Origin of the sequence: Microbacterium gallinarum, from assembly GCF_014837165.1 — a bacterium.
In the GTDB taxonomy this organism is placed as follows: domain Bacteria; phylum Actinomycetota; class Actinomycetes; order Actinomycetales; family Microbacteriaceae; genus Microbacterium; species Microbacterium gallinarum.
Genome location: NZ_JACSPM010000002.1, coordinates 336,808 through 450,985, shown reverse-complemented (window position 1 = coordinate 450,985; position 114,178 = coordinate 336,808). Strand labels below are relative to the sequence as shown.

General features: G+C 70.6%; 103 protein-coding genes, 1 tRNA gene and 1 pseudogene (2 of these 105 running past the window's edge). 64 read left to right on the top strand and 41 right to left on the bottom strand.

Annotated features, from left to right (window positions below):
• The 10 genes and pseudogenes from H9622_RS09025 to H9622_RS08980 form a co-directional block, all read left to right on the top strand.
• A protein-coding gene (locus H9622_RS09025) for a M20/M25/M40 family metallo-hydrolase (RefSeq protein WP_191766044.1) crosses the window boundary here: on the top strand, positions 1-836 show its 3' portion. Its footprint begins 766 nt before the window's first position; only the last 836 of its 1,602 coding nucleotides appear in the window; the start codon falls outside the window, past its left edge; the stop codon is at positions 834-836.
• Positions 837-946: 110 nt separating this feature from the next.
• Complete coding sequence (gene coaA / locus H9622_RS09020) at positions 947-1,897, top strand: type I pantothenate kinase (RefSeq protein WP_191766043.1); 951 nt, start codon at positions 947-949, stop codon at positions 1,895-1,897.
• Positions 1,898-1,945: 48 nt separating this feature from the next.
• Complete coding sequence (gene glmS / locus H9622_RS09015) at positions 1,946-3,796, top strand: glutamine--fructose-6-phosphate transaminase (isomerizing) (protein WP_191766042.1); 1,851 nt, start codon at positions 1,946-1,948, stop codon at positions 3,794-3,796.
• A 75-nt stretch (positions 3,797-3,871) separates the two neighbouring features.
• A pseudogene (locus H9622_RS15830) lies at positions 3,872-4,222 on the top strand (holo-ACP synthase); the annotation flags it as partial.
• 176 nt (positions 4,223-4,398) lie between these two features.
• Entirely contained in the window at positions 4,399-5,499 is a 1,101-nt protein-coding gene (gene alr, locus H9622_RS09005) for an alanine racemase (RefSeq protein ID WP_191766154.1), read from the top strand.
• 104 nt (positions 5,500-5,603) lie between these two features.
• Positions 5,604-6,053 (top strand): tRNA (adenosine(37)-N6)-threonylcarbamoyltransferase complex ATPase subunit type 1 TsaE, encoded by a 450-nt coding sequence (gene tsaE / locus H9622_RS09000; protein ID WP_191766153.1) that lies wholly within the window; start codon positions 5,604-5,606, stop codon positions 6,051-6,053.
• 50 nt (positions 6,054-6,103) lie between these two features.
• Positions 6,104-6,760 carry a tRNA (adenosine(37)-N6)-threonylcarbamoyltransferase complex dimerization subunit type 1 TsaB gene (gene tsaB / locus H9622_RS08995; RefSeq protein ID WP_191766040.1) on the top strand — a complete coding sequence of 219 codons (657 nt, stop codon included), beginning with the start codon at positions 6,104-6,106 and terminating at the stop codon, positions 6,758-6,760.
• On the top strand, positions 6,757-7,254 hold the full coding sequence (gene rimI, locus H9622_RS08990) for a ribosomal protein S18-alanine N-acetyltransferase (RefSeq protein ID WP_191766039.1): 498 nt from the start codon (positions 6,757-6,759) through the stop codon (positions 7,252-7,254). The genes tsaB and rimI overlap by 4 nt, the downstream gene beginning before the upstream one ends.
• Complete coding sequence (gene tsaD / locus H9622_RS08985; protein WP_191766038.1) at positions 7,251-8,321, top strand: tRNA (adenosine(37)-N6)-threonylcarbamoyltransferase complex transferase subunit TsaD; 1,071 nt, start codon at positions 7,251-7,253, stop codon at positions 8,319-8,321. Before rimI ends, tsaD begins: the two co-directional genes overlap by 4 nt.
• The gene (locus H9622_RS08980) at positions 8,318-8,959 is read left to right on the top strand and encodes a DUF4190 domain-containing protein (RefSeq protein WP_318247073.1); all 642 of its coding nucleotides are present in this window, start codon (positions 8,318-8,320) and stop codon (positions 8,957-8,959) included. Before tsaD ends, H9622_RS08980 begins: the two co-directional genes overlap by 4 nt.
• Here the strand turns inward: H9622_RS08980 and H9622_RS08975 are convergent.
• Positions 8,949-10,142 (bottom strand): THUMP-like domain-containing protein, encoded by a 1,194-nt coding sequence (locus H9622_RS08975; RefSeq protein WP_191766037.1) that lies wholly within the window; start codon positions 10,140-10,142, stop codon positions 8,949-8,951. The two genes, H9622_RS08980 and H9622_RS08975, sit on opposite strands and share 11 nt — an antisense overlap.
• 146 nt (positions 10,143-10,288) lie before the next feature.
• On the opposite strand from H9622_RS08975, the gene groES reads away from it, so the two are divergent.
• Together groES and rarD are read left to right on the top strand one after the other, a co-directional pair.
• Positions 10,289-10,585: a co-chaperone GroES gene (gene groES / locus H9622_RS08970; protein WP_017203655.1), complete on the top strand. Its 297-nt coding sequence runs from the start codon at positions 10,289-10,291 to the stop codon at positions 10,583-10,585.
• A 275-nt stretch (positions 10,586-10,860) separates the two neighbouring features.
• On the top strand, positions 10,861-11,769 hold the full coding sequence (gene rarD, locus H9622_RS08965; RefSeq protein ID WP_191766151.1) for an EamA family transporter RarD: 909 nt from the start codon (positions 10,861-10,863) through the stop codon (positions 11,767-11,769).
• 33 nt (positions 11,770-11,802) lie between these two features.
• On the opposite strand, the gene H9622_RS08960 is transcribed toward rarD, so the two are convergent.
• Genes H9622_RS08960 through H9622_RS08950 form a run of 3 tightly spaced genes read right to left on the bottom strand, consistent with a single transcriptional unit; the run spans position 11,803 to position 14,676 of the window.
• Positions 11,803-12,114, bottom strand: a complete 312-nt coding sequence (locus H9622_RS08960) for a metal-sensitive transcriptional regulator (RefSeq protein ID WP_191766150.1) — start codon at positions 12,112-12,114, stop codon at positions 11,803-11,805.
• A gap of 1 nt (position 12,115) precedes the next feature.
• Positions 12,116-14,464 (bottom strand): heavy metal translocating P-type ATPase, encoded by a 2,349-nt coding sequence (locus tag H9622_RS08955; RefSeq protein WP_191766036.1) that lies wholly within the window; start codon positions 14,462-14,464, stop codon positions 12,116-12,118.
• The gene (locus H9622_RS08950) at positions 14,464-14,676 is read right to left on the bottom strand and encodes a heavy-metal-associated domain-containing protein (RefSeq protein WP_191766035.1); all 213 of its coding nucleotides are present in this window, start codon (positions 14,674-14,676) and stop codon (positions 14,464-14,466) included. The genes H9622_RS08955 and H9622_RS08950 overlap by 1 nt, the downstream gene beginning before the upstream one ends.
• 249 nt (positions 14,677-14,925) lie before the next feature.
• Between H9622_RS08950 and H9622_RS08945 the strand changes: the two genes are divergently transcribed.
• Positions 14,926-16,215: an ABC transporter substrate-binding protein gene (locus tag H9622_RS08945; RefSeq protein ID WP_191766034.1), complete on the top strand. Its 1,290-nt coding sequence runs from the start codon at positions 14,926-14,928 to the stop codon at positions 16,213-16,215.
• A 190-nt stretch (positions 16,216-16,405) separates the two neighbouring features.
• On the opposite strand, the gene H9622_RS08940 is transcribed toward H9622_RS08945, so the two are convergent.
• The 3 genes from H9622_RS08940 to H9622_RS08930 are packed head-to-tail and all read right to left on the bottom strand — an operon-like array spanning position 16,406 to position 19,895.
• Complete coding sequence (locus H9622_RS08940; protein ID WP_191766033.1) at positions 16,406-17,818, bottom strand: glycosyltransferase; 1,413 nt, start codon at positions 17,816-17,818, stop codon at positions 16,406-16,408.
• On the bottom strand, positions 17,815-19,398 hold the full coding sequence (gene guaA, locus H9622_RS08935) for a glutamine-hydrolyzing GMP synthase (RefSeq protein ID WP_191766032.1): 1,584 nt from the start codon (positions 19,396-19,398) through the stop codon (positions 17,815-17,817). The genes H9622_RS08940 and guaA overlap by 4 nt, the downstream gene beginning before the upstream one ends.
• Positions 19,395-19,895, bottom strand: coding sequence for a DUF3817 domain-containing protein (locus H9622_RS08930; protein ID WP_191766031.1), 501 nt, complete (start codon positions 19,893-19,895; stop codon positions 19,395-19,397). Before H9622_RS08930 ends, guaA begins: the two co-directional genes overlap by 4 nt.
• 137 nt (positions 19,896-20,032) lie before the next feature.
• Here H9622_RS08930 and H9622_RS08925 point away from each other — a divergent pair, with 137 nt between their 5' ends.
• Both H9622_RS08925 and H9622_RS08920 read left to right on the top strand, forming a co-directional pair.
• The gene (locus tag H9622_RS08925) at positions 20,033-20,533 is read left to right on the top strand and encodes an RNA polymerase sigma factor (protein ID WP_191766030.1); all 501 of its coding nucleotides are present in this window, start codon (positions 20,033-20,035) and stop codon (positions 20,531-20,533) included.
• Positions 20,534-20,575: 42 nt separating this feature from the next.
• On the top strand, positions 20,576-21,943 hold the full coding sequence (locus H9622_RS08920; RefSeq protein WP_191766029.1) for a hypothetical protein: 1,368 nt from the start codon (positions 20,576-20,578) through the stop codon (positions 21,941-21,943).
• Between the two features lie 16 nt (positions 21,944-21,959).
• On the opposite strand, the gene H9622_RS08915 is transcribed toward H9622_RS08920, so the two are convergent.
• The 5 genes from H9622_RS08915 to H9622_RS08895 form a co-directional block, all read right to left on the bottom strand.
• Positions 21,960-22,754 (bottom strand): SURF1 family protein, encoded by a 795-nt coding sequence (locus tag H9622_RS08915; protein WP_191766149.1) that lies wholly within the window; start codon positions 22,752-22,754, stop codon positions 21,960-21,962.
• A 149-nt stretch (positions 22,755-22,903) separates the two neighbouring features.
• Entirely contained in the window at positions 22,904-24,022 is a 1,119-nt protein-coding gene (locus tag H9622_RS08910; RefSeq protein WP_191766148.1) for a GuaB3 family IMP dehydrogenase-related protein, read from the bottom strand.
• A gap of 48 nt (positions 24,023-24,070) precedes the next feature.
• Positions 24,071-25,759 (bottom strand): ABC-F family ATP-binding cassette domain-containing protein, encoded by a 1,689-nt coding sequence (locus H9622_RS08905; protein WP_191766028.1) that lies wholly within the window; start codon positions 25,757-25,759, stop codon positions 24,071-24,073.
• Positions 25,760-25,885: 126 nt separating this feature from the next.
• Complete coding sequence (locus H9622_RS08900) at positions 25,886-26,170, bottom strand: DUF2277 domain-containing protein (protein WP_191766027.1); 285 nt, start codon at positions 26,168-26,170, stop codon at positions 25,886-25,888.
• A 42-nt stretch (positions 26,171-26,212) separates the two neighbouring features.
• Positions 26,213-26,839 carry a TMEM175 family protein gene (locus tag H9622_RS08895; protein WP_191766026.1) on the bottom strand — a complete coding sequence of 209 codons (627 nt, stop codon included), beginning with the start codon at positions 26,837-26,839 and terminating at the stop codon, positions 26,213-26,215.
• A gap of 152 nt (positions 26,840-26,991) precedes the next feature.
• On the opposite strand from H9622_RS08895, the gene H9622_RS08890 reads away from it, so the two are divergent.
• The gene (locus H9622_RS08890; protein WP_191766025.1) at positions 26,992-28,128 is read left to right on the top strand and encodes an FAD-dependent oxidoreductase; all 1,137 of its coding nucleotides are present in this window, start codon (positions 26,992-26,994) and stop codon (positions 28,126-28,128) included.
• A 199-nt stretch (positions 28,129-28,327) separates the two neighbouring features.
• On the opposite strand, the gene guaB is transcribed toward H9622_RS08890, so the two are convergent.
• Positions 28,328-29,830, bottom strand: coding sequence for an IMP dehydrogenase (guaB, locus tag H9622_RS08885; protein ID WP_191766024.1), 1,503 nt, complete (start codon positions 29,828-29,830; stop codon positions 28,328-28,330).
• Positions 29,831-30,189: 359 nt separating this feature from the next.
• On the opposite strand from guaB, the gene H9622_RS08880 reads away from it, so the two are divergent.
• From H9622_RS08880 to H9622_RS08855, 6 genes are all read left to right on the top strand, one after another.
• The gene (locus tag H9622_RS08880) at positions 30,190-31,494 is read left to right on the top strand and encodes a branched-chain amino acid ABC transporter permease (protein WP_225221836.1); all 1,305 of its coding nucleotides are present in this window, start codon (positions 30,190-30,192) and stop codon (positions 31,492-31,494) included.
• A gap of 3 nt (positions 31,495-31,497) precedes the next feature.
• Positions 31,498-32,475 (top strand): branched-chain amino acid ABC transporter permease, encoded by a 978-nt coding sequence (locus H9622_RS08875; RefSeq protein ID WP_191766023.1) that lies wholly within the window; start codon positions 31,498-31,500, stop codon positions 32,473-32,475.
• Positions 32,465-33,523: an ABC transporter ATP-binding protein gene (locus H9622_RS08870; protein ID WP_404802863.1), complete on the top strand. Its 1,059-nt coding sequence runs from the start codon at positions 32,465-32,467 to the stop codon at positions 33,521-33,523. The genes H9622_RS08875 and H9622_RS08870 overlap by 11 nt, the downstream gene beginning before the upstream one ends.
• A 74-nt stretch (positions 33,524-33,597) precedes the next feature.
• Positions 33,598-34,317, top strand: a complete 720-nt coding sequence (locus H9622_RS08865) for an ABC transporter ATP-binding protein (protein WP_191766145.1) — start codon at positions 33,598-33,600, stop codon at positions 34,315-34,317.
• A gap of 138 nt (positions 34,318-34,455) precedes the next feature.
• Positions 34,456-35,085: a ClpP family protease gene (locus tag H9622_RS08860; RefSeq protein WP_191766022.1), complete on the top strand. Its 630-nt coding sequence runs from the start codon at positions 34,456-34,458 to the stop codon at positions 35,083-35,085.
• On the top strand, positions 35,082-35,669 hold the full coding sequence (locus H9622_RS08855; RefSeq protein ID WP_191766021.1) for a ClpP family protease: 588 nt from the start codon (positions 35,082-35,084) through the stop codon (positions 35,667-35,669). Before H9622_RS08860 ends, H9622_RS08855 begins: the two co-directional genes overlap by 4 nt.
• A 123-nt stretch (positions 35,670-35,792) precedes the next feature.
• Here H9622_RS08855 and H9622_RS08850 read toward each other — a convergent pair whose 3' ends face one another.
• Positions 35,793-36,503, bottom strand: coding sequence for an MBL fold metallo-hydrolase (locus H9622_RS08850; RefSeq protein WP_191766020.1), 711 nt, complete (start codon positions 36,501-36,503; stop codon positions 35,793-35,795).
• 77 nt (positions 36,504-36,580) lie between these two features.
• Between H9622_RS08850 and H9622_RS08845 the strand changes: the two genes are divergently transcribed.
• The gene (locus H9622_RS08845) at positions 36,581-37,105 is read left to right on the top strand and encodes a TetR/AcrR family transcriptional regulator (protein ID WP_191766019.1); all 525 of its coding nucleotides are present in this window, start codon (positions 36,581-36,583) and stop codon (positions 37,103-37,105) included.
• On the opposite strand, the gene ligD (H9622_RS08840) is transcribed toward H9622_RS08845, so the two are convergent.
• From ligD (H9622_RS08840) to H9622_RS08830, 3 genes are all read right to left on the bottom strand, one after another.
• The gene (ligD, locus tag H9622_RS08840) at positions 37,102-38,346 is read right to left on the bottom strand and encodes a non-homologous end-joining DNA ligase (RefSeq protein WP_191766018.1); all 1,245 of its coding nucleotides are present in this window, start codon (positions 38,344-38,346) and stop codon (positions 37,102-37,104) included. The two genes, H9622_RS08845 and ligD (H9622_RS08840), sit on opposite strands and share 4 nt — an antisense overlap.
• A 62-nt stretch (positions 38,347-38,408) precedes the next feature.
• Positions 38,409-38,759 carry a helix-turn-helix domain-containing protein gene (locus H9622_RS08835; RefSeq protein ID WP_191766017.1) on the bottom strand — a complete coding sequence of 117 codons (351 nt, stop codon included), beginning with the start codon at positions 38,757-38,759 and terminating at the stop codon, positions 38,409-38,411.
• Positions 38,760-38,983: 224 nt separating this feature from the next.
• Complete coding sequence (locus tag H9622_RS08830; RefSeq protein ID WP_191766144.1) at positions 38,984-39,892, bottom strand: Bax inhibitor-1/YccA family protein; 909 nt, start codon at positions 39,890-39,892, stop codon at positions 38,984-38,986.
• Positions 39,893-40,035: 143 nt separating this feature from the next.
• Between H9622_RS08830 and H9622_RS08825 the strand changes: the two genes are divergently transcribed.
• The 4 genes from H9622_RS08825 (at position 40,036) to H9622_RS08810 (ending at position 43,689) form a co-directional block, all read left to right on the top strand.
• Positions 40,036-41,046, top strand: a complete 1,011-nt coding sequence (locus H9622_RS08825; RefSeq protein WP_191766016.1) for a glycerophosphodiester phosphodiesterase family protein — start codon at positions 40,036-40,038, stop codon at positions 41,044-41,046.
• Positions 41,047-41,080: 34 nt separating this feature from the next.
• A complete protein-coding gene (locus tag H9622_RS08820; RefSeq protein ID WP_191766015.1) occupies positions 41,081-42,097 on the top strand; it encodes an ABC transporter ATP-binding protein in 1,017 nt (338 codons plus the stop codon).
• Positions 42,094-43,194 (top strand): ABC transporter permease, encoded by a 1,101-nt coding sequence (locus H9622_RS08815; RefSeq protein WP_191766014.1) that lies wholly within the window; start codon positions 42,094-42,096, stop codon positions 43,192-43,194. Before H9622_RS08820 ends, H9622_RS08815 begins: the two co-directional genes overlap by 4 nt.
• A 147-nt stretch (positions 43,195-43,341) precedes the next feature.
• Complete coding sequence (locus H9622_RS08810; RefSeq protein WP_191766013.1) at positions 43,342-43,689, top strand: sugar ABC transporter ATPase; 348 nt, start codon at positions 43,342-43,344, stop codon at positions 43,687-43,689.
• Positions 43,690-43,694: 5 nt separating this feature from the next.
• Here H9622_RS08810 and H9622_RS08805 read toward each other — a convergent pair whose 3' ends face one another.
• Positions 43,695-44,993 carry a GGDEF domain-containing response regulator gene (locus tag H9622_RS08805; RefSeq protein WP_191766012.1) on the bottom strand — a complete coding sequence of 433 codons (1,299 nt, stop codon included), beginning with the start codon at positions 44,991-44,993 and terminating at the stop codon, positions 43,695-43,697.
• Between the two features lie 167 nt (positions 44,994-45,160).
• Between H9622_RS08805 and H9622_RS08800 the strand changes: the two genes are divergently transcribed.
• The 3 genes from H9622_RS08800 (at position 45,161) to H9622_RS08790 (ending at position 48,091) form a co-directional block, all read left to right on the top strand.
• Positions 45,161-46,012: an alpha/beta fold hydrolase gene (locus H9622_RS08800; protein ID WP_318247072.1), complete on the top strand. Its 852-nt coding sequence runs from the start codon at positions 45,161-45,163 to the stop codon at positions 46,010-46,012.
• Entirely contained in the window at positions 46,009-47,367 is a 1,359-nt protein-coding gene (locus H9622_RS08795; protein WP_191766011.1) for a diguanylate cyclase domain-containing protein, read from the top strand. The genes H9622_RS08800 and H9622_RS08795 overlap by 4 nt, the downstream gene beginning before the upstream one ends.
• A gap of 157 nt (positions 47,368-47,524) precedes the next feature.
• Complete coding sequence (locus H9622_RS08790; RefSeq protein WP_191766010.1) at positions 47,525-48,091, top strand: pyridoxamine 5'-phosphate oxidase family protein; 567 nt, start codon at positions 47,525-47,527, stop codon at positions 48,089-48,091.
• Positions 48,092-48,097: 6 nt separating this feature from the next.
• Here the strand turns inward: H9622_RS08790 and H9622_RS08785 are convergent, their stop codons facing one another.
• Both H9622_RS08785 and H9622_RS16100 read right to left on the bottom strand, forming a co-directional pair.
• Positions 48,098-48,328, bottom strand: a complete 231-nt coding sequence (locus H9622_RS08785; protein ID WP_191766009.1) for a YkvA family protein — start codon at positions 48,326-48,328, stop codon at positions 48,098-48,100.
• 86 nt (positions 48,329-48,414) lie between these two features.
• Positions 48,415-49,278 (bottom strand): O-acetyl-ADP-ribose deacetylase, encoded by an 864-nt coding sequence (locus tag H9622_RS16100; RefSeq protein ID WP_191766008.1) that lies wholly within the window; start codon positions 49,276-49,278, stop codon positions 48,415-48,417.
• Positions 49,279-49,442: 164 nt separating this feature from the next.
• Here H9622_RS16100 and H9622_RS08775 point away from each other — a divergent pair, with 164 nt between their 5' ends.
• The 4 genes from H9622_RS08775 (at position 49,443) to dacB (ending at position 54,002) form a co-directional block, all read left to right on the top strand.
• Entirely contained in the window at positions 49,443-50,213 is a 771-nt protein-coding gene (locus H9622_RS08775) for a thermonuclease family protein (protein WP_191766007.1), read from the top strand.
• Between the two features lie 54 nt (positions 50,214-50,267).
• Positions 50,268-51,179 carry a homocysteine S-methyltransferase gene (gene mmuM, locus H9622_RS08770; protein ID WP_191766006.1) on the top strand — a complete coding sequence of 304 codons (912 nt, stop codon included), beginning with the start codon at positions 50,268-50,270 and terminating at the stop codon, positions 51,177-51,179.
• Between the two features lie 214 nt (positions 51,180-51,393).
• The gene (locus tag H9622_RS08765; RefSeq protein ID WP_191766005.1) at positions 51,394-52,425 is read left to right on the top strand and encodes a serine hydrolase domain-containing protein; all 1,032 of its coding nucleotides are present in this window, start codon (positions 51,394-51,396) and stop codon (positions 52,423-52,425) included.
• Positions 52,422-54,002, top strand: coding sequence for a D-alanyl-D-alanine carboxypeptidase/D-alanyl-D-alanine endopeptidase (gene dacB, locus H9622_RS08760; RefSeq protein WP_318247071.1), 1,581 nt, complete (start codon positions 52,422-52,424; stop codon positions 54,000-54,002). Before H9622_RS08765 ends, dacB begins: the two co-directional genes overlap by 4 nt.
• 3 nt (positions 54,003-54,005) lie before the next feature.
• Here dacB and H9622_RS08755 read toward each other — a convergent pair.
• Positions 54,006-54,078, bottom strand: a tRNA-Met gene (locus H9622_RS08755).
• A 100-nt stretch (positions 54,079-54,178) separates the two neighbouring features.
• Positions 54,179-54,655, bottom strand: coding sequence for a heme-degrading domain-containing protein (locus tag H9622_RS08750; protein ID WP_191766004.1), 477 nt, complete (start codon positions 54,653-54,655; stop codon positions 54,179-54,181).
• Between the two features lie 344 nt (positions 54,656-54,999).
• Here H9622_RS08750 and H9622_RS08745 point away from each other — a divergent pair, with 344 nt between their 5' ends.
• Positions 55,000-57,987, top strand: coding sequence for a S8 family peptidase (locus tag H9622_RS08745; protein ID WP_318247070.1), 2,988 nt, complete (start codon positions 55,000-55,002; stop codon positions 57,985-57,987).
• 81 nt (positions 57,988-58,068) lie between these two features.
• Here the strand turns inward: H9622_RS08745 and H9622_RS08740 are convergent, their stop codons facing one another.
• A complete protein-coding gene (locus H9622_RS08740) occupies positions 58,069-58,476 on the bottom strand; it encodes a hypothetical protein (protein ID WP_191766002.1) in 408 nt (135 codons plus the stop codon).
• Positions 58,477-58,685: 209 nt separating this feature from the next.
• Entirely contained in the window at positions 58,686-59,705 is a 1,020-nt protein-coding gene (locus H9622_RS08735; RefSeq protein WP_191766001.1) for a helix-turn-helix transcriptional regulator, read from the bottom strand.
• A 62-nt stretch (positions 59,706-59,767) separates the two neighbouring features.
• On the opposite strand from H9622_RS08735, the gene H9622_RS08730 reads away from it, so the two are divergent.
• Complete coding sequence (locus H9622_RS08730) at positions 59,768-60,808, top strand: ATP-binding cassette domain-containing protein (protein WP_191766000.1); 1,041 nt, start codon at positions 59,768-59,770, stop codon at positions 60,806-60,808.
• Positions 60,805-61,596, top strand: a complete 792-nt coding sequence (locus tag H9622_RS08725; RefSeq protein WP_191765999.1) for an ABC transporter permease — start codon at positions 60,805-60,807, stop codon at positions 61,594-61,596. The genes H9622_RS08730 and H9622_RS08725 overlap by 4 nt, the downstream gene beginning before the upstream one ends.
• A gap of 106 nt (positions 61,597-61,702) precedes the next feature.
• On the opposite strand, the gene H9622_RS08720 is transcribed toward H9622_RS08725, so the two are convergent.
• On the bottom strand, positions 61,703-63,094 hold the full coding sequence (locus H9622_RS08720; RefSeq protein WP_191765998.1) for a diguanylate cyclase: 1,392 nt from the start codon (positions 63,092-63,094) through the stop codon (positions 61,703-61,705).
• Between the two features lie 155 nt (positions 63,095-63,249).
• Here H9622_RS08720 and H9622_RS08715 point away from each other — a divergent pair, with 155 nt between their 5' ends.
• Positions 63,250-63,690, top strand: coding sequence for a MarR family winged helix-turn-helix transcriptional regulator (locus tag H9622_RS08715; RefSeq protein WP_191765997.1), 441 nt, complete (start codon positions 63,250-63,252; stop codon positions 63,688-63,690).
• Between the two features lie 6 nt (positions 63,691-63,696).
• On the opposite strand, the gene H9622_RS08710 is transcribed toward H9622_RS08715, so the two are convergent.
• Positions 63,697-64,041, bottom strand: coding sequence for a hypothetical protein (locus H9622_RS08710; RefSeq protein ID WP_191765996.1), 345 nt, complete (start codon positions 64,039-64,041; stop codon positions 63,697-63,699).
• A gap of 176 nt (positions 64,042-64,217) precedes the next feature.
• Between H9622_RS08710 and H9622_RS08705 the strand changes: the two genes are divergently transcribed.
• Both H9622_RS08705 and H9622_RS08700 read left to right on the top strand, forming a co-directional pair.
• Entirely contained in the window at positions 64,218-64,979 is a 762-nt protein-coding gene (locus H9622_RS08705; RefSeq protein ID WP_191765995.1) for an EAL domain-containing protein, read from the top strand.
• Between the two features lie 91 nt (positions 64,980-65,070).
• Entirely contained in the window at positions 65,071-68,127 is a 3,057-nt protein-coding gene (locus H9622_RS08700) for a hypothetical protein (RefSeq protein ID WP_191765994.1), read from the top strand.
• Between the two features lie 24 nt (positions 68,128-68,151).
• Here H9622_RS08700 and H9622_RS08695 read toward each other — a convergent pair whose 3' ends face one another.
• The gene (locus H9622_RS08695) at positions 68,152-68,859 is read right to left on the bottom strand and encodes a DUF1684 domain-containing protein (RefSeq protein WP_191765993.1); all 708 of its coding nucleotides are present in this window, start codon (positions 68,857-68,859) and stop codon (positions 68,152-68,154) included.
• Between the two features lie 89 nt (positions 68,860-68,948).
• Between H9622_RS08695 and H9622_RS08690 the strand changes: the two genes are divergently transcribed.
• From H9622_RS08690 to H9622_RS08670, 5 genes are read left to right on the top strand one after another with little or no spacing between them, the layout of a single operon-like run.
• Positions 68,949-71,597 carry an ABC transporter substrate-binding protein gene (locus H9622_RS08690; RefSeq protein ID WP_191765992.1) on the top strand — a complete coding sequence of 883 codons (2,649 nt, stop codon included), beginning with the start codon at positions 68,949-68,951 and terminating at the stop codon, positions 71,595-71,597.
• Positions 71,594-72,589, top strand: coding sequence for an ABC transporter permease (locus H9622_RS08685; protein WP_318247069.1), 996 nt, complete (start codon positions 71,594-71,596; stop codon positions 72,587-72,589). The genes H9622_RS08690 and H9622_RS08685 overlap by 4 nt, the downstream gene beginning before the upstream one ends.
• Complete coding sequence (locus H9622_RS08680; RefSeq protein WP_191765991.1) at positions 72,586-73,446, top strand: ABC transporter permease; 861 nt, start codon at positions 72,586-72,588, stop codon at positions 73,444-73,446. Before H9622_RS08685 ends, H9622_RS08680 begins: the two co-directional genes overlap by 4 nt.
• The gene (locus H9622_RS08675) at positions 73,443-75,017 is read left to right on the top strand and encodes an ATP-binding cassette domain-containing protein (protein ID WP_191765990.1); all 1,575 of its coding nucleotides are present in this window, start codon (positions 73,443-73,445) and stop codon (positions 75,015-75,017) included. Before H9622_RS08680 ends, H9622_RS08675 begins: the two co-directional genes overlap by 4 nt.
• A 1-nt stretch (position 75,018) precedes the next feature.
• Positions 75,019-76,086 (top strand): peptidase C39 family protein, encoded by a 1,068-nt coding sequence (locus H9622_RS08670; protein ID WP_191765989.1) that lies wholly within the window; start codon positions 75,019-75,021, stop codon positions 76,084-76,086.
• A gap of 68 nt (positions 76,087-76,154) precedes the next feature.
• Here the strand turns inward: H9622_RS08670 and H9622_RS08665 are convergent, their stop codons facing one another.
• Genes H9622_RS08665 through H9622_RS08655 form a run of 3 tightly spaced genes read right to left on the bottom strand, consistent with a single transcriptional unit; the run spans position 76,155 to position 78,570 of the window.
• Complete coding sequence (locus tag H9622_RS08665) at positions 76,155-76,562, bottom strand: YccF domain-containing protein (protein WP_191765988.1); 408 nt, start codon at positions 76,560-76,562, stop codon at positions 76,155-76,157.
• A 43-nt stretch (positions 76,563-76,605) separates the two neighbouring features.
• The gene (locus H9622_RS08660; protein ID WP_191765987.1) at positions 76,606-76,986 is read right to left on the bottom strand and encodes a hypothetical protein; all 381 of its coding nucleotides are present in this window, start codon (positions 76,984-76,986) and stop codon (positions 76,606-76,608) included.
• Between the two features lie 12 nt (positions 76,987-76,998).
• Positions 76,999-78,570 (bottom strand): PspC domain-containing protein, encoded by a 1,572-nt coding sequence (locus H9622_RS08655; protein ID WP_191765986.1) that lies wholly within the window; start codon positions 78,568-78,570, stop codon positions 76,999-77,001.
• A 114-nt stretch (positions 78,571-78,684) separates the two neighbouring features.
• Between H9622_RS08655 and H9622_RS08650 the strand changes: the two genes are divergently transcribed.
• The 4 genes from H9622_RS08650 (at position 78,685) to H9622_RS08635 (ending at position 84,365) form a co-directional block, all read left to right on the top strand.
• Positions 78,685-79,884, top strand: a complete 1,200-nt coding sequence (locus H9622_RS08650) for an ATP-binding protein (protein ID WP_191765985.1) — start codon at positions 78,685-78,687, stop codon at positions 79,882-79,884.
• Positions 79,877-80,551 carry a LuxR C-terminal-related transcriptional regulator gene (locus H9622_RS08645; RefSeq protein WP_191765984.1) on the top strand — a complete coding sequence of 225 codons (675 nt, stop codon included), beginning with the start codon at positions 79,877-79,879 and terminating at the stop codon, positions 80,549-80,551. The genes H9622_RS08650 and H9622_RS08645 overlap by 8 nt, the downstream gene beginning before the upstream one ends.
• 163 nt (positions 80,552-80,714) lie before the next feature.
• Positions 80,715-81,863 (top strand): NAD(P)/FAD-dependent oxidoreductase, encoded by a 1,149-nt coding sequence (locus H9622_RS08640; RefSeq protein WP_191766140.1) that lies wholly within the window; start codon positions 80,715-80,717, stop codon positions 81,861-81,863.
• A 42-nt stretch (positions 81,864-81,905) separates the two neighbouring features.
• A complete protein-coding gene (locus tag H9622_RS08635; protein ID WP_191765983.1) occupies positions 81,906-84,365 on the top strand; it encodes an ATP-dependent helicase in 2,460 nt (819 codons plus the stop codon).
• Between the two features lie 68 nt (positions 84,366-84,433).
• Here the strand turns inward: H9622_RS08635 and H9622_RS08630 are convergent, their stop codons facing one another.
• A complete protein-coding gene (locus H9622_RS08630) occupies positions 84,434-85,042 on the bottom strand; it encodes a MerR family transcriptional regulator (RefSeq protein WP_191765982.1) in 609 nt (202 codons plus the stop codon).
• Between the two features lie 68 nt (positions 85,043-85,110).
• Between H9622_RS08630 and H9622_RS08625 the strand changes: the two genes are divergently transcribed.
• From H9622_RS08625 to ligD (H9622_RS08600), 6 genes are all read left to right on the top strand, one after another.
• Entirely contained in the window at positions 85,111-85,527 is a 417-nt protein-coding gene (locus tag H9622_RS08625; protein WP_191765981.1) for a hypothetical protein, read from the top strand.
• Between the two features lie 65 nt (positions 85,528-85,592).
• Entirely contained in the window at positions 85,593-86,642 is a 1,050-nt protein-coding gene (locus H9622_RS08620; RefSeq protein WP_191765980.1) for an SseB family protein, read from the top strand.
• A gap of 188 nt (positions 86,643-86,830) precedes the next feature.
• Complete coding sequence (locus H9622_RS08615) at positions 86,831-87,208, top strand: ArsR/SmtB family transcription factor (RefSeq protein WP_191765979.1); 378 nt, start codon at positions 86,831-86,833, stop codon at positions 87,206-87,208.
• On the top strand, positions 87,205-87,681 hold the full coding sequence (locus tag H9622_RS08610) for an SRPBCC family protein (RefSeq protein ID WP_191765978.1): 477 nt from the start codon (positions 87,205-87,207) through the stop codon (positions 87,679-87,681). The genes H9622_RS08615 and H9622_RS08610 overlap by 4 nt, the downstream gene beginning before the upstream one ends.
• Before the next feature lies 1 nt (position 87,682).
• On the top strand, positions 87,683-88,279 hold the full coding sequence (locus H9622_RS08605) for a dihydrofolate reductase family protein (protein WP_191765977.1): 597 nt from the start codon (positions 87,683-87,685) through the stop codon (positions 88,277-88,279).
• Positions 88,280-88,445: 166 nt separating this feature from the next.
• Positions 88,446-89,477, top strand: a complete 1,032-nt coding sequence (gene ligD / locus H9622_RS08600; protein ID WP_191765976.1) for a non-homologous end-joining DNA ligase — start codon at positions 88,446-88,448, stop codon at positions 89,475-89,477.
• Between the two features lie 57 nt (positions 89,478-89,534).
• On the opposite strand, the gene H9622_RS08595 is transcribed toward ligD (H9622_RS08600), so the two are convergent.
• The 6 genes from H9622_RS08595 to H9622_RS08570 form a co-directional block, all read right to left on the bottom strand.
• The gene (locus H9622_RS08595) at positions 89,535-90,581 is read right to left on the bottom strand and encodes an ATP-dependent DNA ligase (RefSeq protein ID WP_191765975.1); all 1,047 of its coding nucleotides are present in this window, start codon (positions 90,579-90,581) and stop codon (positions 89,535-89,537) included.
• Positions 90,582-90,620: 39 nt separating this feature from the next.
• Positions 90,621-93,509 carry a helix-turn-helix transcriptional regulator gene (locus H9622_RS08590; protein WP_225221833.1) on the bottom strand — a complete coding sequence of 963 codons (2,889 nt, stop codon included), beginning with the start codon at positions 93,507-93,509 and terminating at the stop codon, positions 90,621-90,623.
• 46 nt (positions 93,510-93,555) lie between these two features.
• Positions 93,556-93,837, bottom strand: coding sequence for a hypothetical protein (locus tag H9622_RS08585; protein ID WP_191765974.1), 282 nt, complete (start codon positions 93,835-93,837; stop codon positions 93,556-93,558).
• 111 nt (positions 93,838-93,948) lie between these two features.
• Complete coding sequence (locus H9622_RS08580) at positions 93,949-95,103, bottom strand: AI-2E family transporter (protein WP_191765973.1); 1,155 nt, start codon at positions 95,101-95,103, stop codon at positions 93,949-93,951.
• Positions 95,104-95,165: 62 nt separating this feature from the next.
• Positions 95,166-96,398 carry an acyl-CoA dehydrogenase family protein gene (locus H9622_RS08575; RefSeq protein ID WP_191765972.1) on the bottom strand — a complete coding sequence of 411 codons (1,233 nt, stop codon included), beginning with the start codon at positions 96,396-96,398 and terminating at the stop codon, positions 95,166-95,168.
• Positions 96,399-96,470: 72 nt separating this feature from the next.
• Entirely contained in the window at positions 96,471-97,217 is a 747-nt protein-coding gene (locus H9622_RS08570) for a formylglycine-generating enzyme family protein (protein WP_191765971.1), read from the bottom strand.
• A 129-nt stretch (positions 97,218-97,346) separates the two neighbouring features.
• Here H9622_RS08570 and H9622_RS08565 point away from each other — a divergent pair, with 129 nt between their 5' ends.
• Entirely contained in the window at positions 97,347-97,775 is a 429-nt protein-coding gene (locus H9622_RS08565) for a VOC family protein (RefSeq protein WP_191765970.1), read from the top strand.
• Between the two features lie 63 nt (positions 97,776-97,838).
• Here the strand turns inward: H9622_RS08565 and H9622_RS08560 are convergent, their stop codons facing one another.
• The 3 genes from H9622_RS08560 to H9622_RS08550 all read right to left on the bottom strand — a co-directional run bounded on the left by H9622_RS08560 (position 97,839) and on the right by H9622_RS08550 (position 102,565).
• The gene (locus H9622_RS08560) at positions 97,839-98,966 is read right to left on the bottom strand and encodes an alcohol dehydrogenase catalytic domain-containing protein (RefSeq protein WP_191765969.1); all 1,128 of its coding nucleotides are present in this window, start codon (positions 98,964-98,966) and stop codon (positions 97,839-97,841) included.
• Positions 98,967-99,073: 107 nt separating this feature from the next.
• Complete coding sequence (locus tag H9622_RS08555) at positions 99,074-101,797, bottom strand: cation-translocating P-type ATPase (RefSeq protein ID WP_191765968.1); 2,724 nt, start codon at positions 101,795-101,797, stop codon at positions 99,074-99,076.
• 84 nt (positions 101,798-101,881) lie between these two features.
• Positions 101,882-102,565 (bottom strand): TetR family transcriptional regulator, encoded by a 684-nt coding sequence (locus H9622_RS08550; protein ID WP_191765967.1) that lies wholly within the window; start codon positions 102,563-102,565, stop codon positions 101,882-101,884.
• A gap of 129 nt (positions 102,566-102,694) precedes the next feature.
• Between H9622_RS08550 and H9622_RS08545 the strand changes: the two genes are divergently transcribed.
• The 4 genes from H9622_RS08545 (at position 102,695) to H9622_RS08530 (ending at position 107,092) form a co-directional block, all read left to right on the top strand.
• Positions 102,695-104,338 carry an FAD-dependent oxidoreductase gene (locus H9622_RS08545; protein ID WP_191765966.1) on the top strand — a complete coding sequence of 548 codons (1,644 nt, stop codon included), beginning with the start codon at positions 102,695-102,697 and terminating at the stop codon, positions 104,336-104,338.
• Positions 104,339-104,472: 134 nt separating this feature from the next.
• Entirely contained in the window at positions 104,473-105,636 is a 1,164-nt protein-coding gene (gene sucC / locus H9622_RS08540; protein ID WP_191765965.1) for an ADP-forming succinate--CoA ligase subunit beta, read from the top strand.
• 33 nt (positions 105,637-105,669) lie between these two features.
• Positions 105,670-106,572 carry a succinate--CoA ligase subunit alpha gene (gene sucD, locus H9622_RS08535; RefSeq protein ID WP_191765964.1) on the top strand — a complete coding sequence of 301 codons (903 nt, stop codon included), beginning with the start codon at positions 105,670-105,672 and terminating at the stop codon, positions 106,570-106,572.
• Positions 106,573-106,651: 79 nt separating this feature from the next.
• Entirely contained in the window at positions 106,652-107,092 is a 441-nt protein-coding gene (locus tag H9622_RS08530; RefSeq protein WP_191765963.1) for a nitroreductase family deazaflavin-dependent oxidoreductase, read from the top strand.
• 125 nt (positions 107,093-107,217) lie between these two features.
• On the opposite strand, the gene H9622_RS08525 is transcribed toward H9622_RS08530, so the two are convergent.
• Entirely contained in the window at positions 107,218-108,690 is a 1,473-nt protein-coding gene (locus H9622_RS08525) for an NCS2 family permease (RefSeq protein WP_191765962.1), read from the bottom strand.
• Between the two features lie 119 nt (positions 108,691-108,809).
• Between H9622_RS08525 and H9622_RS08520 the strand changes: the two genes are divergently transcribed.
• From H9622_RS08520 to H9622_RS08505, 4 genes are all read left to right on the top strand, one after another.
• Complete coding sequence (locus H9622_RS08520) at positions 108,810-110,282, top strand: cell division protein PerM (RefSeq protein WP_191765961.1); 1,473 nt, start codon at positions 108,810-108,812, stop codon at positions 110,280-110,282.
• Positions 110,283-110,286: 4 nt separating this feature from the next.
• Positions 110,287-110,937 carry a phosphoribosylglycinamide formyltransferase gene (gene purN / locus H9622_RS08515; protein WP_191765960.1) on the top strand — a complete coding sequence of 217 codons (651 nt, stop codon included), beginning with the start codon at positions 110,287-110,289 and terminating at the stop codon, positions 110,935-110,937.
• A 23-nt stretch (positions 110,938-110,960) separates the two neighbouring features.
• Complete coding sequence (gene purH / locus H9622_RS08510) at positions 110,961-112,565, top strand: bifunctional phosphoribosylaminoimidazolecarboxamide formyltransferase/IMP cyclohydrolase (protein ID WP_191765959.1); 1,605 nt, start codon at positions 110,961-110,963, stop codon at positions 112,563-112,565.
• A 98-nt stretch (positions 112,566-112,663) separates the two neighbouring features.
• Positions 112,664-114,178, top strand: partial view of an AlkA N-terminal domain-containing protein gene (locus tag H9622_RS08505; RefSeq protein ID WP_191765958.1) — the 5' portion only. 9 nt of this gene lie beyond the right edge of the window; 1,515 of the gene's 1,524 nt are visible here — the first part of the coding sequence; it begins with the start codon at positions 112,664-112,666; its stop codon lies beyond the right edge, outside the window.

Sequence of the window (114,178 nt, the reverse complement as noted above, 5' to 3'; positions counted from 1 at the left end):
TGTTCATCGAGAACCACCCGCAGCAGAACGTCATCGCCGAGCTGCCGGGCCGCAATGCCGACAACGTCGTGATGGCCGGCGCGCACCTCGACTCGGTGCCCGCGGGTCCCGGCATCAACGACAACGGCTCGGGCTCCGCCGCCCTGCTCGAGGTCGCCGAGAGCATGAGCAAGGTCAAGCCGCAGAACACCGTGCGCTTCGCATGGTGGGCTGCGGAAGAAGTGGGCCTCGTCGGCTCGCAGGCCTATGTCGACGGCCTCACCGATGCAGAGAAGGACCGCATCGCGCTGTACCTCAACTTCGACATGGTCGCCTCACCGAACTACATCTTCATGGTGTACGACGGCGACGAGTCCACCTTCGAGGCCCCGGTCGTGGTGCCCGAGGGCTCGGTCGAGATCGAGGACCTCTTCGAGAGCTACTTCACCAGCGTGGGCGTGCCCTACGACGACGCCGAGTTCAGTGGTCGCAGCGACTACGAGGCGTTCATCCTCGACGGCATCCCCGCGGGCGGTCTGTTCACGGGCGCCGAGGATGAGAAAACGGCGGAGCAGGCCGAGATCTGGGGCGGCATGGCGGGCGAGTGGCTCGACCCGTGCTACCACCAGGCCTGCGACGACATCGACAACGTGAGCCTCGACGCGCTCGAGACGAACGCCGATGCGATCGCGCTCGCGGTGCTCGTCTACGGCTACTCCACGGAGTCGGTCAACGGCGTCCCGGGTGCCAAGGTCCCGGGCGGCCTGAACCTGCCGGTGCCCGCCGGTGCCGAAGGCACCTGGGCCGGGGGCGGCGGTGGCCTCCACCCCGACCACGGTCACCACTCGGCGAGCTGACGCCGATCCGACCCGCGACGGGCCCGTCCTCTCCGGAGGGCGGGTCCGTCCCGTTCACGGGCGCTCGCAGCGTCGGCCGCGGCATCCGTCCAGCCGTTACGATGAGCGGGATGTCCGCAGACGAAGCCACCATCGCCCCGGCGCAGTCCCTCTACCGTGAGATCGGCCGCGGCGAGTGGGCGCGCCTCGCGGCGGGCATGGCGCAGCCGCTCTCCGAGACCGAGATCGTGCAGATCCGGGGGCTCGGCGACCGCCTCGACATGGCCGAGGTGTCGCAGGTGTACCTGCCCCTGTCGCGGCTGCTCTCGCTCTACGCCAAGTCGACGAAGCAGCTCGGCGCCGAGACGAGCGCCTTCCTGCACGACGCCGACTCGACGACGCCGTTCGTGGTGGCCGTGGCCGGTTCCGTCGCGGTGGGCAAGTCGACCATCGCGCGTCTGCTCCGCGAGCTGATGAGCCGCTGGCCCGACACGCCCCGTGTGGAGCTCGTCACCACCGACGGGTTCCTCTACCCGAACGTCGAGCTCGAGCGCCGCGGCATCATGGCGCGCAAGGGCTTCCCCGAGTCGTACGACCGCCGCGCCCTCGTCTCCTTCCTCACCGAGGTCAAGAGCGGAGCGCCCGAGGTGCGGGCGCCGTTCTACTCGCACATGCGGTACGACATCGTCCCCGACGCGCATGTCACGGTGCGCCGCCCCGACGTCGTGATCGTCGAGGGGCTCAACGTGCTGCAGCCCCCGCCCGCTCCGCACGACGTCGCGGTGAGCGACCTCTTCGACTTCTCCATCTACGTCGACGCGGATCCCGCGCACATCGCCCAGTGGTACGTCGAGCGGTTCATGGCCCTCAAGACGGGCGCGTTCGCCAACCCGAGCTCGTTCTTCAACGTGTTCTCGCACCTGAGCGACGACGAGGCGGTGCAGACAGCGCTCGGCTACTGGAACGACATCAACCTGCCGAACCTCATGGAGAACGTGCTGCCCACGCGCGGGCGCGCGAGCCTCGTACTGCAGAAGGCCGCCGACCACACCGTGGAGCGAGTGCTGCTGCGCAAGCTCTGATCCTTTCGTTCAGGCTCCTCGCATAACCCTCCGCCTACCATTGGAGGCATGTGTGGAATCGTCGGATACGTGGGCCCGCGCCCGAGTCAGTCCATCCTCCTTGCGGGGCTCGCTCGTCTGGAGTACCGCGGCTACGACTCCGCCGGCGTCGCGGTCATCGACGGCGACGGCGGCCTGGGCATGCGCAAGCGCGCCGGCAAGCTCAAGGTGCTGCGCGACGACCTGAGTGAGCACCCCCTCGCCGACGGCACGACGGGCATCGGCCACACCCGCTGGGCCACTCACGGCGGCCCGACCGACGGCAACGCGCATCCGCACCTCGCCGACGACGACAAGCTCGCGGTCATCCACAACGGGATCATCGAGAACTTCTCCGAGCTGAAGGACGAGCTCCTCGCCGACGGCTACACGTTCCGCAGCGAGACCGACACCGAGGTGGCCGCCGTGCTCCTCGGTCGCGAGTACCAGCGCAGCGGCGACCTCGTGACCGCGTTCCGCTCCGTCGTCTCACGCCTGGAGGGCGCCTTCACGCTGCTCGCCATGCACGAGGACCAGCCCGGACTGGTCGTCGGCGCACGCCGCAACTCGCCGCTGGTCATCGGTCTGGGCGAGGGCGAGAACTTCCTCGGCTCCGACGTCGCGGCGTTCGTCGAGCACACGCGCAACGCCCTCGCTATCGGCCAGGACCAGATCGTCGCGATCACCCCCGCGGGCGTAGAGGTCACCGACTTCGACGGCAACCCGGTCGAGGTCGAGCCCTTCGAGGTCACGTGGGACGCGTCGGCGGCAGACAAGGGCGGCTGGTCGTCGTTCATGGCCAAGGAGGTCTCCGAAGAGCCCGAGGCCGTCGCCAACACGCTGCGCGGCCGCATCCGCGACGGCGAGGTCGTGATCCCTGAGCTCGACGGCCTCGACGACCTCTTCACCGGCATCTCGCGCATCATCGTGATCGCGTGCGGCACCGCCGCATACGCGGGTCAGGTCGGCAAGTACGCCATCGAGCAGTGGACGCGCATCCCCGTCGACGTCGAGCTCGCGCACGAGTTCCGCTACCGCGACCCCGTCATCGGACCCGACACGCTCGTCGTCTCGATCAGCCAGTCGGGCGAGACCATGGACACGCTCATGGCCGTCAAGTACGCGCGCGAGCACGGTGCGAAGACGCTGTCGATCTGCAACACACAGGGCGCGACGATCCCGCGCGAGTCCGACGCGATCGTCTACACCCACGCCGGCCCGGAGGTCGCGGTCGCCTCGACCAAGGCGTTCGTCGCCCAGGTCACCGCCCTCTACCTGATGGGTCTGCACGTCGGCCGCGTCCGCGGCGTCGTCCCGGCTGACGAGGCTGCGGCCCACGTCGCCGAGCTCGAGGCGATCCCCGGCAAGATCGCGCAGATCCTCGAGCGCGAGCAGCCGCGCATCGAGCAGTTCGCGCACTGGATGGCCGACACCCGTTCGGTGCTGTTCCTCGGCCGCCACGTCGGGTACCCCATCGCCCTGGAGGGTGCGCTCAAGCTCAAGGAGCTCGCGTACATCCACGCCGAGGGCTTCGCCGCGGGCGAGCTCAAGCACGGTCCCATCGCGCTCATCGAGCCCGGTCAGCCCGTGTTCGTCATCGTGCCCTCGCCGCGTCAGTCGGCCGAGATGCACAAGAAGGTCATCTCCTCCATCGAAGAGATCCGCGCGCGGGGTGCCCGCGTGATCGCGATCGCCGAGGAGGGCGACGCCGCGGTGCTGCCCAAGGCGGACGAGGTGCTGCGCATCCCGCTCGCCGGTCCGTTCTTCGAGCCGCTGCTGGCCGTCGTCCCGCTGCACATCTTCGCGATGGGCCTGGCGACCGCCAAGGGCCTCGACGTCGACCAGCCCCGCAACCTCGCGAAGTCGGTCACGGTCGAGTGAGCACGACCGCGAGGCGTCCGCATACACCGCGATAGGGTGACGGATGCCGCGACCGCGGCGTGACGGGAGAGTTTCGTGATCGTCGGGATCGGCGTCGACCTGGTCGACATCGCCCGCTTCGAGCGCACGCTCGAGCGGACGCCGCGGCTCCTCGAGCGGCTGTTCTCCGCCACCGAGCGCGAGCTCAAGCCGCGCTCGCTCGCCGCGCGCTACGCCGCGAAGGAGGCGCTCATCAAGGCGCTCGGCGGCTCGGACGGCGTGCACTGGACCGAGATCGAGATCACGCCCGAGGCATCCGGCCGCCCGTGGTTCACGCTCAGCGGCACGACGGCAGATGCCGTCGCCGACCGCGGCATCACCACCCTGCACCTCTCGATGTCGCACGACGCCGGCTTCGCCACCGCGTACGTGGTGGCGGAGGCATCCGCTCCTCCTTCGCCCTTCGTCTCCTCGGCCTCTACCGCGAGACAGCACGTCCGCGACGAGACGGCGTCCGACCCTGGTCGTCTCGTCGCCGATTCGTCGTCTCGCGGCGCGGGCGGGGGCGGGGAGCGGCGTGGCGACGAGGAGGGGGCGCAGTGACCAAGCTCCCGGACGGCGTGATGCGCGAGGCCTCCATCGACGTCGGGGCCATCGAGGACAACGTGCGCCATCTGCGCCGCTTGACCGGCTCCGAGGTCATCGCGGTCGTCAAAGCCGACGGATACGGCCACGGCGCTGTGCGGTCGGCGGTCGCCGCGCTCGCCGGTGGGGCGACCCGCCTCGGCGTGGCCGACATCACTGAGGCGATCGCGCTGAGGCGTGCGGGCATCGACGCCCCGATCGTCGCGTGGCTGCACGCACCGGGCACGTCGTTCGCCGAAGCCGCGTCGCTCGGCATCGAGCTCGGCATCTCGAGCTTCGACCAGCTGCTCGCCGCTGCGGGCGCGGCATCCGCCGACCGTCCTGTCGGTGTGCACCTCAAACTCGAGACCGGGCTCTCCCGCAACGGCATCGCCCCGGAGGACCAGCGCATCGTGTTCGCCGAGGCGGCGCGGCTCGAGCGGATCGGCAAGCTGCGCGTCATCGCGCTGTTCAGCCACCTGTCCAACACCTCGGCCGACGACGACCGGGCAGCTCTGCAGGCCTTCGAAGACGGCGTCGCGCTGGCGGCGTCACTCGGGCTCGCCCCGCCGCTGCGCCACTTGGCCGCGACGCACGCGGCGATCGCGCTGCCCGAGACGCGGCTCGGCTGCGTGCGCATCGGGATCGGCATGTACGGACTCTCCCCCTTCGCGGACCGCAGTTCGGCCGACCTCGGACTGCGTCCTGCCATGACGCTGCGCGGAGCCGTCGCCGCGGTGCGGCGCGTGCCCGCCGGCACGGGCGTGTCGTACGGCTACGCGTTCCGCGCCGAGCGCGACACGACGCTCGCGCTCGTGCCCGTCGGATACGCCGACGGTGTGCCGCGCCAGGCATCCGGAGCCGGTCCCGTCGTGATCGGCGGCCGCCGATTCTCGGTCGCCGGACGCATCGCGATGGACCAGTTCGTCGTCGACGTCGGCGACCACCCCGTCGCGGTCGGCGACGAGGTCGTGCTCTTCGGCGACCCGACCCTCGGGGCGCCCGCCGCCGACGACTGGGCGACTGCCGCCGGCACGATCAACTACGAGGTCGTCACGCGCATCGGGCCGCGGGTTCCGCGTCGTCAGGTCTCGGCGTGAGCGGGAACGCCGACGGCGTCCCGGGCGTTGACCCTGACGTGGAACAGACGCTCACCGGACTCGACCCCCTTCTCGGCAGCCGCGAGATCGTCTCACCCGAGGCGATGGAGCGGCTGGGCGAGCAGATCGGACGGATGCTGCGCCCCGGCGACCTCGTGGTGCTCACCGGTCCGCTCGGCGCCGGCAAGACGACGCTGACCCGCGGCATCGCCCGCGGGCTGGAGGTGCGCGGGCCGGTGCAGAGCCCGACCTTCGTGCTCGCGCGCACGCACCCGTCGCTCGTCGGCGGAACGCCGCTCGTGCACGTGGACGCCTACCGGCTCGGATCGCCCGCCGAACTCGACGACCTCGACATCGACTTCGACCGGTCGGCGGTCATCGTCGAGTGGGGACGCGGCATGGTCGAGGGGCTCCGCGACACGTGGTGGGAGATCGAGCTCGACCGCGAGTGGCACGGCCGGGGGATCGACACCGCGTGCGGCACGTCGCCGCGTGTGGCCGAGGACCTCGATGCCGACACCCCGCGCGCCGTGACGATCAGCCGCCGGCCCTGAGGGATCGTGCCGCCGCCGAGGGGCGCGAGGCGGCGACTACCCTGGGAAGGGTGATCCTCGGCATCGACACGTCTCTCGGCACGGCCGTCGCGGTCGTCGAACACGACGGCGTCGTGCGCTCCCAGGTGGAGAGCGTCGATCCCCGCGGCCACGCCGAGGTGATCGGCTCGCTCATCGGGCAGGCGCTGGCCGAGGCATCCCTCACCGCCTTCGACATCACGCATGTCGCCGCCGGCATGGGCCCGGGGCCGTTCACGGGACTGCGGGTGGGCATCGCCGCCGCGCGGGCGTTCGCGCTGGGCCGCGGCATCCCGGTCGTGCCGGTCGTGAGCCACGACGCGGTCGCCCTCGAGCTGCTCCTGCACGACGCGCTCACCGGGGGCTACGAGAGCGACGACCTGCCGTTCGCCGTCGTGACCGACGCCCGCCGCCGCGAGTTCGCCCACTCGGTGTACCGCGGCCTCGACGACGACGGGCTGCCCGTGCGCATCGCCGAACCCGCGCTCACGCCGCGCGACGACCTCGACGCGGTGCTCGCGCGCGAAGGCGTGCTGCGCCGCGATGCCGAGCGCGTGCCCGGCGCCCTCCTCGCGCTGTGCGCGGCACGCGCGCTGACCGCCGGCCGCGTGATCGCCCCGTCCGACGCGCTGTACCTGCGCTCACCCGACGTGACCCCGCCCGCCGCGCGGAAGCGGGTCGGCACATGACGCTGCGCGCCGCCCTTCCGGTCGACGTCGAGGCGATCATGGCGCTCGAGCGGGCGTCGTTCCCGACCGATGCCTGGTCCGACGCCATGATGCGCGAGGAGATCGCCTCGCCGCACGGCTGGTACGTCGTCGACGAAGAAGCGGGGCGGCTGGTCGGCTACGCGGGCCTGCGGGCGGTGTGCGGAGCCCCGGACGCCGATGTGCAGACCATCACCATCGCCGAGTCCGCCCGGGGCCGCGGCCGCGGCCGCACGCTGCTGCGAGCACTCCTGGCCGAGGCTGCCGATCGCGGTGTGCGCGAGGTGTTCCTCGAGGTGAGGGCCGACAACCCGGTGGCGCAGGCGCTGTACGTCTCGGAGGGCTTCCTCGAGATCGCCCGCCGCCCGCGCTACTACCAGCCCGACGACGTGGACGCCGTCGTCATGAAGCTCGACCTGCGCGGGTGGGCCGCGCGGGATGCCGCGTCCGCCGACGATGCGGGAGTGTGCACGTGAACCGGTCCGAGCCGCTGATCCTCGGCATCGAGACGAGCTGCGACGAGACCGGGATCGGCATCGTGCGCGGACGCACCCTGCTGTCGAACACGATCGCCAGCTCGATGGACGAGCACGCCCGCTACGGCGGCGTCGTGCCCGAGGTCGCCGCCCGCGCGCACCTCGAGGCGCTCGAGCCGACGATCCACGCGGCCCTCGCCGAGTCGGGCGTCGCGCTCGCCGACATCGACGCCGTCGCCGTCACGTCCGGCCCCGGCCTCGCGGGGGCCCTCATGGTCGGCGTCGGTGCGGCCAAGGCGCTCGCCGTCTCCCTCGACCGCCCGCTGTACGCCGTGAACCACCTGGTCGGGCACATCGCCGCCGACATCCTGGACGCCGACTCGCCGCCCATCGAGTACCCGACGGTCGCGCTCCTCGTCTCGGGCGGGCACACGTCACTGCTGCTCGTGCGCGACCTCACCAGCGACGTCGTGCTGCTCGGCGAGACCGTCGACGACGCCGCGGGCGAGGCGTTCGACAAGGTGGCGCGGCTGCTCGGACTGCCCTATCCGGGCGGCCCCGAGATCGACCGGGCCGCGGTGACCGGTGATCCCGAGGCGATCCGCTTCCCCCGCGGGCTCTCGCGCCCGGGCGACATGGCCGCCCATCGCTACGACTTCTCGTTCTCAGGGCTCAAGACCGCGGTCGCGCGGTGGATAGAGCAGCGCGAGGCGGCCGGCGAGCCGATTCCGGTCGCCGACGTCGCGGCGAGCTTCCGCGAGGCCGTGGTCGACGTGCTCGTCACGAAGGCGCTCGCCGCCTGCCGTGATCACGGGGTGCCGCGGCTGCTGCTCGGCGGAGGCGTCATCGCCAACCGCCGCCTGCGCGACGTCGCGCTCGAGCGCGCGGCTGCGGAGGGCGTCACCGTGCGCATCCCGCCGCTGTCGCTGTGCACCGACAATGGGGCGATGATCGCCGCGCTCGCAGCCGAGCTCGTGATGTCGGGCCGTCCGCCGTCGACGCTCGAGTTCGGGGCCGACTCGACCCTGCCGGTGACCGAGATCCAGGTCGCGGAGGCGGTCGCGTGAGCGACGACGAGCGGATGCCGCCGCACGGCGAGCCCGCGGCGGGCGACGCGCCCGCGCAGAAGGCCGAGTCTGCGGGGCTGACAGAGCAGGTGCCTCCCGTGCCGCAGGCCGAGCCCGCGGCGCGGGTCGAGCCTGCGCAGCCCGCCCCGCAGATCCCGCCCGTTCCACCCGCGCCGACGACGCCCGCGCCACCCGCCCCTCAGCCCGCGGTCGAGCCGCCCTCGCCCGACGTGGCGCTGGCGGACGAGGCATCCCCTCTCCCCGGCGCGCACCGCGGAGGCTTCCTGCGACTGCCGACCGCGCCGGTCGCGGTGACGTCGCAGTCTGCGCCGCCCGAGCCGGGCACCGAAGAGTCGGCGACGACCGCGCAGTGGCTCATGCCCCCGACGGACCAGCCGCATCGCGGGTTCGCCGGCTGGGCGCTCGCCTCGTCGATCGCGGGGCTCGTGGTGTCGCTCTTCGTCGGCTGGGGCTTCCCGATCGGGCTGGTCGGGGTGGTGACGGCGATCCTGGCGCTGCGCCGCCCGCTCGAGAGCCGCCCGGTCGCGATCTGGGCGCTCGTGCTCGGCGCCGTGTCGATCCTCTACAGCGCCGGGTGGCTGTTCTACGCGGCCGCGCAGGCGTCGATCATCGGCTGACGCGGTCGGCGAGGATCGCGAGCCGCCGGCTGCCCACGCGGGTGAGGAACAGCGTCGCCTCACCGTCGCCGCGCAGCGTGAGCTTCTTGCGGAACTGGGCGGGGTCGACGTCGACCCCCCGTTTCTTGATCTCGAGGCGCCCGATGCCGCGATCGCGCAGCGCCGCGTTGATGGTCGGGATCTTCGCCGGCATCGCCTCGTCGACCCGGAAGGTCGACACGAACGGGCTCGTGACCGCGGCATCCGACGTCAGATAGGCGATGTGCTCGTCGAGCATGCCGGCCTCGAGCGATCGAGCGACGTCGCCGATGAGTCGCGCGCGGATGACCGCGCCGTCGGGTTCGTGTAGGAAAGCGCCGAGTTCACGGGCCGGCTCGTCAGGCGCGTCAGCGGCGCCGGTGAGTTCGTGCGCCTCGTCGCCGCGCAGCACGAGGGCCGCCCGACGCACGCCGTGCCGGGCGAGGCTGCGCGACCACAGCACGAGCTCGACGGTGGAGCCGTCGGCGCTGATCCACTGGGCCTCGAGCTCGTCGGGTATCAGGTCGCGATCGAGACCCGGACCGAGCTTGATCCCCGTGGGGAGGCGCGTCGCGAGATCGAACGCCCAGTCCAGCGACGGCGACCAGTCCTCGGGACTCGTGCGCTTCGTCTCTGAGTGCCCGGCCGTGCGCCGCGCCGGATCGAGCCACACGGCGTCGACGCCCGCGAGGTCGGCGTCTTCCGCGGTGCCGTGCGTCACGGTGACGGCGTCGCCGAACGGCGCGAGGTTGTAGGCGGCGATCGCGGCGGTGACCTCGTCGGCGTCCACGGCGGTCACGGCGAGGCCGAGTCCCGCGAGCCCGAGGGCGTCTCCACCGATGCCGCAGCCGAGGTCGGCGACGCGGCCGACGCCGGCCGCACGGAACCGTCCGGCGTGCCGCGCCGCGATCGGCAGTCGCGTGGCCTGCTCGAGTCCGGCACGCGTGAACAGCATCCGGTCGGCGAACGCGCCGAACTTCGCCGCCGCTCGGGCACGCAGCCGCGACTGCGTCACCACCGCCGAGACGAGATCGGGGGAGTGCCCGTCCTTGCGCAGCCGGGTGACCGTCCGGGCGACGTCGTCCGCCGACTCGATGGCCGGAAGCGCATCGAGCAGGCGGAGTCCCTCGGGGGTCAGCAGCGCGGTGAGTTCGGCCATGTCCACCGGGCAAGCCTATGTCTCCGCCACAGAACGTCACGTGGTTGGCACTCACGTTGCGTGAGTGCCAGCGCATCCCTAGACTTGAAGTAAGCACTCTCACCAGCAGAGTGCTAACGAGTCTTCAGTCTCAAGGAAAGAAGAGGTAGACCGTGTCGGTTTCCATCAAGCCGCTCGAGGACCGCATCGTCATCAAGCAGGTCGAGGCCGAGCAGACCACCGCGAGTGGCCTCGTCATCCCCGACACTGCCAAGGAGAAGCCGCAGGAGGGCGAAGTCGTCGCCGTCGGCCCCGGCCGCATCGACGACAACGGCAACCGTGTTCCGCTCGACGTCGCCGTCGGCGACCGCGTGCTCTACAGCAAGTACGGCGGAACCGAGGTCAAGTTCGGCGCCGACGAGTTCCTCGTCCTGTCTGCTCGCGACGTCCTGGCGGTTGTCGTCCGCTGACATCGCGTACATCGCACAGGCGAGAGGGTCGGATGCTTCGGCATCCGACCCTCTCGTCTTGCCCGGGCGGCAGCGGCCGGTGGCAGGAATCCGGCGGAGGTCGGCAGGCCCGCGTCGCCGCACGGGCTGCACCGCGGACCGCGCGACCGGTGCGGGCGTAGGCTGAATCGGTGAGCCACGAGTCGTCGTCCCCGTCCGGTCGCGACGTGGCGGAGCCGCTCGACGATTCGACCGCGCTCGATCTCGGTGTCACGACCAGCAGCCGCGGCGTCCGCATCGCCGCCGAGGCCCGCGAGCGCACGCTCGGCGGCGCCTACGCACTGAGCGCGTACGCACTGTGGGGCTTCCTGCCCCTGTACTTCCTGCTCCTCGCGCCCACCGGGCCGTGGGAGCTCGTCGCCTGGCGCATCCTGCTCTCGCTCGTCTTCTGCGCGCTGCTGCTCACGGTGACGCGCACATGGCCCCGCCTCGTCGCCATCATGCGGCAGCCCCGGCTGCTCGGACTGACGGCGCTGGCCGGCGCCCTGATCTACGTCAACTGGCAGGTGTTCATCTACGGCGCCCTGACCGGGCACGTGATCGAGACCAGCCTCGGATACTTCATCAACCCGATCGCCACGGTCCTGCTGGCGGTGCTCGTGCTGCGGGAGCGACTCCGCCCCACCCAGTGGGTGGCGATCGGCATCGCCGCTGGTGCCGTGCTGGTCATCGTGCTCGGCTACGGATCCTTCCCGTGGATCGCTCTCGTGCTCGCGGCATCCTTCGGCACCTACGGGCTCGTGAAGAAGAAAGTCGGCCCGTCCGTCGATGCGGTGAGCGGGCTCACCCTCGAGACGCTGTGGCTCACGCCGGTGGCCGCCGTGATCCTCGTGAACGTCGGCGTCACCGGCGGCCTCACCATGGGCGCGTACGGCTGGGAGCACGCCGTGCTGCTCAGCCTCACGGGCGTCGTCACCGCCGTGCCGCTGCTGCTGTTCGCGGCCGGCGCCCGGCGCGTCTCTCTCACCACGATCGGCCTGCTGCAGTTCGTCGCGCCGGTGATGCAGTTCCTGACGGGCTGGCTCGTGCTCGGTGAGCCCATGCCGCTCGAGCGCTGGATCGGCTTCGGGCTCGTATGGCTGGCGCTGATCATCCTGACGGTCGACTCCGTGCTCCACGCACGCCGCGTGCGCGCAGCGCGCTGACCGCCCGGCCCGATGGTGGCGAGCCGGTCGGGCTCAGCGGACCAGGCGCGCGATCGCCTGGGTGGCCTCGGTGATCTTGGCGTCGGCTTCGGCGCCGCCCAACCGTGCGGCATCCACCACGCAGTGGCGCAGATGGTCATCGAGCAGGCCGACGGCCACCGCCTCGAGCGCGCTCGTCAGGGCGCTGATCTGCGTGAGGATGTCGATGCAGTACTTCTCGTCCTCCACCATCTTGTGGATGCCGCGGGCCTGGCCCTCGATGCGACGCAGACGGTTGAGGTACTTGTCTTTGTCCGTGATGTAGCCGTGGTGCGCGTGGTCGGCATCGGCGACGGTCTCGATCATGTCAGGCGTGGTGTTCACGGTGCACCTCCGGGTGCGGGGCAGGTCGGGCGGGGTCGAGGGGAGCGGATGCCGCGGCGGCACTCGCCCGGCTGCGGAAGGACCGCAGCCGCAGGCTGTTGCCGACGACGAACACGCTGGACAGCGCCATCGCCCCGCCGGCGATCATCGGGTTGAGGAGTCCCAGCGCGGCCAGCGGAATCGCCGCCACGTTGTAGGCGAACGCCCAGAACAGGTTGACCTTGATCGTGCCGAGCGTCGCGCGTGACAGGCGGATCGCGTCGGCGGCGCTGCGCAGGTCGCCGCGCACGAGTGTGAGGTCGGACGCCTCGATCGCGGCATCCGTCCCCGTGCCCATGGCCAGCCCGAGGTCGGCCTGAGCGAGGGCGGCGGCGTCGTTCACGCCGTCGCCGACCATCGCGACGACGCGCCCCTCGCCCTGCAGCTGTGTGACGACGGCCACCTTGTCGTGGGGCAGCACCTCGGCGATCACCTGGTCGATGCCGACCTCGTCGGCCACCGAGCGGGCGACGGCGGCGTTGTCTCCGGTGAGCAGCACCGTGCGCAGTCCGAGCGCACGCAGCTGTGAGACGGCTTCCCGACTGGTCGGCTTCACCTCGTCGGCCACGACGAGCACGCCGTGCACCTCGGCATCCCAGGCGACGAGCACTGCGGTGCGTCCGGCCGCCTCTGCCGCACGTTTCGCCGCAGCTATTTCGACCGGCAGCTTCAGCGCCCAGTCGGCGAGCAGAGCCTCGCGCCCGACGATGACCGCGCGCCCGTCGACGACCCCCGTCACTCCCTTGCCGGGAACGCTCTGGAACGACTCGACGGCGGGGAGGTCGCCCGCTTCGGTGCGCGCGTCGCGGGCGATGGCCTGGGCGATCGGATGCTCGGAGGCATCCTCGAGGGCTCCGGCCACCCGCAGGATCTCGGCCCGGTCGACGCCTTCTGCGACGGCCACGTCGACGAGCGCCATGCGACCCTTCGTGACGGTGCCGGTCTTGTCGAGCACGACGGTGTCGACGGTGCGGGTCGACTCGAGCACCTCGGGACCCTTGATGAGGATGCCGAGCTGTGCGCCGCGCCCGGTGCCGACGAGCAGGGCAGTGGGGGTCGCGAGGCCGAGTGCGCACGGGCACGCGATGATCAGCACCGCGACGGCAGCCGTGAAGGCCATGGCGGCGTCGTAGCCCAGTGCGAGCCAGGTGACGAGCGTCGCGATCGCGATCAGCAGCACGATCGGCACGAAGATCCCCGAGATGCGATCGGCGAGGCGCTGCACCTCCGCCTTGCCCGACTGCGCCTGCTCGACCAGCCGCGCCATCTGCGCGAGTTGAGTGTCGTCGCCGACGCGTGTCGCACGGACGACCAGGCGTCCGCCGGCGTTCACGGTCGCGCCGACCACCGCGTCGTCGGGGCCCACCTCGACTGGAACCGACTCACCCGTGACCATCGAGGCGTCGACGGCGGACGTCCCCGACACGATGACGCCGTCGGTCGCGATCTTCTCGCCCGGGCGCACGACGAACTCCTCGCCGACGCGAAGGTCGGCGATCGGGATGCGGGCTTCCGAGACGGTGCCGTCGGCGCGTCGGCGGAGCACCGCGACATCTTTCGCGCCGATCTCGAGCAGGGCGCGCAGGGCGGCACCGGCGCGGCGCTTCGAGCGCACCTCGAAGTAGCGCCCGGCCAGGACGAACATCGTGACGCCTGCCGCGACCTCCAGGTAGATGTCACCCGCACCGTCGCCGGGCTGGACCGTCCACTCGAACGCGTGGGTCATGCCGGGCATGCCGGCATGACCGAAGAACAGCGCGTAGAGCGACCACAGGAACGCGGCCGACACCCCCAGCGAGATGAGCGTGTCCATCGTCGCGGCGCCGTGCCGGAGGTTGATCCACGCCGCACGGTGGAACGGCCAGGCGCCCCAGACGACGACGGGTGCTGCCAGCGCGAGCGAGGCCCACTGCCAGTACGTGAACTGGAGGGCGGGGATCATCGAGAGCAGGATGACCGGCACGGCGAGCACGATCGACCCGATGAGCCGCTGGCGCAGGCTCACCAGCTCGGTGTCGGGCAGGTCGTGATCGTGATCGTCCTCAGCGGACGCGGGGGGAGCCGGGAGCACGGCGGTGTAGCCGGTCTTCTCGACCTCCTCGATGAGGGTCTGCGGATCGAGCGTGGCGGGGCCGCTCACCGTGGCCTTCTCCGTGGCGTAGTTGACGGATGCCTCGACCCCCTCGAGGCGGTTCAGCCGCTTCTCGATCCGGGAGGCGCAGGACGCGCAGGTCATCCCGCCGATCTCGAGCTCGATGCGCGCACCCGCCGGGGGCAGCGCTGCGGAGGTCATCAGGCGCGCGCCGCCTCATAGCCGGCCTCATCGACGGCGGCGAGCACGTCGACATCGGAGAGCGGGGCGGTGGAGCCGATCACGAGGCTGCCCGACGCGGCGTCGACCGCGACCGTCTCGACGCCGGCGATCTTCGACACCTCGGTGCGCACAGCTGACTCGCAGTGGCCGCAGGTCATGCCGGTGACGGTGTACTCGGTCGTCTGAGTCATCTTCGAATGCCTTTCAGAATGCGGAACGGAATACCCCTCAGGGGTACAACTCGGTCCAGCTTATACCGGTGAGGGGTATCCCGGGTCGGTCCGAGCGTTTTCACTTCGTTATCGCATCGCGTCCGGCATCCACAATGCGTTACACATCGTTAACGAATGGCAACATTGCGGGGCGCTTCGGATGGTTAGGTTAGGGACACTGGGTCGGCCCCCGAGCCTTCCCGTCGTTCATCCACAGCAAGGAGCAACATGAGCGTCTTCACCCGCTCGCGCAAGTCCGCCCTCGCAGGCGTTGTTGCGCTCGCCGGCGCCAGCGCCCTCGTCCTCGCCGGCTGCGCCGGTGGCGGAACCGGAGGAGGAGAGACCAGCGCCCCTCCCACCGAGGAGCGCGACCTCACCCTCAAGATCGGCACGATCCTGCCCCAGACGGGCAACCTGTCGTTCCTCGGCCCGCCCGAGGAGGCCGGTGTCGGTCTCGCCGCCGCAGACGTCAACGAAGCGTCGGGCGACACGGGCCTCACGATCGACGACATCGTCTGGGGTGACTCCGGCGACACCGACAACAAGGCGTACGCGACCACCATCCAGACCCTGATCTCCGAGGGCGTCTCTGCCGCGATCGGCGCCGCGTCGTCGGGCGTGACGAAGCTCTTCCTCGACGACGCCGTCGCCTCGGGCATGATCGTCTTCTCGCCGGCCAACACGTCGCTCGACTTCACCTCGTGGGACGACGACGGCCTCTACTGGCGCACGGCTCCGTCCGACACCCTCCAGGGCGAGGTGCTCGGCAACGTCGTGGCCGAGGACGGCCACGAGAACGTCGCGGTCCTGTACCTCAACGACTCGTACGGCACCGGCCTCAACGCGGTCTTCCAGGAGACCTTCACGGGCGCCGGCGGCACGATCGTCGAGGAGCAGTCCTACAACACCGGCGACACCTCGTTCGACGCGCAGATCAGCGCGCTGATGGCCTCGAACCCCGACGCCATCGTGCTGATCACGTTCGACGAGATCTTCACCATCGGCCCGGCGCTGCTGTCCGCGGGTTACCCCGCCGACCAGCTGTACCTCGTCGACGGCAACCTGAAGAACTTCGGTGCCGACGCCAAGTGGCCGGCCGACATCAGCATGGAAGGCGCGAAGGGCACCACGCCCGCCGGCCCGCTCGAGGCTGACACCACCTTCCAGGACCGCCTCAACGAGTGGTGGACGGGTGAGGGCAACAGCGAGCTGACCGACTTCTCGTACGCCAACGAGTCGTACGACGCGGTCGTCCTGCTCGCGCTCGCCTCGCTCGCCGCGAACTCGACGGACCCCGCCGACATCGCCGGCAAGCTCCAGGAGGTCTCTGGCGGTTCCGGTGAGGGTGAGAAGTGCGACAACTACGCCGACTGCGCCGAGATCATCCTCGGTGGCGGCGTGGCCGACTACGACGGCTTCTCGGGCCCGATCACGTTCGATGAGAACGGTGACCCGACCCAGGCCACCGTCGGCGTCTTCGAGTACGGCGCGGACAACAACTTCACGCGCATCGGCTGAGTCGATCCCATAACGCGAAAGGGCCCCGGAGCGATCCGGGGCCCTTTCCCGTCCCCGGTGCGGCGGTGGCACGGGTTCCCCTGTCACGAGTAGCCGGGCTGGGCGGCGTGTCGTGACAGGTCAGCACAGGCGGCGGAGCGCGGAGAGACGTCGAGCCCGGGGAGACGCGCGGTCAAGAAGAGACGCGCCGTCAGCGGGCGCGGCGGGAAGGGCTGTCGACAGCCGCGCGCATCGCAGCCACCAGCGCCGGGCGCACGGCGTCGGGCGTGAAGCGGGCGGCGGCCGCACGGGCGCGGCGCGACAGGTCGGCGCGGCGCCGGTCGTCGCGCAGCAAGCCGATGACGGCGTCGGCGAGCGCGTCGATGTCGCCCGGCGGTACGAGCACGCCCGCGCCGTCGGTCGCCTCGCGCGGCCCGTAGCGGGCGTCGGTCGACACCACGGGAAGCCCTCGTGCGAGCGCTTCGGCGATCGACAGCCCCTGCCCTTCGAAGGCGGTGGAGGTGACGAACAGCGCGGCACGGTCGAAGATCGCGTCGCGCTCGGCAGTGGCGCCGTGGAGGGTGACGGATGCCGCGATCCCGAGCTCATCGATGAGCCGCTGCAGCTCCTCCCGCAGCGGACCGTCGCCGTAGATGTCCAGGCGAGCCTCCGGCTCTTCCCTGACGACGCGCTGCCATGCGCGGATCGCGACGTCGACGCGCTTCTGCGGGGCGAGGCGGTTGAGCATGACGACGAGGCGCGGGTCGCGCGACTCCAGCGCGGGAGGCTCGGCGCCGAGATCGATGGTGTTGGGCACGACGTGGAACGTGCCGGGGTCGCCGAACCGCGCGGCCACTTCGTCACGCTGGGCGGCGGTGGGCCACAGCACGGCGTCGTAGCGGTCCAGCGTGGCGAGCCAGCGCCGCCACATGCCGGTGACCGGAGCGCCGGGGTCGTCGTACGGGTCCGGGAGGTGCGAGTTGTGCACGGTGTGGACGAGCCGCACGCGGGGATCGTCCCAGTCGGCGAGCGCCTCGCCGATCTGGCGCGACTCGACGACGACGACGAGCAGCCGGTCCGGGGCGGCGGCGTCCGCACGCCGCTCGTCGGCGAGGTGCGTGAGCCACGTCGTGTACAGACGGCGGAATCCGCGGAGCACGCGATCGCCTCCGGGCGCGTGCACGATGACGGGGGCGTCGGACAGGTGCCACTCGGGGTTGTCGCGCAGGACCGGGAGCGACACGACGGGTCGGCCCGCGGCATCCACTATCTCGCGATGCTCGATGCCCGTCCACCCGGCTGTCGCGGGATCGGCGTGCTCGGCGGTCACCGGCTCGCCCGCCGCGAAGAGCCACGTGGGGTCGGCGGCGAGGTCGTCGAAGAGGTTTCGAGCGGCATCGACTCGCTCGAGCAGGCCGGCATCCAGGAACGCGCGCCGCTGCGCCTCGTGCACGTCGGGCGCTGCGCCGTCCACGCTCAGCAGCAGCGGGTCGACCGCCCCGGCCGAGACCAGCAGGCGCCGGCGCGTCGGAACGGCCACCGCGAACCCGCCGTCGAGTCCGAGCGCCACGCGGCTGGTCAGCAGCAGGTACTCGGCGTCGGGCAGGCCGGCGACGCCGGTCACTCCCACTCGATGGTCCCCGGGGGCTTCGACGTCACGTCGAGCACCACGCGGTTCACCTCGCGCACCTCGTTCGTGATGCGGTTGGAGATCTTCGAGAGGACGTCGTAGGGCAGCCGTGTCCAGTCGGCGGTCATCGCGTCTTCGCTTGAGACGGGGCGCAGCACGATGGGGTGGCCGTAGGTGCGGCCGTCGCCCTGCACGCCGACCGAGCGCACGTCGGCCAGCAGCACGACCGGGCACTGCCAGATCTCGCCGTCGAGGCCGGCCCTGGTCAGCTCCTCGCGCGCGATGGCGTCGGCGTCACGCAGAATCTCGAGGCGGTCAGCGGTGACCTCACCGACGATCCGGATGCCGAGGCCGGGGCCCGGAAACGGCTGGCGGGCGACGATCGCCTCGGGAAGGCCGAGCTCGCGGCCGATCGCCCGCACCTCGTCCTTGAACAGGGTGCGCAGGGGCTCGACGAGCTCGAACTGGAGGTCTTCGGGCAGTCCGCCGACGTTGTGGTGCGATTTGATGTTCGCCGTGCCGGCGCCGCCGCCCGACTCCACGACGTCGGGGTACAGCGTGCCCTGCACGAGGAAGCGGATCGGCTCGCCGTCGGCGGCCGCCTCGGCGACGAGCTCGCGCTCGGCGGCCTCGAACGCGCGGATGAATTCGCGTCCGATGATCTTGCGCTTCTGCTCGGGATCGCTGACGCCCTCGAGGGCGTTGAGGAACTGCTCACGCGCGTCGATCGTGATGAGGCGGACACCGGTCGACGCGACGTAGTCGTTCTCGACCTGCTCGCGCTCGCCCTTCCGCAGCAGCCCGTGATCGACGAAGATCGCGGTCAGCTGGTCGCCGACGGCCTTGTGCACGAGTGCGGTCGAGACGGCGGAGTCGACGCCGCCCGACAGCGCGGAGATCACACGGCCCGAGCCGATCTGCGCCCGGATGCGCTCGACCTGCTCGGCGATGACGTTGCCGCTGTTCCAGTCGGCCGGAAGCCCCGCGGCCTTGTGAAGGAAGTTCTCGATGACCTGCTGGCCGTGGTCGGAGTGCTTCACCTCGGGGTGCCACTGCACGCCGTACAGGCGCTTCTCGTCGCTGCCGAATGCCGCGACCGGGGTCGCGGACGTCGAGGCGAGCACGTCGAAGCCCTCGGGTGCGCGCGACACCTGGTCGCCGTGGCTCATCCACACGTTCTGGTCGACGGGCTGGCCGCCGAGCAGCACCCCGCCGTCGCCTGTGACCGCGGCATCCGTCGCTCCGTACTCGCGCAGGCCGGTGTTCGCGACCTCACCGCCGAGTGCCTGGGCCATGACCTGGAAGCCGTAGCAGATGCCGAGCGTCGGAACGCCGAGGTCGAACACGCCCGAGTCGAGCGAGGGGGCGCCGTCTTCGTACACCGACGAGGGTCCGCCGGAGAGGATGATGCCCACCGGGTTCTTCGCCGCGATCTCGTCGGCCGACGCCGTGTGCGGGACGATCTCGCTGTACACGCCGGCCTCACGCACGCGGCGTGCGATGAGCTGGGCGTACTGCGCCCCGAAGTCGACGACCAGGACGGGACGCTGGGAGGTTTCGGTCTGCTCGGTCAACGCTGGTTCTCCGTGGGGATCGCGTGGGTGAGGGTGGAGTGCTCGGCGCCGGAGTGCAGTTCGGCCTGCTCGCGCTCGGTGAGGTACTGCTTGACGTCGCGTGCGACGCGCGCCTCCATGAAGAAGGAGAGCAGGGGCACGACACCGCCGGCCGCGAGCATGCCCAGGCGCAGGAGGTTCCAGCGCATCAGGCTCCACACGCGGAAGCAGGAGATGAGGTAGACGACGTAGAACCAGCCGTGGGCGACGAGGATGCCGAGTGAGAGGTTGAACCCGTCGCCGGTCGACTCCGACCCGTCGGGCCCTTCGACCACGGGCGCCCACCAGAGGAAGCCGCCGGATCCGCCGAGGAAGAGCTCGAGGTTGAATGCGTACTTCATGACCATCTCGCCGACCAGCAGGAGCAGCATCGTGCCGGTGATGACCGAGCAGATCTGGTAGAACTTCAGGGCTCCGCGGATCGCCGGAAAGGTAGCGAGCTTCGGGGGGCGGGGCATGCGCCCAGTCTACCCGCGTGATTCCGGGGCGCCGTCCGGCATTGCGGCGCCGGATGCCCGTGGACGGCCGTGCAAGAATCGGCCCACATCCGACACATCCTCACTGAGCGGTACGTCGGCCGCGCGAAGGAGCGTCGATGGACCACCGAGCGGACGGGGCGTGGTTCACGTCCGAGGTCGCCGCGCACCTCGACGCGGTCTTCCGCTACTTCCTCCGCCGCGCGGCGCGTCGCGATGCTGACGACCTGACCGCCGAGGTCTTCGCGACAGCCTGGCGCCGCCGTGAGGACATCCCCGGAGAGGCGATCCTTCCGTGGCTATACCGCACCGCGGGATACGTGCTGGCCAATCATCGACGACGGATGCAGAGCATCCCTTCCTCCCTCCCGGACGCACCGCTGGACGACGACCACGCTCAGCGGATCGCCGACGTCGACGAGATCACCCGAGCGCTCGCGCGTCTCTCGGAGCGCGATCGCGAGATCCTCCTTCTCCACGCGTGGGAGGGGCTCGACGGCAACGAGCTCGCGGACGCACTCGGCATCTCCCGGTCGGGCGCTCAGGCCGCGCTCTCGCGTGCGCGTTCGCGGCTGCGCGCCGTGTGGGAGCCATCGATGCAAGATGACGGCTCGTTCTGACACAGATCAGGTGAGGGATGCCGCGACGAGACGAGGCGCAGAATGGACGACTTCACCGATGACGAGCTTCGTGCGCTGCGCGCGGCGGATCCTGCCGGGGAGGCAACGGCACCGCAGGCACTGCGCGATCGGGTTGCTTCGCTGGTCGTGGCCGAGGCGGACACCGCCCAGGCACGGCGCCGGTCGCGGTCGCGCTGGCTCGCTCCGATCGCGGCCGGCACGTCGGTTCTCCTCGCGCTCGGGGCCGGCTACGCCTGGGGCACGGGTGCGATCGGTCTGAGCCCGGCACCATCGCCGCTCGCCGTCGCGACCGGGACGCCGGAGGACCCCGCGGCGCCGGTGGGGCTCGACGGTGGCGCGGACGGCGAACTGCAATCGGGGGTGACGACGGGTGGTGAGGCGGTGGTGACCCCCGGCATCGAGCCGCTCATCTTCCCCGTGGGAGGCATGCGCCCGGACGGGCAGCGCTTCATCGTGCCCGCGTTCGAAGAGGTTGCCGGCCGCGCGAACGTGTACGCCGTGGACGCGGGCGCCCAATTCTCCGCCGAAGACACCGCCCGCATGGCGACGGCGCTTGGCGTCGACGGCGACGTGCGCGCTCTGCAGCCCGAGGCAGGCGGAGGGTGGGTCGTCGGCGACTCCCCGGGCGCCTCTTTCACGGTCTCTGCGTGGATGGGCGATGCGTCGTACAGCAGCGGTGTCCCGCACCCGGTCACCTCGTGTGAGGAGAAGGCCACCGCACTGCATGGACGTGACAAGGTCGACGGAGACGGAACCTGGGCGTTCGGCCAGGAGATGATCCGCTGCATGGCCGAGACGCCGTTACCCGGCGACGAACTGGTGCACGAGTCCACCGCCGCTTTCTTGAACGCGATCGGCTTCACGGAGGAGTCGGCGAAGATCACGACGACGACGGACGCATCGGGCCACACCGTAATGGTGACCGCGGCGAGAGTGGTCGAGGGGAATGTGACAGAGATCGCCGCACACATAGAGGTCTCGTCCGAAGGGATCCTGTCCGCGTCCGGCCCGACCGGACAGGTCTTCTCGCTGGGCGACTACTCGATCGTCAGTCCGGCGGCGGCGGCGGCACGGCTCAATGACCCTGCGTACGCACCGCAACTCGTCGCGTGGCCGGATCACCCTCCGCGGACGACCGATACCGCCGAGCCGACAGCGCCGCCCCGAGCTCCCGCCGCGGGATCTGCCGTCCCGTGGTCGATCGTGGAGCACGAGATCGTCTCGGCACGGCTCGGGCTGGCGCTCCTGGCGGGCGAGGACGGGCAGCAGTACCTCGCCCCGGCGTACGAGTTCACAGCGACGGACGACACCGTATGGAGTGTGCTCGCGCTCGCCGAGAACCATCTCGACACGACGGCGCCGTCACCGGGCGCGAGCGTCCTGGAATGAAGGGGCGGAGCCGACCTCAGACGGCCGACGCCGCGGCATCCGCTTCGTCCTGTTCGTCCTCGAAGTCCTCGAGTTCCTTCTCCCACGCGTCCTTCGCGAGGCGGTACCAGAGGTAGAACGCGAAGCCCGCGAAGATCGCCCACTCCACGGCGTAGAAGATGTTGAGCCAATTGACGTTCGATGACTCGTCCGGCGCGGGGGATGCGATGGCGACGAGCGGCGCGGGAGCCTTCTCCGACGCCAGGTACGGGCGGTACACGTCCACGCCCTCGACGTCGGTCCACTGCCCGAGCAACGCGGCCGGCGACATGCGGGTCATCGTCTGCGGGTCGACGTCGGCGGCCGGCGGCACGGGCCCCTCGTCCGAGATGAGGCGCCCGGTCACCGTCTCGGGCGTCTTGACGGGGGACGAGGTGACCGCATCGAGTATGCGGACGGCGTCTTGCGCCTCGTCGAGCGTGGGCGCCCAGCCGAGCGCCACAGCGAGCGAGGTCGGCTCGTCGGTTCCCGCGAGCCGCAGCTGCCCGGTGACCCAGTAGCCCTCGACGTCGTCGTTGAAGCGCGACGACACGATGAGGAAGTTCCCCGGCAGCCAGAACCCGTCGACGCTCACGCGCTGGCCGACCAGCGGCTCGGGCAGGTACTCGCCAGGCCCGGCGACTTCGGCGATCGGGCGGACCACCTCGGTCGCGCCGGCGGGCGGAGGGTCGGTGTCGATCGCTCGACTCAGCTGCCACTGGCCGAGCCACGCGAACACACCCGCGACGACGAGGCAGAGCAGCAGCATCCCGATCCACTGCGGACGCAGCATGACCTCGCGCAGGGTCGGCGGGAAGACATCGGGAACGGATGCCGCGGCCGGCACACCCTCGGACTGCGCGGCGCCCGACATGCCGTCGCTCGAGGGTTCGGGCTGGTCCGTCGCGTTGCTCTCGCTCGACGACCCGGGATCGGTCTCGGTCACCGCGTGCTGTAGGGCGCCACGACGACCTCGACCCGCTGGAACTCCTTGAGGTCGGAGTAGCCGGTCGTGGCCATGGACTTGCGCAGCGCCCCGATGAGGTTCGCGGTGCCGTCGGCGACGGGTGCGGGGCCGTACAGGATCTCCTCGAGCGAGGCGACCTGGTCGACCTTCACGCGGCGGCCGCGCGGCAGCTTGGAGTGGTGAGCCTCGGGCCCCCAGTGGAAGCCCTTGCCCGGGGCATCCGTCGCCCGCGCCAGCGCGACACCGAGCATGACGGCGTCAGCGCCCATTGCGAGCGCCTTGACGATGTCGCCCGAGGTCCCCACGCCGCCGTCGGCGATGACATGCACGTACCGGCCGCCCGACTCGTCGAGGTAGTCGCGGCGCGCGCCGGCGACGTCGGCGACCGCGGTCGCCATCGGCGCGTGCAGCCCGAGGGTCGCACGAGTGGTGGATGCCGCGCCCCCGCCGAACCCGACGAGCACGCCCGCCGCGCCGGTGCGCATGAGGTGGAGGGCTGCGGTGTAGGTGGCGGCGCCGCCGACGATCACGGGGACGTCGAGGTCGTAGATGAACTTCTTGAGGTTCAGTGGCTGGTCGACCGACGAGACGTGCTCGGCCGACACCGTGGTGCCCCGGATCACGAAGAGGTCGACACCGGCGGCGACGACGGTCTCGTAGAGCTCCTGCGTGCGCTGCGGCGTGAGCGCGCCCGCGACGGTGACGCCTGCGGCGCGGATCTCTGCGAGGCGGTCGCGCACGAGCTCGGGCTTGATCGGCTCGGAGTACAGCTCCTGCATGCGGCGGGTCGCGGCAGCCTTCTCGAGCCCGGCGATCTCCGCGAGGAGCGGGGCAGGGTCGTCATAGCGGGTCCAGAGGCCCTCGAGGTCGAGGACGCCGAGGCCGCCGAGCTGGCCGAGCATGATCGCGGTCTGCGGGCTGACGACGGAGTCCATGGGGGCGCCGAGCACCGGGATGTCGAAGCTGAACGCGTCGATCGTCCACGTGGTGGAGACGTCCTCGGGGTTTCGGGTGCGCCGCGACGGCACGACCGCGATGTCGTCGAACGTGTACGCGCGGCGTGCGCGCTTGGCGCGGCCGAGTTCGATGTCCATGCTCACGCACCCAGCCTACCCGCCGGGGTTCCCGCGGCCTCATCCCGCTCAGCGGTCGCGGGCGACGCGGGCCTCGTCCCAGACCGGCGCATCCGACTCGAACACGCGTCCATCGGCTCCGAAGACGAGGAACCGGTCGAACGACTTCGCCAGCCAGCGGTCGTGCGTCACCGCGAGCACCGTGCCCTCGAACCGGGCGAGGGCGTCCTGCAGGGCTTCGGCCGAGACGAGGTCGAGGTTGTCGGTCGGCTCATCCAGCAGCAGCAGCGTGGCGCCGGAGAGCTCGAGCAGGAGGATCTGGAACCGCGCCTGCTGCCCGCCCGACAGGCTGTCGAACGTCTGCTCGGCCTGGCCGACGAGCCCGTACCGGTCGAGGGCGCTGCTCGCGGCATCCCGCGGCAGTCCTGCGCGGGCATCCTCACCGCGGTGGAGGATGTCGAGCAGGGTGCGGCCGGTGAACTCGGGATGCCGGTGGGTCTGGGCGAACCAGCCGGGCACCACGCGGGCGCCGAGCACCGCGCGGCCGGTGTGGTCGACGGCCGGAAGTCCCGCACCGGTCGTCGTCACGTGGCCGAGGCGTCCGTCGGGGTCGCTGCCACCGCGAGCGAGCAGCCGCAGGAAGTGCGACTTGCCCGAGCCGTTGGAGCCGAGCACCGCGACGCGGTCGCCGAACCAGACCTCGAGGTCGAACGGCTTCATCAGACCCGTCAGTTCGAGCTGCTCCGCCACGACTGCGCGCCGGCCGGTACGCGCGCCACGCAGTCGGAGCACCAGGTCCTGCTCGGGCGGGCGCTCCTGCGGCGGGCCGGCCTCTTCGAACTTGCGCAGTCGCGTCTGGGCGGCCCGGTAGCGCGACGTGAAGGAATCGTTGGCCGTCGCCTTCACCTTGAGCGTCGCCACGAGCGCCTTGAGCTTCGCGTGCTGCTCGTCCCACCGGCGGCGCAGCTCGTCGAGGCGGGCCATCCGGTCGTCGCGCGCCCGGTGGTATGTGCCGAACCCACCGCCGTGCACCCACGCGGTGCTGCCGGCGCCGCCCGCCTCGAGCGTCACGATGCGATCGGCCGCGCGAGCGAGCAGCTCGCGGTCGTGCGACACGAGCAGCACGGTCTTGGGCGTCTCGCGCAGCCTCGCCTCGAGCCAGCGCTTGCCCGGCACGTCGAGGTAGTTGTCGGGCTCGTCGAGCAGGAGCACCTGGTCGGGTCCGCGCAGGAGCGCCTCGAGCGCGAGCCGCTTCTGCTCCCCGCCCGACAGCGTGGTCAGCTCGCGGAAGCGCGCGCGGGAGAACGGGATGCCGAGCGCCGCGATCGTGCAGGTGTCCCACACCGTCTCGTACTCATAGCCGCCGGCCTCGGCATAGTCGGCCAGAGCGCTCGCGTACCGCATCTGGGTATCGAGGTCGTCGTGCTCGATGATCGCGGCCTCGGAGTCCTCGAGCTCGCGGGCCGCGCGTCGCACGCGGTCGGGCGCGACGGAGATGAGCAGGTCGTGCACGGTCTGCCCAGCCTCGCCGTGACCGACGAACTGGTCCATGACGCCGAGCCCGCCGTCGATCGAGACGACGCCCGACAGCGGCGGCGTCTCGCCGCGCACGATGCGCAGCAGTGTCGTCTTGCCGGCGCCGTTCTGGCCGATGAGCGCCGTCGTCGAGCCCTCGCCGACCCGGAAAGACACCTCGTCGAGCAGCGGCCGCCCGTCGGGCAGCGCGTACGAGACGGCGGCGATGTCGATGTAGCCCACGGTTGTTCCCTGTCTGCTCCCGGGCGCTTGGATGCGGGAAGGGGAGCCGATCAGATTACCTCAGCGCGTTTCGTCTCGCTTCGCTTGCTCGACGACCGGGTGGAGAGAAGTGACGGATGCCGCGCCTCAGGCGGCCGGCGCCGCGTACCGCCCCGACTTGATGGCCCGCTCGCGCGCCTTCGCCGCCTCGACCTCGCGGTTCTTCGGCGGGGCGACCGCGACGAGGTCGTCGAGCAGGTGCTGCGTGACGTGGGCGATCTCGTGCACGGCGCGGTCGAACGCCTCCTGGTTCGCCTTCGACGGCTTCGTCGTGCCTGCGATCTTGCGGACGTACTGGAGTGCCGCGGCGTGCACCTCGTCGGACGTCGCCGCGGGCTCGAAGTTGTGGAGAGTGTGGATGTTCCGGCACATGGCCCCGACGATACGCCGGGCTCCCGACCAGGTCGAGAGCCGTCAGGCGGGGTCCTTGCCCCGGAGCAGCCGTGTGAGCACTCCGTCCAGCAGGAACAGCAGGAAAGCCCACGAGCCGATCCACGGCGCCGTGACGACGACGAGGGCGCCGATGATGACGGCGCTGAGCGCGCCACGGCCGTAGGCGGCGGCATCCGCTCTGCTCAGGTCCGGCAGCATCACCTCGCGATTGCGGACGGCCCACTGCCACTGCAGCCAGCCGAAGAGGATCGCGAGGAAAAAGGTGAGGGGCATGGCCAGGCGCGCAGCGAGGAACTCGGAGTACTCGGTCGTCAGATTGGTCGCGAACGGCACGAGCACGATGAAGAGCAGTCGTCCGTTGTTGAGCCACACCATCGTGGCGTCCACGCGGGCGACGTGCTCGAACTGCTGCACGTGAACCATCCACAGCAGGCACAGCAGCACGAAGCTGAGCGCGAAGTTGACGATCAGCAGCGACATGTCGCCGAGCGCCGCCCACATCTCGCCGTCGGACTCCACCTCGCCGAGCGAGTGCGTCGTGAGATCGAGCACGAGGAGCGTGGCCGCGATGGCGAAGACGCCGTCGGTGAAGGCCTCCAGACGCGTGGTGCGCTGGGTCGCCGCCGGGTGACGCCGCTGCCTGATCACGGCATCAGGGTAGCGACCGGGTCGCGTTCGGGCGAGTGTCACAGTCCGTCACCGCGAGACTTCGTGCCTGCGACGAGACGTCGTGCGTGTGGCGCTGTCTCGTCACCGACGCGATGTTTCGCCGGCCGGCTCACGGCGTGGAGGATGGGAGTGTGAGCGAGCGCATCCCCTTCGTCGTGATCGGTGCCGGCGCGATGGGCCTGGCGACCACGTGGCAGCTGGCGCGGGGCGGACATGGTGTCATCGCCCTCGAGCAGTTCGAGCGCGGTCACACCCGCGGCGCCTCGCACGGCGCCACCCGCAACTTCAACAACGCCTACGGCGAGGACCACTACCTCGACCTGCTGGCCCTGGCGCGCACCGGCTGGGACGACCTCGCCCGCGCTACCGGCGAGCCGCTGCTGCGCCTGCACGGCCTCGTCACACACGGCGACGACGCGCTCGTCGCCCACGTGCACCATGCGCTGACGGCGCGTGGCGAGCGGGCCGAGCTGCTCTCCGAGGCCGAGGCGGCGCAGCGCTGGGCGGGCATGCGGTTCGCGGGTGACGTGCTGCTGACGGAGGATGCGGGGGTCGTGCGCGCCGACGCCGCACTGCGCGCACTCGAAGACACGGCGCGGGCGCACGGCGCCGACGTGCGCTTCGGGCAAACGGTCGTCGACGTGGCGGAGGACCCTGACGGCGTGACCGTGACCGTGACCGTCGAGTCGGCCGGAGAGCGCTACCTTCTGCGTGCCGATGTGGTCGTCGTCACCGCCGGGGCATGGACAGGGCGCCTCCTGCCCGCGGGCTTCGCGCTCCCGCGCCTCACCGTCACCGAGGAGAGTCCCGCACACTTTGCGCCGCGTTCCCCGGGTGACGTGTGGCCGTCGTTCAACCATTTCCTCGGCGGATCGGACGCAGCCGCCGGCCACGCTCCGCACCCGGGACAGACCTACGGCATGCCGACGCCCGGCGAAGGCGTCAAGGTGGGGTTCCACCACGTCGGTCCGGTCGTCGACCCCGACGACCGGTCCTTCCAGCCGACGCCCGAGCTCGCGCGGAGCCTCGAGGACTACGTGCGGGACTGGTTCCCGGGTCTCGATCGGGCATCCGCGCAGCCCATCAGCTGCACGTACACCTCGACCGACACAGAGGACTTCGTGCTCGACCGCCGTGGCCGCATCGTGGTCGGGGCGGGGTTCTCGGGCCACGGCTTCAAGTTCACGCCGGCCGTCGGCGGCGTGCTCGCGCGTCTCGCCGTCGACGAGACCGCGCAGGCGGCGGCGCCGTTCCGGATCGAGCGCTGAGAGCAGAAGAGCGGATGCCGCAGCATCCGCTCATCTTCTCTCACACGACGCCCGGCGAGACGGCGTCCTCGCCGCGGGACGTCGCGCGTGGCCATCAACGGACGGCGAGACGACGTACCTGCGACGAGACGACGTTCCGGTGGTGCTGCCTCGTCGCGAATGCGCTGTCTCGGCCTGCCCGCTGCGGGGCTCGCGCTGCTCAGCGCTTGTAGTTCGGCGCCTCGACGACGATCTGCACGTCGTGCGGGTGCGACTCCTTGAGACCGGCCGGCGTGATGCGCACGAACTTGCCCTTGGCCTTGAGCTCTTCGACGGTGCGGGCGCCGACGTAGAACATCGACTGGCGCAGGCCGCCGACGAGCTGGTAGGCGACGGCGGAGACGGGGCCGCGGTAGGCGACCTGGCCCTCGATGCCCTCGGGGATGAGCTTGTCGTCGCTGGGCACGTCGGCCTGGAAGTAGCGGTCCTTCGAGTAGGAGGTCTTCTTGCCGCGGGTCTGGAGCGCGCCCAGCGAGCCCATGCCGCGGTACATCTTGAACTGCTTGCCGCCCTGGAAGACGATCTCGCCCGGCGACTCGTCGGTGCCCGCGAGGAGTGAGCCGAGCATGACGGTGTCGGCGCCCGCGACGAGGGCCTTGGCGATGTCGCCCGAGTACTGCAGGCCGCCGTCCGCGATGATCGGGATGCCGGCCTCGCGGGCGGCGAGGTACGCCTCGTAGATCGCGGTGACCTGCGGGACGCCCACACCTGCGACGACGCGCGTCGTGCAGATGGAGCCCGGCCCGACGCCGACCTTCACCGCGTCGACGCCGGCGTCGATGAGCGCCTGCGCGCCCTCGCGGGTCGCGACGTTGCCGCCGATGACGTCGATGTGCTCGAACGAGGCGTCCGCCTTGATCCGGCGGACCATGTCGATGACGCCGGCGGACTGGCCGTTGGCGGTGTCGACGACGATGACGTCCACCCCGGCGTCGCGCAGCGCCTCGGCACGCTCCCACGCGTCGCCGAAGAAGCCGATCGCCGCTCCGACGCGCAGGCGGCCCTGCTCGTCCTTGGTGGCAAGGGGGTACTTCTCGCTCTTGTCGAAGTCCTTGATGGTGATGAGGCCAGCCAGAGTGCCGTCCTCCTCGAGCAGGGGCAGCTTCTCGACGCGGTGCTGCGCGAACAGCGCGATGACCTCGCCGGCGCTGATGCCGACCCGGCCGGTGACGAGGTTCTCGCTCGTCATGACGTCGCGCACCTTCGTCGTCTGCCGCTCGAAGCCCGAGACGAAGCGCATGTCGCGGTTGGTGACGATGCCCACCAGGCGATTGTCGGCGTCGACGACCGGGAGGCCCGAGATGCGGTACTGGGCGCAGAGGGAGTCGACCTCTTCGATGGTCGCGTCGGGCGTCGTGGTGATCGGGTCGGTGATCATGCCCGACTCGCTGCGCTTGACGCGGTCGACCATCGAGGCCTGCTCCTGGATGGACAGGTTGCGGTGGATGATGCCGATCCCGCCCTCGCGTGCGATCGCGATCGCGAGTCGCGCCTCGGTCACCGTGTCCATCGCCGCCGAGAGGAGGGGCGTGGCCACCGTGATGCGGCGGGTCACACGCGACGACGTGTCGGCCTCGCTCGGGATCACGTCGGTGTGTCCTGGCAGAAGCAGGACATCGTCGTAGGTCAGTCCGACGAAGCCGAAGGGGTCGTTGTGCTCCATGGTCCTCCTGCGCTCGCGGCGCGTTTCTCAGGTGGTCGACGACGGCCGGTGCGCGGGAACGCTCCGTATTCGATTCTAAGCGTCGGCCGGAGCCATTTGTTCCCGCGCTACCGGACAGTGCGGGCGACGGAGGTCGCCACCGCCGACCGCCTTGGCTGGACCAATTCCGATCCGGTCACAGGTCGGCCGGAGTAACTAGGGGAAACACGGCCGACACATTACAGTCGTACCGTCGTTGATCACAGCCGATGCGACCCGGGCCTCGGTGTGCATCGTGCTGAACTGGAGGTTCTGTGAGTCCTGCGACTGTGGCCACAAGGGGATACCCCCGTTGGGTCGTCGTCCTCGTCGGAGTGCTGATGGCAGGAGCAATGCTGTTCCTCGCCTCGCCGTCCGGCGCCCATGCTTCTGCAACTGCCCCCGACACCCCTGGGGGTGACCAGGAGCAGACCGCCTTCTACTTCGGCGGAGTCATCACGTTCGACGGCGAGCCCGTCCCCGACGTGGTGATCTCGGTCGACGGTGGCGGGTTCGAAGCGGAGACGATCACCGACGCCGACGGCAAATGGCGTCTGTACGTTCCCGAGAAGGACGAGTACACCCTCGTCGTCGATGAGGACACCCTCCCCGACGGAGTCATCGTCGACCCCGCTCAGCTGCCTGAGGGCATGCAGCCGAACTCGGGCACGACGGCGGAGTTCGACGTCGAGTTCGGGGCGACCGGCACGAAGATCGTGAACCTGTTCCTCGGTGAGGGCGAGCGCCTCACCACGTCGTTCTGGGACCAGTTCACCGAGCGCCTCATCAACGGCATCAACTTCGGTCTGCTTCTGGCGCTCGCCGCGGTCGGTGTCTCGCTCATCTTCGGTACGACGGGCCTCACGAACTTCGCGCACGCGGAGATGCTGACCTTCGGCGCCGTGATCGCGCTGGTGTTCGGCGTGAACTTCGCGATCCCGATGTGGATCACGATCCCGATCGTCGTCATCGCCGGCGCGGCACTCGGCTGGGCGCTCGACGCGGGCCTCTGGCGGCCACTGAGGCGAAAGGGGCTCGGCCTCGTCCAGCTCATGATCGTCAGCATCGGTCTGTCGCTCGCGATCCGCTACACGTACCAGTTCTTCATCGGCGGCGGCACGTACCAGCTGCCGGGCGCCGGCGCACCGCGTGACATCCGCCTCGGCCCGATCGCCGTGTCGTGGATCGATCTCGCCTCGATGGGCATCTCGATCGTCCTCCTCCTCGCCGTCGCCTACTGGCTGCTGCGCACCCGCATCGGCAAGGCGACGCGAGCGATCTCCGACAACCCCGGCCTCGCCGCGGCCTCGGGCATCAACGTCGACCGTGTCATCCGGATCGTCTGGATCCTGTCGGCATCGCTCGCCGCCGTCGCCGGTGTGCTGTGGGCCTACTTCCGCCCCGGTGTGAAGTGGGACATGGGCGTGCAGGTGCTCCTGCTCATCTTCGCCGCCGTCACGCTCGGTGGTCTGGGAACCGCGTTCGGCGCCCTCATCGGCGCGCTGATCGTCGGAATCCTGGTCGAGCTCTCGACGCTTCTCGGCATCCCGCCGGACATGAAGTACGTCGGCGCGCTGGCGGTCCTGATCATCATTCTCCTGGTGAGGCCGCAGGGCCTCCTGGGTCGTAAAGAGAGGCTTGGCTAGGCCATGGATTGGGGACAGATTCTCAACAACACGGCTTACTGGCTGTTCAGCCCCGAGACGATCGCGTACGCCCTCGCGGCGACCGGTCTCGCGGTGCACTTCGGCTACGCGGGCCTGCTCAACTTCGGTATGGCGGGATTCATGGCGCTGGGCGCCTACGGCTACGCGATCTCGATCCTCACCTTCGGGTGGCCCTGGTGGGTGGGCATCATCGTGGGATGCCTGGCCTCGGTCGTCTTCGCGATCATCCTCGGTATCCCAACGCTGCGCCTGCGCGCCGACTATCTCGCCATCGTGACCATCGCGGCGGCGGAGATCGTGCGACTGGCCCTCACGACGCAGCTGTTCGACGAGTGGACCAACTCGGCAGACGGCCTCGGCGGGTACCACGCCGGGTTCCGCGCGGCGAACCCGTTCCCCGAGGGCACGTACGGCTTCGGTCCATGGACGTGGACGGCGGACCAGCTCTGGGTGCGCGTGTTCGGCGCCATTCTTCTGGCGATCGCCGTCTACCTGGTGTGGGCGCTCATGCGCAGCCCGTGGGGCCGCGTGCTCAAGGGCATCCGCGAGGATGAAGACGCCGTGCGCTCGCTCGGAAAGAACGTCTTCGCCTACAAGATGCAGGCGCTGATCATCGGTGGCATCTTCGGCGCCCTCGGCGGCGTGGTCTTCGCGCTCCCGTCCGCCGTCGTCCCCGCCACCTACACCACCTCGCTCACGTTCTTCATCTGGACGATCCTCCTGCTCGGCGGTGCGGCGACCGTGTTCGGTCCCGTCGTCGGCTCGGTGATCTTCTGGGTGATCATGGGCTTCCTGGGGAACGTCCTCCCGGCTCTGGCGAACTCGGGCATCCTGCCCATCTCGTCGGTGCAGGCGGGCACCCTGCGCTTCATCCTCGTAGGTGTCGCGCTCATGCTCATCGTGATCTTCCGCCCGCAGGGCATCTTCGGCAACAAGAGGGAGCTGACCTTTGTCAAGTAACAGCACGCCTCCGGAGCCCGTGACGCCGGACGGCGAAGCGCCGCCGGCAGCAGGCTCCGCGCCCGCTGGCACCGGCGCGGTCACCACCGCGACCGGCAGCATCCGTCGTCCCAAGACGACCGGGCTCGCGAAGGGCGACTCCGTTCCCGGTGTCGCCAAGAACGACCCCATCATGGTCATCGACAACGTGACGCGCCGCTTCGGCGGCCTCACCGCCGTCGACGTCGACCACCTGGAGATTCCGCGCGGGGCGATCACCGCCCTCATCGGGCCGAACGGCGCCGGCAAGACGACGCTGTTCAACCTGCTGTGCGGCTTCGACAAGCCCAACTCGGGCACGTGGTCGTTCGACGGCACCAACCTGTCCGGCATCCCGTCGTTCAAGGTCGCCCGCATGGGTCAGGTCCGCACCTTCCAGCTGACGAAGGCGCTGTCGCTGCTCACCGTGCTCGAGAACATGAAGCTCGGTGCGACGTCGCAGAAGGGTGAGCGGCTCTGGGCCAGCATCATCCCCGCGATGTGGCGCAAGCAGGACGACGCCAACGAAGAGAAGGCGATGGAGCTGCTCGCGCGCTTCAAGCTCGACGCGAAGGCCGAGGACTACGCCGCCTCGCTCTCGGGCGGACAGCGCAAGCTCCTCGAGATGGCTCGCGCGCTCATGAGCGACCCGACCCTCGTCATGCTCGATGAGCCCATGGCCGGCGTCAACCCGGCCCTGACCGAGTCGCTGCTCGACCACATCCTCGACCTGAAGGACCTCGGCATGACGGTCCTCTTCGTCGAGCACGACATGCACATGGTGCGGCACATCGCCGACTGGGTGGTCGTCATGGCCGAGGGTCGTGTCGTCGCCGAGGGCCCGCCCGAGACGGTGATGAACGACGCCGCGGTGATCGACGCCTACCTGGGCAGCCACCAGGATGTCGACCTCGGCGTCGTCACCGGCCGCGTGGCGGGCGAGCACAGCGCCGCCGAAGAGGAGCTGCTCGAGGAGATCAAGGAGGCCGAAGAGGCCTCGATCGCCGAGGCCGAGGAGGAGAAGAAGTGAGCAACACGTCCCCGACGGGTGCACCCTCGACGACCGGAGCCGGTTCGGTCGAGGCCGCGCGCACCGACCGTGTCGTGGTCGAGGTCAACGACCTGTACGCCGGCTACCTTCCGGGCATCAACATCATCCAGGGTGCGAACCTCCTGGCGCGCAAGGGTGAGCTGATCGGCATCATCGGCCCGAACGGCGCCGGCAAGTCGACGCTGCTCAAGGCGATCTTCGGCATGGTGAAGGTGCGCTCGGGCTCGATCACAGTGAACGGCGATGACGTCGTCGGCCTCAAGTCCGACAAGCTCGTCACGCGCGGCGTCGGGTTCGTGCCGCAGACGAACAACGTCTTCCCGTCGCTCAGCATCGAGGAGAACCTGCAGATGGGCCTCTACCAGGCTCCGAAGCAGTACGCCGAGCGCCTGGAGTTCGTGACCGGCATCTTCGCCGAGCTGGGCAAGCGCCTCAAGCAGCGCGCGGGCTCGCTCTCAGGCGGTGAGCGCCAGATGGTCGCGATGTCGCGTGCCCTCATGATGGACCCGGCGGTGCTGCTCCTGGACGAGCCGTCCGCGGGTCTGTCGCCGGTCCGTCAGGACGACGCGTTCATCCGCGTCTCCGACATCAACAAGGCCGGCGTGACGACGATCATGGTCGAGCAGAACGCCCGCCGCTGCCTGCAGATCTGCGACCGCGGCTACGTCCTCGACCAGGGCCGCGACGCCTACGAGGGCACCGGTCGCGACCTGCTGAACGACCCGAAGGTCATCGGCCTGTACCTCGGCACCCTCGGGACCGACGCAGCCTGACCTGAACAGGGACAGGAGAAGAGCGGATGCCTCGGCGTCCGCTCTTCTCTTTCGGTCGAAGACGTGGATCCGCCGTGGGCGGAGCGGCTGACGGCGGAAACGGATGCCGCGGCCCGGCACCGCGCGCAGGCTGGGCGCATGGCAGAAGAAGGCAAGATCCCGATGTTCGGCGCCGAGGCGCGACGCGAGCTGTTCCATCAGCGCGTGCTCGTGCTCGACGGTGCACTCGATGACGACAACGGCACCCTCCTCGCGACGCAGCTGCTGGCGCTGGCGGCCGAGGACGAGGCATCCGATATCTCCCTCTGGATCCACTCACCCGGCGGATCCGTCCCCTCGATGCTCGCGATCCGCGACGTGATGCACCTCATCCCCAACGACGTCGCGACGCTCGCTCTCGGGCTCGCCTGCAGCGCGGGGCAGTTCCTGCTGTCGGCGGGCGCTCCCGGCAAGCGCCGGGCGCTGCCGCACGCGCGGATCCTCATGCACCAGGGATCGTCGGGCATCGGCGGGTCGACGGTCGACGTCGAGGTGCAGGCCGGCGACCTCCGGCACATGCGCGACACGGTGCTCGGCCTCATCGCCGCCGACACCGGTCAGCCGATCGACCGTGTGTTCGAGGATTCGCTGCACGACCGCTGGTACACCGCCGCCGAGGCGCTCGAGTACGGCTTCATCGACGGCGTGGTCGACGATTTCGCGCAGGTCGTGCCCCGGCGCCGGCGCACCGCCGGCCTCGGCGTCGGTCCGGCGGAGGTGGCGGCATGAACTCGTACACGATCCCGAACGTGGTGGCGCAGCATCCGCGCGGCGATCGCGTCATGGACGTCTACTCGCATCTGCTCGCCGAGCGCGTGGTCTACCTCGGCACGGGGATCGACGCGGGTGTGGCCAACGCGCTCATCGCGCAGCTGCTGCACCTCGACGCCGAGAGCCCGGAGCGCGACATCCAGCTCTACATCAACTGCGAGGGCGGCGATCCGGCGGCGATGCTCGCGGTGTACGACACGATGCAGCACGTCCGACCCGACGTCGCGACGACGGTCGTCGGCCAGGCGATCGGCGTCGGGGCGGTGATGCTCGCGGCCGGCGCGGCCGGCAAGCGCGCCGTGCTGCCGCACGCGCGGGTCGTGCTGCATCAGCCGGCGGGGCAGGGGCGGGGCGCGATCCCCGACCTCATCCTGCAGGCGGACGAGCTCGTGCGCGTGCGCGGCGAGGTCGAAGAGATCCTGGCCCGCCATACGGGCAAGGATCCGGCGCAGCTGCGGGCGGACACCGACCGCGACCGGGTGTTCACGTCGACGGATGCCGTCGCCTACGGCCTCGCGGATCACGTGCTCGCCGAGCGCTGACGCTGTCGCCGGTGCCGGGCCGCGCCGCCCAGCGTGCACTGTTGAGTGTCCTCAGATGCGGTCCTCGCGACGCCGGAGACTCCACATCTGTGGACACTCAACCCAGGCGCGGCAGGGCTCGGGTCAGGCGGCGGCGCGGACCGCCGCGGCGACGTCGGCGGGCGAGCCCCGCCACGGCGTGCCGTGGCCGGGCAGCACCCACGTCGCCTCGAGTCCGGCCAGGCGGTCGAGCGACTCGAGCGCGAGCGCAGGCTCGTCCGTGAAGGGGGCGGGCTGCATGCCGGCGCGACCGGTGAGCACATGGCGCGTGGTGAGCGCGTCGCCCACGAACACGGCCTCGGCGATCGGCACGTGGATCGCGATGCTGCCGGGGGAGTGCCCGGGCAGCCCGACGACCCGCGGCGAGCCGGGGAGGTCGAGCACGTCGCCGTCGGCGACCTCGACCACCTGGGTGAGGTACTCGGTGCGGAAGCCCTTCTTGCGCAGGGCGTACGCCGCGAACCCGAGCGTCGGGCCGATCCGCAGCGGCCCCATCGGCGTCTTCGGCTTGTCGCCGCCCTGGGCGCGGTCGGCGTCGGCGGCGTGCACGTAGACCGGCACGCCGTGCTCGCGGCGCAGGCGCTCGGCGAAGCCGATGTGGTCGCTGTCGCCGTGCGTGAGCACGAGGCCCCGGACGTCGTCGAGCGAGCGGCCGATCGATGACAGCTCGGCGGTCAGGTCGTACCAGTGGCCGGGGAGCCCGGCGTCGATGATCGTGATGCCCTCGGGCGTCACGATGAGGTAGGCGGCGACGATGTCGTTGCCGATGCGGTGCAGGTGCGGACCGATTCGCATGATGTCCTCCGTGATCTTGTGTTGGCTATGGTACATAGCTATCATGGCTTAAGTCAATAGCCATCAAGGAGGACCCCATGCCGACGCCTGACCGCACGTCCCTCGGCGCGATAGTCGACGCGGGCCGCACACTGCTCGAAGTGGGCGGTCCGTCGACGGTCACGATGCAGGCCGTTGCCGAGCGCGTGGGCGTGCGCGCGCCCTCGCTCTACAAGAGGGTCCGCGACCGGGAGGCGCTGCTGCGGCTCATCGCCGAGGCGACCATCGACGATCTGGGCGGCCGGCTCGCGGCATCCGATGGATCACTCCCCGCCCTGGCTCGCGCCTACCGCGCCTTCGCGCACGACCGTCCGGAGGGATTCCGTCTGATGTACGCGGTGGAAGGAAATGCCGACGCGATGGGTCGGGCGAGCGAGCCGGTGCTGCGCGCTGCCCGCGCGGCCGCAGGCGAGCAGCGCGCGCTGGACGAGGCGCGGCTGCTGACCGCCTGGGTGACGGGGTTCGTCTCGATGGAGCTCGCCGGCGCCTTCCGGCTCGGGGGAGACATCGATCAGGCCTTCGAGTACGGGTTGCGTCGCCTGGCGGAGAGCGCCCCGCGCTAAGCGGATCCCTCGCGGCCGGGCCAGACCTTGCCGGCCCACGGGTCGTAGTCGGCGATCAGGTCCTCCTGTGCAGGGCGGTCGTCCTCGGGCACGTGCTGCAGGTTCACCCGCACCCGGTACCAGAGCGAGCTCGACCCGCGCATGCCGTCGACGAGCACGTCGGCAGGATGCAGCTGTGCGGTTGCGGCGGGATGCTTCGCCTTCCACTCCTCGAGCGCCTCGAGCGCCTCGGGCTTGGTCTTCGTGCGCGCCACCTCGACGAGGGGCATCGTCGACTGGCGCCGCCCCTCGCCGTCGCCCGCGCGCGGCGGCTTCTCGGCGGGGCCGAGCTTCTCGGCCAGCGTGAGCAGCCCGTCGAGGGCGCCCACGGCGTCGTCGATACCACGGTGGGGATCGCCGATCTCGGCGTAGCGTTCGAGCACGCGCGCGACGGTGAACTCCTCGGGGCGCCGCACGGCGACCTCGTCCCAGTCCATGGGGGTCGAGACGCGCGCGTCGGGCAGCGGGCGGATCGAATATGCGGATGCCACGGTGCGGTCTTTCGCATTCTGGTTGAAGTCCACGAACACGCTCTCGCCACGCTCCTCCTTCCACCAGCGGGCGGTCGCGAGTCCCGGTGCCCTGTTCTCGACCTCGCGGGCCAGCGTCTCGGCGGCGAGTCGGAGCTGCGTGTAGTCCCAGTGCGGCGCGATGCGCACGAGGATGTGCAGGCCGCGCGACCCGCTGGTCTTCGGCCAGCCGACGAGGCCCACCTCGTCGAGCACCTCACGTGCGACCATGGCGACGTCGACGATCTGCGACCACTCCACGCCGGGCATCGGGTCGAGGTCGATGCGCAGCTCATCGGGGTGATCGAGGTCTTCCGCGCGGATCGGATGCGGGTTGAGGTCGAGACACCCCAGATTGACGACCCAGGCGAGGCCCGCGGCATCCCGGATCACCGCCTCCTCGGCAGAGGTGCCGCGCGCGTAGTGCAGCGTGGCGGTGTCGATGAAGTCGGGGTGGTTCTCGGGCACGCGCTTCTGGAAGAAGGCCTCCTGATCGATGCCCTTGACGAACCGCTTGAGCACCATGGGCCGGCCGCCGGCCCCGCGCAGCGCCCCGTCGGCGACGGCCAGGTAGTACTTCACGACGTCGAGCTTCGTCAGCCCGGGCTCGGGGAAGACGACCTTGTCGGGGCTCGAGATGCGCACCTCGTGTCGGCCGATCTCGAGGAACTCCTCTTTGCGCGCTGGGCTCACCCGCCCCACGCTAGCCCGGGGCCCGGACGGCGGCCAGGGCTTGCGCGTCGGGGTGCGGGCCGTCAGGCGGCGAGCGAGTAGGCGGCCCGCACGCCGACCGCGGTGCGCTCGGGCGCGTGCGCGCGGAGCTCGTCGACGACGGCGGCGGTGAGCTCGATGAGCGTGACCTCGAGAGCGCCTGCGACGGCGGCGATCATCTCGCTCGACGGCTCCTTCAGCCCGCGCTCCATCTCGGACAGGTACTGCGGCGAGAGGCCGGCGCGCTCGGCGGTGTCGGCGAGCCGCTCGCCGCGGTCGTGCCGCAGGCGGCGCAGCTGCTCGCCGAGGGCGTCGCGCCAGAGCGGTTCCGGCTCGCGCGAGGCGCGCGGTGCGGCGGGTGCGGGCGTCGTCGGCAACGGGATGATCTCGGCCATGTCGAAACGATAGAACCCGGATGGGGCGAGCCTCGACCTCTTCCGCTCAGAGCAGAACGGGCCGACGTCGTGCACAGAATCGGATGCCGCGGCCGACACGCCGGGCGTCGCGTGTCGACCCCGGCGTGTCGTCACGATCTCCGATGTTGCGGCGGACGACCCGGCCGCGGACGCGAACGGCCGCCCGGAGGACCGGGCGGCCGTTCGAGAACGCGGGCCGCGGGCTAGTTGGAGCCGCGGACGATCGCGATGATGCGCAGGATCTCGATGTAGAGCCAGACGACGGTCACCATGATGCCGAAGCCGCCGAGCCAGCCGTACTTGCGGGGAGCGCCGTTGCGCACGCCGCGCTGGATCGAGTCGAAGTCGAGCACCAGCGAGTACGCGGCCATGATCACGACGAGCACACCGATGATGAGGCCGATCGGGATGCCCATGATCGTGTCGCTCAGCAGGCCGAACGGGTTCGAGTTGACGCCCGTCCACATGAGGACGAGGTTCAGCAGAGAGAAGACGAGGTAGCCGACCATGGCGATCATGAAGACTTTGGTCGCCTTCTTGGAGGCGCGGATCTTGCCGCTCGCGAAGAGGGCGAGGGTCACGCCGACGACCGACAGGGTGCCGAGCGTCGCCTGCAGGACGATGCCCTCCCAGATCATCTCGAAGTAGGCCGAGATTCCGCCGACGAAGAGACCCTCGAACGCCGCGTAGGCGAAGATGAGCGCGGGGCGCACCTTCTTGCGCGACGTGAAGATCACGACGAGCGAGAGGATGAAGCCGCCGAAGAGGCCGATGAGCCACGGCGTGAGCGTCGGCTGGCCGGTCGCGGCGACGGTGGACATGGTCCACACCCAGCCGACCACGGCGGTGACGAGCAGCACGCCGAACAGGCCGACGGTCTTCCAGATGGTGTCCTCGACCGTCATGCGGTCGGTCTCCAGAGCGCCGGCGGCGGGAGCCGTGTACATGCCCTCGAGCTGAGCCTGGGCGGCGGCATCGGTGCCCGCGTGCTGCGCGGTGGCGAACTGCGTCTGGGCGGCGGGGGGCGTCAGGCCGGGACGGCCGGGGTAGGTCTTGGCGGCCTTCGAATCCTGGAAGGCCGGATTGTTGAACGCGGGGTTGTCGAGGGCCACTGCTCTCACACTCCAAGTCACGGGGTCGAACAGCACGGTGCTGTTGATCAACGATATCCGACCAGGCGCGCGCCGGGTGGGCGGAGGGCTGTGAGTGGGCTATGAGCGGATGCCGCGTCCCCGCGCGCGGGTAGCCTGAGACGATGGCGCGCCGCACCCCGCTCGTGATCGGGCACCGCGGCGCCCCGGGCTACCGACCCGAGCATTCGCGCTCGTCGTATGATCTCGCTCTCGAGTTCGGCGTCGACGCGGTCGAGCCCGACATCGTGGTCTCGGCCGACGGGGTGCTGGTCGTGCGCCACGAGAACGAGATCTCGGGCACGACCGATGTCGCCGACCGCATCGAGTTCAAGGACCGCCGCACCACGAAGACGGTGGACGGTGCCGAGCTGACGGGCTGGTTCGCCGAGGACTTCACGTGGGACGAGCTGTCGACCCTGCGCTGCCGTGAGCGGCTGCCGAAGCTGCGGACGACGAGCGCGAGCTTCGACGACTCCCAGCCCGTTCTGCGACTGCGCGACGTGCTCGACATCGTGCGGGCTGCGTCGCTGGCGCAGGGCCGCGAGATCGGCGTCGTGCTCGAGATCAAGCACGCCACCTACTTCGCCTCCATCGGCTGGGACGTGGCCGAACTCATCGACGGCGAGCTGCGCGAGGCAGGCTGGGGAGCGGGGCAGCTTCCGCTCATCATCGAGTCCTTTGAGTCGACCGTGCTCCACGCGCTGCAGGAGCGAGGCATCCCTGCCGCCTACGTCTATCTGCTCGAGGCGGCGGGGCGGCCGTTCGACCTGTTCGCCGCGCACGGCAAGGCGGCGCCGACGTACCGCGCGACCGCGAAGCCGGAGGGACTCGACGGCTTGGCCGGCCGCGTCGACGGCATCAGCGTCGACAAGCGAATGATCCTCGCGCCCGACAAGCTCGGGCGTCTCACCGGCCCGTCGCCGATCATCCGCGATGCGCACGAGCGCGGTCTGCGAGTCTTCACGTGGACCTGTCGGCCCGAGAACAACTTCCTGATCGGCCAGTTCCGCGGCCGCGGCGGTGCGGCGGCGTTCGGCGACTGGGAGTCGGAGTGGGCAGTGATCCGGGATGCCGGGGTCGACGGCGTCTTCGTCGACCATCCCGATCTCGGCGTGGCGTTCTTCGGTTCCTGAGGTTCCCCGCGGCGCGTATGAGATTGTGAGTCTCATGACCTCCCCCGGCATCGTCGTCGAAGGAGTCCGACGCGCGTTCGGCGACATCCAGGCGGTGCGCAACGTGTCGCTCGTGGCGCACGCGGGCCGCGTGACCGGACTCGTCGGACCCAACGGCTCGGGCAAGACGACCCTCCTCCTCATGCTCGCCTCGCTCCTCGCGCCGGACGCCGGCTCGATCCGCATCGACGGCGTCGACCCGATCTCCGACCCGCACGCGGCGCGCGCCCTCATCGGCTGGATGCCCGACGCCCTCGGGGCGTGGGACGCGCTCACGTCGCGCGAGACGCTGGTCGTGACCGGCCGGCTGTACGGGATGCCGAAGGCCGAGGCATCCGCTCGCGCCACCGCGCTGCTCGAAGAAGTCGGTCTCACGGCGCTCGCCGACTCTCCGGCGAAGGTGCTCTCGCGTGGTCAGAAGCAGCGGCTCGGACTCGCCCGCGCCCTGGTGCACGAACCGCGCGTGCTTCTGCTCGACGAGCCGGCGTCGGGTCTCGACCCCCAGGCGCGCATCGATCTGCGCGTGCTGCTGCGCCGGTTCGCGGCCGAGGGGCGCACGGTCCTGGTGTCGAGCCACATCCTCTCGGAGCTCGAGGAGGTCGTCGACGACGCCGTGTTCCTCGTCGCAGGCGAGGCGGTCGATGCCGGGCGCGTCGAGGCGGCCGCCCGCCGCGCACGACCCTGGCGGGTGCGGCTCGACGGGGTCGAGGCGTCCGACGCGCGTCCGCAGGTCGCGGCAGCGCTGCGACTGTCTCCCGAGTCGATCACGGTCGATCGGCGCGATGTCGTGGTCGAGATCTCGTCCGACGAGGATGCCGTCGCCGCGCTGCGGGAACTCGTCGCGGCCGGGCTGGCCGTCGCCGAGTTCGCCGCCGCACAGGGCAGCCTCGAGCGCACGTTCCTCGACCTCGGCAGGGGAGTGCCTCCGCAGGAGGCAGCGGCCGAACCCGCGCCGCCCGCACCGCCCACCGTCGGTGGCGAGCAGACGAACGACGAGGGGGCGACGGCATGAGCGGTCAGCGACTCGGAACCATCGTCCGCCTCGAGCTGACCCAGCGCACCCGCAGCATCGCCTGGTACGTGATGCTCGGCGTCTTCGGCTGCCTGCTGCTGATCGTCACGCTGCTGTCGTTCCTGGCGTTCGGCTCGCTGGAGGATCAGCAGGGCCAGGCCGTCTACTCGACGATCGTGTACATCACCCTGCTGCTGATCGTCCTCGTCTCACCGACGCTCAGCGGCAATTCCATCAACGGGGATCGGGATGCCGCGACCCTCGCCCCGGTGCAGGTCACACTCGCGACCACCGGCGAGATCCTGATCGGCAAGTTCCTCGCGGCGTGGGTGACAGGCCTCGCCTTCGTCGCCGTGTCGGTCCCCTTCCTCATCGCCGCGACTCTGGCGGGCGGCGCGAACGCGGCGACCATCGTGGTGTCGCTCGTCGTGCTCATCGTCGAGGTCGGCGTGATCGCCGCGATCGGCGTCGGGCTCAGCGGCATCCTGGCCCGTCCGCTCTTCTCGGTGGCGACCACCTACCTCGTCGTTGCCGCGCTCGTGATCGGCTCGCTCATCGCATTCGGGCTGCTGGGCGCGACCATGCGCACCGAACAGGTGAACAACTACCGCGCGATCGACTGGGAGCAGTACCAGGGCGACGACTTCCCGTGCATGCCGGGCGAGGAGCCGTCCGCGGACTATCCGTGCAAGGACGAGGGCCAGCTCGCGTGCGGCGAGTGGGAGACGTACACCTACGAGGTTCCGCGGTTCGACCGGGTGTGGTGGATCCTCGCCGCGAACCCGTTCGTGATCCTCGCCGACGCGACGCCGACGACCTTCGACAGGGGCGGCTATCCCGTCGACCTCTTCGGGCAGATCAAGACCGGCGTGCGCGGGGCACAGCAGGCGCCCGAGGCCGAGACGACCTACGACGAATGCAGTCCGCCCGCGAACGAAGAGACCAAGACTCCGGAGGAGATCGTCGACGAGACCGCGCCGAGCTGGTTCGTCGGGCTCGGCCTGCAGGTGCTGCTCGCGGCCGGGTTGCTCTGGTGGGCCTGGGCCCGCACCCGCACGCCGGCCCGCACGCTGCCGCCCGGAACCCGCATCGCCTGACGCTCGACGGGCTGGTGCGGCCGTGACGGCGCCGATAGGCCACCGGCTCCGGCCCGTCAAGGGTCCTGCGGGCGAGCGGTCGACCGGTGAGGATCGGACGATCCACCCGCACGTGCCACCGCTGCTGCGGTGAACGGAAGGAGAATCATGAGCGACTCGAATCCGGTCGATGACACCGCCCCCGCCGGCGGAGACCAGCCCGCTGTCCAACCGCTGCGCGACGGCTATGCGTCGGTCGAGGCCGACCCGCAGCAGGACCCCGCACAGGCCGAGTGGGATCGCACCACGGCGCTCGATGCGGGAGCGGCCCCGGAGGAGCTGGACGGCGACACCGCGACCGGCGCCGACCCGGCGATGATCCCCGACGAGCGCGACGAGATCCCCGCGGAAGACCTGCCGGGCCGGGGCGTGCAGCCCGAGACCCAAGGACTCGCGCCCGTCGACGCCGAGCTCGGCGACGAGGGGCAGGGAGACCTCGCACCCGAGGACCTCTGACGCACTCAGCGCGCGATGACGAACCGGTCGCCGCCCGCGCTCTTGGCGCGGTACATCGCGACGTCCGCGCGGCGCAGGAGCTCGGCAGGCGCCTCGCCCGCATGCTCGGCGATCGCGACGCCGATGCTGGCGCGCAGGGCCGCCCGGGAAGGATCTCCGTGCTCGCCGCGCAGGACCGACAGCATGCGATCGGCGATCTCGGTCGCGACAGAGCTATCTGTGACGTTGCAGAGCACGACGAACTCGTCGCCGCCGTAGCGCGCGACCAGGTCGTCGGCGCGGACTGCGCTCGCCAGCCGCTCGCCGGCGTCGCGCAGCATCCGGTCTCCCACATGATGACCCAGCCGGTCGTTGACGCCTTTGAAGTCGTCGAGGTCGACGAACAGCGCCGCGCATCGGGTGGTGCGCATGATCTGCTCCATGTGCGCCTCGAGAAGACGGCGGTTCGGCAGGCCGGTCACCTCGTCGTGCGTCGCCGCGTGCGCGAGCCGGGCCTGCAGCCGCAGAGTCGCGAGCGACTGCGCCGCCTGGCCGGCGAGCGCCTCCGCGAGCGTCGACGCCTCGTCGTCGAAGGTGCGGTCGTGGTGGAACCAGCTGACGAACGCGCCGAAGTCGATCTCCTCATGGTGCAGGGGAGCGGCGATGAACGCGCGGACGCCGGCGGTGCGCATCGCGGGGCCGAGCCCGGGGACGAGACGCTCGGCCTCGTCCTCGCTCTGGACCTTGAGGATCCGTCGCGGTGCGCTCACCATCGCGATGAGCGTCTCGGCGTCGAGCCGACCCTCGAGCCCGTCGTAGCCGGCGGCCACCGCGCTGCTGCCGTCGGGCATGTGCAGGTATACGGTCGATTCCTCCGCCCGATAGGCGCTTGCCGTCGTATCGGCGAGGATCTCGGCCAGCCTGGCCTCGGTCGTCGCCGTGGAGAAGGCGATCGACGAGTCCATGACGAGCTCGAGCCGCGTGCGGGTGCGGTCGGCGAGGGCGTACTGTCGGCGCAGATCTCGAAGGGCGCTGAATCGACTGGATGCCTCGGCCATGACGACGACGTCGTCATCGGGCCGCCGATGGCGCGTGGCCATGACGGCCTTGCTGGGATCCTGCGCGTGCACCATCACCCACGGCCCGGCATCGTCCAGGGACATGATGTCCTCGTGGGCGTGCACGAGGAACTCGTCGATCATCCTGCCCGGAAGAGCCTCCATCGGGGCGCCAGCCCAGTCCGCGAACCAGGCGTTCGTCTTGACGATCCTGCCGTTCTCCGCGAGGTGCACGATGCCGACCGGCAACAGCGTCTGATCGTCCAACCATGTCTCCGTTCACTCGCCCCGGAGCAGTACCTGAACGATATCGTCCTCCGATGGTCGGACCATATCCAGTGCCCGGATTGCGCAGTCGAGCCGGAATGCGCACACCTCAGGAGGCGGAACACGGGAAAGCGGCTCGCTGCGTCGCTGTGACGTACGATCGGGCTATGTGCGGCTCCCCCCCCGTCGCACTCGATTGGAACGCCATGACCGCTGTGCGGACGACCGACGTTCTACGTCGCAACAACGTCACCCTCTCGGGTGACCCCGCGGGGCGGGTGATGCTCTTCGCGCACGGGTTCGGCTGCAGCCAGGCGACCTGGAACCTCGTCGCTCCGCATTTCGAGCGCGACCACAGGGTCGTGCTGTTCGACCACGTCGGCGCCGGCGGGTCCGACTCGTCCGCATACGACCGCGGCAAGTACGACTCGCTGGACGGCTACGCGGACGACGTCCTCGAGATCCTCGAAGAGCTCGATGCGACCGACGTCGTCTTCGTCGGCCATTCAGTGAGCGCGATGATCGGAGTCCTCGCCGCCAACCGCCGGCCCGACCGATTCGGCGCGCTCGTGCTGATCGGTCCGTCACCCCGCTACACGAACGATGGGTCGTACCGCGGAGGGTTCGAACCGGCCGACATCACCGCGCTGCTCGAGTCGCTCGACGCCAACTATCTCGGTTGGTCGCAGGCGACCGCGCCCGTGATCATGGGGACGCCCCACCGTCCCGAGCTGGGGAAGCGGCTGACCGACAGCTTCTGCAGCATCGACCCTGTGATCGCGCAGCACTTCGCGCACGTCACCTTCCTCTCCGACAACCGTGCCGACCTTCCGCTCGTCTCGGTGCCGACCCTGATCATGCAGTGCGCGGCGGATGTGATCGCACCCGGGGAAGTCGGCGAGTACGTCCATGGCAAGATCGCGGGCAGTCGACTGTCGGTGCTCGCGGCTACGGGGCACGTGCCGATCCTCTCGGCCCCCGACGAGGTCATCGCCGAGATCCGCGCGTACGTCCGATGAACGGCGACTGGTTCCGGTCCGCTCCGTGCGGGCTGGTGGCGACCACGCTCGACGGTGAGGTCGTCGAGGTCAACCCGACGTTTCTCTCGTGGACCGGCTACCGCCTCGATGAGGTCGTCGGACGACCGTTCGCCCAGCTGCTCGATCCCGGCAGCAAGCTGTTCTACGAGACACGTCACATGCAGGTGATGCACCTGCAGGGAGAGGTGCACGAGATCGCGCTGACCCTCGTGAAGGCGGACGGCGCGCCCATGCCGAGTCTGATCAACTCGGCTCGCGACGACGAGGCGGGGCTCATCCGCACCGTGGTGTTCAGCGCTGCCGAGCGCATCCGCTACGAGCGAGAGCTGCTCTCCGCGCGCCGCGCCGCCGAGACATCGGAGGAGCGTGTGCGCATCCTGCAGGACGTCTCGACCGCGTTCGGCGTGAGCGCCACCGACGAGGACGTCGCCGAATCGTTCGCCTCCGTCGCACGCGAGGCCTTCAGTGCACGCGAGACGGCAGTTCTGCTGATCCAGGACGACGAACTGGTGCTGGTGGGCGGGACGAATCCCCTGGAAGGCAAGGTCGCTCCGATCCCCGAGCTGCGCACGACGCCCGAGGTCGCCGTCGTGACCGCCGGCCCCGAGGAGAAGGACTTCCCGCAGGTCGCCGCGGCGCTGCGCGCCGAGCGGCTCGCATCGCTCACTGTCACGCCGCTCGTCGCGGACGGCGTGCGGCTCGGCATCCTGGTCTGCTTCTTCGCCCGCCGCACCGAGTTCGACTCGTCGTTCTTCGACCTGCTCGACGCCCTCGGCCGACAAGCGTCGCAGACCCTCACCCGCGTGCGCCTGCAGCGCCGTCTGGCATTCCTCGCACTGCACGACCAGCTCACCGGCGTGGCGAACCGGCAGCTGCTCGAGCTGACGCTCGATGATGCGATCCGGCACGCGACGGACCGCAACGAGCCGCTCGCCGTCATGTTCCTCGACGTCGACGACTTCAAGGGCATCAACGATGCGTTCGGCCATGCCACGGGCGACCTCGTGCTCATCGAGCTGGCCACCCGACTGCAGTCGGGAGTGCGCTCCGACGACGTCGTCGGCCGCATCGGAGGCGACGAGTTCGTGGCGATCTGCGCCGGAGCCGACGACCCCGCGGCCGCTTCGATCGCGTCGCGCATCTTGGAGATCTGCAGTCAGCCGATCGTGGTCGCCGACGGCATCATCTCCGCCTCCGTGAGCATCGGCATCTCGCTCTACCGTCCGGGCGTGGATGAGGCGCCGACGCCCGAGCAGCTCCTCGTGCGCGCCGACGCCGCGATGTACGACTCCAAGCGGCATGGCAAGAACCGGCATTCCTTCAACGGGGTCTGAGTCGGAGGAGCGGATGCTGCGCCCCGCCGTTTCCGGGGTGGGTCACCGACGAGCCGCTGCTCGACGGCATCCGCTCTCCGTGCTGCTCTCGTAGCCGACCCGCTTCCCCTCTCGCGGGTCACCGGGTAGACCAGAGGGGGAGAGGACGGAGGAGCGCATGGCTGAGGGCGCACGGAGCAGGGGAATCGAGAAGCTCGAGACGGCGGAGTGCTGGAGGCTGCTCGAGACCACGTCGTTCGGCCGCCTGGCCGTCATCAACGCCGACGGCACGCCTGACATCTTCCCGGTGAACTACGTGCCCCACGAGGGGTCGCTGTACGTGCGCACCGCGAGGGATGCGAAGCTGCTGCACATCGCCCAGCACCCCGCGGTCGCGTTCGAGGTCGACGATCACGACGAGCACGTGCGGTGGAGCGTGGTCGTGCGGGGCGACGCCGAGCGGGTCACGCGGGAAGACGAGATCCGCTCGAGCGGTGTGATGAACCTGGCGTCGTGGAGCCCCGCGCCGAAGTTCTTCGTGATGCGGATCGCAGGTCGCGCCGTCACGGGGCGACGATTCCCGAAGACCGACGGACGCATCGATCACCCCAGGCCCTTCGAGTCGCACGCGGCGGCCGAGATCGCGGTCGATCACGGGGGCGCGGCGACCCACCCGGAGCCGATCCCGCATCACCACCCGGTCACGACACGGCGCGCGCCGCACACTCCGGAGGATCCGGGTTGATCAGGGTCACCGTGCGGGGAGCGCTGCCTGCCAGCGATGCTTCTCGCGCGTGAGGAGGACGGCGAAGATCGCCCAGATGCTGACGTCGTCGGCGAGTCCCAGCGGGCCGAGCACGAGTTCGGGGATGAGGTCGAACGGCACGAAGGTGTAGACCGTCGCGGCGAGCGCGGCGACCCACGTCGTCGGCGCGACGCGGTGCTCGCGCGTCTTGACTGCTCGCAGGAACTTCCACCACATGGGTCCAGTGTGCGTGCTGGTGGGTCGAGAACGGCTGGGCACCAGGAGATTTACAGGGAGCCGATGCCGTGCTGTGATGTGGCGGGTCAGGGTTCGCGGGCAGCTGGGTCGCCTTCCTCAGTCGCTGTCGCCTCGTACCGGTCGATGAGGATTCGGATGCCGGTGTGCTTCCACCAGGACGGAAGGATCGCACCCGCCGACATGCCGTGCCCCGGGTCGAACTCGGAGACGTGGATCGGCTCGTCGGCGCTCGTGAGCGGAGTGCCGAGGATCCCCGTGGCCGCTGCGTGGATCGTGTCCTGGAGCTCCCACGAGTTCGGCGGAAGGGGGGTGGTCGCGAGTTCCGCACGGAGCGCACGCCACAGATAGGGGTCGCCGCGCAGGCCCCACTGGCTGGGGGAGCGATCGAAGAGCCGGCCGATCGTGTCGGGCTCGGTGGGTGGAGGGAAGCGTCGCAGGACCTGGGCGTGCACTCGCCGGTGGGTCTCGGCGGTGAACGAGACCAGCCGGACCTCCTCGACGCGCGAGGGCGTTCGGTGGACGGTGTCGACGGCCGCGTCGATCGCGTCGTTCAGTGGCCACGCGTAGATGCCGGCGCTGATCAGCGGGAAGGCGAGGCTCTCGGCGCCGAGCTCGTCGGCCACCTCGAGCGAGCGTCGATAGCAGGACTCCAGGAGTGTTCGGTCCCGCTCGCCGCCAGCGTGGTTCGGGCCGACCGTGTGGATCACCCACGTGGCAGGCAGGGCGCCGGCGGTCGTCCATCCCGCGTCGCCGGTGCTCAGACCGCGGGGGAACCGCGCGATGCAGTCGTCTAGGATCGCGCGCCCACCGGCTCGATGGATCGCCCCGTCCACGCCGCCGCCGCCGCGCATCTGACGATTCGCCGCATTCACGACGGCGTCGACGCGCTGCTCGGTGATGTCGCCGTGGACGGCGGTGACAGTGACCACGGTTCGAGTCTGCACCCGCTGCGCATCGAGCGGCCGCATCCTTGCGTGAATCGGATCCGAACCCTCAGGGATCGGTCAGCCTTGGCCAAGCGGCGACCGAGGCTCGACGGTCGAGCGCTCTACGGCTGGCATCGTGGAGACGTTGTGGCGAACGAGGGCGGGGAATGGCGAGAAACACATTGGCCGGTATCGGGCTGGCCGCAGCGATCGCGATCATCGTGACCGGCTGCGCGGCGGAGCCGTCGGTGGCGGACGTCGTGGAGCCCGCGGCCGCACCCACCGCTCTCACCACGCCGACGCCCACCGCTCTGCCGACTGCTCCGGCACAGCCTGCTCCGGACCTCGTCACCTTCGTGGAGGTGATCGACGGCGACACGATCGAGACGTCTGCGGGAACGGTCAGGATCATCGGCATCGACACGCCCGAACGCGGTGAGTGCGGCGACGTGCAGGCCGCCGCCGCGATCAGCGGAATGCTCTCGGCCGGCGACGCTGTCGAGTTGGGGGTCCCTGCGGGACAGAACGACCAGGACCGCCACGGACGGCTCATCCGGTACGTCGCGACCGCCTCGGGCGTCGACCTCGGCCTGATGCAGCTCGAAGCCGGCAACGCCGTCGCGCGGTACGACTCGCGCGACGGCTATCCCGCGCATCCGCGGGAGACGGCGTATCACGCATCACAGGTGGCTGCGCTCGGCCCGGACGGAGCAGTCGTCACGGTGGCATGCCGGCAGACCGCGCCGGTCGCGCCCCCGACGGGCGACGGCTGGTGGGAGCAGTACTCGTCGTGCACGAAGCTCAAGAAGAACAGCGTCGGTCACCCGACAGGACCGTTCAGCCGAGACGATCCCTCGCAGGCTGGGGCCTACGACTGGTTCGCGATTCGCACGGGGAACAACGGCGACGGCGACGGCGACGGGCTGGCGTGCGAGTGAACCGGTCGTTCCGCGTCGTGCCGCGTCACGACACGAGCGGGGGATGATGGGCGGGTGACGACCTCGACGACACCGGCGGTGGTCGTGCTCGACGGAGGGCTGTCCAACGCGCTCGCCGAACGCGGCCACGACCTCACCGACGAACTCTGGACCGCTCGACTGTTGCGCGACGCACCGGCCGAGATAGCAGCGGTGCATCGTGCGTACTTCGACGCGGGCGCCCAGGTCGCCACCACCGCCAGCTACCAGGCGAGCGTCGCGGGCTTCGAGCGCCACGGGATGACTCGCGCCGAAGCGGAGGCGCTCATCCAGCGGAGCGTGACGATCGCCCGCGAGGTGCGCGACGACGTCGCCGAGTCAGCCGGTGATGGAGCGGTGCGGCTGGTCGCGGCATCCGTCGGTCCGTATGGAGCGGTGCTCGCCGACGGGTCGGAGTATCGCGGACGGTACGGGGTGAGTCGCGCGGTGCTCCGCGACTTCCACGCCCCGCGGATGGAGCTGCTCGCGAGCGCCCAGCCCGACCTGCTCGCCCTGGAGACGATCCCCGACCTCGACGAGGTCTCGGTTCTCCTCGACCTGGTCGACGAGTTCGCGATGCCCGCCTGGCTGTCGTGCACGATCTCAGGGGCCCGACTGCGTGACGGCCATCCGGCCGCTGAAGCCTTCGCGCTGGCCGCCGGCCACGGGTCCCTCGTCGCCGTCGGCGTGAACTGCTGCGCGCCGGGCGATGTGCTGCCGGCGGTGCGGTCGGCCACCGCGGCGAGTGGCAAGCCCGCCATCGCCTACCCCAACTCGGGCGAGACCTGGGACGGCGCGGCGCGACGCTGGGTCGGAGAGCCGGGGTTCGACATGACGCTTCCGGCGGCCTGGGCAGACAACGGATCGACCTTCATCGGCGGATGCTGCCGGATCGGACCGTCGGCCATCGCAGCGATGTCACGGGCGCTGCACCGGCCGGTCGCGTAGCGGGGGCGGAGCCCTCTACCGCCGCGAGCCGCCCGACGATATCGTCGGGCCTTGACGTCTGGGGGCATACGTGAACGAGCCGACTGTCCATCGAGCGGAAGGCACGCGTCATCGAGCGCGCACAGTGTCGGCCGTCGCGATCGCCGTCCTGGCGGTCACCGGCTGTGCAGCCTCACCCGCCGCTGCTCCGTCGTCATCGGGTAGCGAGGGCGCGTTGTCCGCGGAGCTCCAGGAGAAGCTCCAGGCGGTGGTGGACGAGACCATGGCCGAGTACGACGTGCCCGGTGCGGTCGCGGGTGTCTGGATCCCGGACGAGGGGACGTGGACGACCGCCGCGGGCCTCGCAGACATCGCGGGCGGCACGCCGACGACCACCGACATGTCGTGGCCGCTGCGCAGCGTCACGAAGTCCTACACGGTGACCATGCTGCTCCAGCTCGTCGACGAGGGGCTCCTCACTCTCGACGACACGCTGGACCAGTACGTGGGCGGCGTCACCGACGGCGACCGGATCACTCTGCGCGAACTGGCGGGCATGTCCAGCGGCAACATCGACTACACGAACGAGGACTTCATCGCAGAGTTCCAGGTCGACCCGGAACGGATCTTCACGCTCGACGAGCTGAACGGCTTCGTGCTCGGTCAACCCGCGCAGTTCGAACCGGGCACTCAGCACGTCTACACGAACGCCAACACCAACCTCCTCGGGGCGGTGATCGAGGAGGTGACGGGGCAGTCGTTCGCCGACGTCTTGCAGGAGCGGATGCTGGATCCTCTCGGGCTGGATGCGACGAGGTACATCGTCGACGTCGCGACGTGGACGGAGCCGCATCCCCTCGGGTACGTCCCGGGCGACGAGCCGCGCGAGCCTCAGCAGCAGAACTTCTCGATCTTCGGGCCGGCAGGATCCATGGTGAGCACGCTGGAGGACGGTCGGGTGTGGGCCGAGGCGTTGGCGACCGGCGCGATGCTCGACCCGGCGACGCAGGCCGAGCGCCAGGTGGGCGCCCCTCTCGAAGTCGGTCCTCCGTACGACACATACGCCCTCGGCATCGGAGAGACCGCGGGGTGGTGGGGTCACAACGGCGAAGGGCTCGGCTACACGGCCGCGGTCTTCCACAATCCGGACACCGGTGCCAGCATCGTCGTCTTCATGAACGAATCGAACGTGGCGGACAAGGCTCATCCCGCGGATCAGACGTTCCGCCGCATCGCCGACATCCTGGAGAGCGAGACCACGCAGTGACCCGCAGCATTGTGCGAATCGGGATCGCGGCCCTGACCGCGGTGCTCGTCGCCGCGACCGCCACCGCCTGCACCTTCGATTCGCCCGCGCCCGCGGCCGCCGGAGGGGACGACGCGATCCCGTCAGCCGCGCTCGACGTGATGAACCAGCCGCGCTACGACAACGCCCAGTGGCTGATCTCGGTGACGGACCTCGACTCGGGCGAGGTCCTCATCGACCTGAATGGCTCGCAGATGGCGGAGCCGGCTTCGTTCACCAAGACCTACAGCGTCGGTGCCGCGTGGCTGAAGTGGGGCCCCGAGCACGTCATCACCACACCCGTGAAGCGCACGGCAGAGGTCGACGGCGCGACGCTGAACGGGGACCTCGTGCTGGTCGGCATGGGGGATTTCACCTTCGGCGGCCGGACCAAGCCCGACGGCACCGTCGACTTCACCGACCTCGACCACAACGACGCCAACCCGCTGCCGGGTGCCACGCTCACGACGGAAGACCCGCTCACTGCGCTGAACGACCTCGCGGCTCAGGTGAAGGCATCCGGAATCGACGCCGTGACGGGAACCGTCGTGGTCGACGACCGCCTCTTCCAGGGCACGCTCGCGGGCGAGCCCATCACGCCCATCGTCGTCAACCAGAACCTCATCGATGTGCTCGTCACGCCGGGCGCGGCGGGCGAGCCGGCGACGATCGAGATGACGCCCGCGGTCGCGCCGTGGCACATCGTCGGCACGGTGGCGACCGTCGCCCCCGGCGGCGACACCGAGATCGCGGATCCCGACTCCACGGGCGACGGCGCGATCACCATCAGCGGCACGATCGCCGCCGACAGCGAACCGGTCCTCAAGGTCTTCGCGCTCGAGGACCCGGCGTCGTTCGCGCGCACCGCCTTCATAGAAGCGCTCGTCCGGGCAGGAGTGAGCGTGGGCGGGGACCCGGTCGCCGTGAATTCGACGACCGCGCTGCCCGCGCAGGATCAGGTCGAGGAGCTCCCCACGGTGGCCGAGTTCGATTCGCTGCCGCTCGCGCAGCAGGCGACCTACGTCATGAAGATCAGCTACAACCGCGGCGCCCAGACCTATGTCTGCCTGCTCTCCGCGGAGGCCGGGGTCGCCGATTGCAGCGCCGGCCTCGCCGAGGTCGGCAAGCTGTGGGCCGAGGCGGGGCTCGACACCACCGGCATCTCGCTCGTCGACGGATCGGGGCTGAACGGCAACTACGTCACGCCGGCGAACGGGGTCGCCGCACAGGCGATCATGGCCGCACGGCCGGATGCCGACCAGTGGCGGGCGACGATGCCCATCCTCGGCGTCGACGGTTCGCTCGCGATGGTGCAGACAGACAGCCCAGCCGCCGGCAAGGTGTTCGCCAAGACCGGCACACTCGTCGGCGGCGATGCGGTCAACGACCGCTACCGGCTGAACACCAAGGCTCTCGGCGGGGTCATGGAGTCTGAGAGCGGTCGGAATCTGGCCTTCACGATCATCATGAACCAGGGATTCGCCGACGAGATCGATGGGGTCTTCGCCGCGAACGACGACGTCGGCGCGGTCGCGGCCGCCATCCAGCAGGAGTTCTGATCGACGCGACGGCGGGAGTCGAACCCGCAGCGCATCCGGGTATGAGCCGGTGCCCGGGACCACCCGGACCGTCGCGATGACCTCACGCTAGCTGCGCCCGGCGACACGCACGACGAGAATGACGGTCGGTGTCGCTGTGCGTCGACGTGTGACGAAACGCAGGGTGCGGCATCCGATCACAATTCAGCGAGGTACGCGCGAAGCTGCGCGACCACGAAGGCGTGGTCGTCAGCCTGGGGGAGGCCTGACACTCCGACCGTGCCGACGACGCCCACGCCCGCGATGGTCAGCGGGAACACACCGCCGTGCGCCGCGTACAGCCCCGGGTCGAGACGGGCGTCGACGTCGAAGTCCTTGCCGGCGGCGCGGAACGACTGGCCGACCCCGTACGACGACCGGCCGTAGCGGCGCGCGACGCGGGTCTTGCGCTCGAGCCAGCCGTCGTTGTCGGCGCTCGATCCCGGCAGGGCGGTGTGGAACACGCGGGCATCGCCGAGCGTGATGCCGATGACGATCGGAAGGCTTGCGGTCTCGGCGGCGGCGCGCATCCGAGTGCCGAGGGTCCACGCATCCGAGAGGTCGAAGCCGGGGAAGACCAGTTCACGCTCCTCGGACTCGATCCGGTCGAATATGCCCTGCGCCTCGTCGCTCATGCCGTCGAGCGTATCTCTCGATACGGCGCCGTTCACTGTGCAACAGGACAAGTCGGCGGCCGCTGGCGGCGGGTCGATTGTGCGGTCTGCTCAACCTGAGAATCGACCGTTGACTTGATGTGAATTGCCACATACGTTCGCCGAAGTGTCTCGCTTCCACCCCCAGAGCGAAACGGGACCATCCACACTCCAACCCCCAGTACGGAGAAAGTAGGACCCCCTTGTACCGACGTGTATTGGCGGTCGCCGCTGTCGTGGCGCTGTCACTCCCCACAACCGCGGCATTCGCCGCGCCAGACGACGACCCGTCGTCGCGATTCGACGAAGCCCCCACCCGGGGCCCCGTGAGCGCTACGGTCGAGCCGCTCAGCGCGAACTCGAACGGCGACGTGACCGTCGTCGTCGAGCTCGCGGGCGACCCGGTCGCGGTGGTCGAGGCCGAGAAGGGCCGCGAACTCAGCAAGTCCGAGCGCAGTGCCATCAAGAAGTCGCTCGAGAAGGTCCAGCAGCCCGTCGTGGGTGCTGTCGAGGCCGAAGGCGGCGCCGTCGAAGCCACGATGCAGTCTGCGTACAACGGCGTGCAGGCGACCATCCCGGCCGACGCGGTCGACGCTGTGGCAGCGCTGCCCAACGTCGTCGGCATCCACGCCGCGCGCACGTACACGATCGACAACGCGGTCTCGGTCCCGTATCTCGGTGTGCCGCAGGTGTGGCAGAACACCGGCTACACGGGCGAAGGCATCAAGGTCGCCATCATCGACACCGGCATCGACTACACCCACGCCAACTTCGGCGGCCCGGGCACGGTCGAGGCCTACCAGGCGGCCAACGCCGCCGAGACCGAGGCGGCCGACCCGGCGCTGTTCGGTCCGAACGCGCCGCGCATCAAGGGCGGCTGGGACTTCGTCGGCGACGACTACAACGCCAACGAGGACGGCAGCGTCCCCAAGCCCGACGCCAACCCGCTCGACTGCAACGGCCACGGCAGCCACGTCGCCGGCACCACCGGCGGCAGCGGCGTCACCACCGACGGCGCGACCTACACGGGCGCGTACGACGAGTCCACCGCGTCGCAGCCGTGGAAGATCGGCCCCGGCGTCGCGCCTGAGGTCGACCTCTACGCCCTGCGCGTGTTCGGCTGCGACGGCTCGACGAACGTCACCACCGCCGCCATCGACTGGGCCGTCGCCAACGACATGGACGTCATCAACATGTCGCTCGGCTCGAGCTTCGGCCGTGCCGACGACCCCGAGGCCGTCGCCGCCGCCAACGCCATCGGCGCGGGCGTCGTCGTCGTCGCCTCGGCCGGCAACTCCGGACCTGCCCCGTACATCGCGGGCTCGCCCGGCAACGGCGAGGGCGTCATCTCGGTCGCCGCGGTGGACAGCACCGCGAGCTTCCCCGGTGCCACCGTCACGGTGAACGGCGTGGCCGTCTCGGCGATCAACGCCAACGGCGCCGACCTGGCCGGCCTGCCCGGCATGACGGTCGTGCGACTGGCCGACAACCCGGCCACGGCCGAGAACGAGGCACTCGGCTGCTCGGTCGCGGCGTACACCAGCAACGGTGTGGCACCGGGTCTCAACCAGCTCGCCGTCTCGGAGCGAGGCACGTGCGCGCGCGCTGCGCGGCCGATCTTCGCGGAGCAGGCCGGTGCCGCTGCCGCCCTCATGGTGAACAACACGAACGACTACCCGCCGTTCGAGGGTGTCATCACCGAGAACCCCGACAACGGTGACCCGTTCAACGTCACGATCCCGTTCCTCGGCGTCCGCATGTCGGACGGCCCGAAGTTCGTGTCGAGTGCTCCGGCGACCATCGCCGCAGCCGACCTCGCCAACCCCTCGTTCCGCGGCTACGCCTCGTTCTCGTCGAACGGCCCGCGCAGCGGTGACAGCGGTGTGGCTGTGGATGTCGCGGCGCCGGGCGTCTCGATCGTCTCGACCGGCGTCGGCACGGGCAACGGCCCGGCCACCATCTCGGGCACGTCGATGGCCGCCCCGCACGTTGCGGGCGTCGCTGCTCTCGCCGTCCAGGCCCACCCGGGCTGGAAGGCCGGCGAGGTCTCCGCAGCCGTCGTGTCGTCGGCCGATCCGGAGAAGGTCGCGGGCCAGCAGATGACCCGCGGCGGAGTCGGACTCGTCGACGCCGCGCAGGCTGTCGCGACGAAGGTCACGGCGACCGGCGACGCGTTCCGCACCGACAGCGGCTGGCTCCGTGAGACGGCGCTCAACTTCGGGTTCCAGGAGTCGTCGCTCGGCTTCGCGGGGCTGAAGACGATCACCATCACGAACCACGGCGACACGGCCGTCACCTACAAGGTGAGCTCGGCTCCGTCGGCGCAGTCCGAGAAGGCGACGCTCACGTTCAACCGCAGCTCGGTGAAGGTCCCCGCCAAGGGCAAGGCGACGGTCATCGTCGGCCTCACCGCGGCCGCCGACGCGGTCGGCTCGTCGACGGTCGATCCGTTCGCCCAGTACGAGTTCTCGGGCGACGTCGTCCTCACGTCGGACGCCTCGACGCTGCGTGTGCCGTACCTGATGGTTCCGCGTGCCGACAGCCGCGTCGCCTCGAAGACCGGCGCGCTGTTCGGCAAGAAGGAGACGGTTGCCGACGCCGGCAAGGCGGTCAAGCTGACCAACACGATCGGCGCCCAGACCGCAGGCGCGGACTTCTTCACGTGGGGTCTCAGCGACCCGAAGGACGTGTCGAAGAAGCTCAACGACACCGGCATCGACCTCGCGTCGGCGGGTGTGCAGTCGTTCCCGCAGCCTGACGGCGACCAGGTGCTCGTGTTCGCGGTGAACACGCACTCGCGCTGGTCCAACGTGTCGAGCAACGAGTTCGACGTGGTGATCGACCGCAACGGCGACGGGAACCCCGAGGCGATCGTGTTCTCGGCCGACTCCGGTCTGGTGCGCACGGGCTCGGTCAGCGGCCGCTCCGAGGTGTTCATCAGCACGCCGCAGGGTCTGCTCGCCGCGGGCTTCTACGCCACGGCGCCGACCGACAGCAGCACGATCATGCTGCCGGTGTGGGCGAGCGACCTGGGGCTCACCGCAGCCGCCGGCTCGTTCGACTACACGGTCGCGAGCTACTCGATCACCGACACGGCCCTCTTCGACGAGATCGAGGGTGTCGCGAAGTACAACCCGTGGTCGCCGGCGCTCGAGAACGGCCAGTACGCCGAGGTGCCGCGCAACGGCACCGTCACGGTGGACGTCGCCGTCGACGGTGACGCGTACGCGACGCAGAAGCCGCTCGGTGTGATGGCGGTCGTGCTCGACAACAAGTCGGGTACGAGCGAGACGGTCCTCGTCAAGACGAAGTAGCCTTCCGCAGTCGCACGAGGGCGGCACTCCCGGAAGGGGGTGCCGCCCTCGTCGTCTGGTTGAGTCGAGCGGATGCTGCGCTCAGGCCTCGCAGAGCACGGGTGCGTCGCCGCGGCCGAAGCGGTAGTCGTAACTCATCCCGTCGACCTCGACGACGACGCGCATCCCGTCGACGACGGCCTGTGTGTACGACATGCCCGGCTTGGGGCAGCCGAGCGCGCCGTTCGGCCACGTCACAGCCTCGGCGCTGACCAGCACCGGCTCGCCTGCCACCCCGCGCTCCGCGAGGTCGGTGGCGAGGGCATCCCACTTCTCCGGCGACACGTCGGCAGGGGTGCCCGACGGGCCGACGGGGCCGGGCGTGGTCGTCGCGAACGGCGGGCGGCTCGATGAGGGGGTGGTGGGGTCGGTCATGGGTCCTCCGGTGGAGCAAGCGGTGAGCAGGAGCAGGAGCATCCCTCCGGCGCCCGCGAGGATGGCTCGGCGCATGTCACTCCTTCCGTCGGCGCCAGCGTAGGTGCGCGTCCTGCGAGCCCGCTGTGCCGGAAGCCGCCCCCGAACCTCGGGACCGCTCGCCTGTCACGAAATGCCGCCATGCGTGGCCCTTTGTGACAGGTGAGCAGGACGACCGCTGGCTCCCCTGTCACGAAATGCCGCCGCGGGCGGCGCGATGTGACAGGCGAGCAGCGACCGGCTCGTCAGTCGGGGGTCGGCGTGCGCGGGCGTGGCGCGGCTCCGCGGGGCGGAGGCGGAGGCGCGTCGATCGCGCGCAGCATCCGCTCCAGCGACTCTCTCAGCTCGGACCGGCCGGGCTCCTGCAGGTCGGTCGTGTACTCGACGCCCGGCGGGATCCACATCAGCCCGTACATCGTCTCGCGCCAGTCGGCACCGCCGACCGGCCACCGCGTGCGGGTGTCGTCCTCGGCCTCGGCGCCCTGACCCCATTGCCCGAAGTACTCGCGCATCACGTCGAGCGGCAGCTCCATGACGGCGTCCGCTTCCACCTTCTGCCGCACCCACGACCGCGCGACGACGATGAACTCCTCGATCTGCTCGGGTGTGAGCGGGCGCGGCTCGAACAGCACGCGCGTGTGCTCGACGTCGGCGAGACGGTCGACGCGGAACGTGCGCCAGTCGTCCTTCTCGAGGTCCCAGCACAGCAGGTACCAGTGGCGGTCCGCCGGGGCGAGCGCGTGCGGCTCGACGCGGCGCCGCGTGACCTCGCCCGACGCGGCGGTGTACGTGAACCGCACCCGCTCGTGGTCGCGGGATGCGAGCGCGAGTTCGCCGAGCACATCGCTCGACACCGCGGCGCCCGCGTTGAGCCCTGCCGGCTGCACCGTCTCGGCGAGCGCGTTCACCCGTCGCCGCAGCGGTGCGGGCAGCACCTGCTCGAGCTTCGCGAGGGCGGTGATCGTCGTCTCGGGACCGGAGACGAGGCGCTGGGATGCCGCGACCCGCAGCCCGATCGCCATCGCGACCGCCTCTTCATCCGTGAGCAGGAGAGGAGGGACCGCGCTTCCCGCTTCGAGGCGGTATCCGCCCGCGGCACCCGGCGACGACTCGATGCGGTACCCCAGGTCGCGCAGGCGCTCGACGTCGCGGCGAACGGTGCGCTCGGTGACGCCGAGGCGCTCGGCGAGCTCCGAACCCGGCCAGTGACGGTGGGTCTGGAGCAGATTGAGCAGCGAGAGGGCTCGCGTGGTCGTATCGGACATGTCCTCAAGATTGCCCTATGACGCGGACAGGATCCGTCCGCAATGCTTTCTACCCTTGCTGCATGGCGAATGAACCGATCATCGAAGCGCAGGGGCTGACCAAGCGCTTCGCCGTCAAGAAGAAGACCGTCGAGGCGGTCACCGACCTCACCTTCCAGGTTGCGCGCGGCGAGCTCGTGGCGTTCCTGGGACCCAATGGCGCGGGCAAGTCGACCAGCCTGCGCATGCTCACCACCCTCATCCCTCCGACCGACGGCACGGCGCGGGTCGTCGGCTTCGACATCCTGAAGCAGCCGGCCGATGTGCGGGCGCGGATCGGCTACGTGGGTCAGTTGACCAGTGGCAGCTTCTCGCAGCGCGCCCGCGACGAGCTGCTCAGTCAAGGTGCGTTCTACGGCATGTCGAAGCAGGCGAGCCGGGCGCGGGCCGACGAGCTGATCGAGTCGCTCGATCTCTCCGGGTTCGCGAACCGCTCGGTGCAGCAGCTGTCGGGCGGGCAGAAGCGACGGCTGGACGTTGCGCTCGGGCTCATGCATGCGCCGCCACTCATCTTCCTCGATGAGCCGTCGACCGGCCTCGACCCGCAGAGCCGGGCCAACCTGTGGCAGCACATCCTCGAGCTGCGCGTGAAGTACGGCACGACCGTGTTCCTCACCACGCACTACCTCGAGGAGGCCGACCGCTACGCCGAGCGTGTCATGGTCATGGACAAGGGGCGGGTCATCGCCGACGACACCGCCGCCGCGCTGAAGGCGAACCTGGCCGGCGATCTGCTGACGTTCGGCTTCGCCGGCGAAGCGGATGCCGCAGCCGCCGTCGCGGTCATCCAGCGGCTCACCGACCGCGAGGTGCGCGCCGACGGCGCGGACGTCACTCTCACGGCGCCCGACGGCGACGCCCTGCTGCCGACCGCGGTGCGTGCGCTCGACGCCGCGGGCATCACGGTGCAGCGGGCGACCGGCGTTCCGCCGACCCTCGACGACGTGTTCCTCGCCCTGACGGGACGCACGCTGCGCGAGGCGGGCGAGGGCGTGGCGGAAGAGACAGAGGAGAGCACGGATGCCTCGCCCGAGGCATCCGTCATGGAAGGAGTCCAGCGATGACCGCGACCGAGATCCGGCCTGACACGGCCGTGCGCGCGAACCCCGCCCGCGACACCTGGAACGTGCTGACCCGCGAACTGAAGCCCGTTGCGCGCGACCCGTTCACTCTGATCTTCAGCCTCGTGCAGCCCCTCGTGTTCCTCGGGCTCTTCGCGCCGCTGCTGATCGGCTCGTCGGGCGCGCCGGTGGGCGAGACCCTGCAGTGGTTCGTGCCTGGTGTGCTCGTGATGATCGTGCTGTTCGGCACCGGTGCGACGGGGTCGAATCTTCAGTACGAGATGATGACGGGCTCACATGAGCGCACGCTCGTCGCACCGCTCGCGCGGTCGTCGCTGCTGGTGGGCCGCGCGCTCAAGGAGATCGCGCCGATCGTGGTCCAAGCGCTCATCATCGTGCTGATCGCCTGGCCGTTCGGCTTCACCATCAACGTCCCCGGCCTGGTCATCGGTCTCGCGCTGCTCGCGGTGTTCGGCGTCGGGCTCGGCTCGCTGTCGTACACGCTCGCGCTGAAGACCAAGGACCGCGAGTGGCTGTTCTGGGGCGTGCAGCAGACGCTGATCTTCCCGTTGCTGATCCTGTCGGGCATGCTCCTTCCGCTCGACGACGGCCCGGGCTGGATGAAGGCGGTCTCGACCGTGAACCCGGTGAACTGGGTGGTGCAGGCCGAGCGCGCGCTCTTCGCCGGAGACCTCGCGGCGGTCGAGGTGCTGTGGGGCTGGGTCGCCGCGCTGGTGCTCGCCGCGCTCGGCCTGTGGGCCGGCATCCGGGCGATGCGCAAGAGCAGCTGACCCGGTCCCCGGACGATCCGCGGGCGCCGAGTTGCCAGTGCTGGCGGGAACGCGCGAGCGAAACCCGCCAGGACCGGCAACTCGCCCGTGGGTTCCGGGCGCCGGCTCAGGCCGGCAGCGCTGAGCCGGACGGAACCGACGCGAGTTCCGTCTGTGCGACGGAGACACGATCGCCGCCGGCCATCTTCGCCTCGTACATCGCGTGATCGGCCGCGCGGATGAGCTGGTCCATCACGGCAGCCCCGTCGTTGCCGACGGTGACCACGCCGATGCTCGCGGTGATGGCGAGCTCAGAGGGCAGTCCGTCGTACGGCTCGGCGATGGCGGCGCGGATGCGCTCCGCGAGGGCGACGGCATCCCCGGCGCTCTCCACCGCCGCGACGGCGATGAACTCGTCCCCGCCGAAGCGTCCGACCACGTCGGACTGTCGCGTGACGTCACGCAGGCGCTGCCCCGTCTCACGAAGCAGGGCGTCTCCGGCCGCGTGGCCGAGGAGATCGTTCACCGCCTTGAAGCCGTCGAGATCGATGAAGATGACGGTGAGGGCCGACTCGGCGTGGAAGAGCGTACGCGTCACGTCTTCCTCGATCAGCCGCCGATTCGGGAGTCCGGTGACCTCGTCGTGCATCGCTGCGCGGCGCAGCGTGTCTTCCAGGCGGATCCGGGCGATCGCCTGGGCCGCTTGATTCGAGAGCGCGTCGGCCAGCGGGACGGCCTCTTCGTCGAACTCGCGCGGGTGGTCGAAGAAGCAGACCATCGAGCCGACGGCGTCACCGTGGGAGTGCATCGGCGAGGCGATCGCGGCGTGCACCCCACCGGCATGGAAGACCTCGCTCATGCCGGGCACGTAGGAGTCCGCTTCGTCAGGCGAGCGCACGATCAGCACCTCGCCGCCGAGCATCGTGATGGTGCCGGTCGGACGGAGGCCTTCCGGCCAGTGAGCCGCGAGCGGATTCGTCCCGGCGGCCTGGAACACTCCGTCGGGTCCGCTGATGTGCACGCTGACGGCACTCGCGGCGAACGCTCGCTGCGCCACGTCGACCAGCAGCTCGGCGGCATCGAGCTCCGATCGCACGTTGCCGAAACCGACGGCTGCGTTGAGCAGGATCTGCAGTCGATGCCGGCCGCGCTCGGTCTTCGCCTCCGCGCCCCGGAATCCGAGATTGAACGCCGAGCGCGTCGAGACGTCGTAGACCGCGATCCGTTCCACGCCGGAGTCGATCTTGCCGAGAGAGCCGACGACGACGGGGCGCACGACTCCTGACACACCGTGGAGTGTGGCGTCGGTGGGACGCTGGCCGCCGGAGCCGGAGAACGGCATCCGCAGCGTGAGGACTGCTCCGAGGGGATGTCCGACGACCTCGTCGCGGTCGCAGTTGAGCCACTCCAGAACCTGGGAGTCGGCGTCCACGATCATCGCGTCCTGATCGACGGCGATCTGACCGCAGGTCGCCAGGCCGAGCGTGCCGCTGTTCACGAGAGCCTCCGGCTTCTGCACCGCGAGCGGTGCGTCGTGACGAGACGGCGGTGAGGACGTCGCGTTGAGCAGGAGAAGTTCTCCCGCTCTTCCGATATTACGTCAAGTTAGCTAAGATGGCTAATTATTAGATGGTGAAGTACTTGCTTCCCCCCAGCGTGAGAGAGAATGGCCGCATGGTGAACGGGACACCGGAGTGGACGCTCGGGCTTGCGCTGCGCCAGTACCTCGATGCGCGCAATGCCGCGATGATCGCCGCTCGCGTCAGCCTCGGCATCAGCGACACCGATGCCCGGGCCCTGCTGTACATCGTCGGCAACCCCGGCACGCGGCCGACCGCGCTCCGCGAGTACCTCGGGATCACGTCAGCCGGCGTGACCACCCTGATCGACCGGCTGGTCGAACGTGGCCTGGTTCGGCGCGATGTCGACCCCGACGACCGTCGCGTGAACCGCATCACGGCCACGATCGACATCGCCGCAGACCCGTGGTCGGTCCTCAACCGGTTCGACGACGACTTCGACGTGGCCGTCGGGGCCGCCGATCAGGTCCTCGTCGGCCGATCGGCCGAGCTGCTGAAGTCGCTCACCGAGGCCACTGTGGGCACGCGGCACTGACGCCACTCAGGCGACGTCGGTGCCTTCGTACGCGCGCGACTTCTCCTCGAGGAAAGCGCACAGGTCCGAGACTGCGGCGAGCTCGGCCGACAGCTCGAGCAGCCCCGCCGGGTCGAGCACCAGGATCTCCTCGCGGGGTTCCATCGTCGCGACCCACCCGGACGCATCCTGCGTCGCCGGCTGGATGAAGACGCCGGTCGGAGCGTGACCGAGCCGCACGATCACCAGCCCGGTGTTCGCCCCGCCATCTCCGTCCTGAACGGTCACGCGCGCGGCATCCGCCAGTGGTCTGCCGAGCGCGCGGTACTCGGCGAGCCAAGACTCCAACGTCTCCAGATTCCGAAACGCCATCGCGATCCTCCCGCCACAGCTGCGACGTGAAGATTATAGAGAACGCGGCCTTCGTGCGCCGAGGACCGCACACCCCATCCGGAATGCGCATCGATGGCGCGAGCGCGGAATCTACCCGATACCCGCCCGCCGCGCGCGCGGTTGCAATCGCGTCGCAGAACGGGTGGTCTAGGGGGGTGCTCACGTCCGAAGACCTCGCCGCCGACCTGGCGGCCGCGGTCGGCGGTCCCGAGATCTACGCCGTCTACCAGCCGCAGGTCTCCCTCGAGACGGGGTCGATCGTGGCCGCTGAAGCGCTGTGCAGATGGGAGCACCCGAGTTACGGCGATATCGATCCCGAAACGATGATCGCGGTCGCCGAGCGCAGCGGCGTGATCCACGCGCTCGGGCGGAGGATGCTCGCCGAGGGCCTCCGTGCACAGGCCGAGTGGCACGAGAGCAGTCGTCCGTGGGCTGTCGCCGTGAACGTCTCGCCGCTGCAGTTCGCCGACGACTCGTTCGCCACGCACGTCGCGGAGGAGTACCGGCGCCGCAGAGCAGCGAGCGGGGCACTCATCGTCGAGCTCACCTCGGACGAGGCGGTCGACGACCCCGTCGTGCTCGCGCAGTTGCGCTCGCTCGGCGAGATCGGCGTGGAAGTCTCGCTCTCCGGCTACGGCGAGGGCTCGCTCCCTTTCCAGTCCGTTCCCCGTCCGCCGCTCACGGAGGTCAAGATCCCCGGTCGTCTCGTGCGGTCGGCGGATGGTCCGGCGCTCGCCTCGCTGCGCGAAGCGGTCACGATCGCACACGATGCCGGTCTCCGCGTGGTGGCCGAGGGTGTCGAGACCCTGACCCACCTCGATGTCGCCGTAGAGCTGGGCTGTGATCGCGTGCAAGGCTTCCTCATCCGGCATCCGGACTCCGAGATCGCCTTCCCGGGCAGCGGTGCGCCGAACTGATCCCGGGCCCGGGCGGCCCGCCTACGAGGAGGCTGTCCAGGGCTCCCTCGACGAGTCAAAAGCACTGGTCCGGGCGATGTAACTTAGTCCAATGACGACGGCGCGACGGCGAGGCATCCTCGCTGTCATCACCGCTCTCGTGCTGCTCGCCCTCGGAACCGGACTCGGCGCCGCTGTGAGCGACGCGCTCGGCATCCGCACCGAGCCGGCCGAGCAGATGTCGCCCGCTGCTCCGACCGCACCCGACATCGCCGACCCGGTCGCGCCGCCGTCGCTCGGCGCCGTTCGCGCGCCGGACTCGCCCCGTGTCGAGGCTGCGGTGGACGAGCTGCGCAGCGCGATCGACGCCGCCTCGGAACGCCGAGGATCGGTGACGATCACCGTCGCCGTCATGGAGGAGGAGAGCGAGCCAGACGACGGAGAGATCCCGGAGCCGGACGGATATCGTCTGACCGGGGACGCCTCCGCCCTCCGGATCGATGCCGATGCCGACGCGGGGGCTGCCAGAGCGCTGTATGAGCTCGCTGTCCGGGTACGCGCCGCTGCGCCGCTCACCGACCTGATCGGCGAGCACGCACCGTCGCGCCTGCCGTTCCGCATGGTCGACATGGGCGCAGTGGGCGTCGAGCCCGACCCGGCCGCCTGGGAGCCCGGCACCGACTACTCGCACGCATCGAAGGCCTTCGCCCAGGTGCTGCTCCCCGAGCCTCCCTACATCGACGAGGCCGCGCTCGCCGAGGCGTTCGCCGACTTCGACGAGTTCGTGCGGCACTCGCTGGCCAACGGCTACAACGCCGTGGCTTTTCCCGGATTCATCGAGTTCGTCGCGTTCGACGAGGTCGCCGACGGCGTCGTCTACACGCCGGGTGACGCGCACCGCGCACAGGCGCTCGCGCTGCGCGACGCATTCGGCCCGTTCTGGCAGCACGCCGACGAGCTCGGCATGGACGTGTTCCTGCGCACCGACATGCTCACGCTCACGACGCCGCTCGAGGACTACCTCGTCGACACACTCGGGTCGCTCGACACAGAGAACCCGGCGCTCTGGGACGTGTACGCGGCCGGACTCGATGAGCTCTACGCGGCCGAGCCCGCGCTCGACGGCATCCTCATCCGTATCGGCGAGGCGGGCGAGGTCTACGACGTCGAGGGCTGGGACTACTACTCGCAGCTCGCGGTGCGCACTCCGACCGCGGTGCGGGCAATGCTCGACACCCTCAGTGCGCAGGCCGAGGCATCCGACCGGGAAGTGATCTTCCGCACGTGGAGCGTCGGCGTCGGAGCCGTCGGCGACATGCACACCAACCCGGTCTCGTACGAGGAGGTGCTCGGCGGCATCGACTCGCCGGCGCTCATCGTTTCGACGAAGTACACCCTCGGCGACTTCTACAGCTGGCTGCCGCTCAACGACACGCTCGAGCAGGGGCAGCAGCGGCGCATCGTCGAGTTCCAGTCGCGCCGCGAGTTCGAGAACTTCGGCGCCTTCCCGAACGACCTGGGGCGTGAGTACCAGTACGCGCTGCAGACCCTGCTGGCCGCCAACGACCGCATCGAGGGTGTGTGGGTGTGGACGCAGGACGGCGGTCCGTGGCGTGCCGGCCCCATGACGCTGTACCTCAAGGCGGGGTTCTGGCAGCTCTACGAGCTCGACACGGTCGTGGCCGCTGCGCTCGCGCGCGATCCCGACACCGACGTGGCCGACGTGACCGCGGCCTGGGCGCGGCAGTGGTTCTCCGACGACCCCGAGACCGTGGCCACGATCGTCGACGCGATGGACCAGTCGCGCGAGGCGATCGAACAGGGCCTCTACATCGAGCAGTTCGCCGACCAGCGCGTGTTCGCCATCGGACTCGAGCCGCCGCCCATGATGTGGATCTTCGAGTGGGACATCCTCACCGGCGACTCCGCGGTGCTCGACGTCCTCTACGCGATCGCCCGCGACGCGACCGGCGGCGACATCGATCAGGCGATCGCCGGAGGCGAGGAGGCCGTCGCGACGGTCGAGCGCATGCGCGAGGCGGTGGCGGGGACGGATGCCGCGACTTGGCGCGACCCCGCACTGCGCGACGCCTTCACCGGCACTCTCGATTACGAGGCCGACGTGCTGCGGCTGCTTGCGGCGTACCGAGCGATGATCCTGCACCAGGGGGAGTGGCACGACACGCTGTCGCCCGATGCCTACGCCGCGTGGGACGCGGACCGGGCCGCGTTCGAGGCGCTCGCGGCCGCGCACCTGGAGACGTACGAAGGCGACATCGACTACCCGGCGTACAACCTCACCGCCGCGCAGCTCGGTGTGGAGCGCGCGGAGCGCGACCTGCTGATGTCGTGGCTCGCTCGCATCCTGCTCGCACTCGCGATCGCGTGGGTCGTGATCGGGATGCTCGCGGCCCGGACGAGCCTGGTGCGCCGGCCGGGCGCGGCCGCAGCCCGCGCGTCGTGGATCGCGTCGACGCGACCGTGGCGGGCGCGTGAATCGACGCTCGGCATGCTCGAGCTCGATCGCTGGCTGCTGCTGATCGTGCCGGCCGCGCTGCTCGTGGCGACGCGCGCGGTGCAGACGTCATTTCTGTCGTGGACGCACCTCGCCGTCGTCTTCGCGGCGTGGGCGGTGTTCGCGCTCGTCGTGCGGATCCTCGTCGGCCGGCGCTCGCCGTGGCCGGTCATCGCCGCGGTCGGCGGCGTGATCATGCTGCGGTGCATCGTGACGCTCATCGCGCTGTCACTCACCGGTCCGGGCGGGTACTGGTTCGCCTTCTGGACCGAGCCCGCCTTCCGCACCGCCTACATCGCGGTCGCCTTCGCGCTGTTCGTGTGGGTGTTCGTCGCCGCCGGCTGGGCGCTGGCGGCGCAGGTGCGTGCGCGGCGTGCGACCGGCTTCGTGCTGGCGGCGATCGGGGCCGGGCTCGCCCTGCCCGCAGTCGTCGTCGGGGCGATCGGCCTGGAGCGCGCGCTCACCCTGTGGAACGACGAGATGGGCCTCCTGCCGTGGGGTCTTGCGCGCATCCTCGGCATCACGACGTATCTGGAGATCCCGCCCGAGACGCCGTGGATCGCGGCGGCCGTCGGCGGGGCGCTCGTCGTCGTCGGGCTGCTGCTCGCGATGCCGTGGAAGCGGCGGGAGGACGAGGCATCCGTCCCCTCCTGAGACGGAGCCGCGGGTCGCGCGTAGTCAGCGTACGAGGAGCTCGCCGCTCGTGATGGGGACCGCCCACCGGTTGCTCGGGGGCGGGAACGCACAGGTGTAGTGGTCCGAGAACGCACAAGGCGGCAGGTAGGCGCGGTTGAGATCGACCTCGACGCACCCTGCGGCGTCGGGCGCCGCGAGGCGGAGGAAGCGGAACTGGTAGCTCTCGGTGCCGCTGGTCGCATCGGAGAAGGCGGCGAAGAACGACCCGTCGTCCTCCTGCTCGACAGTCAGCTCGAGCTCCGCTCCGTCGAGCTCGAAGGTCACCGCGCCCGGGTAAACGATATCGTCGCGTCGGCCGTCGACCGTCTGTCGCTCTGCCGCGCGGGGCGTCGCTGCGAACTCGCCGCGCACGTGGAATGCGGGATCGTAGGCAGCGCGCACGATCGCCGAGATGCCGCGCCGGGACGGGGCATCCGGATCCCACGCCCGCAGCGCGATCGCACCGTCACGGTCGACGGCACGCAGCATCAGGTCGCCGAAGTACATCGCCTCGCCCCGTCGCAGGCGGACGTCGGCCGGCGTCTGGCGTCCGGCGGCGGCGGTGCCGTCGGCACGCCACCAGCCGGGAACGCCGTCGTACTCGCGCTCGACGTCGTCGAGCCAGTGGGTGGCAGCGAGCGCGGCGATGCCATGCGGGGCCCAGACGGCGGCATCCCTCGTCGCGGTCCAGCGGTCGTGCGCGGCGTTCATGCGTCCCATCCTCGTGGTCGATGACGGCGAGTGTCGAACCGATACATATTGTTACACCATCGAAATCTGAGTATGAATAGCATCCTCCTATGGACAGCATTGATGCGCCGGAGATCGATGCACTGACGCGTGCTCTCGATGTCCACTCGCTGCGGATCCTGGTCGCGATCGACCAGGAGGGGTCCATCAGCGCCGCCGCCCGTGCGCTCGGCTTCACTCAGCCGACGATCACCCAGCACGTGCAGCGGCTCGAAGCGCGGCTCGGCGCCACCCTCGTCGCCCGCACCGCCCGAGCTGCGACCCTCACTCCCGTCGGCGCGCTGCTGGCGCAGCACGCACCGCGCATCGACGCCAGCCTCACCGCCGCGGCGACCGAGCTGGCGCGCGTCCTCGGCAGGAGGGCGGGAGTCGTCCGCATCGCCGCGCCCGTCGAGTGCGTGGCGCACGTCATCGCACCGGCCTTCGCACGCCTGGCGGCCGAGATCCCGGGGATCGAGGTATCGGTCCACGAGACCGACGACACGACTGCGGCTCTCGAGCTGGTGCGCGGCGGTCGGGCCGACGTCGCCGTCACGATCGATGTTGCCGCCGCCGGTAGCCGCCGCCGCCCGGCGCCGCGCCGTGCCGGCGCGCGCTCGACGTTCCTCTTCGCCGAGGAAGTCGTCGCTCTCACCGTCGCCGACGCGGATGCGCCGGCCGGCCGTCTCGACCCCCGCGCGCTGAGCGGCTTGCCCTGGATTCGCGGGCGCGGCACGTGCAGTGACGTCGTCGCGGAGGCGATCGGCCGCATCGAGCGCGCCGATGACATCGTCACCGGCCGCCCCGACGCCGCGATCGCATTGGCCGCCCACGGTGTCGGCACGGCGTTCGTCGCCGAGTCCGACCTCGCCGGCATCACGTTGCCGAACGGGCTTCGCGCCCTCGGCCTCTCGCCGTCGTTCACCCGCCGGACATCGGCGACGACCCTGCTCGAGGCCGCGGAGATCCCCGCTGTCGCCGCCGCCATCCGCACGCTCGCATCCCACCGACCCACCACGGCGGAAGTCGAGGCCACTTTCGACGCCCGTCGGCGCAGCGAGAGCCATCGCGCCAGATTCCGCACCGCCGCACCCCTACCCGAGGAGAACCCCGCCATGCCGTTCCCGTCCACCGCTCGCCTGGCGCAGGCCGCCACGGTCGCCGCAGCGAGCGCGCTGCTGCTGACCGCGTGCGCAAGTGCCACGCCCGAGAACACCACCGCCCCCGACTCCGGCGCCGAGATCGAGCACATCACGGTCGCGCTGCCCGGCTCCCTGTCGAGCCTCTACGTCGGCCAGGAGGCCGGCATCCTCAACTACTACATCGCGTCCATCGCGCAGGAGGGCCTCGTCTCCATCGACGCGCAGGGCCGGGTGCAGCCCGGCCTCGCCGAGTCCTGGGAGCAGACCGACGAGCTCACCTACGTCTACGAACTGCGCGACGATGCCTCGTTCCAGGACGGCACCCCGGTCACCGCCGACGACGTGGTGTTCAGCCTCGAGCAGGCGCGCGATGAGACCAGCTCGCCGGGCCTGGCGTACTACCTCACCAACGTCGACACGATCGAGAAGACCGGCGACGCCGAGGTGACGATCACGCTGACGGAGCCCGATGCGGCGTTCGCGTCGAACATGAGCACCGGCGGCGCGGCCTTCGTCACCTCGAAGGCGTTCTGGGAGGAGCACGACGGAAAGGTCGGCACGCCCGACGCACTGCTGCTCGGATCGGGCCCCTACCAGGTGACCGAGTTCGCGCCCGACTCGCACGTGACCTTCGAGCGTGTCGACACGTGGTGGGGCGAACTGCCGAAGGTCAAGGAGATCACGGTCAACTTCGTGCCCGACGAGTCCACGCGACTTCTCGCGGCGCAGTCGGGCGATGTCGATGTGGCCTTCAACGTCCCGCTGGCGCAGTCGCCGCAGTGGGAGAACCTCGACACGATGCGCGTGGACTACGTCAACGACCTGTCGTACGTGGGCCTCTACTTCAACACCAATGTCGCGCCGTTCGACGACCCGAAGGTGCGTGAGGCGTTCGCCCACGCGGTCGACCGAGAGGCGTACGTCGACAAGCTCCTGCGTGGCCACGGCGAGGCCGCGACAGCCATCATGACGCCCGAGTCGCTCGGTGCCGCCTTCGACGCCGAGGAAGCGCGCGACGTGCTCGCCGACATCCCTCAGTGGGACTACGACCTGGATGCCGCGAAGGCCGCGCTCGCCGCGTCGTCCGTCCCCGACGGGTTCGAGGCCGAGCTGCTGACCCCGAACACCGGCCCGCAGCTGGGCACGGCCGCGCAGGCCCTCGCGCAGAACCTGGAAGAGGTCGGGATCACGCTGAAAGTCCGTGAGGTGCCGATCGAGGAGTGGCTCGCGAGCCTGGACGCCTCGTCCGACCACGGTGTCAACCTGATGTGGTACTTCTCGACGCTCGGCGACCCGGCCGAGGTGCCCAGCTACCTCCTGGGCGCCGGCAACCCCGCCGGGTATGACAACCCCGCGATCGTCGACCTGATCGCACAGGCGGGCGCGGCCTCCGACCCCGCAGCGCGCATCGACCTGCTCGTGCAGGCCGAGACGCTGCAGGCCGAGGACGCGATCAACGTCCCGCTGTGGTGGGGCCAGTCCGCCACGGCCTTCGCGAAGAACCTGGGCATGAACGACTACAGCTCATTCGCCTTCATCTCTTCGTGGCCGACCCAGCTGTACCGGGCGGGTCAGTGACCCAGCCCCTCCCCGTCCGAGCGCGCGCATCGCGGTACCGGTCCGTGGGCCGGCTGCTGGTGGTGCGCGTGCTCGGCGTGCTCGCCGTGCTGCTCGTGCTGTCGGTCGTCATCTTCTCCCTGATGCACCTTGCTCCCGGTGACATCGTCAAGAACCTGCTCGGCAATCGCCCGACCTCGCCGGAGGCGGTGGCGGCGATCCGCGAGCAGTACAACCTCGACGACCCGGTGTGGCTGCAGTACCTCAAGTGGCTCGGCGCCTTCCTCGTCGGCGACCTGGGCCAGTCCATCCGCCTCCAGGTCCCCGTCGCGGACGCCATCGGCCAGCGTGTGGGCCTCACACTGACCCTCTGCGCACTGTCGTTCGTGATCGCCGTCGTCGTCGCCGTCCCGCTCGGCGTGCACAGCGCCGTGCGCGCGGGCGGGTGGGCCGACCGCACCGCCAACAGCCTCGCGGTGCTCGGGCTGAGCGCCCCGACCTTTGCGGTCGGCCTGCTGCTGCTGTACGCGTTCGCGTACTACCTGCGGATATTCCCCGTCTACGGCGCGGGATCCGGCGGGCTCGACACCCTCTGGCATCTCGTGCTCCCGGCGGTGACCCTGGCCCTCGGGCTCGGGGCGATCGTGGTGAAGCTCACCCGCACGGCAATGATCCGCGAGCTCGAGTCGGACTACGTGACCTCCGCCCGCGCTCGCGGGATCCCAGAGCCGCAGGTGCAGCGCATCGCGCTGCGCAACGCGGCCATCCCGATCGTGACCGGAGCGAGTCTCGTGCTCACCTTCCTTGTCGGCGGCACCGTGCTCGCCGAGACCACGTACGCGCTTCCCGGGCTCGGGACGCTTCTGCAGGACTCCGTCCTCTTCAAGGACATCGCCGTCGTGCAGTCGCTGACGCTGCTGGTCGCCGTGGTCATCGCGGTGATCGCGCTGCTGGCCGACCTCGCGTACCTGCTCCTCGATCCCCGCATCCGCCGAGGAGCGCTGCCCGCATGACCGCCGCGATCGATCTGCTCGCCGCGCCCACGCGCCGTCGTCGTCGCCGCAAGTCCGTCACGGTGGTCTTCGCACTCGTCGTGCTCGCCGTCACGGCGTTCGCCGTCGTGTTCGGCGGCATCCTCTACCCCGACGCGATGCGGCAGGACATCCTCTCCGGGCTCTTGCCCCCCGGAACCCCCGGGCACCTGCTGGGCACGGACGAGCTCGGCCGCGACGTGTGGGCGATGACCGTCGCGGGCGCAGCATCCGCTCTCATCGGGCCCCTCTGCGTCGCGCTCGGCTCGATGGCCCTCGGGATCGTCCTGGGCACCCTCGCCGGCTACGAGCGTGGCTGGCTCGATGTCGTTGTCAGCCGCTGGACCGATCTGCTCCTCGCCCTCCCGGTGCTGCTGGCCGCGATCGTCGTGTCGGGTGTCTTCGGCGGCGGGTACTGGGTCACGGTGGGGCTGCTGATCCTGCTGTTCTCCCCGTCCGACATCCGCATCGTCCGCGCCGGCGTGCTGGAGCAGTCCGCCCGGCCGTACATCGAGGCGGCACGGATGCTGTCGCTCTCGCGCTGGCGGGTCATGTTCCGGCACATCCTCCCCAACGTCTCCACCCTGGTGCTCACCAACGTCATGCTCAACGTCGCCTTCGCGATCGTCGCCTTCTCGTCGCTGTCGTTCCTCGGCGTGGGTGTTCCGCCCGGCATCCCGGACTGGGGCCGCCAGCTCACCGACAACCGCGCGATCATGTTCGACAACCCGGCAGCCGTCGTCGTCCCGGCCGTGCTGATCATCCTCGTCGCCTCCGCGGTCAACCTCGTCGGCGACTGGGCCGGACAGAGACTCTCACAGGTGGGGAAGACGCTGTGAGCGATGTCGAGATCACGGGGCTCACCGTCATCGGCCACGACGGCCCGATGGTGCAGCCGATCGATGCGGTCATCGGTGCCGGCCGCACGCTCGCACTGATCGGCGAGTCCGGCTCAGGCAAGACCCTCACCGCGAAGGCGCTCATCGGGCTCCTGCCTCGCGGCTTCCGTGCCGAGGGCAGCGTACGGATCGGCGAGCGGGCGCTCGCGCTCGATTCGTCTCAGCCGGCGTGGCGGTCGGCGCGCGGCGGCACGGTGACGCTCCTGCTCCAGGACCCGTTCACCAGCCTCTCGCCGGTGCATCGCTGCGGCAAGCAGATCGGGTGGACCCTGGATGCCGCGGCCGGCCGCCGCCTGCCCCGGGCCGAGCGCGACCGCCTCGTCGCCGATCGCCTGGACGAGGTGAAGCTGCCGGCGCATGTCGCCCGCTCCTTCCCGCACCAGCTCTCCGGGGGCATGCGTCAGCGCGTCGCGATCGCGGCCGCGCTCGCCGCAGACCCGCAGCTGATCATCGCCGACGAGCCGACGACCGCCCTGGATGCCTCGAACCAGGCGGAGATCCTCGACTTGCTGCGCAGCGTCCAGCGGGCCCGGAGCCTGTGCGTCATCCTCATCTCCCATGATCTCGGCATGGTGCGCGGGCGCACCGACGACGTGCTCGTGATGCGTCACGGCGAAGTGGTCGAACGCGGCGCGACGGCGGACGTGCTCGCCGCGCCGCAGCATCCGTACACTCGTGCTCTCATCGAGGCGGACCCCACGATGACCGTCGCGCCGCCGCCCGCGGCCGCGGCGCCTGTCGACGAGGCCGGGCTTCTGCTGAGCGCGAGCGGCGTGGACAAGCACTTCGGCGAACGGCAGGTGCTCGACGGCGTCGCCCTCGACATCGCGCCGGGGCAGATCGCGGGGGTGGTGGGGGAGTCCGGTTCGGGCAAGTCGACGTTCGCGCGGTGCATCGCCGGCCTCGAATCCGAGGATGCCGGGTCGATCGTGTTCGACGGCGTACCGCTTGCGCCGGGTCGGCGCTCCCGCACCCCGGAGCAGATGCAGATCGTCTTCCAGGATCCGTACTCCTCGTTGAACCCGATGATGTCGATCGGCGCGATCCTCCGTGAGGCGCTGGGCGTGGCGGGCAGGCCCGCGACCGAGGTCGCCGAGCTCCTGACGACGGTGGGGCTTCCCGCAGACTTCGCCCGCAAGCGTCCCGCGGAGCTCTCCGGCGGACAGCGTCAGCGCGTCGCGATCGCCCGCGCGCTCGCGCCCAATCCGCGGCTGCTCATCTGCGACGAGTCCGTGTCGGCGCTCGACGTATCGGTGCAGGCGCAGATCCTCACCCTGCTGACGCGGCTGCGCGACGAACTGGGCATCGCGATCCTGTTCATCTCCCACGACCTGGCCGTGGTCCGGATGCTGGCAGACACCGTGACCGTGCTCTGGAATGGCCGTGTCGTCGAGACCGGCCCGTGCGCCCAGGTGCTGACCGAGCCCCGTCACGAGTACACGGCCCTGCTCGTCGCCGCCGCGCGACGTGAGAACACCCATCCCGCCCTCGAATCCCCGAAGAAGGACTGATATGCCCGCTTCCCTCCGCGTCGACTCCTCGTCACCGGCATCCGTCGCCGATGAGCTCGAGGGGATGGGCCTGCCGGCCGAGCGGATCGAGCCCTGGCGCCGCGCACGCGAGGAGTATCGCCCGGCCGCGTGGGTCGCCCGCGGCGCCGACGATGCGATGCTCGCCGCCGTGCTCACCCGAGGCCGCCCCGCGACCGCGGCCATCAAGATCACGGACGTCTGGTGCGCCGACGAGTCCGCCGCCGCGGGTCTGGTCGACGTGGTCGCCGAGCACGCGCTCGCGCAGGGCGATGTGGCGCTCAAGTGGGAGGTCGACGCGGGTGGGGAGCTGCCCGCGTTCGCCGCAGACCTGGGCTTCGTGCCGATGCGACGGCCGTGGGCCGCGGTGGGCACCGAGAACGTCCGCGGATACGTGCGCTGGCTGGTCCCCGCCGGGCACGATGAGCCGGGCTACTACGCCCAGACCACGCTGTTCACATGCGGTGCGGTCGCCGCGCTCATCGCCGCCGAGGGCAGCGCGGCGGGCGGCTTCGGCGCGGGTGCCGCTGATCGCGATGTGGAGCTCGGCTTCTGGCGCCGGGCGAGCAACTACCCGGCGTGCGAGCCGATCGGCCTGGCGGTCGCGCTGCACGATCACCTCGGCGATGCTCCTGTCGAGGTCGCGCTCGACTCCGAGGGGCCCGTCCTGCTCGAGAGCTTCACGGGCTTCGACCGGTCCTTCCGTGCCGAACTGCAGGAGGACTCCCTCCGCCAGGCGCGGGAACGCGGCATCCTGGTCCGTCGCGACCGCGTCGACATCGATGAGGTCGTTCACCGCGTCGACGCGGGCGAGCACGCGCTGCTGCTCATCGACGAGCAGCCCATGCACGGCGAGACCGGTCCGCACTGGGTCGTCGCCCACGCTCGGGTCGGCGACACGCTGGTCGTCGAGGATCCGTGGGTGGGCGTCGACGCGGGCGAGACCTGGGTCGACAGTCACGAACTGCCCATCCATCCGGACGATCTCGATCGCCTCGTGCGCTGGAGCGACGACGCCTACCGCGGCGTCATCTTCACCCGGGTCGGCTGACGTCCAGGCCACCGGAGACCGTGGGGCGCGGCATCCGTCGTCCGCTTCCCGGTCGACCGCCGACGGCCTCAGCGGGAGCTGAGCGTGCGGTCGAAGGCGCCCTCGCGCGTCGAGACGATGTCCTTGCCGAGCGGCATCAGCGAGATCGGCACCATCTTGAAGTCGGCGATCGCCAGCGGGATGCCGATGATCGTGATGAAGAGCGCGATGCCAGAAACGATGTGCGCTAGTGCCAGCCACCAGCCGGCGAAGATCACCCAGATCACGTTGCCGAGGAACGAGCCGACCCCGGCGCTCGGCTTCGCGACGATCGTGCGGCCGAACGGCCACAGCGCGTAGTTCGCGGTCCGGAACGACGCGATCGCCCACGGGATCGTGATGATCGGGATGCACAGCAGGATGCCGGCCAGCACATAGGCGAGGAAGAGCCAGAGTCCGGCGAGGATGAGCCAGATGATGTTCAGGACGGTGCGCACCAGTACATCCTGTCAACGCTCCCTGATCGAAAGCCCGGCGCGGTCATCGTTCGACGGTCATGCGGAGCTGGGCGCTGCGCAGCAGTGCGACGCCGCCCAGGATCAGCAGCAGCACGCCGCCGGCCAGCACGACGATGCCGATCACCCACCCGGGATGGACCTCCGTGGGCGACAGGGTGCGCAGCCATTCGTGGACCGCAGTGATCCGGGATGCCTCGGCCAGCGTCCATACGGCGATGCCGGCGAGCACCGCGAAGACGGTGCCCCAGACGATGCCCGCCCAGCGGATCCGGGGGGACGGCGTCTCGGACGACTTCACGTCGGTGCCGGCATCCGAGTACTGGGTGCTCGGCGCCTGCGTCAGCGGCGGCGGCGTGAGGGGCTGCGTCGGCGAGGTGAAGGGCACGGTGGGTTCGTTGTCCATGGTCGGGTCCGTTCAGGGCTGGTAGATCGAGACGGTGACGGTGCCGGACTGCTGGTCCAGCACGACGGTCTGCCGGGTGGGCGGCTCGTCGGAGTCGGGTCGCGCATTGTCGATGCGCTGACGCACGGCGCTGCGGCCGTCGGCCAGTTCGGCCCCCTCCCACTCGCCGTCGGCGACGGGTTCGCCGGTCCGGTCGTCGACGGTGGACCACTCCACGCCCTCGGGGCTCGTGACCTTCAGGGTCAGGATCACGCCGGCTCCGACCCAGATGTCGGTTGAGCCGCTGCGCTTGTCGACCGTGATCGTGTCGACCTCGGCGGCGCCGCCGAGGTCTCCGATGTCGATGTTGAGGTGCCCCCACACCTGCGTGAAGTCGCGGGGATCCCACGTGCCGACGCTGGTGTCGCCGAAGACGATGCCGCGAGCGACCGGAACTGCGGCGGTGCCGGCGCCGGCGAAGAGCAGCCCCACCGCCAGGAAGGCGAGGAACCCGCTGCGCCGACGCATCGCGCCCGCAGCGATCATCGCGACCGCGACGACGAGCGCCGCGGCGAACAGTCCGAGTGCGACGGCGACCATCGGCTCGTCCGGCTCGGAGGCACTCCGCCACAGCGACGCGACCGCGCCGACGACGAGCGCGGCGCCCATAGCGAACACGACGTACCCGAAGCTCGTGCGGGGGTTCGAGGCGCGGCGCAGACGGCGCTGCTCCGCCGCCTGCGCGGTGAACGTCGCCATGGCGGCGGCGCGCTCGGCCCGGGCCTGCTCGCGCACGGCACGCTCGGCGTCCTGCTGCTGACGGCGCCAGGCCTGGTCCTGCTGCTTCCACGCCGCATGCCTCTCACGCCACGCGGCCACCTCGGCGTCCGTTGCGCCTGCGGGTGCCGACGGCTCGAGGGGAGGGGGCGTCAGGGCGGATCCGGCGGCTGACGATGCTGAGTCGTCGGCGCTCGCCGGATCCGCCGTCGCGCGGACGCCCGAATCGTCCTGCGCGGGTTCGCCGGCGTCGCCCGGATCCGCGGAAGCCCTTCGCGGATCCATCCCGGGCGGCATGCCGGACGTGGAGGCGCGGTGCGAGGAGGACCGCGCGATGAGGTAGATGACGCCGCCGATCACGGCGACGGTGACGAGGGTCCAGAACGCGCCCCAGGGCGACCAGTCGAAGAACGGGCCGAATGGCAGGGCGGCGGCGAAGAACCACGGCACGACGGGGAAGATGCCGATGAGCAGCATGAGGCCGATGCCCACCATGGCCGGGTCGAAGCGGCGGTCGATCAGGTCGCGCAGATGGATCCGTCCGGACAGGTCGGGCAGAAGCGCCCACGCGAGCCCGTAGACGAGGAACATCGGCAGCCCGAACAGCGCGGCCACCACGAAGACCCCGCGGACGATGATCGGGTCGATTCCGATACGTGCCGCGAGGCCGGCGCAGACGCCGCCGATCCAGCCGTCGCCGCGGGCGAGCCCGAGGTCGGTGAGCCAGGCGAAGAAGCGGTCCCATGCCGGTGCGCGGCCACCGGGCACGGGCGGCGGCGGTCCGGGGTCGGTGAGGGGTGCAGCATCCGGTGCGGCATTCGAATCCATGCTTCGATCCTGCGGGGCCGCCGCGCGCACCCGCCATGGGGTGATCCCCTGAGTCGACCCTGATCTTCGCCCCTGACGCACGGCCCGCGAACGTGAGGGTGGTTGGATTGCGGCATGTCCTCGTCCGCCGTTCCCGCCGTGCGCGAGCGCGTTCCTCTGCGTCGACCTCGCGCATGTGCGGTGTCGGGCACGTCGGAGGCACTCGCCGCGCACCTCGGCTGGGGCACCACCGCGGTGCGCGCGATCTTCGTGCTGCTGACACTGCTGTGGGGTGCCGGCGCGCTGCTGTATGCGTGGATCTGGCTGTTCACGCCGTGGCAGGAGGGGGATGCCGCGCCCACGCGGCGCGTGCCCGTGGCGTGGCTCCTCGCCGCGGCCGCAGGCCTGGGACTGATCGGCACCGCCGCGCAGCTCGTGAGCACGACCGCGGCGCAGCCGCCCATGACGACGCAGCCGGGATGGTTCGCCTGGGTCGGGTTCACGACCGTGTGCGCGGTCGCCGCGGGGATGTGGGCGACGTTCGTCGACCGCGACGACCCGGCGCGCGGACCGCGCCATGAGCTCTCAGTGCGCCTCACGGTGACGGGCGTCCTGGTGGCCCTCATCGTCATGCAGGTCAGCATCCTGCAGGAGGCGGGACTCGTCGCCTTCCTGTTCGCCGTCGCGATCCTGGCCGGCATCGCCGCCGTCTACTCCTCGACACTGATCGCGAAGTGGCGCGAGCTGTCGGGCGAGCGCGTTCGCCGGATTCGCGAGGAGCAGCGCGCCGAGATGGCGGCGCACCTGCACGACTCGGTGCTGCAGACGCTGGCCCTCATCCAGAATCGCGCAGGTCCCTCCAGCGAGGCGGCGCGGCTCGCCCGCGCGCAGGAGCGCGAGCTGCGCTCCTGGCTCTATGACGGCGACAGCCCCGCCGACAGCGATCTGCCGACCGACCTCCGCGACTACGCGGGCGGTCTCGAGCTCGACTTCCCGGTGCGCATCGACGTGGTCTCGGCCGGCCTGTCCACCGAGCGTGCGAGCGGCGAGATCGCCGCGGCCGCCCGCGAGGCCATGCTCAACGCAGCGCGCCACGCCGGCGGCGATGTCTCGGTCTACATCGAGGGCACCGCGACCGGGGTCGACGTCTACGTACGCGATCGCGGACCGGGGTTCTCGCTGGACGACGTACCCGGCGACCGCCTCGGCGTGCGCGAGTCGATCATCGGGCGGCTGCGCCGGGTCGGCGGCACGGCGACGGTGAAGCCCGGCGCGGGCGGCGTCGGCACCGAGGTCCATCTGCACTTCGCGGGAGAGGAGGCCCGACGTGGGTGAGACGCTGCGCGTCGTGCTCGTCGACGACCACTCGATCTTCCGGTCGGGCCTGCGGGCCGACCTCGATCCGTCCGTGGAGATCGTCGGCGAGGCCGCCGATGTCGCGGGTGCCGTCTCGGTGATCGCCGAGCTGCAGCCCGACGTCGTGCTGCTCGACGTGCACCTGCCCGGTGCGGCGGATGCCGGCATCCCGGATGCCAGCGGCGGCGAAGCCGTGCTGCGCCGGTCATCGTTGCTCGCTCCGCGCACGCGGTTCCTCGCCTTGAGCGTGTCGGATGCCGCGGAGGACGTGGTGCGCGTCATCCGCGCCGGTGCCCGCGGGTACATCACGAAGGGCTCGTCCGGCGAGGAGGTGAGCCGCGCCGTGCATGCGGTCGCCGGTGGCGACGCCGTCTTCTCGCCCCGGCTCGCGGGCTTCGTGCTCGACGCGTTCGGTGCGGTCGCGGGCGAGACCGCGACCGCGAGCGATGAGCTCGACCGGCTGTCGGCCCGCGAACAGGAGGTCATGCGCCTCATCGCGCGCGGCTACGCCTACAAGGAAGTGGCTGCGGAGCTGTTCATCTCGACCAAGACCGTCGAGACCCACGTGTCGGCGGTGCTGCGCAAGCTCCAGCTCTCGTCGCGCTACGAGCTGACCGCCTGGGCCTCGGAGCGCCGTCTGCTCTGACCTCCGGCGCGCGCGGCCCCCGCGCGGGTGCGCGCCGAGTTGCCAGCCGTGGCGGGGTGAGCGCGCGGCAGCCCGCCACGAGTGGCAGCTCGACCTCAGGCGCGGGCGCAGCCGGCGCTAGAGTGAGCGCGTTCGTGCTCTTCGATGTGGGATCGAGGTCGTGATGGGCAAGCGCGTCGTGGTGCTGGGGGCGGGGTTCGGCGGGCTGGAGCTGGCCTCGACGCTCGCCGAGGAGTTCGCCGGCGACCTCGAGGTGGTGCTCATCGACCGCACCGAGGGGTTCGTGTTCGGCTACTCGAAGCTCGACGTCATGTTCGGCCGCACGACGGCCGAGCAGGTGCTCCACCGGTACGCCGATCTCGCGAAGCCGGGCGTGACGTTCGTGCACGCCGAGGTCACCGCGATCGACGCGCGGACCAAGCAGGTCGAGACGACGGCCGGCGCCTTCGCGGGCGACTACCTCGTCATCGCGCTCGGTGCCGACTACGAGATCGGGCGCACGCCCGGGCTCGCCGAGGTCGGTCATGAGTTCTACAGCGAGGCCGGCGCCTTCGCCCTGCGCGACACCATCGCGGGGTTCGACGGCGGCGACGTGGTCATCGGCATCACCGCCGGCCCCTTCAAGTGCCCGCCCGCGCCGAGCGAGACGGCCCTCCTGCTCGACGCGCTGCTGCGGGAGCGCGGCATCCGGGATTCGTCCACGATCTCGCTGGTGATGCCTTTCCCGCGGCCGATTCCTCCGTCGAGGGATGCCTCGACCGCCCTTCTCGCCGCGTTCGTGGAGCGCGGGATCGCGTGGCATCCCGAGACGAACGTGCGCTCCCTCGACGCAGAGGCGCGCGTCGCGAGGCTCGGCGACGGATCGGAGCTGCCGTTCGACCTCTACCTCGGCGTGCCGGTGCACCGGGTGCCGGCGGTGGTCGAGGCATCCGGTCTCACCGTCGACGGGTGGGTGCCGGTCGACCCGGCAACGCTCGAGACGCCGTGGCCCGGCGTCTTCGCGGTGGGGGACTGCGCCGCGGTCGGCACCCCGCGGGCCGGCGTGTTCGCCGAACGTCAGGCGGCGACGGCAGCCCGGCGGATCGCCGCCCGCGTGCGGGGCGACGCGGACGGCCCGACCTACGACGGCAGGGGCGTCTGCTACATCGAGTTCGGTGGCGACGAGGTCGGGATGGTCGAGGTCTCGTTCTTCGAAGGGCGTCCGAACGGGTCGATGCACGGGCCGTCGCTCGACCTGGCCGCCGACAAGCACGAGTTCGGAGCATCCCGCGTGCGTCGCTGGTTCGACCGGGAGTGGGCACCCGTCGACTGAGCGGGGGCGGGTGTCGCCGTGCGCGCCTAGACTTGTCGGGCCATGACCGACGCCCCCTTTCCTCTCATCGTCGGCGGAGATCGCGGGCCTCAGCAGGCCGGCGCACGCCCCGACGAAGACCTTCTCGCCGGGCTCAACCCGCAGCAGCGCGAGGCCGTCACCTACCGCGGCCAGGCGCTGCTCATCGTCGCCGGCGCCGGCTCCGGCAAGACGAGCGTCCTGACACGTCGCATCGCGTCGCTGCTGCGCGGACGCGAGGCGTGGCCGAGCCAGATCCTCGCGATCACGTTCACCAACAAGGCTGCGGGCGAGATGCGGGAGCGTGTCGAGCAGCTGGTCGGCGAGGCTGCGCGCGGCATGTGGATCTCGACGTTCCACTCCGCCTGCGTGCGCATCCTCCGCCGCGAGGCCGAGCAGTTCGGCTTCACGAAGGCGTTCACGATCTACGACTCGGGCGACTCGCGGGCGCTCATCAAGCGGCTGGTGAAGGAGCACGAGGCCGACGCCTACGGACTGACCCCGGCGGCCACGCAGAGCCGCATCTCCAAGCTGAAGAACGAGCTGTCGGATGCCGAGTCCTATGCCCGCTCGGCGAACATGAGCGATCCCGCCGAACGCGTCTTCGTCGAGCTGTTCGCGGCCTACCAGCGCGAGCTGCAGCGCGCGAACGCGTTCGACTTCGACGACCTCATCGGGCAGACGGTGTTCCTCTTCCGCGCCTTCCCGCACGTCGCCGACGTGTACCGCCGTCGGTTCCGGCACATCCTGGTCGACGAGTATCAGGACACCAACCACGCCCAGTACGCGCTGATCCACGAACTGACGCGGCCGATCGGATCGGATGCCGGGCCCATCGCCTCGTCGGGCGGCATGATGATCTTCGACGCCGACCCGACTGACGACCCCGACAAAGCCGGCGCCTCGCTCACCGTCGTCGGCGACTCCGACCAGTCGATCTACGCGTTCCGCGGCGCCGACATCCGCAACATCAGCGAGTTCGAGCGCGACTACCCGGGGGCGAAGGTCGTGCTGCTCGAGCAGAACTACCGCTCCACCCAGAACATCCTGTCTGCCGCCAACGCGGTCATCAGCAACAACTTCGACCGCAAAGACAAGAAGCTCTGGACCGACGTCGGCGCCGGCGAGCAGATCGTCGGATTCACCGGCTACTCGCAGCACGACGAGGCGCAGTTCGTCGCCGACGAGGTGGAGGTGCTGCGCAAGGCCGGCATCGACTACGCGCAGATGGCCGTCTTCTATCGCACGAACTCGCAGTCCCGTGCGCTGGAAGAGATCTTCATCCGCTCGGCCGTGCCGTACAAGATCATGGGCGGCACGAAGTTCTACGAGCGCGCCGAGATCAAGGACGCGCTGGCCTACCTCGTGGCGGTCTCGAATCCGGCCGACGAGATGGCGATGCGCCGCATCATCAACCGTCCGCGCCGAGGCATCGGCGACGTCACCATCGAGGCGATCTCGCGCTACGCGCAGGAGGAGCAGATCACCTTCCGCGACGCGCTCGCGAACTCGTCGGCCCTCAGCGTGGGGCCCAAGATCCAAGCCGCGATCGCGCATCTCGATGCCGTGCTGGCCGAGGCATCCGCTCTCATGCTCCCCGCGAGCGGCGAGCTGGCACCGCCGACTGCGGTCGCCGAGGGCCTCCAGCTCCTGCTGAACAAGAGCGGGTACTACGACGCGCTGCGGGCGAGCAAAGACGCGCAGGACGAAGCGCGCATCGAGAACCTCGACGAGCTCGTCGCCGTGGCGCGCGAGTTCGCACGCAACAACCCCGAGGGCACCGTGATCGACTTCCTCGCAGAGGTCGCGCTCGTCTCCGACGCGGATGATCTGGAGGACGCCTCGGGCTCGGTGTCGCTCATGACGCTGCACACCGCGAAGGGCCTCGAGTACGACGCGGTGTTCGTCACCGGGGTCGAGGAAGACCTCATCCCGCACCGGATCTCGGCGGGCGAGCCCGGCGGCCCCCAGGAGGAGCGCCGGCTGTTCTACGTCGGCATCACGCGCGCCCGCAAGCGGCTGTACGTGTCGCTCGCGATGACCCGTGCGCAGTTCGGCGAGGTGACGGTCGCGATGCCGAGCCGGTTCCTGCAGGAGATCCCGGCCGAGCTGCTCACCTGGCGGCAGTCGCCGGGCGACGTGAACTCGCGCGGCGGCACGCAGTCGCGCGCGCTCAACGCACGGCGCGGATCGGGCTCAGGCTACGGCGGATCGGGCAAGCGCTACGGCGACGACCTCGTGCCGCTCGCCAAGCGCGAGCCCTCCGGCAACCTCGAGCGCTTCGCGAACCGCATCCCGGCGAAGGTGCGCGACAACGGCGACATGCAGCTCGCCCCGGGCGACCGCATCCGTCACGACGACTTCGGCGAGGGCCGCGTCGACGCCGTCACCGGTGAGGGCGCCAAGCGGGTCGCGCACGTGCGGTTCGACAAGGTCGGCCCCAAGAAGCTGCTGATCAAGATCGCGCCGATCGAGAAGCTCTAAGGGCGCGCGCGGGCAACGGATGTCGATCGCAGGCTCGGGCGCCCCGCGGGCGTGCGCGCCCCGTGCGCTCAGGGCTCGGTGCGGGTTGCGAGCAGGTGGTGGTGGGCGAGGCGCCGCAGCGCGAGCATGACCGGTTCATAGAGCGCGGTGCCGAGGACCGCGTAGGACACGGCCTCGTCAAGGCTCATGGCGGACATGGGCGCGATCTCCTCGGCAGCGACGGTCCGCATGGCGTCGCCATACCTCCGCAGCGTCTGGGGGTCGGCGGCGAGGCCGGCGTCTTCGAGCGCGCCGAGGGCCTCCTCCAGCTGCGCCACCGCGGTGAAGTCGCCGTCGTACGTCAAGCCGAGGTCGTCGATCGCCGCGCGGGCGCGCGGGTGGTCGACGCGGTCGGCACCGACGTAGGGAGGTAGGGCGCTCACGGCCCGACCGAGGGTGGTCAGGGCGTCAGGGCCAGGGTCGTCGACGAGGGCGAGGATGTCGCGCACCCGGGCGAGGGGCAGGCCGCGCACGTCGGCCAGCGCGGCGATGAGCTTCAGCCGTGCGAGGTGGTCGTCGTCGTACTCGGCACGGGTGGCCGACGACACGACCCCGCGAGGCAGCATCCCTTCACGGATGTAGTACTTCACGGTCGCCACCGGCACTCCGCTGCGCTCCGCCAGTTCTGAGATCTTCACATCGCCCCCTTGTGGTGGATACTATAGCTATCTAATATTGGAGAGTCGAACTATCCAAGGAGGTCGGAATGGACCCGATCATCACCATCGTCAGCGGCGCCACCATCCTCACGGTCATCGGAATCATGTCGGGCGGCACCTTCCTGCTGCGTATCGCGACCGGCGGTCTGCCCTTCAATGGATTGCAGAAGGCGTTCTTCCGGGCGGGTCACGCCCACGCCGGTGTGCTCGTCCTCCTCGGGCTTGTGTGCATCCTGCTGCTGTCGGCGTCGGGCGCCGCACCCGGCTGGCGGTGGGCCGGGGTGGGGGTGCTCGCCGGAGCGATTCTCATCCCGGCGGGCTTCTTCCTCTCGGTCCTGGGTCGCGAGCCCGAGCGCCCCGGCCGGGCGATCGCCCTGCTCTGGGTGGGCGTGGTGGTGCTGGCGGCGTCGCTGCTCGCCGTCGGCGTCGCGGTCATCGCCGCCGGGGTGGCCGCTCTCGGCTGATCGTGGGGACGCCGGCCTGGGGACAGCCCAGGTCGGCGTTCTCGTGCCCGGGTTAGGCTCGGACCATGGCCCTGTTCTCGCGCCGATCCAAAGACTCCTCCGAAACGCCGGCTGACGATGCCGCGCCCGAAGAGGCGGTCGACAGCGCGAGCGCCGGGACGAGCACCGACGCCCCCGACGTGACGTCCGAGGCCGCTGATGCGGCGGCCGCGGCATCCGTCTCCATCTCGGTGTCTTCCTACGGCGGACTCGGCGCGTCCGCGCCCCCGCCGGCCAAGCCGCAACTCCAGCCTCGCAAGACCGGGCGTGCGGCCACCAAGGTCGCGCCGCGCGCGACCGAGACCGTTCCCGGGCTTCAGGACAACGTGCTCGTGCGGGAAGCGCTGGCGCGGCTCGCCGACGGCACGGCGCCGCAGGCCCTCCTCGACGTGGCGCGGCAGTGCCTGCAGGGTCACCTCTTCCTGCGCATCAAGGGCGACGCCCGTGCCCTGCTCGCCGAGGGGAAGGAGCTCCCGCTCGCAATGGTGAAGGTGGGCGACCGCAACTTCGCGCTGGCGTACTCGAGCGGCGCCGCGCTGCAGGCGAGCGTGCGCGCCGACGGTGACGCCGACACCTCCGCCCTCGGGCAGCCGGTGCTGTCGGTCGTCAAGCATGTGCTCGCCGGGCCCTATGAGGGTCTCGTCCTCGACCAGTCCTCTGCCCCCGCGCGGGCCGTGCTGCCGAAGGACCTGCTCAAGAAGCTCCTCGAGAAGGTCGACGAGAAGCTCGCGATCAAGACGCTCCTGGCAGCCGAACGCACCCCCGAGACGGCCGCCGCGGTGGCGCAGGCGCTCGCCAGGGCGCCGCTGTGGGTGGCCGTGGGCAAGCTCGACGACGGGCGCCCCGGCATCGCGGAGGGGCGTGCCGAAGACGGATCCCGCTACCTCGAGGTGTACTCGCACCCCGTCGAGGTGGCCGTCATGGGCCGTGGCGACCAGGCTGCTCCGGTGACCGCCGCCCAGCTCGCGGCCGCGCTCGGCGATGAGGGCCTCGCGGGCGTGATCGTCGATCCGGCCGGCCCGTGGATCCGCCTGTCGCGCGACGAGCTCGCACCGGTCTTCGCCACCGCTGCCTGACGGGACTACGCCGCCCGCCTGAGACCGACGGGCGCAACGTCGGAGATCTCTGGCGGCGCGCCGGGGCGCGGCATCCGTCCCCCGCGTGTCGCGGATGATCTCCGATGTTGCGCACGACGGGGTCTTGACGCGGCCTTCGGTCCGACATACCTTGTTATCAATTAAGTGGTTGATAAAGGAGTCGGTTGATGATCGAGCAGGATGCCGCGCTGGATCGGGCGTTCGCCGCGCTGGCGGATCCGGTCCGTCGTGCGATCGTCGCCCGGCTCAGCCGTGGCTCCGCGACGCTGGGGGAGCTCGCCGAGCCGTTCGACATCTCGCTGCAGGCGGTGTCGAAGCACATCACCGTGCTCGAAGACGCCGGTCTGGTGTGGCGAACGCGCGAGGCCCAGCGCAAGCCGGTGCACCTCGACGCCGCCGCGCTCGAACGCCTCACCGCCTGGATCGACCGCTATCGACTCGACGCCGAGCGTGCGTACCGGCGTCTCGATGCCGTGCTCGCGGCCGCGGCATCCGCTCAGACCCCTCGCAGGAGAACCACCCGCACGAAGGAGAAGGAATCATGAGCAATCCGCTGACCATCGACGCGGTCCCGGGCACGTCGTACGCCGACATCACCCGCGAGTTCGACGCGCCCGTCGAGGCGCTGTTCCGCGCGCATGCCGATCCTGCGCTGTTCGCCCAGTGGATCGGCCCGGGCGAGGAGCGCACCGAGGTGACCCACTGGGACTTCCGCAGCGGCGGCGGCTACCGGTTCGTGCAGCGCGACGCGCGGGGCGAGTACGCCTTCCGCGGAGTGTTCCACACCACCCGGGAGAACGAGCTGATCATCCAGACCTTCGAGTACGAGGGCTGGCCCGACGAGGTGAGCATGGACGCGATCCGGTTCGAGGCTTTGCTGGACGGCCGCTCGCGGCTGGTCGACCACAGTGTGTTCTCTACCATCGAGGTGCTCGAGAACATGGTGGCCGAGGGCATGGAACGCGGCATGCGCGAAGGCTACGAGAAGCTCGACCGGATGCTGGCGGCGGGCGTCTGAGATGGGCAAGGTCGTCTGCTCGGCGTCGATGTCGCTCGACGGCTTCGTCGCCCACGAGAACAACGACCCCGGCCGCCTCTTCGACTGGTACGAAGCGGGCGACGTCGAGGTGCTCACGGCGAGCGAACCGGCCTCGTTCCACCTGACCCAGGCCAGTGCCGATTACTGGCGCGAGTGGGTGAGGCAGATCGGATGCCTCGTGGTCGGGCGCCTGCTCTTCGACATCACCGACGGCTGGAGTGGGGAGCATCCGCTCGGCGTGCCATTCGTGGTGTTGACGCACGCGGCGCCGACCGACTGGGCTCACTCCCGAACCGGCAACGCCCACTTCGTGACCGAGGGCATCCAGGCCGCCGTCGCGCGTGCGCAGGAGATCGCCGGGGACCGGACGGTCGCCCTCGCCGCCGGGACCATCGCGGGGCAGGCGCTCGCGGCCGGGCTCGTCGACGAGGTCGCCGTCGACCTCGTGCCGGTCGTGCTGGGCACCGGGCACCGCTACTTCGAAGGCGTCGATCCGGCCGCGGTCCGGCTCGGCGATCCGACCACGGTGATCCCGAGCGCGCGGGTGACGCACATGGTGTTCCCCGTCGAGAAGTGACCCGTCCGCGACGCAACATCGGAGATCGTCGGCGCCACGCCGGGTCGAGGCATCCGTCCCCCGTGTGTCTCGGATGATCTCCGATTCTGCGCACGGCGGCCTGTGGCCCGCCGTCGGATCCCGACGAGGGGTGCGGGATGTCGCGCCCCGCGCCTAGGGTCGAGGCATGGCGTCGGAGCGCATCACCCTGACCATTCCCGGGCCCGACGGCGACCGCGAGGTGGGGCTGTCCAGCCCGAACCGCGTGATCTGGCCCGAGCTCGGCATCACCAAGCACGAGCTTGCCGAGTATCTGCTCGCGGTCGCGCAGCCCTTCCTCGCCGCGAACGGAGACCGGCCGGTCTCTCTCGAGCGGTTCCCCGAGGGCGTCGGGGGCGAGAAGTTCTACTCGAAGAACCCGCCCAAGGGCGCACCGGCGTTCGTCCAGGCGCAGACCGTCACGTACAACAGCGGGCGGCGGCATCCGCAGCTCATCCTCACCGAGATCGCGGCGGCCGTCTGGGCGGTGCAGATGAACACGATCGTGTTCCACCCGTGGGCGTCGCTGACGGCCGACACAGACAACCCCGTCGAGCTGCGCATCGACCTCGATCCTCAGCCGGGAACGGATTTCGCGGATGCCGCGGCTGTCGCTCCCGCGCTGCGCGAGGTGCTGACCGAGGCAGGCCTCACGCCATTCCTCAAGACGAGCGGCAACCGCGGCATCCATGTCTTCTGCCCGATCGAGCCGGAGTGGGAGTTCCTCGACGTGCGGCACGCGGTGATCGCGGCCGGGCGCGAACTCGAGCGGCGCATGCCCGACAAGGTCACGATGAACTGGTGGAAGGAAGAGCGCGGCGAACGCATCTTCATCGACTTCAACCAGGCGAACCGCGACCGTACGATGGCCGGCGCCTACAGTCCGCGCGCTCTGCCCGCTGCGACGGTGTCGACGCCGGTGACGTGGGAGGAGCTGGAGGCGGGTGTCGACCCGTCGTCGTTCACGGTGCGCTCGGTTCCCGGGCGCCTGGCCGAGGTCGGCGACCCGTGGGCCGACCTGCTCGCGAAACCGGGCCGCATCGACACGCTTCTCGAGTGGTGGCAGCGCGACCTCGACGACGGGCTCGGCGAGCTTCCCTTCCCACCCGACTTCCCGAAGATGCCCGGCGAGCCCCCGCGAGTGCAGCCGAGCCGCAAGAACCCCGAGAACTGGGACTGACGCGGAGCTTCTTCGCGGGTCGGGGCGTTTCGTCTCGCCTCGCTCGTTACGCGCGGGTCAGTCGAGGACGTCGCCGAGGTCGTACGCCGAGACGGACTCCAGCTGGTCGTACGTGCACGATTCGGGATCACGGTCGGGTCGCCAGCGCTCGAACTGCACGGTGTGACGGAAGCGCCAGCCCTCGAGCTGGTCGTAGCGCACCTCGAGCACGCGCTCGGGACGCAGGTGTACGAACGACGAGTCGCGATCGGGCGCGGAGAACCGCGACTTCTCGCCCTCGCCCTTGAGGGCGGCTCCGCTCTCATCGCGCTCGACGAGCGGCGCGAGCTCGTCGATGAGCTCGAGTCGGCGGGCGTTGCTCCAGGCGGCCACGCCGCCGACGGGGTAGAGCGTGCCGTCGTCGCTGTACAGTCCGACCAGCAGCGAACCCACGCCGACGCCCGACTTGTGGATGCGGTACCCCAGTGCCACGACGTCGGCGGTGCGCGCGTGCTTGATCTTGAACATCGTGCGCTTGTTGGGCGCGTACGGCTCGCCGAGCGGCTTGGCGACGACCCCGTCGAGCCCGGCACCCTCGAACTCCGCCAGCCAGCGCTCCGCGACAGCGGGATCGTCGGTCGTGCGGGTCACGTGCACGGGGTGCGGCACACCACCGAGCAGGTCGACGAGCTCGGCACGCCGCACCTCGAACGGCTCGGGCTGGAGATCGCGATCGCCGCGCGCGAGCAGGTCGAACGCGATGAACATCGCCGGCGTCGTCTCGGCGAGCATGTTTACCCGGGAGGCCGCGGGGTGAATGCGCTGGGTCAGCGACTCCCAGTCGAGCCGCTGCGCTCCGGGCTCGCCCTTGGGCACGACAATCTCGCCGTCCACGAGGCACGGCTCGGGCAAGAGGCGCGCGAAGGCCTCGACGAGCTCGGGGAAGTAGCGGGTCAGCGGTTTCGCCCCGCGCGAGCCGATCTCGACGTTCTCGCCGTCCCACGACACCAGCGCACGGAAGCCGTCCCACTTCGGTTCGAAGCTCAGTCCGCCCGGGGTCTTGGCCGGGTCGGGCACGGAGGGCACGGACTTCGCGAGCATCGGCGCGGGGATGTCGTACGGCATGGAGCCCATCCTGCCGTGCGGGTCGGACGTGAGACAGGCTCAGATGCCGGATGCCGCGAACAGCGCCGCGGCCTCCGCGCGGTTCGACGCCCCGATCTTCGCGAGGATCGCCGACACGTGCACCGACGCCGTCTTCGGGCTGATGTAGAGCCGGCGCCCGATCTGAGGGTTCGTCAGCCCCTCGGCGACCAGCTCGAGGACCTGTCGTTCGCGGGGCGTGAGCGCCGCGATCGTCGAGTCGCCGATCGCCGAGCCCGCCGAGCCCGCCCAGAGCCCGGCCTGCTCCGCCAGGTCGGCCGCCCAGCGCGCGACGCGGGCAGTGCCGTGGACGGATGCCTCGTCCCGCACGCGCTCGAGGATGGCCGCGGCCTCGTCCCGGCCGCCGCTGTCGATCAGCGCATCGGCGAGGCCGAGGCTCGCGATGTGCCGGTGCCAGATCGGGAGCAGGTCGGAGTCGAGGGCACGCCAGGCGGCGATGCGCTCCGCAGCCGGGGCGCCGGACGACATGGTCACCATCGCTCGGACGAACGCGGCGAAAGCCGGCGCCGCCCCGCGCTGCGGCCAGGTGTCGGTCACCGCCCGCAGCCGGGTGCGGCGTTCATCGTCGGCAGAGCCGCCGTCGCTCGACGCCAGCATCATCGAGGCTGTCAGCGCCGCATATCGACCGATCTGCGGAGACGAGGCCTGCTGCGCCACCGTGAGCACGTCATCGAGCAGCTCGTCGTCGCCCGGGAGCCGTGGCACACCGCCTCCGGGACGCGTCAGCGAAGCGTCGGCGCGGTCGATCGCCCACGATCCGTGCTTCTCGGGGTTGGCGCGCACCGATTCCTCGATCGTCGCCCGTTCCGAGGCGATGAGCGCCGTGCGGACGCCGGCCTCGTCGTTCCACGCGTAGTGCATGGCGATGAGGCGCAGCACCGACCCCCGCGAGCCGCGCTCCGACAGCCGGTGCGCGCGCCGGGCGAAGGTGAGCCCTTCGTCCGGGCGGCCGACGGAGAAGAGGGCGCGCGCGAGCGAGAAGGCGATCGACGTGCCCGAGCCGCGCTCGATGCCGGCGCGCACCGCGTCGGCGTGGTGCAGCTGTCCGAGCCGCACTGCCTCGTCGTAGCGGCCGAGCCGCTGCAGCAGATCGACGTGGGCGACGGCGACGTACGCGCGCAGCGCGGGGTCGAGCGTGAGCGCCGCTGCCCGCTCGATCGGTTCGAGCGCGCGCGGCGGATCGTCGTCATCGTCGGCGATGCGCCACGACTCGATGGTCAGGGCGACCGCCAGTGCGGCCGCATCGCCGGCCTCCTCGGCGATGCCGATCGCGCGGGCCGCGTGCTCGGCGGCCTCCTCGCCGTGCTCGCCGATGGCGAGGTTCGACAGGATGCGCGACAGCAGTACGCGGGCGCGAGGGTCCTCCGACTCCTCGAGCAGAGCGATCGCCGCGAGGAGGTCGTCGCGCCGGTTGCGATGCTCGGTGTTGTACACCTCGACGAACCGCTGGCGCAGCAGTCCGGCCCGGGTGAGCGGATCGTCGGGGCACACCGCCAGACCCTCGTTCGCCGACCGCAGGGCGCGCTCGGTGTCGCCCAGATCGTGCCACGCCTGCGCGGCTTCGAGATGCAGCTGCGGCAGCGTCGTGCCGGCGCGGGTCGCGGCATCCGGAACCTGATCCCACAGCTCGGTGAGACGCTCAGCCAGCTTCGCGGAGGTCGCGGGCGAGAAGCCGGTCTGCGAGTGGGCGAGCGCCGCGACGGTCGCGTCGAAGGCGGCCGTGAGATCGCGCGCAGCCAGCCAGTGCTCGGCGATCGCCGAGATCGCGTCGGGGGAGTCCCGGCGGTCGGATGCGAGGAACTCGGCGTAGCGGCGGTGCACGCGCACGCGCTCGCTGGGCAGCATCTCGGCGTGCACGGCCTCCTGCGTCAGGGCGTGCCGGAACGCGTACCCGGCGCCGTCCGCGAGCACGACCCGCGCGTCGATCGCCTCGCGCACGGCGAGGTCGAGCGCGTGGTCGTCGAGCGCCGACACCGCGACCAGCACGTCGTGGTCGGTGTGCATCCCGCCCGCGGCCATGGCGCGCACGGTCTCCTGGCCCTCGTCGCTCAGGCGCGAGTAGCGTGCGAGGACGAGTTCGCGCAGTGTGTCGGGCAGTCCGCGGTCGCCGAGGTCGACGAGCTCCTCGACGAGGAACGGGATGCCGCCGCTGCGCTCCGCGAGCGCCTCTACGTCGCGCGCGTCGGCGGCGAGCTGGGCGACCTGCTCGGCGACCTCGTCGGGGCTCAGCCGGCCGATCTCGATGCGGATGATCGCGCGTGTGCGATCGAGCTCGGCGAGCACGGGCCGCAGCGGATGGAAGCGGTCGATGTCATCGGATCGATAGGTCGCCGCGATCGTCAGGTGCCGGCCGCGGAGGGTGCTGGCCAGCGTCTTGAGCAGTGCCAGGGTCGCAGCATCCGCCCACTGCAGATCCTCGATCACGACGACCACGTGCCGATCGGCGGACAGGGATTCCAGCAGCACTTCGATGGCTTCGGCGAACTCGCCCGGCCGCTGGTCGCCGCCCACCGCGTCGTCGGCGATGCCGGGCACGAGTGCGGCGAGCGTCGCGATCACCGCGGGAGATCCGGCCGCGGCACGCAGCGCCTCGGTGCCCACGGCGGTGTGCAGGTCGCGCAGCACGCGCCGGATCGGGCCGAACGGGGCACCGATCGGACCGAGGTCGACGCATTGGCCGATCGCGACAACGAGCGGCGCGTCGCCGTCGCGGCGGAGCGCGGCCGCCGTGAGGAACTCCTGTACGAGCCGCGTCTTGCCGATGCCCGCCTCGCCGCGCACGATCACGGTGCGGGGGTGCCCGGTGCGCCCCTCGTCGAACGCGTCGAGGAGGGTGTCGAGCTCGGCCCGCCGTCCGATCATGCGCGGGCTCGAGGCGAGTGCGGCCATGCTCATATGCTCGCACCTCCTGCGGGTGCGGAGGAGGGGGCGCCGGTCACGACGACGGCCCCGCCAGGGCGAGCGAAGCGGGATCGCACGCCGGCGCTCCGGCGCGCGCGGCCCGCGCGGCGGCACCCGGGGTGACGGCCAGCGGCGCGGCGACACCCGGCGTGACGGCGACCGACCGGCGACGGAACGGCCAGAGACGGCGTCGGCTGCGGCGCGTGGCGGTCACGCCGCCGTGCTCGCGGTGCGAGACGAGCAGCGCGTGCTCGCGGTCGAGGTCGGCGGCGCGCAGCTGCTCGAGGCGGTAGGCGGTGAAGGTCGAAGCATCCATGTCGTCTCCTGTTCGCCGTGGTGGCGGGTGGGTGCAGGTTCGACTGTGCTCCCTAAGGGGTGGGTCGCCAATCGGGCGGATGCCCTATCTTCGCGGCGCGGGGCGTCCGGATCAGGCCTCGATCGGATGCTTCGGCCGTGCCCAGCGGGCCGGGAGGCCGGGTCCGTCCCAGACCTGGATGACGCCCCACGCCGCCGCGGCGATCGGCACCGCGAGGACCGCGCCGACGATGCCCCCGAGCACCGCGCCGACGGTCAACGCCACGAGGATGACGAACGCGTGCAGCTTCATCGACCGGCCCATGAGGAACGGCTGCAGGAAGTTCCCCTCGAGCTGGTTGACCAGCACCACCACGCCGACGACGAAGAGCGCATTGACCCAGCCGTTGGCGACGAGCGCGACGAGCGCGGCCAGGATGCCGGCCACCGTCGCGCCGACGATCGGGATGAACGCGAGGAGGAACACGAGCACCGCGAGCGGTACGGCGAGCGGCACCTGAAGGATCAGGAGGCCGATCAGGATGCCGATCGCATCGACCGCCGCGACCGTCGCGGTGCCGCGCACGTACGAGCCGAGGACCGTGGTGGTCTTGTCGCCGATGCGGCGCGCGCGCACGTAGTTCTCGCCGCGGAACGGGCGCAGCAGGAACTCCCACATCTGCGGGCCGTCCTTCAGGAAGAAGAACAGGATCGTGACCATCAGCACGAAGCCGGTGACGAAGTTGGCGACCGCGCCGACGCCCGCGAGCGCGCCCGAGCCGAACTGCGCGCTGGTGACGAAGTCGGTGAGCGTCGCGACCCACTCGTCGAGCTGCTCGGGCTGCAGGAAGTCGAACGGCAGGGTCTGGAGCCATGCGAGCAGGTCGTCGAAGCCGGCTTGCGCCTGCGTGTACAGCTCGTCCCACTGGTCGCGCACCGCCCACACGATGAGCCAGCCGAGGAGCCCGAGGATGACGACGATCGCGAGCAGCGTGAGGAGGGTGGCCAGAATCGACGGGAGACCGCGCCGCCGCATCCAGCTCATCACCGGGTTGAACGCGCACGCGAGGATGAGCGCGATCACCAGCGGGATCGTGACGAGCGTGAGCGACTGGATCACGAAGACGACCCCCGCGGCCACCGCCACGACGAGGATGATCTGCAATGCGCGGATCGCGAGCTTGCCGAACCCGTCGGCCCAGAGGCTCCACGGCGCGCGCGTCGCCCTCAGCTCGGCGTCCTGTGATTCCAGGCGCACGGTCTGCGGGGTGCTGCGGAAGAAGCCCATGGGCCGAGGCTAGGGGCGACTGCCGCGCCGCTCGGGCGCCTTGCCGGGGGAGGCGGTGTTTGCTAGGCGAACGCGCTCATGCCGGTGATGTCGCGCCCGATCAGCAGCGCCTGCACGCTCTCGGTGCCCTCGTACGTGTGGATGGCCTCGATGTCGGTCATGTGCTGCATCACGCCGTTCTCGAGCAGGATGCCGTTGCCGCCGAGCAGGTCGCGCGCGGTCGCCGCGATCCGCCGCGCCGCGCGCGTGTTGTGGTACTTCGCGAGCGAGGCCTGCGTCGGCCGCAGTCCGCCGGACGCTTCGAGGTCGGCGAGGTGCCGGCAGTACAGCTGCATCGCGGTCAGCTCCTCGAGCATCTGCGCGAGGCGCTCCTGGACCATCTGGAACTTCGCCAGCGGCTTGCCGAACTGCACCCGCTGCTGCGCGTACGACAGCGCCGCCTCGTAGCAGGCGGTCGCGTGCCCGAGAGCCGACCATGCGACGCCCGAACGCGTCGAGTACAGCACGGTCGAGGCATCCTTGAAGCTCCTCGTGCCCGGCAGCGCCGCGTCGAGGGGGACGCGAACCCCATCCAGAGTGATCAGGGCTTGATGGATGCCGCGCAGCGACGCCTTGCCGCCGATCACGGTGCCGGTGTACCCGGCCGTCTCCTGCTCGACGAGGAAGCAGCGGACGGCGCCGTGCTCGGGCGCCTCGGGGTCGTCGACGCGCGCCCACACGAACGTGATGCCGCCGGATGCGCCGTTGCCGATCCACTTCTTCGCGCCGTCGATCACCCACTCGTCGCCGTCGCGGCGGGCGACGGTCTCGAGCGACACGGAGTCCGAGCCGTGGTCGGGTTCGGTGAGCGCGAAGGAGGCGGGAACCTGGCCGCGCGCGACGGGCTTCAGCCAGCGGTCCTGCTGCTCCGGGCTGCCGAACAGCGCGAGTACGCGCAGTGCGAGGCCGCCCTGGACGGCGATCACCGTGCCGAGCGAGCCGTCGCCCCGCGACACCTCCATGTTGACCAGGCCGGCCGCGAGCGGCGAGAAGCGGGTGAGCTCCGGGTGCACGATGCCGTCGTTGAGGAGATCGAGTTCGCCGAGGCGCATCGCGATGTCGAGGGGGTAGTCCGCGGCATCCCACGCGTCCTGCATGCGGGTGCCGACCTCGTCGACGTAGGCCTGCGCGCGCTCCCACACCGCGCGGTCCTCGGCGGGGATGTCGGCGAACACCTGGTAGTAATCGGTGCCGAGGCGCCGTGTGACGTCGTAGCCGGCGGTGCTCTGGCCGGGGCGGGGCTGGAACTCGGTCACGACGGACTCCTCTTGGTGGAACTCAATGTCAAGTCACATAGTACTCAGTCCCACCGCGTCCGTCTCGGTCGGTCAGCGCCGAGGCGTCCAGCCAGGCGGCAGCGGGCCGTCGATCGCGGCGCGCTCGGCGTCGGCCGCCGCGGACCAGCCCTGTGCGGAATCCCGTCCATCGAAACCGCCGCGTGCGATGCGCATCCCGACGTCGTCGTGGTGCATACGGGGCGCCCCGCCGCGCCGCGTCGAGGCGCGCACGCTCCAGGCGTCGTCGGCGAACCCGCCGCCGCGGAACACCCGGTAGGCGTCGTAGCGTGCGGGATCGAGTAGGTCCCAGCACCACTCCCACACGTTGCCGAGGGTGTCGAAGAGCCCGTTGAGGTTGGGCAGCTTGCCGCCGACGTCCTGAGGGGCGGTGACCCCGTCGGCGCTGGTCCAGGCGACCTCGGCGAGCGGTCCGTAGTGGGCGCCCGTCGAGCCCGCGCGGCACGCGAACTCCCACTCCGCCTCTGTCGGCAGCCGGTAGCCGTCGGAGTCGACGTGCCACGTGACGTCCTCGCCGTCGAAGGAATACGCCGGGTCGAGGCCCTCCCACTCCGACGCGGCGTTGCAGAAACGGATGGCGCGCAGCCAGGTCACGTCGACCGCGGGGCGGCGCGGATGACGAGCAGCAGCCTCTCCGACGATCTCGGCGAGCTGTTCCTGCGTGACCGGGTAGACGCCGATCTCGAAGGGCTCAAGTTCGACCGTGCGCCGCGTCCTGGTCCGCGCGTCGTGCAGGGTCACCGAGCCGCCGGTGATGCGGGCGAGCTCGAGGTCGGTCACGACGCCGCCGGCGCGTGGAGGGTGCGGGGTCCCGGGCTGTTCACGCTCCCGAGCCTAGGACCGCTGCGATGTCGGTGCTCGGCCGTACCGTATAGCCGCTGACGACGACGTCGTGGATGGAGGAGTGCCATGCCCTCGAAGCTCGGGAACATCACGTTCTACGCCGACGACCCGCCCCGGCTGGCGCGGTTCTGGTCGGGAGTGTTCGGCTATCCGCCGGTCGAGTGGGGCGAGCCTCTCAAGAGCGAGCTGCTCGACGCGGGTCTGACCGAGGCCGACCTCGCGGCCCGCGGCGTCGCCGAAGACCCCGACGGCGTCGGGCCGCGGCTGTTCTTCCACCACGCATCCGGCCCGAAGCAGGGCCGCAACCGGCTGCATCTCGACATCAGCGCGACGCCCGGGCGCTCGCCGTCGCGCGACGAGCTCGAGGCAGAGAAGGATCGCCTCGTCGCTCTCGGCGCGGAGGTCGTCCGGCTCGTCGACCAGGACTGGGGGCCGTGGCCGGAGCTGTACTACCAGCTGCGCGATCCCGACGGCAACGAGTTCTGCCTGCAGTAGGGCCCGTCAACGACTCAGGATGCGAGCTGCTGCGCGAGTCGTGACCCGCTCTGCGTCGGGCGATCAGGAGGGCGGGTCGAGCGTGATCAGCTGCCGCAGCTCACCGCCCGCGGCGAGGCGGTCCATCGCCTCGTCGAGGTCGCCGAGGCGGATGCGCGACGACACGAGCCGCTCGAGCGGCAGACGGCCGGCGCGCCACAGCTCGATGTAGCGCGGGATGTCCCGGCTCGGCACCGCCGACCCGAGGTAGCTGCCGACGATCGTGCGGGCCTCGGCCGTCAGCACCAGCGGCGACACGCCCGCGCGGGCGTCGGGGGCGGGGAGGCCGACCGTGACGGTCGTGCCGCCCGGGGCGGTGAGGGCGACTGCGGTCTCGAAGGCGCGTGCGGCGCCCGCCGCCTCGATGACGACGGGGGCCCGGATGCCGCGTTCCGCCGCGTCGACCGGACTCAGCGCGCCGATGGCACCGAGATCGCGGGCGAGACCGAGCTTCGCATCGACGGCATCGACGCCGATCACCTCATGACCCAGTGCCACCGCGACCATCAGCGCGGCCATGCCCACGCCGCCCAGCCCGACGACGATGACGCGCGCGCCGGGCGCCGGGCGTCCTGCGTTGAGCACGGCGCCGCCGCCGGTCAGCACCGCGCAGCCGAGCAGCGCGGCGATCTCGGCCGGCACGTCGGGGTCGACCTGCACCACCGACGTGCGGTTCACGACGGCGTGGGTCGCGAACGCCGAAACGCCGAGGTGATGGTGCACGTCCTGGCCTGCGCCGTCGGTGCCCGTGCGATGCAGACGGATGCCGCCGCCTACGAGCGTGCCGGCGTTGTTGGCCGCCGTTCCCGGCGTGCAGGGGAGGCGCCCCTCGGTGCGGCAGCCGTCGCAGTCGCCGCAGCGGGGGAGGAAGGTCATCACGACGCGGTCGCCGCGCGCGACATCCCGGATCCCCTCGCCGACGTCTTCGACGATGCCCGCCGCCTCGTGCCCCAGGAGCATAGGCGTCGGACGCACGCGGTTGCCGTCTACGACGCTGAGGTCGGAGTGGCAGACGCCCGCGGCCTCGACGCGCACGAGCAGCTCGCCGGCACCGGGCGGGTCGAGCTCGAGGGGCCCGACGGTGAAGGGCCGCGAGCGTGCGAAGGGCGTCGGGGCGCCGGAGCGTTCGAGGACGGCTCCGATGATCTGCATGGGACCTCCTCGTCGGCGGCCGCGACGGTACGGCACGCGCGGTTCTCCCTCGCACGATAAGCCGTGCCCGGCCGTCCCGCGAATCGGGGGACCGCGGATCGACGGGCTCAGGCGGCGATGGCCCTCCGCGCGATCCGGCGGCGGCGGATCCACTTCTCGACCTCGACGAACAGCGGCACGACGAGCGACAGCCCGAGGCAGATCAGCCACTCGCCCCCGCTGAGCGGCGTCGTTCCCACGAGTCGCTGGAGAAAGCCGATCTCGACCGCCGCGACGGTGATCGCCAGCGGGATCGCGAGCCACTTGACCGCGGCGAGGATGGGCGCCGTCAGACCCGACTCGGGATCGCGTCGCATCGCCAGCCCGCCCAGGACCGCACCGAACGCGGCGACGACGAACGTCATCGTGACGGGGACGTTCGGCTCGGACGGGCTCGCCTGGTCGGGGAACAGCAGCAGCGGGATCAGCGTCATGAGGAACAGCACCCCGCCGTAGACGAACCACAGCGTGACAGCACCACCGTTGGCGATCGTCTTCTTGGGATCCCGCGGCGGCTTGAGCATGATCCCGTCGGGCACGGGGTCGAGGAGGATCACGATGACCGGGAAGATCGAGATGAAGAAGTTGAGGAACAGGATCATGATCGGCGTGAGCGGCACGCCGCTGTTGATGTCGAAGATGCTCGCGACCAGGAACAGGAGCACGAGGGAGAACAGCTGCGACATCTGGTAGCGGACGTAGCTGACGATCTTCTCGTAGATCCCGCGTCCGAGCCGGACGGCCGTGACCAGCGTGCCGAAGTTGTCGTCGACGAGGATCATCTTCCCGGCCTGCTTCGTCACCTCGCTGCCCGACCCCATCGCCACACCGATGTCGGCCTGCTTGAGGGCGGCGGCGTCGTTCACCGCGTCGCCGGTCATCGCGACGACGGCGCCGTCCTCCTGCATGAGGCGAGCGAGGCGGAGCTTGTCTTCGGGGGTCACGCGTCCGAACACGTGCAGGTTCGGCAGGGCCGCCTTCAGCTCGTCGTCGCTCATGGCCTGGATGTCGGCGCCGCTCGCGGCCCCGGGCCCGAGTCCGAGCTTCGCGCCGATCGCGGCGGCCGTGATCGCATGGTCACCCGTGATCATCCGCACCTCGATGCCGGCCTCGTGGGCGATGCGGACCGCCTCCTTGGACGAGGGGCGGAGCGGATCGATGATGCCGACGAGCCCGACGAACGTGAGGTCCTTGACCTCGGCCATCGGGTCCGTCGGTACCGGCGAACCCGGCGCGAACCGCCGCACCGCGAATGCCAGCACGCGCAAGCCCTGCTCCGAAAGCTTCCGGTTCGCATCGAGCACCGTCTGCAGCTGCGCGTCGATCGGCGCGGGGCCCTGGGCGGTCATCACCGTCGTGCAGCGATCGAGCACGACATCCGGCCCGCCCTTCACGAGCGCGACCAGCCCCATCGCGCTGTCCTGCGGGACCTCGTGGAAGGTCGCCATGAACTTGTAGGCCGAATCGAACGGCACCTCCGCGGCACGGGGGTACTTCGCCCGCGTGAGTTCGGCGTCTGCCCCCATCTTCGCGGCGAGCACGACGAGGGCGGCCTCGGTCGGATCGCCGATCACGGCCCCGTCGTCCGACACCGTCGCGTCGCTGCAGAGGGTGAGGCCGAGCGCGAGCTGCGTGAAGTCCGGCACCGGCTGCCCGGCGACCTGGCGGATGTCTCCCGTCTTCTCGTACCCGCTTCCTCCGACCGTGAACCAGTCACCCGCGTAGTAGAGCGACTCGACGGTCATCTCGTTCATCGTGAGGGTGCCGGTCTTGTCGGAGTTGATCGCGCTCGTCGCGCCCAGCGTCTCGACATCCGTGAGGTTCTTCACCACGGCCTTGTGCTCGGCGAGCTGGCGGGAGCCGTACGAGAGCATCGCCTGCACGAACGAGGGCATGCCCGTCGGGATCGCCGAGATCGCCATCGAGATGCCGAGCAGGATGACGGACGCGACGGGCTGCTGACGGAGGAGCCCGAAGATGACGATGACGGCCACCGCGCCCCACGCGATCCAGCCGAGCACGCCGGTGAGCGAGTCGAGCTCCCGCTGCAGCGGCGACTTCGCCTGCTTCACCGACGACAGCATCGAGGCGATCTGCCCCATCTGAGTCGTCATGCCGGTGTCGGTGATCACGACGGTCGCAGTGCCGCGGGTCACCTGGGTGTTCTGGAAGGCCATGTTCGCGCGATCGCCGAGCGTCGTGTCGGGATCTGCGATGGTCGCGGCGTCCTTGGCGATCGGAGCGCTTTCGCCGGTGAGAGCGGCTTCCTGGGTCTCGAGCGTCGCGGAGCGCAGGATGCGGCCGTCGGCGGGAACGATGTCGCCCGCTTCGAGCGCGACGAGGTCGCCCGGCACGATCTCGGTCGCGGCGATCTGCAGGAGGCTTCCGTCGCGGATGACCCGAGCCTGGGGGATCTGCATCTTCGACAAGGCGTCCACGGATGCCTTGGCCTTCATCTCCTGGCTCGCACCCAGGAACACGTTCAGCACCACGAGCGCGCCCACCACGATGCCGACGCTCACCTGTCCGATGAGCAGACTGATCACCGCGACGATGACCAGCATGACGTTCATCGGGTCGGCGAGCTGGCCGAGAGACACCTGCCAGAGCGACGGCGGCTTCTCGGCCGCGATCGCGTTGGGTCCGTGGTCGGCGAGTCGCCGCGCCGCCTCGGCCGTGGTCAGCCCTCGCTCGCGGTCGGACCCGAGGGAGGCGACGACGGCGTCGGGGTCCTGCGTGTACCAGGGGGTCGGCCCGGCGGCAGCGGTCGGCGACGATTCCACGGTGCTCATGTGGCGACCATACCGCCGCTCATACGGCGGGGGGAGGATGAGATCCCCGCTCGCCGGGTGATTTCGGAGAGCGGATGCCGCGGCTCAGTCGAGCCGCTCCTGGAGGCGCCGCGCGACCTCGGCCGCCGGCATGGAACGGGGGAAGACCGCCACCACGACGTCGTCGGCCGCGGCATCCCGAGCCTCCCCGTCGGGCTGCACGCCGAAGCGACGCAGCGCATCGTCGAGCGCGCGGCGCAGGACCGAGACGGGAACGCGCTTCGGCCCGCGCAGCAGCTGACGCAGCACGTGATTGTGGATCGCGGTGACGAGCGCGGCGAAGCCGACGGCGTCGATCGGGTCGAGCCCGGGCAGCGCGCTGCGGAGGTACTCGTCGAACAGGCGCTCGTAGCGGAAGACGGTGACGATCTCGCGCTCGCGGAGCGCCGGCACCTGACGCACGACCGTGTAGCGCCGGCGCGCGAGTTCGGGGTCGGCGGCGAAGTGGGCGTAGACCAGGATGGATGCCTCGCACACCGCCTTCCATGGATCGGGATGCGAGCCCGCCAGGAACTCGCGCAGGCGCTCGAGCAGCAGCTCGTGGTCGGCGAAAACGACGTCGTCCTTCCCGCCGAACTGGCGGAAGAACGTGGAGCGCGACACCCCCGCGGCCTGAGCGATCTGCTCGACCGAGGTCTGATCGAAGCCCTGCTCGGCGAACAGCTCGAGCGCGGCGGCGACGACCGCGGCCTGCGGCGCGGCGGAGGGGATCGCGGTGGTGTCGGACATCTCGGGGGAGAGCCTAGTGAACGCGCGCGTCGGCCGCGGCATCCGAATCTCCGTTCTCATCGCTCCCACCTGCCGGGGAGCCTTGTCAACGGGCTGTCGCCGCGCGCTCGCGGGGAGTTGACTGACGGCATGACGTCGATCTGGAAGCACGGAGCCGGACTCGTCGATGGCTCGCCTTTCGAGCCGGGGCGTCACCACGACGTCATCGTCGTCGGTGCGGGCATCACCGGGCTCACGACCGCTCTGCTGCTCGCGCGAGCCGGACGCGACGTCGCCGTGCTCGAGGCGGGCGAGGTGGCGAACCTCGCGACCGGGGCGAACACCGGCAAGCTGTCGCTGCTGCAGGGCTCGGTGCTGTCGTCGCTGCGCCGCCATCACCCGGCGCGCCTCGTCCGTGCGTACGCCGACGCGAACCGCGACGGCGCCGAATGGCTGATCGACTTCGCCGACAGTGGCGGCGTGCCCTACTCGCGGCGGACGGCCTATTCGTACGCGCAGACTCCCGAAGGCGCCGAGTGCGTCGAGGCGGAGCGGGATGCCGCGGCCCAGGCAGGCCTGCCGGTGCGCCGCGTCGAGGGCTCCGAGCTCACCGACAGCGGCGTGCCGATGCAGGCGGCGGTGGCGCTCGACGACCAGGTCGCGATCGATCCGCAGCGCGTCGCGGTCGCGCTCGCGCGCGCCTTCCTCGCGGCGGGCGGCACGCTCCACACCGGTGCGCGGGTCACGCGCGTGCACGTCGTGCCCAGGGCGCGGGTGTGGACCGACGAGGGGTCGGCATCGGCCGATCGCGTCGTGCTGGCCACCGCTGCCCCGATCACCGACCGCGGGCTGTACTTCGCGAAGGTGCGCGGGCTGCGGTCCTCGTGCGTCGCCTTCGCGATCGACGCGCCGGTGCCCGACGGGCTGTACCTCTCGGTCGACGGCGAGACGAAGTCGGTCCGGTCGATCACCCCCGCCGACGGTCCCGCCGACGCCGCGCAGCTGATCGTCGGGGGCAACGGCTTCCCGGTCGGGCGGGCGGCCTCGCCGCAGGCCGAGATCGACGACCTCATCCGCTGGACGAGCGTGCAGTTCCCGGGCGCCGAACCCGTCGCGCAGTGGTCGGCGCAGGACTACCAGTCGCACGACCTCATGCCGTTCGTCGGGGCCATGCCGCGGGGGCTCGGACGCATCCGCTTCGCGACGGGCTTCGCGAAGTGGGGGCTGTCGAACGGGCCGGCCGCGGCGCTGCGGCTCGCCGCCGAGATCGAGCGCGTGCCATGGCGCGAGCGTCCCGAGTGGATGCGGGTCATCGCGACGCGCATGACCGTGCCGGCGGATCTGGCCCGCGGCGGCGTCGAGAACCTGCGCGTCGGCTGGGAGGCCGCGAGCGGCTGGGTCGGCGCGCAGACGGTGCCGACGCCGGTGCGCCGACCGGCCGAGGGCGAGGGGATCGTCGCGAACCGCGCCGGCCATCCGGTGGGCATCTCGACCGTCGACGGCACGACGCGGGCGGTGAGCGCGGTGTGCACCCATCTCGGCGGAGTGCTCGCCTGGAACGACGCCGAGCGGTCGTGGGACTGTCCGCTGCACGCGTCGCGGTTCGCCGCGGACGGGACGCGCATCGAGGGCCCGGCGGTGTGCGATCTTGCTCGGCTTCCGCGCGTGCGCGGGGAGGAGCACGACGATCCGGAGGAGCACGGGGATCCCGAGGAATCCGGGGATCCGGAGGAGCACGAGGATCAGGAGGTGACGCGGAGCGCCCCGCCCACGTCCCCCGCCGCCGCGCGCTGACGCAGACCCGGCGCGTCGCTGCGGTCTGGAGCGCTCGGCAGGCGGTAGTAGGCTGGGGTACTGGTCGATATCTCGACGTCGAGACGCTTTTCGCGTCATCCCACCCCCATTCGCCACCTGCGAAGGAATGCACTGTGGATCTGTACGAGTACCAGGCACGTGATCTTTTCGAGAAGTACGAGGTGCCGGTTCTCGCCGGCATCATCGCGGACACGCCGGAGGAGGTGCGGGCCGCAGCCGAGAAGATCGGCGGAGTCGTCGTCGTCAAGGCGCAGGTCAAGACCGGCGGTCGCGGCAAGGCCGGCGGCGTGAAGGTCGCGAAGACGCCCGATGAGGCCTACGAGGCCGCGCAGGCCATCCTCGGCCTCGACATCAAGGGCCATGTCGTCAGGCGCGTCATGGTCGCGCAGGGCGCGCGCATCGACAAGGAGTACTACTTCTCGGTGCTGCTCGACCGCGCGAACCGCTCCTACCTGTCGCTTGCGAGCGTCGAGGGCGGCATGGAGATCGAGGAGCTCGCGGTCGAGCGCCCCGAGGCCCTCGCCCGCGTGAACGTCGACCCGCTGCAGGGCATCGACAAGCAGAAGGCCGTCGAGATCGCCGAGGCCGCCGGGTTCGCCCCCGAGCTGGTCGACAAGGTGAGCGACGTCTTCGTCAAGCTCTACGCCGTCTACAAGGGTGAGGACGCGACGCTCGTCGAGGTCAACCCGCTCATCCTGTCGGAGGAGGGCGAGGTCATCGCCCTGGACGGCAAGGTCTCGCTCGACGAGAACGCCGACTTCCGCCACGCCGCCCACGCGCTGCTCGAGGACAAGGCCGCGGCCGACCCGCTCGAGGCGAAGGCCAAGGAGAACGACCTCAACTACGTCAAGCTCGACGGCGAGGTGGGCGTGATCGGCAACGGCGCGGGCCTGGTGATGTCGACGCTCGACGTCGTCGCCTACGCCGGTGAGAACCACGGCGGTGTGAAGCCCGCGAACTTCCTCGACATCGGCGGCGGCGCCTCAGCCGAGGTCATGGCAGCCGGCCTCGACGTCATCCTCGGCGACCCGCAGGTCAAGAGCGTGTTCGTCAACGTGTTCGGCGGCATCACGGCGTGCGACGCCGTCGCCAAGGGCATCGTCGGCGCGCTGGCCGAGCTGGGCGCGAGCGCTTCGAAGCCGCTGGTCGTGCGCCTCGACGGCAACAAGGTCGAGGAGGGCCGCGCGATCCTGCGCGACGCGAACCACCCGCTCGTGACGCTCGCCGAGACGATGGACGAGGGCGCCGACAAGGCCGCCGAGCTCGCCAACGCCTGAGCCCCAGACATCCGGAACTAGGAAAGAACAGACATGTCGATCTTCCTCAACAAGGACTCCAAGGTCATCGTCCAGGGCATCACCGGCGGCGAGGGCACCAAGCACACGGCGCTCATGCTCAAGGCCGGCACCCAGGTCGTCGGCGGCGTGAATGCCCGCAAGGCCGGCACGACCGTGCTGCACACCGACGCCGAGGGCAACCCGGTCGAGCTCCCGGTCTTCGCCTCCGTCGCCGAGGCGATCGAGAAGACCGGCGCCGACGTGTCGATCGCCTTCGTGCCGCCCGCGTTCACGAAGGACGCCATGGTCGAGGCCATCGACGCCGAGATCCCGCTGCTCGTCGTGATCACCGAGGGCGTGCCCGTCGGCGACACCGCCGAGGCGTGGGCCTACGCGCAGTCGAAGGGGAACACGACCCGCATCATCGGGCCGAACTGCCCCGGCATCATCACTCCCGGCGAGTCGCTCGTCGGCATCACGCCCGCCAACATCACCGGCAAGGGCCCGATCGGCCTCGTGTCGAAGTCGGGCACCCTGACGTACCAGATGATGTACGAGCTGCGCGAGATCGGCTTCTCGACGGCCATCGGCATCGGCGGCGACCCGGTCATCGGCACGACGCACATCGACGCGCTCGCCGCGTTCGAGGCCGACCCCGAGACCAAGGCGATCGTGATGATCGGCGAGATCGGCGGCGACGCCGAGGAGCGCGCGGCCGACTTCATCAAGGCCAACGTCACCAAGCCCGTCGTGGGCTACGTCGCCGGCTTCACCGCTCCCGAGGGCAAGACCATGGGTCACGCCGGCGCGATCGTGTCGGGCTCGGCGGGCACCGCCCAGGCGAAGAAGGAGGCCCTCGAGGCCGCCGGCGTCAAGGTCGGAAAGACCCCGAGCGAGACCGCCGAGCTCATGCGCGGCATCATCGCCGGTCTGTAGACGATTCGTACCGAAGGGGCGGATGCCGCGGCCTGCGCCGCGCGTCCGCCCCTTCGTCATGCCGGGTTAGGGTGAGGGAATGCCGCTGACCGGAGAGTACAAGCCGTCCACTTCCGACTGGGCCCGCACGCAGGCCGAGGCGTACGAGGCCTCGGGCGGACAGAAGGCGAACACCCTGCGCGGTGTGCCGATCATCGTGCTGACGTCGGTCGGCGCGAAGAGCGGCGGTCTGCGCAAGACCGCGCTCATGCGCGTCGAGCACGGGGGCCGCTACCTTGCCGTGGCGTCGAAGGGCGGGCACCCCGCTCCCCCGAAGTGGTACTGGAACATCCGCAAGAACCCGCACGTCGAGCTGCAGGACGGCGCCGTCAAGCGCGACTACCTGGCACGTGAGCTGTCGGGCGACGAGCGCACCGAGTGGTGGGCGCGTGCGGTCGAGGTGTGGCCCGACTACGACGCATACCAAGCGAAGACCGAGCGCGAGATCGCCGTCTTCCTGCTGGAGCCGGTCGAGGACTGACCCGCCGGCGCCCGGGCGCCCGGCGCCGTCTGCGGCCCGGTCGCAACGTCGGAGATCACGGCGAAACGCCGGGACGAGGCATCCCTCGTCCCGGCGTTTCTCGCGAGATCTCCGACGCTGTGCGGTCAGGCGGCGAGCAGAGCCTCCAGCGGGCCGCGCGCGAAGTACAGCACGAACCCGGCGGCGACGATCCACAGCAGCGGGCTGATCTCCTTCGCCTTGCCCGACAGCGACCGCACGATCACCCATGAGATGAAGCCCGCGCCGATGCCGTTGGCGATCGAGTAGGTCAACGGCATCACGGTGACCGCGAGGAAGACCGGCAGCAGCACCGAGAACTCGGAGAAGTCGATGAAGCGGATCTGCGCCATCATGAGCGCACCGACGATGACGAGCGCTGCGGCCGCGACCTCGGTGGGCACGATCGACACGAGCGGCGTGAAGAACATGGCGACGAGGAACAGCCCGCCGGTGACGACGTTGGCGAGGCCCGTCCGTGCGCCCTCGCCGATGCCGGCACCCGACTCGATGAACACCGTGTTCGACGAGGCCGACGCGTAGCCGCCCGCGACCGCGCCGACGCCCTCGACGATCAGCGCGGACTTGAGGCGGGGGAAGTCGCCCTTGGCGTCGGCGACGCCGGCTTCCTTCGACAGGCCCGTCATGGTGCCCATCGCGTCGAAGAAGTTCGTGAAGACCAGCGTGAAGACGAGCATGAGCGCGGCGAGCACGCCGATGCGCTCGAACGACCCGAACGAGACCTGGCCGATGAGCGACAGGTCGGGGATGCTCACGAGCGACGCGGGAAGCTCGGGAACCGAGAGCCCCCATCCGCCGGGGTTGACCCCGTCGTCGGTGAACTTCGGGCCGATGTTCCAGATCGCCTCGACGACCACCGCGAGCACGGTTCCGGTGACGAGGCCGATGAGGATGCCGCCCTTGACCTTGCGGGCGACGAGGATGCCGGTCAGCAGCAGGGTGAACACGAAGACGAGCGTGGGCACCGTCGCGACCGAGCCGTCGACGCCCAGGCCGATCGGGGGAGAGGATGCGCCGGTCGTCGTGACGAAGCCGGCGTCGACGAACCCGATGAAGGCGATGAACAGGCCGATGCCGACCGTGATAGCGAGCTTGAGCTGCACCGGCACGGCGTCGAAGATCATGCGGCGCAGCCCGGTCGCGGCGAGCAGCACGATGATGAGGCCGTTGATGACCACGAGGCCCATCGCCTCGGCCCAGGTGACCTGGCCGACCACCGACACCGCGAGGAACGAGTTGATCCCGAGGCCTGCGGCGAAGGCGAACGGCAGGCGCGTGACCAGGCCGAACAGCACCGTCATGACTCCCGCGGTCAGCGCCGTCACGGCGGCGACCTGCGTGAACCCGAGGGAGGAGCCGTCGACGTCGATCCCGCCCGACAGGATGATCGGGTTCAGGATGACGATGTAGGCCATCGTCACGAACGTCACCACACCGCCGCGGACCTCGGCGCCGACCGTCGAACGGCGGCGCGTGATCTCGAAGAAGCGGTCCACCCCGCTGCGTGGTTCGGGGGACTCTGCGGTGGTGTCGACGACGGGCGACGGGGCTGTGCTCATGAAAACCTCCGCGCTCAACGTTAGCGCTCACGCACCTGGGGTGATGACCGGGCCGGATGCCGCGACCGGCCGCACCGCCGCCGGGACGTCGGCTCGGCGCTGGGTAGGGTCGATGGCGCATGCATCGCCTCACCGTCGCCCTCCTCTCCGCCGTCGACGCCGCCATCGCGGTGGCCGTCGGCATCGCCGTGACCCTCGCCCCGCTGACGCTGCTCTTCGTCTTCACCTTCGGCACGGGCGCGGACTGGGCCGCACTGTGGCCCGCTGCGGTCACCGCCTGGCAGTTCGGCAACCTCGTGCCGCTGCTCGTGACGCTGCCCGCCGAGTATGTCGCCGCGACGGGGATCGACCCGGTCGCGGCATCCTTCACCCTCTCTCTGGCTCCGCTCGCGTTCGCGGGATTCACGATGATCTTCGCCGCGCGGTCGGGCGTGCGGGCGTCGCGCGCCGAAGGATGGGCGACGGGCGTCGTATCGGGAACCCTGGTCTTCGGCGTGCTCGCCACCCTCGCCGGCTTCACGTCGCAGAACCTCGTCGCCGACGCCGAGCTGTGGCAGGCGATCCTCGTGCCGACGCTCGTCTTCGGCCTGTTCTCGCTCGCGGGCGCCGTCGTCACGGAGTGGCGTGAGGCCGGCGCCGGCCCGGTGGCCCGGGTGCGCGACCGTGTGGAGGCCGCTCCCCACGGCTGGGGCGATGCCCCGGGGCTCGTCGCCCGCGGGACGGCGGTCGTCGTGGTCGGCCTCATCGGACTCGGCGCGGTGGTGACGGCGCTCGCGGTGCTGCTGCGCGGCGGCGAGGTGGTCGCGCTGTTCCAAGCGGGCAACGTCGACGCCCTCGGTGCCGTGGTCGTGACCCTCGCCCAGCTGGCCTACCTGCCGACTCTCGCGGTGTGGGGCATGGCGTTCGCAGCCGGCCCGGGCTTCGCCGTCGGCGACGGCACCGCCGTGTCGCCATCCGGCACGCAGACCGGCGTCGTGCCCGGCATCCCGATCCTCGGTGCGATCCCCGAGTCGACGACGCCCTGGCTGCTGCTGCTCGCGCTGGTGCCCGTCGCGCTCGGCGCTCTCGCCGGCTGGATCGCGCGGTCGCGCCTGGTCGCGACGCACGGGGGAGGCGTGCCCGCGCCTGCCGCATCGAACGACGCCGGACCCGTCGTCCTGACGGGGCTGCTCGCCTCGGCACCGGTGATCGAGCCCGACCCCGACGACCGGCCCGCATCCGGCGAAGATTCCTTCGCGGTGCGGCTCGCCATCGCGGCGGCGATCGCGGTGGCGTCGGCCGCGGCGGCCGCGCTGCTCGCGGTGATCGCCTCCGGCTCGCTCGGTCCGGGCCGCCTCGCGCACGTCGGCCCGGAACCCGGACCCGTCGCCCTCGCGGTCGGGATCGAGGTGCTCGTGGGCGCGTCGATCCTCCTGCTGTCGCCGCGCGGCCGGTCGCACGCGCACGCATCCCGCGGAGACGCCCCGAGCGCGCACACGCCGTTCGAGCCTCACGAGGAGGTTCGGGATGCTGCGCCCGCCCCGCTCGTCGACGAGAATGCCACGCTCGATCTCGGGCCCCGACGGCCCGGGTCGGGCGCGCCGGTAGACTAGCCGGGTGCTCACGGTCGCCGTCCTCATCTCGGGCACAGGGTCCAATCTGCGCGCTCTGCTCGATGCGGCCGCCGACCCCGAGTATCCCGCCCAGATCGTCGTCGTCGGCGCCGACCGCGAGGCCGAAGGCTTCGCGCACGCCGAGGAGTACGGCATCCCCGCGTTCATGGTGCCGTGGGCCCAGTTCGGCTCGCGAGAGGAGTGGGGCGCCGAGCTCGGTCGACAGCTGGCCGTATGGCGACCCGACCTGGTCGTGCTGAGCGGTCTCATGCGTCTCCTGCCGGCTCCGCTCGTCGACGAGTGGTCGCCTCGCATCATCAACACCCACCCGGCCTACCTGCCCGAGTTCCCCGGCGCCCACGGCGTGCGCGACGCGCTCGCGGCGGATGTCGAGCAGACCGGAGCCAGCGTCATCATCGTCGACAACGGGGTCGACTCGGGCCCGATCCTCGCCCAGGAGCGCGTCCCCGTGCTCCCCGGCGACGACGAGCACTCGCTTCACGACCGCATCAAGCCCGTCGAGCGGCGGCTTCTCATCGACGTCGTCCGTCGCATCGCGAACGGCGAGCTCGATCTCGAGGCCGCCGCATCCGCGGGCGCGGTCGCCGCATCGACGGCCGCCGACGGCGACGCGTCGAGATCGCCCGCTTCCTGACCCCACCCACGAGGAGATCGTCCATGGCCGGCCCGACCACCGACCCCGCCCTGTACCACCACCGCGACGTCGTCCCGATCCGTCGGGCGCTCGTGTCGGTGAGTGACAAGACCGACCTCCTCGCGCTGGCCGGCGCGCTCGCCGCCGCCGACATCGAGATCGTCTCCACCGGCTCGACCGCCGCGACGATCCGCGAGGCGGGCCACTCCGTGACCGACGTGGCGACGGTGACGGGCTTCCCCGAATCGCTCGGCGGCCGCGTCAAGACGCTGCACCCCGGAGTGCACGCGGGTCTGCTGGCAGACGTGCGCCTCGACGACCACAAGCAGCAGCTGGGCGAGCTCGGGATCGAGCCGTTCGAGCTCGTCGTCGTGAACCTCTATCCGTTCGTCGAGACGGTGCGCTCCGGGGCCGAGGGTGACGACGTCGTGGAGCAGATCGACATCGGCGGGCCGGCGATGGTGCGCGCGTCGGCGAAGAACTTCGCCAACGTCGCGATCGTCGTCTCGCCCGAGTCGTACCCCGCGATCATCGAGGCCGTGAGCGGCGGCGGGACGACGCTCAGCCAGCGCCGCGAGCTCGCCGCGCGCGCCTTCGCCCACACGTGCGAGTACGACCGCGCCGTCGCCACGTGGTTCGCCGAGCAGATCCTCGGGGAGGACGACCTGCCGCAGCACCTCACCATCAAGGCGGAGCGCCTCGCCACCCTGCGGTACGGCGAGAACTCCCATCAGCGTGCCGCGATCTACACGAGCGCCGGCGGCCACGGCATCGCCCAGGCGACGCAGCTGCAGGGCAAGGAGATGTCGTACAACAACTACGTCGACGCCGACGCCGCGTTGCGCGCCGCGTTCGACATGGTCAAGCCCGCGGTCGCGATCATCAAGCACGCCAACCCGTGCGGCATCGCGGTGGCCGCGCCCAACGCGCTCGACCCCATCGCCAGCGCCCACCTGCGCGCCCACGAGTGCGACCCGGTGTCGGCCTACGGCGGCGTGATCGCCGCGAACGGCACCGTCACGCTCAAGATGGCCGAGAACCTGAAGGACATCTTCACCGAGGTCATCGTCGCCCCGTCCTTCGAGCCGGCCGCCCTCGAGGTGTTCCGGGCGAAGAAGAACCTGCGCCTGCTGCAGCTCCCCGACGACTGGCAGCAGGAGCGCATGGATGTGCGCCTCGTCTCGGGCGGACTGCTCCTCCAGGACGCGGACCGCTTCCCGTCCGACATCGATTCGGTCGCCAAGGACTGGGAGCTCGTCTCGGGCGAGCGCCCTGCGGCGAGCGAGATGCAGAACTTCATCTTCGCGTGGAAGGCCTGCCGCGCCGTCAAGTCCAACGCCATCGTCCTGGCGAAGGCGTCGGCCACGGTCGGCATCGGCATGGGCCAGGTCAACCGGGTCGACTCGTGCCGCCTCGCGGTCGAGCGCGCCGGTGATCGTGCAGCCGGGTCGGTCGCGGCATCCGATGCCTTCTTCCCCTTCGCCGACGGGCCGCAGGTGCTCATCGACGCCGGCATCTCGGCGATCGTCCAGCCCGGCGGATCGGTGCGCGACGACGAGGTCATCCAGGCCGCTCGTGCCGCGAACGTGACCATGTTCTTCACCGGCGAGCGGCACTTCTTCCACTGAGTCCCTGCGGATCGCGGGGGAGCGCGCGCCCGTAGGCGCGTGATCGTCGTGTCCGATTTCCGCGAGTGGATGTCGGCGGTTCGTGTCAGGCTGGGGTCATGAGCAGTCCCGCCATGACGTTCGACGAGCGATACCGCGCGATCGACTCGCGCGATCGGCGCTTCGACGGGCAGTTCGTCACCGCCGTGCGCTCGACGGGCATCTACTGCCGTCCGAGCTGCCCGGCGCGCACCCCCAAGCCCTCGAACGTCACGTTCTACCCGACGAGCGCGGCCGCCCATGAGGCAGGCTTCCGCGCGTGCAAGCGGTGCCTGCCCGAGGCCGCTCCCGGGTCGCCGCAATGGAACCTCCGGGGCGACACCGCCGGCCGGGCGATGCGGCTCATCGCTGACGGAGTCGTCGAGCGCGAGGGTGTGCCCGGCCTCGCTCGGCGCCTCGGCTACTCGGATCGGCACCTCACGAGGCTGCTGACCGCCGAGCTCGGCGCCGGGCCGCTCGCGCTCAGTCGTGCCCACCGCGCGCAGACCGCGCGCATGCTGCTCGTCGGCACCGACCTGCCCGCGGCCGACGTCGCGTTCTCGTCCGGCTTCGCCAGCGTCCGCCAGTTCAACGACACCGTGCGAGAGGTGTTCGGCATGTCGCCGCTCGAGCTGCGCGCGCGGCGCCGCGTCGTCGCGGGCGACCGCACCGTCCCGGCCCCGGGAGCGATCGACCTCGTGCTGCCGCACCGCGGCCCGCTCGACGCCGGCGGGGTGTTCGACTGGATGTCCGCGCGTGCGGTCGACGGCGCCGAAGTCGCGACGCCCACGACGTTCGCCCGCACCCTCCGCCTGCCCGGCGGCCCGGCCTGGTTCGAACTCCGCGTCGACGAGGCAGGGCGCATGCGGCTGCGGGCGAGGCTCACGCACCTGGGCGATCTGTCCACGCTCGTCACGCGCGCCCGGCGCCTCTTCGACCTCGACGCCGACCCGATCGCCGTCGACGAGGCGCTGTCACAGCACCCGGAGCTCGCGCCGCTCGTCGCCGGGCTCCCCGGCATCCGCGTCCCGGGTGCGGCCGACCCGCACGAGATGCTGATCCGGGCGATGGTGGGGCAGCAGATCACCGTCGTCGCCGCACGCACGGCGCTCTCCGCGCTGACGACCGCGCTCGGCGAGACGGTCGACGGCTTCGAAGGCACCACGCGCCTCTTCCCGACGATGACCGCCATCGCCGAGCGTGGCGCCGAGGTGCTGCGCGGTCCTGCCGCCCGCGTCCGGTCGATCGTCGGCGCCGCCGCCGCCCTCGCCGACGGCGCCCTCGCGCTGACGACCGGCGACGACGCGGCCGATCAGCGCGCCGCACTCCTCGCCATGCCGGGCATCGGTCCGTGGACGGCCGACTACGTGCGCATGCGCGTGCTCGGCGACCCCGACGTGTTCCTCCCCGGCGACGTCGCCGTGCGCTCCGGTGCCGCGGCCGCCGGGCTTCCCTCCGACCCCAAGCGGCTCACCGAGTGGGCGGCCCGCACCGCGCCGTGGCGCAGCTACCTCACCGCGCACCTGTGGCGCGCGGTCCCGCCGAAGCCCGCGCGTGTACGCCGTGGCGCGGCATCCGATCTCCAGAAAGAGGCC

What these genes read in the sequence shown, in the direction of transcription:
- coaA (WP_191766043.1), top strand. Translation starts at nt 947, where the DNA reads ATGTCCGCAGACGAAGCCACCATCGCCCCGGCGCAGTCCCTCTACCGT.
- glmS (WP_191766042.1), top strand. Translation starts at nt 1,946, where the DNA reads ATGTGTGGAATCGTCGGATACGTGGGCCCGCGCCCGAGTCAGTCCATC.
- alr (WP_191766154.1), top strand. Translation starts at nt 4,399, where the DNA reads ATGCGCGAGGCCTCCATCGACGTCGGGGCCATCGAGGACAACGTGCGC.
- tsaE (WP_191766153.1), top strand. Translation starts at nt 5,604, where the DNA reads ATGGAGCGGCTGGGCGAGCAGATCGGACGGATGCTGCGCCCCGGCGAC.
- rimI (WP_191766039.1), top strand. Translation starts at nt 6,757, where the DNA reads ATGACGCTGCGCGCCGCCCTTCCGGTCGACGTCGAGGCGATCATGGCG.
- H9622_RS08960 (WP_191766150.1), bottom strand. Translation starts at nt 12,114, where the DNA reads ATGATCGAGACCGTCGCCGATGCCGACCACGCGCACCACGGCTACATC.
- H9622_RS08955 (WP_191766036.1), bottom strand. Translation starts at nt 14,464, where the DNA reads ATGACCTCCGCAGCGCTGCCCCCGGCGGGTGCGCGCATCGAGCTCGAG.
- H9622_RS08950 (WP_191766035.1), bottom strand. Translation starts at nt 14,676, where the DNA reads ATGACTCAGACGACCGAGTACACCGTCACCGGCATGACCTGCGGCCAC.
- H9622_RS08945 (WP_191766034.1), top strand. Translation starts at nt 14,926, where the DNA reads ATGAGCGTCTTCACCCGCTCGCGCAAGTCCGCCCTCGCAGGCGTTGTT.
- H9622_RS08930 (WP_191766031.1), bottom strand. Translation starts at nt 19,895, where the DNA reads ATGCCCCGCCCCCCGAAGCTCGCTACCTTTCCGGCGATCCGCGGAGCC.
- H9622_RS08925 (WP_191766030.1), top strand. Translation starts at nt 20,033, where the DNA reads ATGGACCACCGAGCGGACGGGGCGTGGTTCACGTCCGAGGTCGCCGCG.
- H9622_RS08920 (WP_191766029.1), top strand. Translation starts at nt 20,576, where the DNA reads ATGGACGACTTCACCGATGACGAGCTTCGTGCGCTGCGCGCGGCGGAT.
- H9622_RS08915 (WP_191766149.1), bottom strand. Translation starts at nt 22,754, where the DNA reads ATGCTGCGTCCGCAGTGGATCGGGATGCTGCTGCTCTGCCTCGTCGTC.
- H9622_RS08910 (WP_191766148.1), bottom strand. Translation starts at nt 24,022, where the DNA reads ATGGACATCGAACTCGGCCGCGCCAAGCGCGCACGCCGCGCGTACACG.
- H9622_RS08900 (WP_191766027.1), bottom strand. Translation starts at nt 26,170, where the DNA reads ATGTGCCGGAACATCCACACTCTCCACAACTTCGAGCCCGCGGCGACG.
- guaB (WP_191766024.1), bottom strand. Translation starts at nt 29,830, where the DNA reads ATGGAGCACAACGACCCCTTCGGCTTCGTCGGACTGACCTACGACGAT.
- H9622_RS08880 (WP_225221836.1), top strand. Translation starts at nt 30,190, where the DNA reads ATGGCAGGAGCAATGCTGTTCCTCGCCTCGCCGTCCGGCGCCCATGCT.
- H9622_RS08875 (WP_191766023.1), top strand. Translation starts at nt 31,498, where the DNA reads ATGGATTGGGGACAGATTCTCAACAACACGGCTTACTGGCTGTTCAGC.
- H9622_RS08860 (WP_191766022.1), top strand. Translation starts at nt 34,456, where the DNA reads ATGGCAGAAGAAGGCAAGATCCCGATGTTCGGCGCCGAGGCGCGACGC.
- H9622_RS08855 (WP_191766021.1), top strand. Translation starts at nt 35,082, where the DNA reads ATGAACTCGTACACGATCCCGAACGTGGTGGCGCAGCATCCGCGCGGC.
- H9622_RS08850 (WP_191766020.1), bottom strand. Translation starts at nt 36,503, where the DNA reads ATGCGAATCGGTCCGCACCTGCACCGCATCGGCAACGACATCGTCGCC.
- H9622_RS08845 (WP_191766019.1), top strand. Translation starts at nt 36,581, where the DNA reads ATGCCGACGCCTGACCGCACGTCCCTCGGCGCGATAGTCGACGCGGGC.
- H9622_RS08835 (WP_191766017.1), bottom strand. Translation starts at nt 38,759, where the DNA reads ATGGCCGAGATCATCCCGTTGCCGACGACGCCCGCACCCGCCGCACCG.
- H9622_RS08825 (WP_191766016.1), top strand. Translation starts at nt 40,036, where the DNA reads ATGGCGCGCCGCACCCCGCTCGTGATCGGGCACCGCGGCGCCCCGGGC.
- H9622_RS08820 (WP_191766015.1), top strand. Translation starts at nt 41,081, where the DNA reads ATGACCTCCCCCGGCATCGTCGTCGAAGGAGTCCGACGCGCGTTCGGC.
- H9622_RS08815 (WP_191766014.1), top strand. Translation starts at nt 42,094, where the DNA reads ATGAGCGGTCAGCGACTCGGAACCATCGTCCGCCTCGAGCTGACCCAG.
- H9622_RS08810 (WP_191766013.1), top strand. Translation starts at nt 43,342, where the DNA reads ATGAGCGACTCGAATCCGGTCGATGACACCGCCCCCGCCGGCGGAGAC.
- H9622_RS08800 (WP_318247072.1), top strand. Translation starts at nt 45,161, where the DNA reads ATGTGCGGCTCCCCCCCCGTCGCACTCGATTGGAACGCCATGACCGCT.
- H9622_RS08795 (WP_191766011.1), top strand. Translation starts at nt 46,009, where the DNA reads ATGAACGGCGACTGGTTCCGGTCCGCTCCGTGCGGGCTGGTGGCGACC.
- H9622_RS08790 (WP_191766010.1), top strand. Translation starts at nt 47,525, where the DNA reads ATGGCTGAGGGCGCACGGAGCAGGGGAATCGAGAAGCTCGAGACGGCG.
- H9622_RS08785 (WP_191766009.1), bottom strand. Translation starts at nt 48,328, where the DNA reads ATGTGGTGGAAGTTCCTGCGAGCAGTCAAGACGCGCGAGCACCGCGTC.
- H9622_RS08775 (WP_191766007.1), top strand. Translation starts at nt 49,443, where the DNA reads ATGGCGAGAAACACATTGGCCGGTATCGGGCTGGCCGCAGCGATCGCG.
- H9622_RS08750 (WP_191766004.1), bottom strand. Translation starts at nt 54,655, where the DNA reads ATGAGCGACGAGGCGCAGGGCATATTCGACCGGATCGAGTCCGAGGAG.
- H9622_RS08740 (WP_191766002.1), bottom strand. Translation starts at nt 58,476, where the DNA reads ATGCGCCGAGCCATCCTCGCGGGCGCCGGAGGGATGCTCCTGCTCCTG.
- H9622_RS08735 (WP_191766001.1), bottom strand. Translation starts at nt 59,705, where the DNA reads ATGTCCGATACGACCACGCGAGCCCTCTCGCTGCTCAATCTGCTCCAG.
- H9622_RS08730 (WP_191766000.1), top strand. Translation starts at nt 59,768, where the DNA reads ATGGCGAATGAACCGATCATCGAAGCGCAGGGGCTGACCAAGCGCTTC.
- H9622_RS08725 (WP_191765999.1), top strand. Translation starts at nt 60,805, where the DNA reads ATGACCGCGACCGAGATCCGGCCTGACACGGCCGTGCGCGCGAACCCC.
- H9622_RS08715 (WP_191765997.1), top strand. Translation starts at nt 63,250, where the DNA reads ATGGTGAACGGGACACCGGAGTGGACGCTCGGGCTTGCGCTGCGCCAG.
- H9622_RS08710 (WP_191765996.1), bottom strand. Translation starts at nt 64,041, where the DNA reads ATGGCGTTTCGGAATCTGGAGACGTTGGAGTCTTGGCTCGCCGAGTAC.
- H9622_RS08700 (WP_191765994.1), top strand. Translation starts at nt 65,071, where the DNA reads ATGACGACGGCGCGACGGCGAGGCATCCTCGCTGTCATCACCGCTCTC.
- H9622_RS08695 (WP_191765993.1), bottom strand. Translation starts at nt 68,859, where the DNA reads ATGAACGCCGCGCACGACCGCTGGACCGCGACGAGGGATGCCGCCGTC.
- H9622_RS08690 (WP_191765992.1), top strand. Translation starts at nt 68,949, where the DNA reads ATGGACAGCATTGATGCGCCGGAGATCGATGCACTGACGCGTGCTCTC.
- H9622_RS08680 (WP_191765991.1), top strand. Translation starts at nt 72,586, where the DNA reads ATGACCGCCGCGATCGATCTGCTCGCCGCGCCCACGCGCCGTCGTCGT.
- H9622_RS08670 (WP_191765989.1), top strand. Translation starts at nt 75,019, where the DNA reads ATGCCCGCTTCCCTCCGCGTCGACTCCTCGTCACCGGCATCCGTCGCC.
- H9622_RS08660 (WP_191765987.1), bottom strand. Translation starts at nt 76,986, where the DNA reads ATGGACAACGAACCCACCGTGCCCTTCACCTCGCCGACGCAGCCCCTC.
- H9622_RS08655 (WP_191765986.1), bottom strand. Translation starts at nt 78,570, where the DNA reads ATGGATTCGAATGCCGCACCGGATGCTGCACCCCTCACCGACCCCGGA.
- H9622_RS08650 (WP_191765985.1), top strand. Translation starts at nt 78,685, where the DNA reads ATGTCCTCGTCCGCCGTTCCCGCCGTGCGCGAGCGCGTTCCTCTGCGT.
- H9622_RS08640 (WP_191766140.1), top strand. Translation starts at nt 80,715, where the DNA reads ATGGGCAAGCGCGTCGTGGTGCTGGGGGCGGGGTTCGGCGGGCTGGAG.
- H9622_RS08635 (WP_191765983.1), top strand. Translation starts at nt 81,906, where the DNA reads ATGACCGACGCCCCCTTTCCTCTCATCGTCGGCGGAGATCGCGGGCCT.
- H9622_RS08625 (WP_191765981.1), top strand. Translation starts at nt 85,111, where the DNA reads ATGGACCCGATCATCACCATCGTCAGCGGCGCCACCATCCTCACGGTC.
- H9622_RS08620 (WP_191765980.1), top strand. Translation starts at nt 85,593, where the DNA reads ATGGCCCTGTTCTCGCGCCGATCCAAAGACTCCTCCGAAACGCCGGCT.
- H9622_RS08615 (WP_191765979.1), top strand. Translation starts at nt 86,831, where the DNA reads ATGATCGAGCAGGATGCCGCGCTGGATCGGGCGTTCGCCGCGCTGGCG.
- H9622_RS08610 (WP_191765978.1), top strand. Translation starts at nt 87,205, where the DNA reads ATGAGCAATCCGCTGACCATCGACGCGGTCCCGGGCACGTCGTACGCC.
- H9622_RS08605 (WP_191765977.1), top strand. Translation starts at nt 87,683, where the DNA reads ATGGGCAAGGTCGTCTGCTCGGCGTCGATGTCGCTCGACGGCTTCGTC.
- ligD (WP_191765976.1), top strand. Translation starts at nt 88,446, where the DNA reads ATGGCGTCGGAGCGCATCACCCTGACCATTCCCGGGCCCGACGGCGAC.
- H9622_RS08595 (WP_191765975.1), bottom strand. Translation starts at nt 90,581, where the DNA reads ATGCCGTACGACATCCCCGCGCCGATGCTCGCGAAGTCCGTGCCCTCC.
- H9622_RS08590 (WP_225221833.1), bottom strand. Translation starts at nt 93,509, where the DNA reads ATGGCCGCACTCGCCTCGAGCCCGCGCATGATCGGACGGCGGGCCGAG.
- H9622_RS08585 (WP_191765974.1), bottom strand. Translation starts at nt 93,837, where the DNA reads ATGGATGCTTCGACCTTCACCGCCTACCGCCTCGAGCAGCTGCGCGCC.
- H9622_RS08580 (WP_191765973.1), bottom strand. Translation starts at nt 95,103, where the DNA reads ATGGGCTTCTTCCGCAGCACCCCGCAGACCGTGCGCCTGGAATCACAG.
- H9622_RS08565 (WP_191765970.1), top strand. Translation starts at nt 97,347, where the DNA reads ATGCCCTCGAAGCTCGGGAACATCACGTTCTACGCCGACGACCCGCCC.
- H9622_RS08560 (WP_191765969.1), bottom strand. Translation starts at nt 98,966, where the DNA reads ATGCAGATCATCGGAGCCGTCCTCGAACGCTCCGGCGCCCCGACGCCC.
- H9622_RS08555 (WP_191765968.1), bottom strand. Translation starts at nt 101,797, where the DNA reads ATGAGCACCGTGGAATCGTCGCCGACCGCTGCCGCCGGGCCGACCCCC.
- H9622_RS08550 (WP_191765967.1), bottom strand. Translation starts at nt 102,565, where the DNA reads ATGTCCGACACCACCGCGATCCCCTCCGCCGCGCCGCAGGCCGCGGTC.
- H9622_RS08545 (WP_191765966.1), top strand. Translation starts at nt 102,695, where the DNA reads ATGACGTCGATCTGGAAGCACGGAGCCGGACTCGTCGATGGCTCGCCT.
- sucD (WP_191765964.1), top strand. Translation starts at nt 105,670, where the DNA reads ATGTCGATCTTCCTCAACAAGGACTCCAAGGTCATCGTCCAGGGCATC.
- H9622_RS08530 (WP_191765963.1), top strand. Translation starts at nt 106,652, where the DNA reads ATGCCGCTGACCGGAGAGTACAAGCCGTCCACTTCCGACTGGGCCCGC.
- H9622_RS08525 (WP_191765962.1), bottom strand. Translation starts at nt 108,690, where the DNA reads ATGAGCACAGCCCCGTCGCCCGTCGTCGACACCACCGCAGAGTCCCCC.
- H9622_RS08520 (WP_191765961.1), top strand. Translation starts at nt 108,810, where the DNA reads ATGCATCGCCTCACCGTCGCCCTCCTCTCCGCCGTCGACGCCGCCATC.
- purH (WP_191765959.1), top strand. Translation starts at nt 110,961, where the DNA reads ATGGCCGGCCCGACCACCGACCCCGCCCTGTACCACCACCGCGACGTC.